General features: G+C 70.2%; 103 protein-coding genes, 1 pseudogene and 2 riboswitches (1 of these 106 only partly in view). Of the genes and pseudogenes, 40 read left to right on the top strand and 64 right to left on the bottom strand.

All coding sequences use genetic code 11. From position 1 onward, the window contains the following. The 5 genes in view from hisH to hisD are tightly spaced (at most 3 nt apart) and all read right to left on the bottom strand, a layout consistent with a single transcriptional unit that may run on beyond the window. Nucleotides 1-377 carry the 5' portion of an imidazole glycerol phosphate synthase subunit HisH gene (gene hisH / locus ACTWQR_RS00520; RefSeq protein WP_443224809.1) on the bottom strand. The gene continues 274 nt to the left of window position 1, outside the view, so the window shows 377 of its 651 coding nt (coding positions 1-377); its start codon is at nt 375-377; its stop codon lies beyond the left edge, outside the window. Then, entirely contained in the window at nt 368-532 is a 165-nt protein-coding gene (locus tag ACTWQR_RS00515; protein WP_443224808.1) for a hypothetical protein, read from the bottom strand. The genes hisH and ACTWQR_RS00515 overlap by 10 nt, the downstream gene beginning before the upstream one ends. Before the next feature lie 3 nt (nt 533-535). Beyond that, a complete protein-coding gene (gene hisB / locus ACTWQR_RS00510) occupies nt 536-1,129 on the bottom strand; it encodes an imidazoleglycerol-phosphate dehydratase HisB (protein ID WP_443224807.1) in 594 nt (197 codons plus the stop codon). Then, nucleotides 1,126-2,274 (bottom strand): histidinol-phosphate transaminase, encoded by a 1,149-nt coding sequence (locus tag ACTWQR_RS00505; protein ID WP_443224806.1) that lies wholly within the window; start codon nt 2,272-2,274, stop codon nt 1,126-1,128. Before ACTWQR_RS00505 ends, hisB begins: the two co-directional genes overlap by 4 nt. Further along, entirely contained in the window at nt 2,271-3,620 is a 1,350-nt protein-coding gene (gene hisD, locus ACTWQR_RS00500) for a histidinol dehydrogenase (protein WP_443224805.1), read from the bottom strand. Before hisD ends, ACTWQR_RS00505 begins: the two co-directional genes overlap by 4 nt. Nucleotides 3,621-3,857: 237 nt before the next feature. On the opposite strand from hisD, the gene ACTWQR_RS00495 reads away from it, so the two are divergent. The 4 genes from ACTWQR_RS00495 (at nt 3,858) to ybaK (ending at nt 7,953) form a co-directional block, all read left to right on the top strand. Further along, nucleotides 3,858-5,438, top strand: a complete 1,581-nt coding sequence (locus ACTWQR_RS00495; RefSeq protein WP_443224804.1) for an oxidoreductase — start codon at nt 3,858-3,860, stop codon at nt 5,436-5,438. Nucleotides 5,439-5,579: 141 nt separating this feature from the next. Continuing rightward, nucleotides 5,580-6,623, top strand: coding sequence for a hypothetical protein (locus ACTWQR_RS00490; RefSeq protein WP_443224803.1), 1,044 nt, complete (start codon nt 5,580-5,582; stop codon nt 6,621-6,623). An 11-nt stretch (nt 6,624-6,634) separates the two neighbouring features. Further along, nucleotides 6,635-7,375, top strand: coding sequence for an LON peptidase substrate-binding domain-containing protein (locus tag ACTWQR_RS00485; protein ID WP_443224802.1), 741 nt, complete (start codon nt 6,635-6,637; stop codon nt 7,373-7,375). 77 nt (nt 7,376-7,452) lie between these two features. Then, nucleotides 7,453-7,953 carry a Cys-tRNA(Pro) deacylase gene (ybaK, locus tag ACTWQR_RS00480; RefSeq protein WP_443224801.1) on the top strand — a complete coding sequence of 167 codons (501 nt, stop codon included), beginning with the start codon at nt 7,453-7,455 and terminating at the stop codon, nt 7,951-7,953. 226 nt (nt 7,954-8,179) lie between these two features. Here the strand turns inward: ybaK and ACTWQR_RS00475 are convergent, their stop codons facing one another. The 4 genes from ACTWQR_RS00475 to ACTWQR_RS00460 form a co-directional block, all read right to left on the bottom strand. After that, nucleotides 8,180-8,830, bottom strand: coding sequence for an AAA family ATPase (locus ACTWQR_RS00475; RefSeq protein ID WP_443224800.1), 651 nt, complete (start codon nt 8,828-8,830; stop codon nt 8,180-8,182). 34 nt (nt 8,831-8,864) lie between these two features. After that, nucleotides 8,865-9,707, bottom strand: a complete 843-nt coding sequence (locus ACTWQR_RS00470; RefSeq protein WP_443224799.1) for an ABC transporter permease — start codon at nt 9,705-9,707, stop codon at nt 8,865-8,867. 115 nt (nt 9,708-9,822) lie between these two features. Continuing rightward, a complete protein-coding gene (locus tag ACTWQR_RS00465) occupies nt 9,823-10,854 on the bottom strand; it encodes an ABC transporter ATP-binding protein (protein ID WP_443224798.1) in 1,032 nt (343 codons plus the stop codon). A gap of 361 nt (nt 10,855-11,215) precedes the next feature. Further along, entirely contained in the window at nt 11,216-12,451 is a 1,236-nt protein-coding gene (locus tag ACTWQR_RS00460) for an NYN domain-containing protein (protein ID WP_443224797.1), read from the bottom strand. 230 nt (nt 12,452-12,681) lie between these two features. On the opposite strand from ACTWQR_RS00460, the gene ACTWQR_RS00455 reads away from it, so the two are divergent. Next, nucleotides 12,682-12,849 carry a hypothetical protein gene (locus tag ACTWQR_RS00455; RefSeq protein ID WP_443224796.1) on the top strand — a complete coding sequence of 56 codons (168 nt, stop codon included), beginning with the start codon at nt 12,682-12,684 and terminating at the stop codon, nt 12,847-12,849. Between the two features lie 98 nt (nt 12,850-12,947). Here the strand turns inward: ACTWQR_RS00455 and dnaE are convergent, their stop codons facing one another. Further along, nucleotides 12,948-16,487: a DNA polymerase III subunit alpha gene (gene dnaE, locus ACTWQR_RS00450; RefSeq protein ID WP_443224795.1), complete on the bottom strand. Its 3,540-nt coding sequence runs from the start codon at nt 16,485-16,487 to the stop codon at nt 12,948-12,950. Nucleotides 16,488-16,734: 247 nt separating this feature from the next. Here dnaE and ACTWQR_RS00445 point away from each other — a divergent pair, with 247 nt between their 5' ends. From ACTWQR_RS00445 to ACTWQR_RS00430, 4 genes are all read left to right on the top strand, one after another. Then, complete coding sequence (locus ACTWQR_RS00445; RefSeq protein ID WP_443224794.1) at nt 16,735-18,078, top strand: DUF2252 domain-containing protein; 1,344 nt, start codon at nt 16,735-16,737, stop codon at nt 18,076-18,078. A 68-nt stretch (nt 18,079-18,146) separates the two neighbouring features. Then, entirely contained in the window at nt 18,147-18,830 is a 684-nt protein-coding gene (locus tag ACTWQR_RS00440; protein WP_443224793.1) for a hypothetical protein, read from the top strand. Between the two features lie 46 nt (nt 18,831-18,876). Beyond that, on the top strand, nt 18,877-19,677 hold the full coding sequence (locus tag ACTWQR_RS00435) for a DsbA family protein (protein ID WP_443224792.1): 801 nt from the start codon (nt 18,877-18,879) through the stop codon (nt 19,675-19,677). A gap of 143 nt (nt 19,678-19,820) precedes the next feature. Further along, nucleotides 19,821-21,482 (top strand): alkaline phosphatase D family protein, encoded by a 1,662-nt coding sequence (locus ACTWQR_RS00430; protein WP_443224791.1) that lies wholly within the window; start codon nt 19,821-19,823, stop codon nt 21,480-21,482. Nucleotides 21,483-21,584: 102 nt separating this feature from the next. Here the strand turns inward: ACTWQR_RS00430 and ACTWQR_RS00425 are convergent, their stop codons facing one another. Next, nucleotides 21,585-22,154, bottom strand: a complete 570-nt coding sequence (locus ACTWQR_RS00425) for a dienelactone hydrolase family protein (RefSeq protein WP_443224790.1) — start codon at nt 22,152-22,154, stop codon at nt 21,585-21,587. A gap of 198 nt (nt 22,155-22,352) precedes the next feature. On the opposite strand from ACTWQR_RS00425, the gene ACTWQR_RS00420 reads away from it, so the two are divergent. Beyond that, nucleotides 22,353-23,477: a mechanosensitive ion channel family protein gene (locus tag ACTWQR_RS00420; protein ID WP_443224789.1), complete on the top strand. Its 1,125-nt coding sequence runs from the start codon at nt 22,353-22,355 to the stop codon at nt 23,475-23,477. Between the two features lie 153 nt (nt 23,478-23,630). Here the strand turns inward: ACTWQR_RS00420 and ACTWQR_RS00415 are convergent, their stop codons facing one another. The 6 genes from ACTWQR_RS00415 to ACTWQR_RS00390 form a co-directional block, all read right to left on the bottom strand. Then, nucleotides 23,631-25,211 carry an IS1182 family transposase gene (locus ACTWQR_RS00415; protein WP_443224999.1) on the bottom strand — a complete coding sequence of 527 codons (1,581 nt, stop codon included), beginning with the start codon at nt 25,209-25,211 and terminating at the stop codon, nt 23,631-23,633. 68 nt (nt 25,212-25,279) lie between these two features. Then, on the bottom strand, nt 25,280-26,020 hold the full coding sequence (locus ACTWQR_RS00410; RefSeq protein ID WP_443224788.1) for an SDR family NAD(P)-dependent oxidoreductase: 741 nt from the start codon (nt 26,018-26,020) through the stop codon (nt 25,280-25,282). A gap of 362 nt (nt 26,021-26,382) precedes the next feature. Continuing rightward, entirely contained in the window at nt 26,383-26,853 is a 471-nt protein-coding gene (locus ACTWQR_RS00405) for a GNAT family N-acetyltransferase (protein ID WP_443224787.1), read from the bottom strand. Further along, nucleotides 26,850-27,794 (bottom strand): RluA family pseudouridine synthase, encoded by a 945-nt coding sequence (locus tag ACTWQR_RS00400; protein ID WP_443224786.1) that lies wholly within the window; start codon nt 27,792-27,794, stop codon nt 26,850-26,852. Before ACTWQR_RS00400 ends, ACTWQR_RS00405 begins: the two co-directional genes overlap by 4 nt. 130 nt (nt 27,795-27,924) lie before the next feature. Further along, nucleotides 27,925-28,620 carry a signal peptidase II gene (gene lspA, locus ACTWQR_RS00395; RefSeq protein ID WP_443224785.1) on the bottom strand — a complete coding sequence of 232 codons (696 nt, stop codon included), beginning with the start codon at nt 28,618-28,620 and terminating at the stop codon, nt 27,925-27,927. A gap of 88 nt (nt 28,621-28,708) precedes the next feature. Continuing rightward, nucleotides 28,709-29,191 carry a TraR/DksA family transcriptional regulator gene (locus ACTWQR_RS00390; protein WP_443224784.1) on the bottom strand — a complete coding sequence of 161 codons (483 nt, stop codon included), beginning with the start codon at nt 29,189-29,191 and terminating at the stop codon, nt 28,709-28,711. Between the two features lie 4 nt (nt 29,192-29,195). Here ACTWQR_RS00390 and ACTWQR_RS00385 point away from each other — a divergent pair, with 4 nt between their 5' ends. Beyond that, nucleotides 29,196-29,546 (top strand): hypothetical protein, encoded by a 351-nt coding sequence (locus tag ACTWQR_RS00385; protein ID WP_443224783.1) that lies wholly within the window; start codon nt 29,196-29,198, stop codon nt 29,544-29,546. 9 nt (nt 29,547-29,555) lie between these two features. Here ACTWQR_RS00385 and ACTWQR_RS00380 read toward each other — a convergent pair whose 3' ends face one another. After that, complete coding sequence (locus ACTWQR_RS00380) at nt 29,556-30,368, bottom strand: hypothetical protein (protein ID WP_443224782.1); 813 nt, start codon at nt 30,366-30,368, stop codon at nt 29,556-29,558. A 629-nt stretch (nt 30,369-30,997) separates the two neighbouring features. Between ACTWQR_RS00380 and ileS the strand changes: the two genes are divergently transcribed. Further along, a complete protein-coding gene (gene ileS / locus ACTWQR_RS00375) occupies nt 30,998-34,144 on the top strand; it encodes an isoleucine--tRNA ligase (RefSeq protein WP_443224781.1) in 3,147 nt (1,048 codons plus the stop codon). A 196-nt stretch (nt 34,145-34,340) separates the two neighbouring features. Here the strand turns inward: ileS and ACTWQR_RS00370 are convergent, their stop codons facing one another. The 16 genes from ACTWQR_RS00370 to rsmH form a co-directional block, all read right to left on the bottom strand. After that, nucleotides 34,341-35,546, bottom strand: coding sequence for a DivIVA domain-containing protein (locus tag ACTWQR_RS00370; protein ID WP_443224780.1), 1,206 nt, complete (start codon nt 35,544-35,546; stop codon nt 34,341-34,343). A gap of 55 nt (nt 35,547-35,601) precedes the next feature. After that, a complete protein-coding gene (locus tag ACTWQR_RS00365) occupies nt 35,602-35,886 on the bottom strand; it encodes a YggT family protein (RefSeq protein WP_443224779.1) in 285 nt (94 codons plus the stop codon). A gap of 50 nt (nt 35,887-35,936) precedes the next feature. Continuing rightward, a complete protein-coding gene (locus tag ACTWQR_RS00360; RefSeq protein WP_443224778.1) occupies nt 35,937-36,581 on the bottom strand; it encodes a cell division protein SepF in 645 nt (214 codons plus the stop codon). A gap of 130 nt (nt 36,582-36,711) precedes the next feature. Then, nucleotides 36,712-37,431, bottom strand: a complete 720-nt coding sequence (locus ACTWQR_RS00355; protein ID WP_443224777.1) for a YggS family pyridoxal phosphate-dependent enzyme — start codon at nt 37,429-37,431, stop codon at nt 36,712-36,714. A gap of 6 nt (nt 37,432-37,437) precedes the next feature. Then, nucleotides 37,438-38,178, bottom strand: coding sequence for a peptidoglycan editing factor PgeF (gene pgeF, locus ACTWQR_RS00350; RefSeq protein WP_443224776.1), 741 nt, complete (start codon nt 38,176-38,178; stop codon nt 37,438-37,440). Next, nucleotides 38,175-39,371 carry a cell division protein FtsZ gene (ftsZ, locus tag ACTWQR_RS00345; RefSeq protein ID WP_443224775.1) on the bottom strand — a complete coding sequence of 399 codons (1,197 nt, stop codon included), beginning with the start codon at nt 39,369-39,371 and terminating at the stop codon, nt 38,175-38,177. The genes pgeF and ftsZ overlap by 4 nt, the downstream gene beginning before the upstream one ends. 276 nt (nt 39,372-39,647) lie before the next feature. Continuing rightward, on the bottom strand, nt 39,648-40,454 hold the full coding sequence (locus ACTWQR_RS00340) for a cell division protein FtsQ/DivIB (protein ID WP_443224774.1): 807 nt from the start codon (nt 40,452-40,454) through the stop codon (nt 39,648-39,650). Nucleotides 40,455-40,477: 23 nt separating this feature from the next. Continuing rightward, nucleotides 40,478-41,566, bottom strand: a complete 1,089-nt coding sequence (gene murG, locus ACTWQR_RS00335; RefSeq protein WP_443224773.1) for an undecaprenyldiphospho-muramoylpentapeptide beta-N-acetylglucosaminyltransferase — start codon at nt 41,564-41,566, stop codon at nt 40,478-40,480. A 6-nt stretch (nt 41,567-41,572) separates the two neighbouring features. Then, the gene (gene ftsW / locus ACTWQR_RS00330) at nt 41,573-42,934 is read right to left on the bottom strand and encodes a putative lipid II flippase FtsW (protein ID WP_443224772.1); all 1,362 of its coding nucleotides are present in this window, start codon (nt 42,932-42,934) and stop codon (nt 41,573-41,575) included. Between the two features lie 182 nt (nt 42,935-43,116). Next, nucleotides 43,117-44,595: a UDP-N-acetylmuramoyl-L-alanine--D-glutamate ligase gene (murD, locus tag ACTWQR_RS00325; protein WP_443224771.1), complete on the bottom strand. Its 1,479-nt coding sequence runs from the start codon at nt 44,593-44,595 to the stop codon at nt 43,117-43,119. Next, nucleotides 44,577-45,647, bottom strand: a complete 1,071-nt coding sequence (gene mraY / locus ACTWQR_RS00320; RefSeq protein WP_443224998.1) for a phospho-N-acetylmuramoyl-pentapeptide-transferase — start codon at nt 45,645-45,647, stop codon at nt 44,577-44,579. The genes murD and mraY overlap by 19 nt, the downstream gene beginning before the upstream one ends. After that, nucleotides 45,647-47,068, bottom strand: a complete 1,422-nt coding sequence (locus tag ACTWQR_RS00315; protein ID WP_443224770.1) for a UDP-N-acetylmuramoyl-tripeptide--D-alanyl-D-alanine ligase — start codon at nt 47,066-47,068, stop codon at nt 45,647-45,649. Before ACTWQR_RS00315 ends, mraY begins: the two co-directional genes overlap by 1 nt. Before the next feature lie 4 nt (nt 47,069-47,072). Continuing rightward, nucleotides 47,073-48,593 carry a UDP-N-acetylmuramoyl-L-alanyl-D-glutamate--2,6-diaminopimelate ligase gene (locus ACTWQR_RS00310; protein WP_443224769.1) on the bottom strand — a complete coding sequence of 507 codons (1,521 nt, stop codon included), beginning with the start codon at nt 48,591-48,593 and terminating at the stop codon, nt 47,073-47,075. A gap of 266 nt (nt 48,594-48,859) precedes the next feature. Next, entirely contained in the window at nt 48,860-50,812 is a 1,953-nt protein-coding gene (locus ACTWQR_RS00305; RefSeq protein WP_443224768.1) for a peptidoglycan D,D-transpeptidase FtsI family protein, read from the bottom strand. A 5-nt stretch (nt 50,813-50,817) separates the two neighbouring features. Next, nucleotides 50,818-51,339 (bottom strand): septum formation initiator family protein, encoded by a 522-nt coding sequence (locus ACTWQR_RS00300; RefSeq protein ID WP_443224767.1) that lies wholly within the window; start codon nt 51,337-51,339, stop codon nt 50,818-50,820. Nucleotides 51,340-51,414: 75 nt separating this feature from the next. Then, complete coding sequence (rsmH, locus tag ACTWQR_RS00295; RefSeq protein ID WP_443224766.1) at nt 51,415-52,416, bottom strand: 16S rRNA (cytosine(1402)-N(4))-methyltransferase RsmH; 1,002 nt, start codon at nt 52,414-52,416, stop codon at nt 51,415-51,417. Between the two features lie 432 nt (nt 52,417-52,848). On the opposite strand from rsmH, the gene ACTWQR_RS00290 reads away from it, so the two are divergent. The 4 genes from ACTWQR_RS00290 to ACTWQR_RS00275 all read left to right on the top strand — a co-directional run bounded on the left by ACTWQR_RS00290 (nt 52,849) and on the right by ACTWQR_RS00275 (nt 58,381). Then, nucleotides 52,849-53,397 (top strand): beta-class carbonic anhydrase, encoded by a 549-nt coding sequence (locus ACTWQR_RS00290; protein ID WP_443224765.1) that lies wholly within the window; start codon nt 52,849-52,851, stop codon nt 53,395-53,397. 198 nt (nt 53,398-53,595) lie between these two features. Continuing rightward, entirely contained in the window at nt 53,596-54,633 is a 1,038-nt protein-coding gene (locus ACTWQR_RS00285; RefSeq protein ID WP_443224764.1) for an AAA family ATPase, read from the top strand. Continuing rightward, nucleotides 54,633-55,985 carry a DUF58 domain-containing protein gene (locus ACTWQR_RS00280; protein WP_443224763.1) on the top strand — a complete coding sequence of 451 codons (1,353 nt, stop codon included), beginning with the start codon at nt 54,633-54,635 and terminating at the stop codon, nt 55,983-55,985. The genes ACTWQR_RS00285 and ACTWQR_RS00280 overlap by 1 nt, the downstream gene beginning before the upstream one ends. Next, entirely contained in the window at nt 55,982-58,381 is a 2,400-nt protein-coding gene (locus ACTWQR_RS00275) for a transglutaminase TgpA family protein (protein ID WP_443224762.1), read from the top strand. Before ACTWQR_RS00280 ends, ACTWQR_RS00275 begins: the two co-directional genes overlap by 4 nt. A 446-nt stretch (nt 58,382-58,827) precedes the next feature. On the opposite strand, the gene ACTWQR_RS00270 is transcribed toward ACTWQR_RS00275, so the two are convergent. From ACTWQR_RS00270 to ACTWQR_RS00260, 3 genes are all read right to left on the bottom strand, one after another. Beyond that, on the bottom strand, nt 58,828-59,238 hold the full coding sequence (locus tag ACTWQR_RS00270; RefSeq protein ID WP_443224761.1) for a DUF3040 domain-containing protein: 411 nt from the start codon (nt 59,236-59,238) through the stop codon (nt 58,828-58,830). Between the two features lie 275 nt (nt 59,239-59,513). Further along, nucleotides 59,514-60,341: a class I SAM-dependent methyltransferase gene (locus tag ACTWQR_RS00265; RefSeq protein WP_443224760.1), complete on the bottom strand. Its 828-nt coding sequence runs from the start codon at nt 60,339-60,341 to the stop codon at nt 59,514-59,516. 481 nt (nt 60,342-60,822) lie between these two features. After that, nucleotides 60,823-61,398 carry an SAV_6107 family HEPN domain-containing protein gene (locus ACTWQR_RS00260; protein ID WP_443224759.1) on the bottom strand — a complete coding sequence of 192 codons (576 nt, stop codon included), beginning with the start codon at nt 61,396-61,398 and terminating at the stop codon, nt 60,823-60,825. 148 nt (nt 61,399-61,546) lie between these two features. On the opposite strand from ACTWQR_RS00260, the gene ACTWQR_RS00255 reads away from it, so the two are divergent. The 4 genes from ACTWQR_RS00255 (at nt 61,547) to ACTWQR_RS00240 (ending at nt 67,126) form a co-directional block, all read left to right on the top strand. After that, nucleotides 61,547-62,347, top strand: coding sequence for an ATP-binding cassette domain-containing protein (locus ACTWQR_RS00255; RefSeq protein WP_443224758.1), 801 nt, complete (start codon nt 61,547-61,549; stop codon nt 62,345-62,347). Next, a complete protein-coding gene (locus tag ACTWQR_RS00250; protein WP_443224757.1) occupies nt 62,319-64,409 on the top strand; it encodes a YhgE/Pip family protein in 2,091 nt (696 codons plus the stop codon). Before ACTWQR_RS00255 ends, ACTWQR_RS00250 begins: the two co-directional genes overlap by 29 nt. An 11-nt stretch (nt 64,410-64,420) precedes the next feature. Further along, nucleotides 64,421-65,050, top strand: a complete 630-nt coding sequence (locus tag ACTWQR_RS00245) for a TetR/AcrR family transcriptional regulator (protein ID WP_443224756.1) — start codon at nt 64,421-64,423, stop codon at nt 65,048-65,050. A 561-nt stretch (nt 65,051-65,611) separates the two neighbouring features. After that, nucleotides 65,612-67,126, top strand: a complete 1,515-nt coding sequence (locus ACTWQR_RS00240; RefSeq protein ID WP_443224755.1) for a phytoene desaturase family protein — start codon at nt 65,612-65,614, stop codon at nt 67,124-67,126. Nucleotides 67,127-67,194: 68 nt separating this feature from the next. On the opposite strand, the gene ACTWQR_RS00235 is transcribed toward ACTWQR_RS00240, so the two are convergent. From ACTWQR_RS00235 to ACTWQR_RS00210, 6 genes are all read right to left on the bottom strand, one after another. Then, a complete protein-coding gene (locus tag ACTWQR_RS00235) occupies nt 67,195-68,133 on the bottom strand; it encodes an SCO2102 family sporulation regulator (protein ID WP_443224754.1) in 939 nt (312 codons plus the stop codon). 57 nt (nt 68,134-68,190) lie between these two features. After that, on the bottom strand, nt 68,191-69,114 hold the full coding sequence (gene metF, locus ACTWQR_RS00230) for a methylenetetrahydrofolate reductase [NAD(P)H] (protein WP_443224753.1): 924 nt from the start codon (nt 69,112-69,114) through the stop codon (nt 68,191-68,193). A 113-nt stretch (nt 69,115-69,227) separates the two neighbouring features. Then, nucleotides 69,228-69,896: a thiamine phosphate synthase gene (gene thiE, locus ACTWQR_RS00225; RefSeq protein ID WP_443224752.1), complete on the bottom strand. Its 669-nt coding sequence runs from the start codon at nt 69,894-69,896 to the stop codon at nt 69,228-69,230. Between the two features lie 77 nt (nt 69,897-69,973). After that, a complete protein-coding gene (locus tag ACTWQR_RS00220; protein ID WP_369196198.1) occupies nt 69,974-70,339 on the bottom strand; it encodes an Rv2175c family DNA-binding protein in 366 nt (121 codons plus the stop codon). Nucleotides 70,340-70,484: 145 nt separating this feature from the next. Next, the gene (locus tag ACTWQR_RS00215; RefSeq protein ID WP_443224751.1) at nt 70,485-71,714 is read right to left on the bottom strand and encodes an NAD(P)/FAD-dependent oxidoreductase; all 1,230 of its coding nucleotides are present in this window, start codon (nt 71,712-71,714) and stop codon (nt 70,485-70,487) included. A 74-nt stretch (nt 71,715-71,788) separates the two neighbouring features. Then, nucleotides 71,789-72,133 carry a hypothetical protein gene (locus ACTWQR_RS00210; protein WP_443224750.1) on the bottom strand — a complete coding sequence of 115 codons (345 nt, stop codon included), beginning with the start codon at nt 72,131-72,133 and terminating at the stop codon, nt 71,789-71,791. Nucleotides 72,134-72,185: 52 nt separating this feature from the next. After that, nucleotides 72,186-72,299, top strand: a riboswitch (TPP riboswitch). On the opposite strand from ACTWQR_RS00210, the gene thiO reads away from it, so the two are divergent. From thiO to ACTWQR_RS00180, 6 genes are all read left to right on the top strand, one after another. Further along, nucleotides 72,297-73,484 carry a glycine oxidase ThiO gene (gene thiO, locus ACTWQR_RS00205; RefSeq protein ID WP_443224749.1) on the top strand — a complete coding sequence of 396 codons (1,188 nt, stop codon included), beginning with the start codon at nt 72,297-72,299 and terminating at the stop codon, nt 73,482-73,484. It overlaps the preceding riboswitch by 3 nt. A gap of 17 nt (nt 73,485-73,501) precedes the next feature. Next, nucleotides 73,502-73,702: a sulfur carrier protein ThiS gene (thiS, locus tag ACTWQR_RS00200; protein ID WP_443224997.1), complete on the top strand. Its 201-nt coding sequence runs from the start codon at nt 73,502-73,504 to the stop codon at nt 73,700-73,702. 3 nt (nt 73,703-73,705) lie between these two features. After that, a complete protein-coding gene (locus tag ACTWQR_RS00195) occupies nt 73,706-74,500 on the top strand; it encodes a thiazole synthase (RefSeq protein WP_443224748.1) in 795 nt (264 codons plus the stop codon). Between the two features lie 101 nt (nt 74,501-74,601). Next, complete coding sequence (pknB, locus tag ACTWQR_RS00190) at nt 74,602-76,554, top strand: Stk1 family PASTA domain-containing Ser/Thr kinase (protein WP_443224747.1); 1,953 nt, start codon at nt 74,602-74,604, stop codon at nt 76,552-76,554. 80 nt (nt 76,555-76,634) lie between these two features. Then, entirely contained in the window at nt 76,635-77,504 is an 870-nt protein-coding gene (locus ACTWQR_RS00185; protein WP_443224746.1) for a deoxyribonuclease IV, read from the top strand. Nucleotides 77,505-77,654: 150 nt separating this feature from the next. After that, nucleotides 77,655-78,203 (top strand): DUF4396 domain-containing protein, encoded by a 549-nt coding sequence (locus tag ACTWQR_RS00180; protein ID WP_443224745.1) that lies wholly within the window; start codon nt 77,655-77,657, stop codon nt 78,201-78,203. A gap of 36 nt (nt 78,204-78,239) precedes the next feature. Here ACTWQR_RS00180 and ACTWQR_RS00175 read toward each other — a convergent pair whose 3' ends face one another. After that, a complete protein-coding gene (locus ACTWQR_RS00175; RefSeq protein WP_443224744.1) occupies nt 78,240-78,872 on the bottom strand; it encodes a sulfite oxidase-like oxidoreductase in 633 nt (210 codons plus the stop codon). 183 nt (nt 78,873-79,055) lie between these two features. Between ACTWQR_RS00175 and bfr the strand changes: the two genes are divergently transcribed. Beyond that, nucleotides 79,056-79,535 (top strand): bacterioferritin, encoded by a 480-nt coding sequence (gene bfr, locus ACTWQR_RS00170; protein ID WP_443224743.1) that lies wholly within the window; start codon nt 79,056-79,058, stop codon nt 79,533-79,535. 17 nt (nt 79,536-79,552) lie between these two features. Here the strand turns inward: bfr and ACTWQR_RS00165 are convergent, their stop codons facing one another. Both ACTWQR_RS00165 and ACTWQR_RS00160 read right to left on the bottom strand, forming a co-directional pair. Continuing rightward, on the bottom strand, nt 79,553-79,792 hold the full coding sequence (locus ACTWQR_RS00165) for a (2Fe-2S)-binding protein (RefSeq protein ID WP_443224742.1): 240 nt from the start codon (nt 79,790-79,792) through the stop codon (nt 79,553-79,555). A 170-nt stretch (nt 79,793-79,962) separates the two neighbouring features. Continuing rightward, nucleotides 79,963-81,318, bottom strand: coding sequence for a class II 3-deoxy-7-phosphoheptulonate synthase (locus tag ACTWQR_RS00160; RefSeq protein WP_443224741.1), 1,356 nt, complete (start codon nt 81,316-81,318; stop codon nt 79,963-79,965). A gap of 144 nt (nt 81,319-81,462) precedes the next feature. Between ACTWQR_RS00160 and ACTWQR_RS00155 the strand changes: the two genes are divergently transcribed. Then, the gene (locus ACTWQR_RS00155; protein WP_082319877.1) at nt 81,463-81,519 is read left to right on the top strand and encodes a trp operon leader peptide; all 57 of its coding nucleotides are present in this window, start codon (nt 81,463-81,465) and stop codon (nt 81,517-81,519) included. 105 nt (nt 81,520-81,624) lie between these two features. Further along, the gene (locus ACTWQR_RS00150) at nt 81,625-83,526 is read left to right on the top strand and encodes an anthranilate synthase family protein (protein WP_443224740.1); all 1,902 of its coding nucleotides are present in this window, start codon (nt 81,625-81,627) and stop codon (nt 83,524-83,526) included. A gap of 161 nt (nt 83,527-83,687) precedes the next feature. On the opposite strand, the gene ACTWQR_RS00145 is transcribed toward ACTWQR_RS00150, so the two are convergent. The 4 genes from ACTWQR_RS00145 to ACTWQR_RS00130 form a co-directional block, all read right to left on the bottom strand. Then, nucleotides 83,688-84,716 carry a 6-phosphofructokinase gene (locus ACTWQR_RS00145; RefSeq protein ID WP_443224739.1) on the bottom strand — a complete coding sequence of 343 codons (1,029 nt, stop codon included), beginning with the start codon at nt 84,714-84,716 and terminating at the stop codon, nt 83,688-83,690. A 143-nt stretch (nt 84,717-84,859) separates the two neighbouring features. Then, the gene (locus ACTWQR_RS00140) at nt 84,860-85,507 is read right to left on the bottom strand and encodes a response regulator (protein WP_443224996.1); all 648 of its coding nucleotides are present in this window, start codon (nt 85,505-85,507) and stop codon (nt 84,860-84,862) included. A gap of 83 nt (nt 85,508-85,590) precedes the next feature. Further along, on the bottom strand, nt 85,591-86,841 hold the full coding sequence (gene macS, locus ACTWQR_RS00135; protein WP_443224738.1) for a MacS family sensor histidine kinase: 1,251 nt from the start codon (nt 86,839-86,841) through the stop codon (nt 85,591-85,593). Between the two features lie 33 nt (nt 86,842-86,874). Next, nucleotides 86,875-87,711 carry a 1-acyl-sn-glycerol-3-phosphate acyltransferase gene (locus tag ACTWQR_RS00130; protein ID WP_443224737.1) on the bottom strand — a complete coding sequence of 279 codons (837 nt, stop codon included), beginning with the start codon at nt 87,709-87,711 and terminating at the stop codon, nt 86,875-86,877. Nucleotides 87,712-87,918: 207 nt separating this feature from the next. On the opposite strand from ACTWQR_RS00130, the gene ACTWQR_RS00125 reads away from it, so the two are divergent. Together ACTWQR_RS00125 and ACTWQR_RS00120 are read left to right on the top strand one after the other, a co-directional pair. Then, nucleotides 87,919-88,728: an alpha/beta hydrolase gene (locus ACTWQR_RS00125; RefSeq protein WP_443224736.1), complete on the top strand. Its 810-nt coding sequence runs from the start codon at nt 87,919-87,921 to the stop codon at nt 88,726-88,728. Continuing rightward, nucleotides 88,721-89,404: a hypothetical protein gene (locus ACTWQR_RS00120; RefSeq protein WP_443224735.1), complete on the top strand. Its 684-nt coding sequence runs from the start codon at nt 88,721-88,723 to the stop codon at nt 89,402-89,404. Before ACTWQR_RS00125 ends, ACTWQR_RS00120 begins: the two co-directional genes overlap by 8 nt. A gap of 147 nt (nt 89,405-89,551) precedes the next feature. Here ACTWQR_RS00120 and ACTWQR_RS00115 read toward each other — a convergent pair whose 3' ends face one another. The 6 genes from ACTWQR_RS00115 to ACTWQR_RS00090 form a co-directional block, all read right to left on the bottom strand. After that, nucleotides 89,552-90,319 (bottom strand): endonuclease/exonuclease/phosphatase family protein, encoded by a 768-nt coding sequence (locus ACTWQR_RS00115; protein ID WP_443224734.1) that lies wholly within the window; start codon nt 90,317-90,319, stop codon nt 89,552-89,554. A gap of 217 nt (nt 90,320-90,536) precedes the next feature. After that, nucleotides 90,537-91,490: an ROK family glucokinase gene (locus ACTWQR_RS00110; RefSeq protein WP_443224733.1), complete on the bottom strand. Its 954-nt coding sequence runs from the start codon at nt 91,488-91,490 to the stop codon at nt 90,537-90,539. 53 nt (nt 91,491-91,543) lie between these two features. Further along, a complete protein-coding gene (locus ACTWQR_RS00105; RefSeq protein ID WP_443224732.1) occupies nt 91,544-92,038 on the bottom strand; it encodes a DUF5304 domain-containing protein in 495 nt (164 codons plus the stop codon). A gap of 103 nt (nt 92,039-92,141) precedes the next feature. Continuing rightward, complete coding sequence (locus tag ACTWQR_RS00100; protein ID WP_443224731.1) at nt 92,142-93,350, bottom strand: ArsA family ATPase; 1,209 nt, start codon at nt 93,348-93,350, stop codon at nt 92,142-92,144. Nucleotides 93,351-93,393: 43 nt separating this feature from the next. Then, complete coding sequence (locus tag ACTWQR_RS00095) at nt 93,394-93,837, bottom strand: SRPBCC family protein (RefSeq protein WP_443224730.1); 444 nt, start codon at nt 93,835-93,837, stop codon at nt 93,394-93,396. A 146-nt stretch (nt 93,838-93,983) separates the two neighbouring features. After that, on the bottom strand, nt 93,984-94,775 hold the full coding sequence (locus ACTWQR_RS00090; RefSeq protein ID WP_443224729.1) for a metallophosphoesterase family protein: 792 nt from the start codon (nt 94,773-94,775) through the stop codon (nt 93,984-93,986). Nucleotides 94,776-95,072: 297 nt separating this feature from the next. On the opposite strand from ACTWQR_RS00090, the gene ACTWQR_RS00085 reads away from it, so the two are divergent. Beyond that, nucleotides 95,073-96,869, top strand: a complete 1,797-nt coding sequence (locus ACTWQR_RS00085; RefSeq protein ID WP_443224728.1) for an AMP-dependent synthetase/ligase — start codon at nt 95,073-95,075, stop codon at nt 96,867-96,869. Between the two features lie 164 nt (nt 96,870-97,033). Here the strand turns inward: ACTWQR_RS00085 and ACTWQR_RS00080 are convergent, their stop codons facing one another. Then, complete coding sequence (locus ACTWQR_RS00080; RefSeq protein WP_443224727.1) at nt 97,034-98,176, bottom strand: glycosyltransferase family 4 protein; 1,143 nt, start codon at nt 98,174-98,176, stop codon at nt 97,034-97,036. Between the two features lie 194 nt (nt 98,177-98,370). On the opposite strand from ACTWQR_RS00080, the gene ACTWQR_RS00075 reads away from it, so the two are divergent. Continuing rightward, nucleotides 98,371-99,603, top strand: coding sequence for a glycosyltransferase 87 family protein (locus ACTWQR_RS00075; RefSeq protein WP_443224726.1), 1,233 nt, complete (start codon nt 98,371-98,373; stop codon nt 99,601-99,603). Nucleotides 99,604-99,805: 202 nt separating this feature from the next. On the opposite strand, the gene ACTWQR_RS00070 is transcribed toward ACTWQR_RS00075, so the two are convergent. The 5 genes from ACTWQR_RS00070 to ACTWQR_RS00050 all read right to left on the bottom strand — a co-directional run bounded on the left by ACTWQR_RS00070 (nt 99,806) and on the right by ACTWQR_RS00050 (nt 105,304). Next, the gene (locus tag ACTWQR_RS00070) at nt 99,806-101,029 is read right to left on the bottom strand and encodes a hypothetical protein (protein ID WP_443224725.1); all 1,224 of its coding nucleotides are present in this window, start codon (nt 101,027-101,029) and stop codon (nt 99,806-99,808) included. 32 nt (nt 101,030-101,061) lie between these two features. Beyond that, on the bottom strand, nt 101,062-102,078 hold the full coding sequence (locus tag ACTWQR_RS00065; protein ID WP_443224724.1) for an NlpC/P60 family protein: 1,017 nt from the start codon (nt 102,076-102,078) through the stop codon (nt 101,062-101,064). A 251-nt stretch (nt 102,079-102,329) separates the two neighbouring features. Continuing rightward, nucleotides 102,330-103,373: an NlpC/P60 family protein gene (locus tag ACTWQR_RS00060; protein WP_443224723.1), complete on the bottom strand. Its 1,044-nt coding sequence runs from the start codon at nt 103,371-103,373 to the stop codon at nt 102,330-102,332. 306 nt (nt 103,374-103,679) lie between these two features. Further along, a complete protein-coding gene (locus ACTWQR_RS00055) occupies nt 103,680-105,029 on the bottom strand; it encodes an NYN domain-containing protein (RefSeq protein ID WP_443224722.1) in 1,350 nt (449 codons plus the stop codon). 35 nt (nt 105,030-105,064) lie between these two features. Next, a complete protein-coding gene (locus tag ACTWQR_RS00050; protein WP_033327390.1) occupies nt 105,065-105,304 on the bottom strand; it encodes a hypothetical protein in 240 nt (79 codons plus the stop codon). Between the two features lie 264 nt (nt 105,305-105,568). Between ACTWQR_RS00050 and ACTWQR_RS00045 the strand changes: the two genes are divergently transcribed. From ACTWQR_RS00045 to ACTWQR_RS00015, 7 genes are all read left to right on the top strand, one after another. After that, nucleotides 105,569-106,300 carry a rhomboid family intramembrane serine protease gene (locus ACTWQR_RS00045; RefSeq protein ID WP_443224721.1) on the top strand — a complete coding sequence of 244 codons (732 nt, stop codon included), beginning with the start codon at nt 105,569-105,571 and terminating at the stop codon, nt 106,298-106,300. Next, nucleotides 106,297-106,578: an Lrp/AsnC family transcriptional regulator gene (locus tag ACTWQR_RS00040; RefSeq protein WP_363112087.1), complete on the top strand. Its 282-nt coding sequence runs from the start codon at nt 106,297-106,299 to the stop codon at nt 106,576-106,578. The genes ACTWQR_RS00045 and ACTWQR_RS00040 overlap by 4 nt, the downstream gene beginning before the upstream one ends. A gap of 166 nt (nt 106,579-106,744) precedes the next feature. After that, nucleotides 106,745-107,023, top strand: coding sequence for a small secreted hydrophilic protein (locus ACTWQR_RS00035; protein ID WP_443224720.1), 279 nt, complete (start codon nt 106,745-106,747; stop codon nt 107,021-107,023). Beyond that, complete coding sequence (locus ACTWQR_RS00030; protein WP_443224719.1) at nt 106,959-108,503, top strand: sensor histidine kinase; 1,545 nt, start codon at nt 106,959-106,961, stop codon at nt 108,501-108,503. Before ACTWQR_RS00035 ends, ACTWQR_RS00030 begins: the two co-directional genes overlap by 65 nt. 28 nt (nt 108,504-108,531) lie before the next feature. Next, nucleotides 108,532-109,194 carry a response regulator transcription factor gene (locus ACTWQR_RS00025; protein WP_443224718.1) on the top strand — a complete coding sequence of 221 codons (663 nt, stop codon included), beginning with the start codon at nt 108,532-108,534 and terminating at the stop codon, nt 109,192-109,194. Between the two features lie 172 nt (nt 109,195-109,366). Next, on the top strand, nt 109,367-110,788 hold the full coding sequence (locus ACTWQR_RS00020) for an SLC13 family permease (protein ID WP_443224995.1): 1,422 nt from the start codon (nt 109,367-109,369) through the stop codon (nt 110,786-110,788). A 57-nt stretch (nt 110,789-110,845) separates the two neighbouring features. After that, a complete protein-coding gene (locus tag ACTWQR_RS00015) occupies nt 110,846-112,015 on the top strand; it encodes a glycerate kinase family protein (RefSeq protein ID WP_443224717.1) in 1,170 nt (389 codons plus the stop codon). A 107-nt stretch (nt 112,016-112,122) separates the two neighbouring features. Here the strand turns inward: ACTWQR_RS00015 and ACTWQR_RS00010 are convergent. Then, nucleotides 112,123-112,527, bottom strand: a pseudogene (locus ACTWQR_RS00010) (protein kinase domain-containing protein); the annotation flags it as partial. 114 nt (nt 112,528-112,641) lie between these two features. Then, nucleotides 112,642-114,003, bottom strand: a complete 1,362-nt coding sequence (locus ACTWQR_RS00005) for an aminotransferase class V-fold PLP-dependent enzyme (protein WP_443224716.1) — start codon at nt 114,001-114,003, stop codon at nt 112,642-112,644. Nucleotides 114,004-114,198: 195 nt separating this feature from the next. Continuing rightward, nucleotides 114,199-114,315: riboswitch (SAM riboswitch) on the bottom strand. Nucleotides 114,316-114,570 lie beyond the last annotated feature (255 nt).

The following is a 114,570-nucleotide window of genomic DNA, read 5'->3' as shown; positions in this document are numbered from 1 at the left end:
CCCATGTGCGGCACGATCTCGGCCTGGAGCGGCTCGACCGAGCCGGGCCACTCGTCGAGGCCCTCGGTCTCGACGCCGTGCTCGATGCCGCGCGCGAAGAGGATCTGCATGCCGACGCAGATGCCCATGACCGGGCGGCCGCCCGCGAGGCGTCGGTCGACGATCCAGTGGCCGCGCGCCTCCTTGAGGCCCTGCATGCAGGCGGCGAAGGCACCCACACCGGGCACCAGCAGCCCGTCCGCGTTCATGGCCGTGTCGAAGTCACGCGTGATCTCGACGTCGGCACCCGCGCGCGCGAGCGCGCGTTCGGCGGACCTGACATTCCCGAAGCCGTAGTCAAAGACGACTACTCGTTTGGAAGGGGTGCTCAATTCCACACCTCCAGCCTCAGGACGCCCGCCACGAGACACATACCGGCGCCGATGGAGAGCAGCACGATGAGGCCCTTCGGCATCTTCTGTTTGACAAAGGAGTAGACGCCGCCGAGCAGGAAGAGCCCGACGACGATCAGAGTGGTGGAGAGGCCGCTCATGGCTTACAGGGCACCCTTCGTGGACGGGAGGATGCCGGCCGCGCGCGGGTCACGCTCGGAGGCGTAACGCAGCGCCCGGGCAAGGGCCTTGAACTGGCACTCCACGATGTGGTGCGCGTTGCGTCCGTACGGCACGTGCACGTGCAGCGCGATCTGGGCCTGCGCGACGAAGGACTCCAGGATGTGCCGGGTCATCGTTGTGTCGTACTCGCCGATCATCGGCGCCATCTTCTCGGGCTCGGTGTGCACGAGATACGGACGGCCGGACAGGTCGACGGTCACCTGGGCGAGCGACTCGTCAAGCGGGACCGTGCAGTTGCCGAAGCGGTAGATCCCCACCTTGTCGCCGAGCGCCTGCTTGAAGGCCGCGCCCAGCGCCAGAGCCGAGTCCTCGATGGTGTGGTGCGAGTCGATGTGCAGGTCGCCCTCGGTCTTCACCGTGAGGTCGAACAGGCCGTGGCGGCCGAGCTGGTCGAGCATGTGGTCGTAGAAGCCGACCCCGGTCGACACGTCGACCTTTCCGCTGCCGTCGAGGTCGATCTCGACGAGAACGGAGGTCTCCTTGGTATTGCGTTCGACACGGCCGACGCGACTCATGCGCTCTGCTCCTGTTCTAGGTCCTTCTTCAGTTCGCGTACCGCATCGAGGAACGCGTCGTTCTCTTCCGGCGTACCGGCGCTGACCCGCAGCCACCCCGGCACTCCGTTGTCCCGGACCAGGACGCCCTGGTCGAGGATCTTCTGCCAGGCCGTGTGCGAGCCGTCGCGGCCGTCGAACCGCCCGAACTGCACGAAGTTCGCGTCCGACTCGGTCACTTCGTAACCGATCGCGCGCAGTTCGGCGACCAGCCGGTCCCGCTCGGCCTTCAGCTGCTCGACGTATCCCAGCAGCGTGTCGGTGTGTTCAAGGGCGGCCAGGGCGGTCGCCTGCGTGATGGCGGACAGGTGGTACGGCAGCCGAACGAGCTGGACCGCGTCGACGACCGCCGGGTGGGCGGCGAGATAGCCGAGGCGGAGTCCGGCCGCGCCGAACGCCTTCGACATCGTGCGCGAGACGACGAGATTCGGCCGACCTTCGAGCAGCGGAAGGAGCGAGTCGCCGTGGCTGAACTCGATGTACGCCTCGTCGACCACGACCATCGACGCCGAACCCTGACTGGCACGCGCCGCCTGCGCGGCCTCGTACAGAGCGAGGACCGTCTCGGCCGGAACCGCGTTGCCCGTGGGGTTGTTGGGGGTGGTGATGAAGACGACGTCCGGCCGGTTCTCGGCGATCGCCTTCTCGGCGGCCGCGAGATCGATCGTGAAGTCCTCGTTACGCGGACCGGAGATCCACCCCGTGCTGGTGCCGCGCGAGATCAGGCCGTGCATCGAGTACGAGGGCTCGAAGCCGATCGCCGTCCGGCCGGGCCCGCCGAAGGTCTGCAGCAGCTGCTGGATGACCTCGTTCGAGCCGTTGGCCGCCCAGACGTTCTCGACGCCGATCGCGTACTTGCCGGTCTTGGTCAGGTACTTGGCCAGCTCGGTGCGCAGCTCCACCACGTCCCGGTCCGGGTAGCGGTTGAGGTTGCGGGCGGCCTCGCGCACGCGCTCGGTGATCCGCTCGACGAGCGAATCGGGCAGCGGGTACGGGTTCTCGTTGGTGTTCAGGCGTACGGGGACGTCGAGTTGGGGCGCGCCGTACGGGGACTTGCCGCGCAGCTCGTCCCGGACGGGAAGGTCGTCGATCCCAAAGGAACTCACTTGCCGGGCACCTTCCATCCGCTCTGCCAGTTTTGTTCGCCTGCGGCAAAACGGGCCTTGATCGCCGCGCCGTGCGCCGGCAGGTCCTCCGCCTCCGCGAGCGTCACCACATGGTGCGCCACCTCCGCGAGGGCGTCGCGCGTGTAGTCGACGATGTGGATCCCGCGCAGGAAGGACTGGACCGACAGGCCCGAGGAGTGGCAGGCGCAACCACCGGTCGGGAGTACGTGGTTGGAACCGGCCGCGTAGTCGCCCAGCGACACGGGCGCCCAGGGGCCGACGAAGATCGCGCCGGCGTTCTTCACGCGGTCCGCGACCGCGGCGGCGTCCGCCGTCTGGATCTCCAGGTGCTCGGCGCCGTACGCGTCGACGACCCGCAGGCCCTCGTCGACGCCGTCGACCAGCACGATCGCGGACTGCCTGCCGTTCAGCGCCGGGACGATCCGGTCCTCGACGTGCTTGCTGGCCGCGACCTGCGGCTCCAGCTCCTTCTCCACCGCGTCGGCCAGCGCGACCGAGTCGGTGACGAGGATGGCTGCCGCGAGCGGGTCGTGTTCTGCCTGGCTGATCAGGTCGGATGCCACGTGCACCGGACTGGCGGTCTCGTCCGCGAGGACCGCGATCTCGGTCGGGCCGGCCTCGGTGTCGATGCCGATCTTGCCGGTGAAGTAGCGCTTGGCGGCGGCGACCCAGATGTTGCCGGGGCCGGTGACCATGTTGGCGGACGCGCAGGACTCGGTGCCGTACGCGAACATCGCGACGGCCGTGGCGCCGCCGACCGCGTACACCTCGTCGACGCCGAGCAGCGCACAGGCGGCCAGGATCGTGGGGTGCGGCAGACCGCCGAAGTCCGACTGGGCCGGAGAGGCGAGCGCGATCGAGCCGACGCCGGCCTCCTGCGCCGGGACCACGTTCATGATCACGGAGGACGGGTAGACGGACCGGCCGCCGGGCGCGTACAGCCCGACCCGCTCGACCGGCACCCACTTCTCGGTGACCGAGCCGCCGGGCACGACCTGAGTGGTGTGCGTGGTGCGGCGCTGCTCGCGGTGGACGATGCGGGCGCGGCGGATGGACTCCTCCAGGGCCGCGCGGACGGCCGGGTCGAGCTCGTCCAGGGCCCGGGTGAGCGCCGCCGCGGGCACGCGCACCTGGTCGAGCCGTACGCCGTCGAACCTCTCCGCGTAGTCGATCAGCGCCGCGTCGCCCCGATGATGCACGGCCTCGCAGATCGGACGCACCTTCTCCAGGGCGGCTGATACGTCGAAGTCGGCTCGGGGCAGCAGGTCGCGCAGGGCGGAGCCCTCGGGGAGGGCGTCGCCGCGCAGATCGATTCGGGAGATCACACAGGCAATTCTCTCAGACCGGGATCGGGCGCCGGACGCCTGTATCAGTCGTTGATACAGGCTGGGCGCCGGGCGCTGGGACAGGACTGGCGTCCGCGTCCGGGCGTGGCCCGATTTCGCGGCTGTTACGTGTTCCGGAAGATCGCCCTCACGGTTGGCGTTCGGGGCGTCACCCAGCGGGAATCACCTGAACGACTGTATGAAACCCGCGAGTAACAGGGGAGAGAGGGAAGAACCGTGACCCAGGGTGCCGGCACCCTCGCCGGAGACCTGCCCGACGACCTGACCGCCGCCGAGGCCGGCATGTGGCAGGCGTTCCGCAACGGCAGCGTGTACGACCTGCGTGCCGGCGACTCGATCATGGACGATCCGCACGGCGGCCATCCGTGGGGCCCCGAGCGCAGCGTGCGGGCCCGGATCATGGCCTGGCTGCTGCTGGACGGACCGCCCGCGCTCGACGGCCGCGTCTCGTCCCTCAAGCTGACCGGCGTCCAGATCATCGACGTGTTCGACCTCGCGGGCGGCACGGTCGTGCCGTACGTCGAGATGAAGGGCTGCCGGTTCGAGAAGGAGATCCTGCTGCCCGAGGCCAGGTTCACGACCGTGCGACTGGTGGACTGCTCGGTGCCGCGTCTGGAGGCGGCCCGGCTGCACACCGAGGGCGACCTGCATCTGCCGCGCTGCCGCTTCCACAACGGCGTACGCCTCACCGACGCGCACATCGGCACGGATCTGCTGCTCAACCAGGCCATCGTCTACCGGGACCGGCGCGGCCGCTCCATCACCGGCGACGGGATGACCGTGGGCCAGGACCTCCAGGCCGAGATGCTGGAGTCGCACGGCGAGCTGAGCCTGCGCGGCGCCACGGTCGGCGTCTCCCTCAGCCTGCGCGGCAGCAGGCTGGCCAATCCGTACTCGCGCATCGCGCTGAACGCCCCGCAACTGACCGTCGGGCGGACGCTGTACATGACCCCGGCGGGCGTCAGCAATCCCCTGCAGACGAGCGGCCGGACACCGGCGCGCGGCACGCGCGTGCAGCGGTTCGAGAGCGAGGGCGGGATCCGGCTCGACGACGGCCGGTTCGGGGACGCCGTGGACTTCGGACAGGCACGCTTCACCCTGCAACACGACCAGGAGATCTCGCTGCGCCGCGTCCAGGCGCCCGAGCTGCGTTTCCAGGGCGAGAGGCCGCAGCGGGGGCGGGTCGTGCTGAACGGGGCGCGGGTGGTCAACCTGGTCGACCAGGCGGACAGCTGGCCGGGCGCGGGCCAGCTGCAGATGGGCGGCTTCCAGTACGAGAACCTGGTGCCGCGCGGCCCGTTCCCGCTGACCAGGCGCCTGGAGTGGGTGGCCGCGGCGACCCCGGAGTACAACCCGGAGCCGTACGAGCGGCTGGCCACCGTGCTGCGCAACGGCGGCGAGGACGAGGACGCGCGCGAGGTGCTGCTCGCCAAGCAGCGGCACAGACGCGAGAACCTGCCGATCGCCGCCAAGCTCTGGGGGTACGCGCAGGACTGGACGGTCGCCTACGGGTACCGGCCGGGTCGGGCCGCCGTCTGGATGGCGGTGCTGTGGGCGGCCACCTCGATCGCCTTCCGGCACGCCGACCATCCGCCGCTCAAGAGCGGCGAGCATCCGCCGTGGAACCCGTCGCTGTTCGCCCTGGACCTGCTCCTGCCGGTCATCGACCTCGGCCAGGCCGGCTACTGGCAGCTGCGCGGCGGCTGGCAGTGGCTGGGCGCGGCGGTGATCCTGCTGGGCTGGGTCCTGGCGACGACGGTGGCGGCGGGCGCGACGAGGCTGCTGCGCAGAGGCTGAACTGCTTCCTGGACGGGTGCAACCATTGGCTCATTTCAGCTGTCTTCAGACCGCAACCATCAATTGATTGAGCGGCCAAGACGGCGAGCACCCGGCCCGCGAGAGCGGCGCCGGTTCAGGCGCAGGGGGGAACAGGGCACCATGGCATTACTGCGCGCCCTCATCCGTACGGTCCGGATGGCACGGAACACCTCACGTCTCGCCACCGGTCTGCCCACGGACGACGAAGTGCTGCTCGACGCCCCCGACGAGCGGCTCGGTCCCGCGCTGGTCGCCGCGGGCCGGGGCGAGTACGGGCCCGCCGCCAAGCTGCTCGCCACCACCCGGGAGGCCGCCGAGTGGGAGAACCGGGACCGCTACGCGACGCGCCTCGCCGCCTTCGCGCGCTCCCGGGCCGAGTGGTTCGACGAGTGGCGGTCGGCAGCCCCGCACGACCCGGACTCGCTGCTGGTCAAGGCCGAACTCGAGGTGTGCCGGGGCTGGGAGTCGCCGGCCCGTGCCGAGCTGCTGCGCCAGGTGTCGCCGCTGATCTCCGCGGCCGCCGAGGGCGACCCGCGCGACCCGGTGCCGTGGCGGATCGCGCTCGACCACGCGCGGGGCACGAACGTGCCGCACACCGAGTTCGAGCAGCTCTGGGGCGAGGCCGTGCGCCGCTCCCCGCACCACTACGGCTGCCATGTGGCCGCCCTGAAGTACCTGTCCGCCGCCTGGTACGGCTCGCACCGCGAGTGCTTCGACTTCGCCGAGCGGGCCGCGCAGGACGCGCTGCCCGGCTCCCTCGTCCAGGCGCTGCCGGTGCGCGCGGCCTTCGCGTACCTGACCGAGGGCGGCAGGACCGTCGTGCCGAGCGATCGGCTGCACGCGGCGGCCGACCTCGCGATCGCCGTGTCCGAGGAGTACGCGGCCGCCGACCCGTGGCCCGCGGAGGTCCGCAACCTGCTCACCTACGTGCTGATCCGCCTCGAACGCTGGGAGGACGCGCTGGAACAGCTGCGCCTGATCGGGCCGTACGCCACCTCGTTCCCCTGGGACCGGGTCTCGGACGATCCGCTCGGCCAGTTCCTCGAACTGCGCGACGGAATAAGGCTCGAAGTGGCCTCGGGACTGCCCCTGAAACTACGCGCCGCGGACCTTCCGTATCCACGGAGTGACCGCGGCGGACGCGCTACCTCCGGCGACCACTAGGCTTTCGCGTCGTGACCACCGTCCGGCTCCCCCTCTTCCCCCTGAACTCGGTGCTGTTCCCCGGGCTCGTGCTGCCCCTGAACGTCTTCGAGGAGCGCTATCGCGCCATGATGCGGGATCTGATGAAGACTCCCGAGGACGAGCCGCGCCGGTTCGCCGTCGTCGCCATCCGCGACGGCCACGAGGTCGCGCCCAGCTCGCCCGGCATGCCGGACCAGACGGCCGTACTGCGGCGCGGGCCCGCGGCCGGCTTCGGCGACGATCCGACGAAGGCCTTCCACGACGTGGGGTGCGTCGCGGACGCCGCGACCATCCGGGAGCGGGCCGACGGCAGCTTCGAGGTACTGGCCACCGGGACGACCCGGGTGCGGCTGCTCTCCGTGGACTCCTCCGGGGCCTACCTGATGGCCGAGCTGGAGGAGCTGGCGGAGGAGCCCGGCGAGGAGGCGGGGGCGCTGGCCGAGGGGGTGCTGCGGGCTTTCCGGCAGTACCAGAAGCGGCTGGCGGGTGCGCGGGAGCGGTCCCTGTCGACCGGGGCCGATCTGCCGGACGAACCGGCCGTCGTCTCGTACCTGGTCGCGGCCGCGGCGATGCTCGACGTGCCGGCGAAGCAGCGGCTTCTCCAGGCCCCGGACACGGCGTCCCGGCTCCGGGAGGAGCTGACACTGCTGCGTGCGGAGACCGCGATCATCCGTAATCTGCCGTCGCTGCCCGCGTCGGAGCTGACGCGGGGGCCGACGAGTCTCAACTGACGTGAGTCTTGACCGAGGTGGGTCTTGAGGCAGGTCCTGACTGAGGTAAGCCTCAACTGACGTAAGGCGTAGGTCTCTTGGCGAAGAAGTCGAAGAAGCAGCAGGCGGGCGGGACGCCCGCGACCGTCGCGCTTGCCGCGGCGGGGGTCGAGTTCACGGTCCACGCCTATGAGCACGACCCGTCGCATCCCTCGTACGGCGAGGAGGCGGCCGAGGCGATGGGCGTCTCTCCGGAGCGGGTCTTCAAGACGCTGGTCGCGGACGTCGACGGTGAGCTCACGGTCGCCGTGGTGCCCGTGGCGGGTTCGCTCGACCTGAAGGCGCTGGCCGCGGCGGTGGGAGGCAAGCGGGCCGCGATGGCCGATCCGGCCGCCGCGGAGCGCTCCGCCGGGTATGTGCGCGGGGGCATTTCTCCGCTCGGCCAGCGGAAGAAGCTCCGTACGGTGTTGGATTCGTCGGCCTCGGCCCACGCCACGATCTGTGTCTCGGCGGGGCGCCGAGGGCTTGAGGTCGAGCTCGCTCCGGAGGACTTGGCCAAACTCACGGACGCGGTGTTGGCGCCTGTTGGCCGTGCGTGAGGTCTCGACGGATGCGAGGTTCTCCGTTAAGCACGGAGGACATGTCCAAGAAGACGCGTAAGCGGAAATGGCGGGTCAAGAAGGGGCGGTCCAACCACGGGCACCGGCCTGCGTAGCGCTCCGCGGGTTCGGCGGTGACGCTCCGCTGGGTTTGATGTTCGGCTGGGGTCGTGGGGCTGGTCGCACCCCGGCGGCGGAGCCGCACAATGTCACCGCCCCGCGCCCCTTATGAAGTCGGCGGAGCCGGAGGGTATTGGTTCTGCTGGTACGGGTCCGGGTCCCGCGGAGCGAACAATGCCATCAGGCCCAGGTGGACCACGAGGGCCCCGAGGGACCAGGCCAGTAGGGCACCCTTGGCGTTGAGTTCCAAGGGTGCGTCGAAGGTGACGCCCTTGCCGACCTCCTTGGCGTGGGCCGCCACGTCCTGCTCGGGGCCCAGCCAGATGCCGAGGCGCCAGGCGAGCAGGGAGCCGAGGATGCCGCCGAGGGTGAGCGCGATGACGAGCGGGATGCCGCCGCGGCGACGTATGAGAAAGACGACCAGTGCGCTGACCAGGCCGAACCCGAGCGCGAGCAGGATGAACGTGCCGTCCACCCCGACGGCCTGCTCCCCCTCCGTGTCCTGGAGGAAGACCGTCTCCGCGTCCGAGACCAGCGGCACATGCGGCGCCAGCCACCACCACAGCACTCCGAGCAGCACCCCACCGAGCGCCATCGCGACCGTGATGACGGCGGCCTCGCGTATTTCGGTCTTCATCCCGGGGCCGTCCTCCTGATAACCGGCGAGGCCGAGCGCACCACCGGTGGGCGGCGCCTGCCACAGGTCGTGCGGAGGCTGGTTGTGCGGGGGCGGAGGCGGAGTCAGCGGTGCGGTCACTCTGCCATCGTGCCAGGCCTGCCTGTCAGCCGCGTCACCGGACGGCCGCCCGGCGATAGGCCCAGGTCGCGACGGCCAGCGAAACGACCCCGACACCCGCGCACACGGCGAGGTCGAGCAGGACCACACCCCAGTCGGGGTTCGCCCCGAAGGTCAGCCCGAAGGCTTCGACGCCGTATGTGGAGGGCAGCAGGTCACGCGCGTACTGGATGACCGCAGGCAGCCGGTCCGGCGGCAGCACCCCGAGCAGCAGCACCGCGGACATCCCCAACTGACCAAGCAGCGTGGCGAGTTCGGGCCGCGGCGCGAGCAGACCCAGCGCCGCCCCGAGCCCGGCGAGCGCCGCGCCCGCGAGCGGGATCACCGCGGCGAGGATCCACAGGTGCGTCAGCGGCAGCCCGAAGAGCACACTGCCGACCACGGCGGTGACGAGGGTCCCGGGCACGGTGAAGGAGGCGTACGCGGCCGCCGCGCCCAGCACGACGGCGGCGGGCGGCACAGGCAGTGTCGCGTAGTGGTCGAGGCCGCCGCTGGCACGCAGCTGCCCGAAGTACTGGGCGAGCAGGTTGAGCGCGACGAACGCGACCACGAGGACCGACGAACCGGCCACCACGGCCTGCGCCTCGCGCCCGCCGTCCACCACCCCGCGCATCAGGACCATGATCCCGATGGACTGGAAGGTGGCCACGAACAGCAGCGGGATCCGCGCCACCCGGGCCCGGGAGAGCTGTGCCCGGTACACGGCGGCCAGTGCCGGCCACAGCCGCGCACGCGGTCCGAGTCCGGCGACGGCGCGGACACCGTCCTCGGTGTCCACGGCCGGGCTCCCGTCCGCGCGGGCTGCGCCGGGCAGGACCTCGGCGGGTACGACACTCACGTCGAGCGGCTCCTGTTCGCTTCGGCTGTCGTCCTGTACCTGTTCCGTCTGCACGTGTCGCGTCCGCACCTGTTCTGTCCGCACGTGTTCCGTACGGCTGCGGAGGCCGCTGCGCTCATGCCTTGACCAACCCCCGTACGTTTCCGGTGCTGCCGCCCAGCGCCAGGTACACGTCCTCCAGGCTCGGCGTGGCGAGCGTGAAGTCGTCCAGGGCCGCGAAGGCGGCGCCGCCGGTGACGGCTGCGACGGCCGCGCGAGCCTCCTCGGGGGCCAGCCTCAGCGACCAGCGGCGCCCCGACTCTACGGCGCGGTCGCGAAGCGCGGCGACCTCGGGGACGTCGAGGGGGGCGCGCTCGCGCCAGAGGAGTTCGAGGCGCACCTCGCCGGCGACCGTCTCCTTCAGCCCGGAGGGGGTGTCGCAGGCGATGACGCGGCCCTTGTCGAGCACGGCGACCCGGTCGAGGACCGTCTCCGCCTCGATGACGTTGTGGGTGACCAGGAGGACCGTCGTCGCGTGCTCGGCCCGGCGCCGGTCGACGGCGCCCCAGACGGCACGGCGCGCGACGGGGTCCATGCCGGTGGTCGGCTCGTCGAGGACGAGGAGCGGCCGCGCGCCGACGAGCGTGGTGGCGAAGCAGGCGAGCCTGCGCTGCCCGCCGGACAGCTTCTTCAGCGGGCGCGCGGCCAGGGCCGTGAGCCCCAGCTCCTCGAGAACCGTGTCCCGCTCGGCCCGCGCGCTGCGCACGTCGAGCCCGCGCAGCCGCCCGGTGGTCTCCGCGGCGAGCGACACCGTCAGCTCGTCGAGCGCGGTGGACTCCTGCCCGAGGTACGCGAGGATCCGTGCCGCCCGCTCGGGGTGGCGCACGATGTCGTGCCCGAGGATCTCGACGCTGCCGCGGTCGGGGCGCATCAGCCCGGTCAGCTGCCGTACGAGGGTGGTCTTGCCGGCGCCGTTCGGACCGAGCAGCCCGAAGATCTCGCCGCGCCTGATGTCGATCCGTACCCCGTCGGTGGCCCGAACCTCGGGCGTACCGGGTGTTCCGCGCCGCCCGCGCACCGCCGGATACGTCTTGGTCAGATCCCGCACCGCGCACACGACATCCCCACCGTGCCCGTTCCGGACTGCCTGTGCGGTACGCGTACTCACGAGGATTGAGAGTACGGGGTCCCGGCCCCGGAGCGATGCCCGGGGCGGGCATACGCCCGATATCGACCCCGCAAGGGGCGCCGGGCTGTGACATTGTGCGGCTCCTCCCTCACTCTCGGCTTCGCTCGAGCGGGGGAACCCCCATCGTGGGCACGCTCAACCCCCACCACCCGCGGTCAACGACGCTGGGTCGTGCCCCTTCAGGGGCGGGGCGCGGGGCTGTGACGTTGTGCGGCTCCTCCCCCACTCTCGGCTTCGCTCGAGCGGGGGGACCCCCATCGTGGGCGCGCCCAGCCCCCACGGACCCGCAGCTCACACACAACGCTCGCCGACCCGCACCGAACCAACCTCAGCCGACCCCCTACTCCCCCGCGGGAGCGTGTTCCGCAGCGGTCCGTACGTCGATCTCCCGCCAGAACCCGGCCCGGATCGCATACCGGTCGTGCTCGTCGATCTGGTCGTCCTTGTGGGCGAGCAGCCCGAACCGGGCCGCGTACCGCAGCAGTTCCCCGTCGATCCGGTGCGGCACCCTCGGATACATCGTGGACAGCTTCTGCAGCTGCGCCGGGTCCGACAGCCGCTCCATCCACCGCCGCGCGAACACCTGCCCGACCTCGTACGGATCGCCGCCCACCGTCGTGATGTCCTCCTCACGATCGGCCCACCGCTGCTCGGCCGTGGTGAGCTGCGCGAGCGTCGGCAGCAGGGCGGCCTCCGCGGACTCGGCGGCGGTCCCGGGCCGGTCGACCCAGCCCTTGTCGGAGGACCAGCGCAGGGTCGCGTCCGCGGGGTGCCGCGTGGCCTGCGGGCCGGGCGCGCGCAGGGCGGCCAGATCCTTCGGTGTGGGCACGCCCTTGGTGGCCGGCGCCCGCTCCTCCGTACCGTTCTCACTCGCGGCCGCCTGCACGTGCGAGTGAGTGTGCGCGTGCTGGTCCTCCCGCGAGGGCCGCTCGCCCGTGGCGGGCAGCGCGGACTCGGGAAGCGGCGCCGAGAGGATCGCGGCGATCTCGGGCCGGGGAACGGGGGGCGGCGCACAGATGCCGCCGAGGTCCTTGGCCCGCACGGCCTTGGTGATCCAGATCCGGTCGAGCACGCGCCGCTCGTCGGCCTCGGCGACGAGATCCTCCGACTGGTTGTAGTCGCCGTCGGCGGCCTGCACGGCCCACAGGTGCACGGCGACCCCGTGTTCCTTGGCGGCCATCATGCCGGGCAGCAGATCCCCGTCGCCGGTGACCAGCACGACGTCGGAGCAGGCACGGTTGCGCGCCAGTTCCGTGAGCTCGGCGTGCATGGCGGCGTCGACGCCCTTCTGCGCCCACCGCCCGTCGCTGCGGGTCAGCGCACCCAGGCGGACCGTCACCCGCGGCATCACCCGGAGCCTGCGGTGTTCCGGCTGCGGTACGCGGTCGGGGGCACCGTCGAACCAGTAGATGCGCAACAGAGGGCGCTCCGTGTCGGACTCGGCGCGCTCGCGCAGCCCTTGGATCAGGGCCGAATGATCGACGGTGATCCGGGATCGCGAAGGCTCCCCGGCGAGGAGACTGGCGGCGGCTCCGAGCAGATACCCGGCGTCCACCAGGACGATGCAGCGGTCCACTCGATCCACCCTCTTTCCGGGAGGTTTGCTTCGGGGTTCGGGTTTCCTTCGAGTCTGCCCGACGGCGCGGAGGTTAACGGCCGGAACTCGATCTTCGGCGTGGCGGATCGGAATATCACTCACCGACAGGGCTTATTACGCACGGTAATTCTCTGAAATGCGCCACTTGTCAGCCTATGTGAATCTGATCCCGTCCCTGGCCCTTGAATCCCCCGTAGGAGGAAATCACCATGGCCAAGAACAAGAACCGCAAGCAGGCCGGCGAACAGGACCGCGGACATGAACAGGCGGCCGAGCGCGGCGCCGAGCGGATGGGGTCCGCGGAGCCGAGCCCGTCGACCGGTCCTGCCCAGTTCGCCGGTGGGGCCAAACGGCAGAAGAAGTTCGGCCACAACTGACCACCGGGACAGGCGAACCGGTAAACGCAAAAAAAAAGGGGCGCGCCCTGCGCGGGCGCGCCCCTTGGTGCTTCAACTCACGTATTCCGCCGGGATTTTCACCCGGCCAGGCAGGACGGTCCGAGCAGCACCTTCAGGTCGCCGAAGAGCGCGGGATCCGGTTTCACCCGGTGCCGGTCGAGCCGCAGCACCGTGGTCTTGCTCGGGCCCTGGAGCTTGATCCGCACCTCGCTCTCGCCCTTGTGATGGCTGAGGATCTCGCCGAGCCGGCTGATCATGGGCGGGGTGACCTTGAGCGCCGGGATGGTGAGGATCACGGGCGCGTTGGTGCCGGCGTTCGACAGATCCGGGACCTGTAGTTCCATGGCGACGAGGCGGGGTACGTCCTCGCGTTTGTCGAGGCGTCCCTTGACGAACACCACGGCGTCCTCGACGAGTTGGGTGGAGACGAGCTGGTAGGTGGCGGGGAAGAACATGCACTCGATGGAGCCGGCGAGGTCCTCGACCGTGGCGATCGCCCAGGCGTTGCCCTGTTTGGTCATCTTGCGCTGGAGGCCGGAGATGATGCCGCCGATGGTGACGATCGAGCCGTCGGAGTAGTCGCCGCCGGTGAGCTGTCCGATGCCCGCGTCGGCCTTGTCGGACAGCACGTGTTCCAGGCCGAAGAGCGGGTGGTCGGAGACGTACAGGCCGAGCATCTCCCGCTCCTGGGCCAGGAGGTAGGTCTTCTCCCACTCGTCGGTGGTGAACTCGACGTCGAGGCCGAAGCCGGGCTCGCTGGTGTCCTGTTCGCCCATGCCGCCGAAGAGGTCGAACTGTCCCTCGGCCTCCTTGCGCTTGACGGCCACGACGTTGTCGATCATCGGCTCGTACTGGGCGGTCAACCCCTTGCGGGTGTGGCCCATGGTGTCGAACGCGCCCGCCTTGATCAGCGATTCGGTGGTGCGCTTGTTGCAGGCGGCGGCCTCGACCTTGTCGAGGTAGTCGGGGAAGGAGGCGTACTTCCCCTTGGCCTTGCGGCTGCGGATGATCGACTCGACCACGTTGGTGCCGACGTTGCGGACCGCGGAGAGGCCGAAGAGGATCACGTCGTCGCCCTGCGCGGCGAAGTTCTGCTCGGACTCGTTCACATTGGGCGGCAGCACCCGGATACCCATGCGCCGGCACTCGTTGAGATAGACCGCCGACTTGTCCTTGTCGTCCTTCACCGAGGTCAGCAGCGCCGCCATGTACTCGGCCGGATAGTTCGCCTTGAGATATGCCGTCCAGTAGGTGACCAGGCCGTACGCCGATGAGTGCGCCTTGTTGAACGCGTATCCGGCGAACGGGACCAGAACGTCCCACAGGGCCTGGATCGCCGCGTCGGAGTAGCCGTTCTTCTTCGCACCGGCCTGGAAAATGGAGAAGTTCTTCGCCAGCTCGTCGGGCTTCTTCTTGCCCATCACGCGGCGCAGGATGTCGGCCTCACCGAGCGAGTAACCGGCGATGATCTGCGCGGCCTTCTGCACCTGCTCCTGGTACACGATCAGGCCGTAGGTCAGGCCCAGCGTCTCCTTCAGGGGCTCTTCGAGCTCCGGGTGGATCGGCGTGATCTCCTGGCGGCCGTTCTTGCGCTCGGCGTAGTTCGTGTGCGAGTTCATGCCCATCGGGCCCGGCCGGTAGAGGGCCGAGACGGCGGAAATGTCCTCGAAGTTGTCGGGCTGCATCTGGCGGAGCAGCGAGCGCATCGGGCCGCCGTCGAACTGGAAGACGCCGAGCGTGTCACCGCGGCAGAGCAGTTCGAAGGTCCTGGGGTCGTCCAGCGGGAGGGAGAGCATCTCCAGGTCGATGCCCTTGTTGGCCTTCACCATCTTGATGGCGTCGTCCATGATGGTCAGGTTGCGCAGGCCCAGGAAGTCCATCTTCAGCAGGCCCAGCGACTCGCACTGGGGATAGTCCCACTGCGTGATGGTCACGCCGTCCGTGTGCCGCACCCAGATCGGGGCGTGGTCGACGATGGGTTCGCTGGACATGATCACGCCGGCCGCGTGCACACCCATCTGCCTGACCAGACCTTCGACGCCCTTGGCGGTGTCGATGACCTTCTTCACGTCCGGCTCGTTCTCGTACATCCCGCGGATCTCGCCGGCCTCGCTGTAGCGCGGGTGCGAGGGGTCGGTGATGCCGTTGAGGTCGATGCCCTTGCCGAGGACGTCGGCTGGCATGGCCTTGGTGAGCCGGTCGCCCATCGCGTACGGGTAACCCAGCACGCGCGCGGAGTCCTTGATGGCGTTCTTCGCCTTGATCTTGCCGTACGTGCCGATCATGGCGACCTTGTCGGCGCCGTACTTCTCCGTCACGTACCTGATCACCTCGACGCGCCGACGCTCGTCGAAGTCGATGTCGACATCGGGCATGGAGACACGCTCGGGGTTGAGGAACCGCTCGAAGATCAGGCCGTGCTCGATGGGGTCGAGGTCGGTGATCCCCATCGCGTACGCGACGATCGAGCCGGCCGCGGAGCCTCGGCCGGGGCCGACCGCGATGCCGTTGTTCTTGGCCCACATGATGAAGTCGGCGACGACGAGGAAGTAGCCCGGGAACCCCATCTGGATGATGACGTCCATCTCGTACTCCGCCTGCTTCTGGCGGTCTTCGGGGACGCCGCCCGGGTAGCGGCGGTTCATGCCGACCCGGACTTCCTCCTGGAACCAGGTGACTTCGGTGAAGCCGTCGGGGATGTCGAACTTGGGCATGAGGTCGCGCTTCTCGAACATGCCGGTGGTGTCGATCTGCTCGGCGACCAGAAGGGTGTTGGCGCAGCCCTCCTGCCAGGCGTCGGAGGAGTCGATGGCGTACATCTCGTCGGTCGACTTGAGGTAGTAGCCGGTGCCGTCGAAGCGGAAACGGTCCGGGTCGGAGAGGTTCTTGCCGGTCTGGATGCACAGCAGCGCATCATGCGCCGTCGACTCATGCGCGTACGTGTAATGCGAGTCATTCGTCACCAGCGGCGGAATGCCGAGCTTCCTGCCGATCTCCAGCAGCCCGTCACGCACCCGCCGCTCGATCTCGATGCCGTGGTCCATCAACTCCAGGAAATACCGATCCTTGCCGAAGATGTCCTGGTACTCGGCAGCCGCTTTCAGAGCCTCTTCCTGCTGACCGAGCCGAAGACGGGTCTGCAACTCACCCGAGGGACACCCCGTGGAGGCGATCAGCCCCTCCGACCACTGGGAGATGGTCTCCTTGTCCATCCGCGGCCACTTCTGCAGCCACCCCTCCGCATACGCGTCCGAGGAGAGCTTGAAGAGGTTGTGCAGCCCCGTCTTGTTCGCCGCCCAGATCGTCTTGTGCGTGTAACCACCCGAACCCGACACATCGTCGCGCTTCTGGTGCGGCTGCCCCCACTGGATCTTGCGCTTGTTGCGCCGCGACTCCGGCGCCACATACGCCTCGATCCCGATGATCGGCGTCACCCCGGCCTTCGTCGCCGAGTGGAAGAAGTCGTACGCCCCGTGCAGGTTGCCGTGGTCGCTCATCGCGATGTGCGTCATGCCCATCTCATTGCAGGCATTGAACATGTCCTTCAGCCGCGCGGCACCGTCCAGCAGCGAGTACTGGGTATGGACGTGCAGGTGCGTGAACGGCGGCTTTGACACGGCTTCGGCCTCCAAGGCAAACAGTCGTCGACGGACTTCCCACAGGCTGCCGACAGTCTGGGGGACAGCGTCGAAGTCTATGCCTCGGCACTGACACTCGGAGGCCTCTCCCCCGTACCTTCATGCGGGGGAAACGGGCACTCCCGAGTACCTTCGTCCGTTGGACGGGGACGGAGACATCCGTTCCCGGCGGACGGCATATTCGTCCCATTCGTCATGCACGACCTGCACCAGGAGGCACCCCGCGATGTCGGATCCGCAGCTCAGCGCCGAGCAACGCGGCGAACAGATTCTCGCCGTCTTCGACACTGCCTTCGGCGAACTGCTGGCCGCAGATCCGGCCGCGTTCCGCGTGAAGTTCCGGAAGATGGCGGCCTCCGCGTTCGCCTTCTACCGGGGCACGGCCGGCCTCTTCTACCACGACCTGACCGCCGACATCGGCTTCGGGTCGAAGCGGGGCGGGCCGTACCTGGACGAGCGCACCTCGCGCGTGTGGATCCACGGTGACCTGCACGCGGAGAACTTCGGCACGTACATGGACGCCCAGGGCCGCCTGATCTTCAACGTGAACGACTTCGACGAGGCGTACGTCGGCCCCTTCACCTGGGACCTCAAACGCCTCGCGGCCTCCGTGGCCCTGATCGGCTACGCGAAGGCGCTGAGCGACGAGCAGATCACGGGTCTCGTACGGACCTACGCGGCCGCCTACCGGGAGCGGATCCACGCCCTCGCGACCGGTGCCAAGAGCGACGAGGTGCCGCCCTTCACGCTGGACACGGCCGAGGGCCCGCTCCTGGACGCGCTGCGTGACGCGCGCTCGCTGACCCGCTTCGGGCTGCTCGAGTCGATGACCGAGATCCGCGACTTCGAGCGCCGCTTCGCGCCGGGCGGCGGCTCCATCGAGCTGGACGCGGCCACCCGCTACAAGGTCCTGGCGGCCTTCGACGGCTACCTGGAGACGCTGCCGGAGTCGTCCCTGGCCCGCCCGGACTCGTACCGGGTGAAGGACGTCGTGGGCCGCCGCGGCATCGGCATCGGCTCGGCGGGCCTGCCCTCGTACAACATCCTTCTGGAGGGCAACAGCGACGCCCTGGAGAACGATGTGGTGATCTACATCAAGCAGGCCCAGACCCCGGCCGTCTCCCGGCACATCACGGACTCCTCGATCCGCGAGTACTTCCAGCACGAGGGCCACCGCACGGTGATCTCGCAGCGCGCCCTCCAGGCACACGCCGACCCGTGGCTCGGCTGGACCGAGCTGGACGGCGCGGGCCAGCTGGTCGCCGAGGTCTCGCCGTACGCGGTGGACCTGGACTGGGGCGACATCGACGACCCGGAGGAGATCGCGGCGGTCATCGCCGACCTGGGCCGGGCCACCGCCACCATGCACTCGGCGGCGGACGACGAGAGCGGCCACTCGGAGCTGGTGCCGTTCTCCACGGAGCGGGCCATCGACGCGGCGATCGCGGCCGACGAGGACAGCTTCGGCGACCTTCTTGTGGACTTCGCGCATGCGTATGGGGCACGCGCACGTGCCGACCACCAGATCTTCGTGGATCTGTTCCGTAACGGGCGGATTCCAGGTCTGTAGCCACCCGACAACTCACAGGTCCCCTTTAGGGGTCCCTTACAGGACTACATGACACACTCTCCAGCGCTATGGACATAACCGGGACCCAGCTCAGAGCCGTGCGCGCGGCGCTGTTCACGGCACTCGTCGTGACGCTCAGCACCACGTCGCACGTGCTGCTGTCCCGGGTCCCGCTGCCGCTGAGCACGGTGGCCGTGACAGCCGCCACCGTGTTCGTCCTCTCCTACGCACTGGCGGGCCGCGAGCGCGGCTTCGGGCGGATCGCCGCCCTGCTGATCCCGCTGGAGCTGGCCGCCGACACGCTGTTCACCACGGGCCAGCACGCCTGCTACGGCAGGGCGGGCGGCCCGGTAACGGGCCCGCTGCGCTCCGTCGGCCTCGACGTCCTGTGCGGCGGGGAGGTCGGCGCTCCGCTGGCCAGGGTGACAGTCGGCGACGGTGACCGTGCCGCCGCCCTGCTCGCGCACGCCGACCCGGCGGCCGCCTGGCTGCTGCTCGGCGCGCACATCGGTGTGGGCCTGCTCGCGGCCGCCTGGCTGCGGCGCGGCGAGCGGGCGCTGGCCCAGGTCCTGGGCGCGGTGGCCGCGGCAACCTTCCGGCCGCTGATGCTCGCGGTCGCCGCGGTGACCGTACGCCTCACTCCCGTGCGCCCCCTGCCCCGCCCCACCCTCCGGGTCGCCGTCATGCGTACGCGGCTCTTCGTGCACTCCCTGGGACGGCGTGGACCGCCCTGCTCGGCCGTTTTCGCCTGAGCACGACAGTCCACAGCCACCTGTCATCACCACGGAGAACACGATCATGAGCAAGAGGAACAGCCAGGCCGCGAAGTCGGCTGCCCGTGAGCGGCTGCGCATCGAGCGCGAGCGCGAGGCCAAGCGTGCCAAGGTCAAGCGGCAGGTCATCGTCGCGGGGTCGATCGTCGCCGTCCTCGCGATAGCCGGCGGAATCAGCTACGCCGTCGTACAGAACAACGAGCCCTCGAAGTGGAACGCGGCCGCCGACGCGAAGGTGGTCGCCCCCGCCAACACCAGCGGCACGAACGGCACGACCGTCGTGATCGGCGAGTCCAAGACGGACAACACGGTCCACCTCTACGAGGACCCGCGCTGCCCGGCCTGCGCCACCTTCGAGCAGACCGTCGGAGAGACCGTCAACAAGGGTATGAAGGACGGCGACTACAAGCTCTCCTTCACCATCGGTACGTTCCTCGACGGCAGCCTGAGCGGCGAGGGCTCGAAGAACGCGCTGAGCGCGCTCGGCGCCGCGCTGAACGTGAGCAGCGACGCGTTCCTGGAGTACAAGACCGCGCTGTACTCGACGAAGTACCACCCGGAGGAGTCGACCGACGAGTTCGCCAAGGACAGCTACCTGATCGAGGTGGCGAACACGGTGGACGCGCTGAAGAACAACAAGAAGTTCCAGGACGCCGTCGAGAAGGGCACGTACGACGCCTGGGCGATGAAGATGAGCAAGTCCTTCGACGACGCCGAGGGCGTCGACTCGACGCCGACCATCAAGATCAACGACAAGAAGATCGAGAACCCGAGCAGCGTGGCCGACTGGCAGACGGCGCTCAAGGACGCGGGCGTCACCAAGTGACGCAGTCACCAAGTAACGAGTCACCAGGTATCGCTGTCGCCAGGTAACGCACGGCGTAAGGGCGGGCTAACTCTTCCAAGTTCGCCCGCCCTTCGCGTCCTTGGCCTTACCGAACGCCTTACTGATCAGTAATCTGATCGGCCGTGACCAGTCGCATCAGATCCCACTTCAGCCCCAACTCCCCCGCGCCGCGCCGCCGTACGGTCGTCAAGGCAGCCGCCGCGACCGCCGTGCTCGCGGCTCCGCTCGCCGCAGCGCTGCCGGCCCGCGCCGCCGAGGCCCCCGCGTTCCTGCACGGCGTCGCCTCCGGTGACCCGCTGCCGGACGGCATCCTGCTGTGGACCCGGGTGACGCCCACGGCCGAGGCGAAACCCGGCTCCGGGCTCGGCCCGGACATCGAGGTCGCCTGGATCGTGGCCTCCGACAAGGCGTTCACGACCATCGTGGCCAAGGGCTCCACCACCGCGTCCGCCGCCTCCGACCACACCGTCAAGGCGGACATCCGCGGCCTGAAGCCCGCCACCGACTACTGGTTCCGCTTCTCCAGCGGCGGCACCGACTCACCGGCCGCCCGCACCCGCACCTCCCCCGCCCACGACGCGGCCGTGGCCGGGATGCGCTTCGGCGTCGTCTCCTGCGCCAACTGGGAGGCCGGCTACTTCTCGGCGTACCGGCATCTCGCCGCGCGCGGCGACCTGGACGCCTGGCTGCATCTGGGCGACTACATCTACGAGTACCCGACCGGCGAGTACGCGGCCCGCGGCACGGTCGTACGCCCGCACGCCCCCGCCCACGAGATCCTCACGCTCGCCGACTACCGCACGCGGCACGGGCGCTACAAGACCGACCCCGACCTCCAGGCGCTCCACCACAAAGCCCCGGTCATCGCGATATGGGACGACCACGAACTCGCCAACGACGCCTGGTCGGGCGGCGCCGAGAACCACACCGAGGGCGCCGAGGGCACCTGGTCCGCCCGCCAGTCGGCCGCCAAGCAGGCCTACTTCGAGTGGATGCCGGTCCGCCCGGCGATCGAGGGCACCACGTACCGCCGGCTGCGCTTCGGCAAGCTGGCCGACCTCGCGCTGCTGGACCTGCGCTCGTTCCGCTCCCAGCAGGCGTCCGTCGGAAACGGCTCGGTGGACGACCCGGCCCGTACGCTCACCGGCCGGGCCCAGCTCGACTGGCTGAAGGCGGGCCTGAAGGCCTCGGACACCACCTGGCGACTGGTCGGCAACTCGGTCATGATCGCGCCGTTCGCCATCGGCTCGCTCTCCGCCGAACTCCTGAAGCCCCTCTCCGAACTGCTCGGCCTGCCCAAGGAGGGCCTGGCCCTCAACACCGACCAGTGGGACGGCTACACCGACGACCGCCGCGAACTGCTCGCGCATCTACGGGACAACGCGATCCGCAACACGGTCTTCCTCACCGGCGACATCCACATGGCCTGGGCCAACGACGTGCCGTACAACGCCGGTACGTACCCGCTGTCCGCCTCCGCCGCCACCGAGTTCGTCGTCACGTCGGTCACCTCCGACAACCTCGACGACATCGTCAACGTCCCCGAGGGCACGGTTTCGGCCCTCGCCTCGCCCGTGATCCGCGCCGCCAACCGGCACGTCCACTGGGTCGACACCGACCGCCACGGCTACGGCGTTCTGGACCTCACCGCCGACCGGGCGCAGATGGACTACTACGTCCTCTCCGACCGGACGTCCGCGAACGCGACGGCGTCCTGGGCCCGTTCGTACCGCACGCGCAGCGGCACGCAGAAGGTGGAGCGGGTGTACGCCCCGGTGGGCTGACACCTCCACGGCTCACCGACTCGGCTACTGGCTTTTGTTGTCGGCCTTTGTTGTCGGCCTTTGTTGTCGGCCTTTGTTGTCGGCCTTTGTTGTCGGCCTTTGTTACAGGCTTTCGAGGAAGCCGAGCGCCACCCGCCAGGTGGCCTCGGCGGCCTCCTCGTCGTAGTCCGGCAGGCCGGGGTCGGTGTAGAGGTGCCCGGCCCCGACGTATCTGTAGACCTCCACGTCGGCGCCCGCCTTGCCCATCTGGAGATACCAGGCGCTCAGCCAGTCGTCGGGCTCGAAGGCGTCCGGCTCTGCGACATGCAGCTGGACCGGCAGCTCGTCCACCGACACGCTCTGAGCGATGTCGGACGTGCCGTGCAGGAGCAGCAGCCCGCGGGCCTTGTCGTCGCCGAGCGCGAGCGTCTGCGCGATCGCGGCACCGAACGAGAACCCCGCGTACACGAGCTCCCGCTCCGAGTACGGCGCCGCGGCCAGAATCGCGCGCTTGAGCAACTCGTCCTTGCCGATCTCGTCCTTGAAGGCCATGCCCTCCTCCACGGTCTCGAAGGTGCGCCCCTCGAAGAGATCGGGCGTCCACACCTCGTGTCCCGCCGCACGCAACCGGTCCGCCGCGTCGCGCACCGCGGGCCGCAGCCCGTAGGTCGAATGGAAGAGCATGATGTTCATGAGCCCATGGTGCCAGCCACGACTGACAACGCCGGACCGAGGCGGGTACGGCCGTGGACGGCGGTACGAGGAACAGGGCATATGGGACAGGGCGTGCGGGGAGATGGTGTACGAGGACAGACATACGGGGGCAGGGCGTATACGACGGGGCTGAGACCACATGTTCATGTCGGCCCCGTGCCGGTTACGGTCGAAGGCATGGAGAACGTACTGCGCCCGCTGATCGTCGTCGGCGGCTCGCTCGTACTGACGCTGCTCATCGGCTGGGGCGTCGACCGGCTGATGCGGCAAGCCGACGAACGACACCCCGAAACCCCGCTGTGGGGCCTGCTGCGCCGCGGCCGCATCCCCTTCCAGCTCGTGCTGTGCACGGCCATGCTGAGAGGTTCGTACAGCGAGGCGAGGCTGTTCCCGTCCTATTCGGTCGGCATCGGCCGGATCCTGACACTGGTGCTCATCGGGTCAGCCGCGTGGCTGGCGATCCGTACCGCGGCGGCGATAGTGGAGACGTCGTACACCCGTTACGCCGCCGCGCACCGCGACCCCGCCCGGGTCCGCCGCGTCCGTACGCAGGTGACGCTGATCCAGCGCGTGGTCTCAGCGGTCGTCGGTGTGGTCGCGGTCGCCGCGATGCTGCTGACGTTCCCCGCGATGCGCACAGCCGGCGCCTCGCTGCTCGCCTCGGCCGGCGTCCTCGGCATCGTCGCCGGTATCGCCGCGCAGTCCACGCTCAGCAACCTCTTCGCCGGGCTGCAGATCGCCTTCGGCGACATGGTGCGGCTCGGTGACACGGTCGTGGTGGACGGCGAGTGGGGCACGGTCGACGAGATCACGCTGACCTTCCTGACCGTGCGCACCTGGGACGAGCGCCGGATCACCATGCCGGTCTCGTACTTCACGTCCAAGCCGTTCGAGAACTGGTCCCGGGGCAGCCCGCAGATGACCGGCACGGTCTTCCTCCACCTGGACCACAGCGCACCCGTGGAGGAGATGCGCGCCCAACTCCGCGACATCCTTCGCGAATGCCCCGCCTGGGACGGCCGCCACTACGGCCTCGACGTCACCGACGCCACCCCCAGCACCATGGAGGTACGCGCCCTCGTCACCGCGAAGGACGCGGACGACCTCTGGACGGTGCGCGTCACGGTCCGCGAACAGCTGCTCCGCTGGCTGGCCAAGTACCACCCCTACGCCCTACCCCGCGTCAACACGGCCGACGCGATCCTCCCACCCGGCACCCAACACCCGAACGGCGCCGACGCCGCACCCCCACGATCGACCCGCGCCCGCGCGGTGGAACCACCACTGACGGGCCGAGGCTGAGCCCTTCGCCCGGCCCCACCATCGATCGAGGGACGGAACAGCTCAATGCCGGGCCGGCGGCAGGCGCCTAGGGTGTTTCGAAACACCCCCTAGAAGACTGATGAAGATCTTGTTGAGGGGCTGTCCGGCCGGAGGCCGGATGGCCCCTTTTTGCTATGTGGTGGCTGGGGTGAGGTGCCAGGCGCCGTCGATGCGGGTGAGTCCGAGGTTGATCAGTCGGCGGAGGTTGAGGGCGGCGGCTCGGGTGTGGAGCCAGGTGTCGTTCTTGATGGTGCCGCGGTAGCGCAGGCGCCGGTTGCCGTGGTGGACGAGCCAGGCGACGGCGCGTTCGACCGGAGGTCGCCAGCGGCGGTAGTCGGCCTGCCAGTCGGGATCGGTGGCGGCCTGGTGGCGGGCGGCCGCTTGGAGGTCGTGGTGGGGTCGGATGGTCAGGATGCGTCCGGCCTTGGCTTTGGTGCACCGCTCGCGCAGGTGGCATCCGGTGCATAAGTTGCCGAAGGAGGCTTTGCGTTGGTGGTGCTGCCCGCCGGGGTCGGACAGGGCCACGGTGTGTCCGGCCGGGCAGGTCACGATGGCGGCTGTGGTGTCGATGGCGAAGTCGTCGAGGGTGAAGCCGCCGGGGACGGCCGGCCGCAGCGGTGCGGGCTTGAGGAACAGCCGGTGCCCGGCCTCGTGGAGGGTCTGGCGGACATCGCCGGTGGAGTAGGCGGTGTCGCCGAAGGCATCGAGTGGGGTGTCCTCGTCGGCGAGCAGTTCCAGGCCGACCGCGGCCTCGTGGTGCTCGGGCCCGGCGCCGGGTCTGAGGGCGACGGCGGTGTATAAGCCGGTCTCGGGCTCGATGGCCAGGTGGGCCTTGAAGCCGTCCTGCTGGTGACTGCGGGTCTTGTGCACGTGCCGGGCTTCCGGATCGACGGTGGAGACCGTCCGGTTCGGGGCGGTGCCCCGGGTGATGCGCCAGCGTCCGTCGCGGCCGTCGGAGTCCTCGGCGGGCTCGACGTCCTGGCCGGCGACCAGGGCCAGGATGCCCACGGCGTTCGCGGCTTTCTCGCCGAGTTGCTGGTCGGGCAGGTGGCCCAGCAGCCCCAGCGCGTCTGTGACCAGCGCGTCGACCAGCTCGGCGCGGGCCTGTTCATCGTTCCAGGCAATCTTCGGTTTGCCCGGGTCGGTGTAGTCATGCGCGGTGCACTGGGCAGCGGCGATTGTTTCGGCGCCGGGGACTTCGCGGATCACCGCCCGGACGGCGGCGATGAGCTGGGTGACCGTGTCCTGGGTGGCGACCGCGTCGTCCAGCACGGTGGAGTCCAGCGCCCGGCGGTGCTTGCCCTTGAGGACCCCGGTGGCCTTCACCACCTCGCGTACGGCCTCGAAGATGCGGTTCGGGCGGGTGGAACGGGCCAGTCGGCGGCGGAAGTAGGCCAGCAGCGACGGGTCGAACGCCATGTCGTGAAGGCCAAGACCGCATGCGGCCTTCCACCGCAGGTCGCACCGCAGTTCCTGGACGGTCTCGAAGTCCGACAGCCCGTGCAGGGCCTGCAAGGTGATCGCGGCGGCCAGGATCTGCGGCGGCATACTCGGCCGCCCGTTCGCCGAGGGATACATGTCCGCGAACATCTCAGCCGGAAACAGCTCACCGCGGTGCTCGGCCAGGAACGCGAACACGCTCCCGGCCGGGATCAGCTCCCGGCACGTCTCCCACACGTCCGGCCCGACCATCTCGCCGACCCATTCGCCCATCGCCACACAACGAGTCTGGCCCTACCGCTCACGCGGCAGGGCCAGAACTCAAGATCTTCATGAGACTTCTAGTGACCCCGCTCCGCCCCGCCATTCACCTGGATCACCTGAGCCGTGACGTGTCCGGCCGCGGGCGAAGCCAACCAGTGGAGGGTTTCGGCGACATCGCCTGGCGTGCCGGCGCGGCCCGTCGAGGTCTCGGCGATCAGGTGTTCGCGGCGTGCATCGTCCATGGTCCCGCCGAAGAACTCGGTGTCCTCGATATAGCCGGGCGCCACCACGTTCACGGTGACACCTCGCGGCCCCAACTGCCGGGCGAGATCGAAGGCGTACGGATGCAGCGCGGCCTTGGACGCCGCGTACGCCCCGCTCCCTGAGCCCCGGTACGCGGCGATGGAGCTGAGGAAGAGCACCCGCCCGCCCGGCGACGCGAGCCGCTCCCGCAGAGCCTCGGTGAGCAGGGCGGCCGTCAGCGTGTTGAGCCGGAAGTTGACGCTCCAGGTGTGCGCGACGATATCGAGCGGATCGTCGCTGTCGGCCTGGGGCTCCAGATACCCGGCACCACCCGCACCGTGAACGAGCACGTCCACCGTCCCGAGTTCGGAGGCCACGAACTCCCCGACTCCCCGCACCCCTTCGACCTCACTGAGATCAGCCGCATACGTGAGCGCCCCGGGCACCCCCGCCTTCTCCAGCACCTCGGCCCGCCGCCCGAGCAGCAGCACCCGATCCCCGTCCGCCGCGAACATCCGAGCCGCAGCAAGCCCAATACCCGTACCACCACCGCTGATCACTACGTTGCGTGCCATGGGCAAGACCCTACAAAGCGATAGCTGTACATGCCATCAAACTCCGCCCAAGGACCGACCATCGCAAGATGCGCACATCCAGATGCCGCAACACCCGGTCCACGATCTCCGGATCGGCCCAACGATCCCGAGCAGCGTCATCAGCACAGGGGAAGGGAGCCCGAAGCGATCCCCCAGCGGGACACTCACCACGGCCCCGAGCAACAGCACGAACAACAGGGCCAACTGATCCACAGTCAGCGCTCCGAGGGGTCTGGACGATCAGGCGAGCAGACTCCCAGCGCGCCATCTCAGGACACCCGGGCCAGTGGACGCCCGCCGCGGCCAGGACCTCGCTGACTCACCAAGGCCTCGCTGACCGGCTAAAGAGGGCGCCGCATCGCCCGATGCGCTATCCCGGCGTCGGGGAACTCCGGCCCGTACACCACATAACCCAGCCGTTCGTAGAACCCCAGCGCATGCGTCTGCGCATGCAGATCGACCGCCGTCAGCCCACGCGCGCGTGCCGCGTCCTCGATGCCCCGGACAAGCGCGACCCCGACGCCGAGCCCCCGCGCGGCCTTCACGACGGCGAGCCGCCCCAGGGAGCCGACACCCGGTTCACCACCGGTCTTGGCGGCCGCCACCTCGCCGTACAACAGCCGCCCCGCGCCGAGCGGCGCCCCGTCCTCCCGCATGGCGAGCACGTGCACCGCATCGGCGTCGTACGTGTCGTACTCGAGGTCCTGAGGGACTCCCTGCTCGACGACGAAGACCTCCTTGCGGACCGCGAAGCACGCCTCACGGTCGGCCGGATCCTCGGCCACCCGCACCACGTACGACGACGAGCTCATGCGTAGCTTTCCTCCCGGACGCGGTCCAGCGCCTGCTGCAGGTCCTCGGGGTAGCCGGTCTCGAACTCGACCCACTGCCCGTCCCCGGGGTGCTCGAAGCCGAGCCGCACCGCGTGCAGCCACTGCCGGGTGAGCCCGAGCCGCTTGCCGAGCGTCGGGTCGGCGCCGTACGTCAGGTCGCCGACGCAGGGGTGCCGGTGGGCCGCCATGTGGACGCGGATCTGGTGCGTACGCCCGGTCTCCAGCTTGATGTCGAGCAGCGAGGCCGCGCGGAACGCCTCGACCAGGTCGTAGTGCGTGATCGAGGGCTTGCCCTCGGCCGTCACCGCCCACTTGTAGTCGTGGTTCGGGTGCCGCCCGATGGGCGCGTCGATGGTGCCGCTGGTCGGATCCGGATGGCCCTGCACGAGCGCGTGGTAGCGCTTGTCGACCGTGCGCTCCTTGAACTGGCGCTTCAGCGACGTGTACGCGTACTCCGACTTGGCCACCACCATCAGGCCCGACGTGCCCACGTCCAGGCGGTGCACGATGCCCTGTCGCTCGGCGGCGCCAGAAGTCGAGATCCGGTATCCGGCCGCGGCGAGACCGCCGATCACCGTCGGGCCCGACCAACCGGGGCTCGGGTGCGCGGCGACGCCGACCGGCTTGACGATCACGACCACGTCATCGTCGTCGTGCACGATCTCCATGCCCTCGACGGGCTCGGCGACGATCTGCACGGGAGCGGGTGCCTGCGGCATCTCCACTTCCAGCCAGGCGCCGCCGTGCACCCGCTCGGACTTCCCGACCACCGAGCCGTCGACCGTGACCTTTCCCGCCGCGGCAAGCTCGGCGGCCTTCGTGCGGGAGAAGCCGAACATGCGTGAAATGGCGGCGTCGACGCGCTCGCCCTCCAGGCCGTCGGGAACGGGCAGGTTGCGGATCTCGGGAATGGTGCTCACCCGTCGAGTATGCCGGACGGGTCCGACAACACCTGACCACAGCCGAACGTCAGTGCCCATGGACACCCTTGGGCGGCCCGGTACGTCGGTGCCTCTGGACCGGTCCCGTGAGTCCCTGTGAGCGGTCCCGTCAGTCCTTGTGGACGGTTCCGTCCGGGTCGAGGCCGCGGAACGACAGCAGCACGATCAGGATGCCGCCGCATACGATCGCGGAGTCGGCGAGGTTGAAGACCGCGAAGTGCTTGGGCGCGATGAAGTCGACGACCGCACCCTTGAAGACGCCGGGCGAGCGGAAGATCCGGTCGGTGAGGTTGCCGAGCGCACCGCCCAGCAGCATGCCGAGCGCGATGGCCCAGGGCAGGCTGTAGAGCTTGCGGGCGAGCCGGGCGATCACCACGATCACGGCCGCGGCGATCACCGTGAAGATGACGGTGAATGCCTCGCCGATGCCGAAGGCCGCGCCCGCGTTGCGGATCGCCTCGAACCTCAGCCAGTCCCCGATGATCTCGATCGGCTCGTTGTGCTCCAGTTTCGCGACCACGATCATCTTGCTGACCAGGTCCAACGCGTACGCCAGGGCGGCGACCGCGAAGAGCACGACGATCCGGCGCTTGCCCTTGGGCCGCTCGGTCTCGTCCAGCGCCTCCTCGGAACCGTCAGAACCCTCGGAACCGGAGTCGGAGCCGGACCGCACGGCCGGGTCCTGCACCGTCCCCTCGGCGTCGGACTGCCCGTCCGCCCCCGCGCCCCTGTCGGTCTGCTCCGGCTCGGCTCCCGCCGCGTCCGGGGTATCCGGCGTACCGATGATGCGCTCCGCCTCTGCCACGTGAGTCCCTCAACCTAGGTGCCTGACTGAGGACGAGAGTACGGCACAGCCTCCCGCGCCCACGTGCTCAGGAGGCACACCGGGCCGGTCAGTAGCGGCGCTCCTGCTTCTGCTTGCACTCGACGCACAAGGTGGCGCGCGGGAAGGCCTGCATGCGCGCCTTGCCGATGGGGTTTCCGCAGTTCTCGCAGAGCCCGTACGTGCCCGTGTCCAGACGGTCCAGGGCGCGCTCGGTCTGCTCCAGCATCTCCCGGGCGTTGGCCGCGAGCGCCATCTCGTGCTCGCGCGTGATGTTCTTGGTGCCGGTGTCCGCCTGGTCGTCACCGGCGCCGTCCCCGGAGTCGCGCATCAGGCCCACCAGGGACTCCTCGGAGTGCGTGATCTCGGCGCGCAGCCTCAGTGCCTCCGACAGCAGCCCCGAGCGTGCCTCCGCGACCTCCTCCGGGGTCCACGGGTCCTCACCGGGGCGTACCGCAAGTTCGCCGGGCTCCGCGGCGGCGATCCGCGCTTTGGGGACCCCGCTTGCCTTGTCCGCCGCCGTGGCCGTGCCAGGAGTCTTCTTCGCAACCACTGTCGTGGCTCCCGTCGTCTTCGCGGCCGCGGCCGCACCCTCGGCCGCGGAAGCGACCGCCTTCTTGGCCGTACGCGTGCTCTTCCTGGCCGTGCTCTTGGAGGGGACCGAGGCAAGGGCCCCCGCCTCGGTCCCCTCCTCACCCCCACCCTTCGCGCCGACAGCCTCGGAACCAGCACTCTTCGCAGTGGTGCTCTTCGCAGCGGTGCTCTTCCTGGCGGCCTTCTTGGCCCTGCCCTTGCCGCCCGCACCGGCGCCCTTCTTCGAGACCGCCTTCCGAGCCGCCGCTTCCTCGGCGATCCCTTCAGCACCAACCGATTCCGTACCGACCGCCGGCGAGGCAGCCCTCTTCTGAGCCGCCCCCTTACGAGCACGTCGATGCGGTCCCCGTGCCGACCTTCTTCGTAGACGTGCTCGTCATGTCAGCCTTCTTCGTAGGGGCGGTTTTCGTGCCGGCCTCCGTAGCCGAAGGGCCCGTAGGGCCGGCCTTCTTGGCATGAGCGGTCCGTGTCCGGGCCTTCTTCGCGGCGACGCTCGCCGTGTCGGCCCCCTCCGTAACAGGCCTCTCCACGATCACCGCCTCCGTCGAGTCGGCCTTCGTGGAGTCCGTCTTCGTGACCACCCCCCTCTTCGGAGCGGCCGCCTCCTTGGAAGCGGCCCGAGCCGGGGTCTTCTTCGTAGCGGCCTTCTCCGCGGGGCCGGCCCTCTTCGTGACGGCCGCCCTCTTCCTGACGGCCGCCCTCTTCGTGGCCGCCCTCTTCGTGGCGGCCGTCTTCGTGGCGGCCGTCTTCGTGGCGGCCGTCTTCGTGGCGGCCGTCTTGGCAGCGCCCCTCTCCGCAGGAGCCGACTGAGTGGCCACTCTCTCCACTCTCTCCGCATCGGCTGTCTCGGTCGGGCCCACGTTCTTCGTAGCTGCCGCCTTTTTGCCGGCCTCCTTCGTAGCTGCCTTCTTCGTAGCCGTCTTCCTGCCCCGAACAGCCTCCGTGCCTCCGCCGGTCCCCCCGCCCCCGGCAGCAGCACCCCGAACCGTCTTCACTGCCTCCGCGGCCCCCTTCGCCGCCCCTCCCTGCGTGCTCTTCTTGCCGCTCACGTCCTTGGCCGCCCCGCCGGCGCCACCAGCCGCCCCCATGGATCTGCCGGACGCCGACTGCTGTACGGCGGTCTTCTTCGCCACCATGGCCGCGGCCCCTTCACATATTGTGATCTTGCTCGCGAATCGTGCTGGGACGATAAATCGACTTCAGTCCGGCGGCAACGGGGCACGCCGCCCGATTTGTCCGCCCCGCAGGTCCCGCGCGACGAGTCTGCAAGCGTTGTGCCCAGCTCCCCGCCAGGTAATCCGCCGAGCCGGCCGTCCCAGGATGCGAACCCGGGCGCCTGGCCATTCGGGTCAGTCCGCACGCCTCCCCCACGCCCAGCCGGCCCGCACCCGCGAGTACCCGGAAAACCGGTCGGCTGCTGACGGTCCGGCGCCGTACACTGGGCGGAGCGAAAAGCGTGGATGGGGACGAGTAGCGGCGTACGCAGCCATGAGCGACCCGGGGACGGTGCGAGCCCGGGGGTGAGCGCGACGTGAAGATCACCCCGGAGCCGCCGGAAGAAAGCCGCAGCGACCCAGCAGCGGCCGGTAGACCCGGCATCGCGACCCCAATGAGGGGGCTCACCGGCGCGTACAGGGCGGCGGAGGGCCAAGGAGGGTGGTACCGCGGGAGCGCGCCGCACACGGCGTACGTGGCAGCTACTACGTAGCAGCACAGGCTCTCGTCCCTCCGGACGGAAGGCAGAAAGTCCGCCGGAGGAAGCTCGTTGAATACGCAGCCGCAGTATCGCCAGGTGCCCGCCCAGGTCGACCTGCCCGCCCTCGAGCACGCCGTGCTCGACTTCTGGCGCGAGCAGAAGATCTTCGCCAAGAGCTTGGAGCAGTCCGAGGGCCGCCCGGAGTGGGTGTTCTACGAGGGCCCGCCCACCGCCAACGGCATGCCCGGCGCCCACCACATCGAAGCGCGCGTCTTCAAGGACGTCTTCCCGCGCTTCCGCACCATGCGCGGCTACCACGTGGCCCGCAAGGCCGGCTGGGACTGCCACGGCCTCCCGGTGGAGCTGGCGGTCGAGAAGGAACTCGGCTTCAACGGCAAGAAGGACATCGAGGCGTACGGCATCGCCGAGTTCAACGCCAAGTGCCGCGAGTCCGTGACCCGCCACACCGACGCCTTCAGCGAACTCACGAACCGCATGGGTTACTGGACAGACCTCGACGGCGCCTACCGCACCATGGACCCGGCGTACATGGAGTCCGTCTGGTGGTCGCTCAAGGAGATCTTCAACAAGGGCCTGCTGGTCCAGGACCACCGCGTCGCTCCCTGGTGCCCGCGCTGCGGCACGGGCCTGTCGGACCACGAGCTGGCGCAGGGCTACGAGACGGTCGTCGACCCCTCGGTGTACGTCCGTTTCCCACTCACCTCCGGTCCCCTCGCGGGCGAGGCCGCGCTTCTGGTGTGGACGACGACCCCGTGGACGCTGGTCTCCAACACGGCGGTCGCCGCGCATCCCGAGGTCACCTACGTGGTCGCGACGAACGGCGAGGAGAAGCTCGTCGTCGCCGAGCCGCTCGTCGAGAAGTCCCTCGGCGAAGGCTGGGAGGTCACGGGCGACACCTTCACCGGCGCCGAGATGGAGCGCTGGACGTATCAACGCCCCCTCGAACTCGTGGAGTTCCCGGCACCCGCCCACTACGTGGTGAACGCCGAGTACGTCACGACCGACGACGGTACGGGTCTGGTCCACCAGTCCCCCGCTTTCGGTGAGGACGACCTCAAGGTCTGCCGCGCGTACGGCCTGCCCGTGGTGAACCCCGTCCGCCCGGACGGCACCTTCGAGGAGGACGTCCCCCTCGTAGGCGGCGTCTTCTTCAAGAAGGCGGACGAAAAGCTCACCGAGGACCTCCAGAACCGCGGTCTGCTCTTCAAGCACATCCCGTACGAGCACAGCTACCCGCACTGCTGGCGCTGCCACACCGCGCTCCTCTACTACGCGCAGCCGTCCTGGTACATCCGCACCACGGCAGTCAAGAACCGCCTCCTCCAGGAGAACGAGAAGACCAACTGGTTCCCGGAGTCGGTCAAGCACGGCCGGTACGGCGACTGGCTGAGCAACAACATCGACTGGGCCCTGTCCCGCAACCGCTACTGGGGCACCCCGCTGCCGATCTGGCGCTGCGAGGACGACCACCTCACCGTCGTCGGCTCCCGCGCGGAGCTCACCGAACTGACGGGCACGGACCAGTCGAACCTGGACCCGCACCGCCCGTTCATCGACGAGGTCACGTTCGCGTGCCCCCAGGACGGCTGCGGCCAGACGGCCACGCGCGTGCCGGAGGTCATCGACGCCTGGTACGACTCGGGTTCGATGCCCTTCGCGCAGTGGGGCTACCCGTACAAGAACAAGGAGCTTTTCGAGAGCCGCTACCCGGCCCAGTTCATCTCCGAGGCCATCGACCAGACACGCGGCTGGTTCTACACGCTGATGGCGGTCGGCACGCTGGTCTTCGACAAGTCGTCCTACGAGAACGTGGTGTGCCTGGGCCACATCCTCGCCGAGGACGGCCGCAAGATGTCCAAGCACCTGGGCAACACCCTGCAGCCGATCCCGCTGATGGACCAGCACGGCGCGGACGCGGTCCGCTGGTTCATGGCGGCCGGCGGCTCCCCCTGGGTGGCCCGCCGCGTCGGCCACAACGCGATCCAGGAGGTCGTCCGCAAGACGCTCCTCACGTACTGGAACACGGTCGCCTTCCAGGCCCTGTACGCGCGTACGTCGGGCTGGGCGCCCAGCGAAGCCGACCCGGCCCCGGCCGACCGCCCGGTCCTCGACCGCTGGTTGCTGTCCGAACTCCACGCGCTCACCGACCAGGTGACGCAGGCTCTGGAGTCGTACGACACCCAGCGCGCCGGAAAGCTCCTGTCGGCGTTCGTCGACGACCTGTCCAACTGGTACGTACGCCGCTCGCGTCGCCGCTTCTGGCAGGGCGACAAGGCCGCGCTGCGCACGCTGCACGAGGTCCTCGACACGGTCACGCGTCTGATGGCCCCGCTGACCCCGTTCATCACCGAGCGGGTCTGGCAGGACCTGGTGGTGCCGGTGTCCCCGGGCGCCCCCGAGTCCGTACACCTGTCGTCCTGGCCGGAGGCGGACCTGTCCGTCATCGACCCGGAGCTGTCGAAGCAGATGGTGCTCGTACGACGACTCGTGGAGCTGGGCCGTGCCACGCGCGCGGAGTCGGGCGTCAAGACCCGTCAGCCGCTGTCCCGCGCGCTGGTCGCCGCGACCGGGTTCGAGTCCCTCGACCGCGAGTTGCACGCGCAGATCACCGAGGAGCTGAACGTCTCGTCGCTGGCGTCCCTGAGTGAGGTCGGCGGTTCGCTGGTCGACACCACGGCGAAGGCGAACTTCCGCGCGCTGGGCAAGCGGTTCGGCAAGGGGGTCCAGGCCGTCGCGAAGGCCGTGGCGGAAGCCGATGCCGCCGTCCTGTCCCTCGCGCTGCGCGAGGGCACGGCGTCGGTGGAGGTCGACGGCGAGACCGTCACGCTCGCCCCGGACGAGGTGATCATCACGGAGACCCCGCGCGAGGGCTGGTCCGTCGCCTCGGACTCCGGTGCGACGGTCGCCCTCGACCTGGAGCTCACGGAGGAGCTGCGCCAGGCGGGCCTTGCCCGTGACGCGATCCGCCTGATCCAGGAGGCCCGCAAGAACAGCGGCCTCGACGTGGCCGACCGGATCGCCCTGCGCTGGACGTCCACGGACCCGAAGGTCGTCGCGGCGCTCACCGAGCACTCCTCTCTGATCGCCGACGAGGTCCTCGCCACGGACTTCGAGCAGGGCGATGCGGACGACGCGTACGGGAATCCGTTCACGGACGAGCCGCTGTCGCTGACGTTCCGCCTCCGCAAGGCGTAGGCCCACAGCCGAAGGCCCGGGCCCACCGAACTTCCTTGGTGGGCCCGGGCCTTCGGCGTTGCGTGCCCGCGTACAGATGCGCCCGGTTCCGAACAGACGCCCGCTCCGGGCGCGTACGGCACAAAAGGGCGGAGCCCCCGGGAATCCGGGGGCTCCGCCCTGAACGCTGCCGACGCCTAAGGCGTACTGGAGGCCGTCAGTTGTCGTCCTCGTCGATGAGGAAACCGCGCATCGGCGAGGGCGCCTGCTGCATGGACGAAGGGCCCTGCGGCCGCACCGGTGCCATTGGCTGGGTCATGGCCGGCGACATCTGCTGCTGACCACCGTAGGACGGAGCCGCGGGAGCCGGGCCGCCCATCTGGTTGCCACCGTAGGACGGCGCGCTCGCCCCGGCCGGAGCCATGGACGGCGTCGGCGACGACGGCAGAGACGCGGCCGCCGGCGTACGCGGCGGGGCCAGCGAGTCGTCGGCCTGGGTCTCCAGCTGACGCAGCTGCGACTCGAGGTAGGACTTCAGACGCGTGCGGTACTCGCGCTCGAAGCCTCGCAGGTCCTCGACCTTGCGCTCCAGCGTGGCGCGGGCGGACTCCAGGGAGCCCATCGCGACGCGGTGCTTCTCCTGCGCGTCCCGCTCGAGAGCGTCGGCCTTGGCACGGGCGTCGCGCTCCAGACCCTCGGCGCGGCTGCGGGCCTCGCCGACGATCTTGTTGGCCTCGGAACGCGCCTCGGCGATCGCCTGGTCCGCGGTCTGCTGGGCAAGTGAGAGCACACGAGCGGCACTGTCGCCGCCGGGGCCCTGACCGGGCTGACCCATCTGCGGGCCGTGACCGCCCATGGGGCCACCCATGGGACCGCCCATCGGGCCGCCCATCTGCTGGGGCATCTGCTGCTGCATCTGCCCCTGCATCTGACCCTGCATCGGGCCGGGACCCTGACCCATGGGGCCCTGCCCCATCGGACCCTGGCCCATCGGGCCCTGGCCCATCTGACCCTGCCCCATCTGACCCTGGCCCTGCTGGCCCTGGGAGCTGGGGCCCGCGGGCAGCTGCGGCGCACCGCTCGGCAGCTGAGGCGGCCCGCCCATGGGGCCACCCATCTGCTGCTGCGGCGGGCCCGATATGCCGGCGGGCACGGGACCGCCACGCATGCCCTGCGGCGGACCCTGCTGTTGCTGCTGGTCCTGCTGTTCGGGCGGCTTGCGCATGCCCTGCTGTTGGTTCTGCGCGGCGGCGCGTGTGGCGGCGGCCAGCTTGGCGCGCAGGTCCTCGTTCTCGCGGAGCAGACGGGTCAGTTCGGCTTCGACCTCGTCGAGGAAGGCATCGACCTCGTCCTCGTCATAGCCTTCTCGGAGGCGGACGGTCGTGAACTGCTTGTTCCGCACGTCCTCGGGGGTCAACGGCATCTCTTCACCTCAACGTAGTCGTCGGCATCGTCGGCGTTCGGCAAGACCGTATCGTTCACAGCCGACTCACAACGGAGATCAGGATGTAGACGATGATCATCAGCACGAAGAAGGACAGGTCGAGCGCCACGCCCCCGAGACGCAGCGGCGGGATGAACCGCCGCAGAAGCTTGAGCGGTGGATCAGTGACAGTGTAGGTGGCCTCCAGAACGACCACCATCGCCTTGCCGGGTTGCCATGAGCGGGCGAACTGGAAGACGTAGTCCATGACCAACCGGAAGATCAGCACGATGAGAAAACACATCAGCACGACGTAGAGAACCTGCGCAACCACGCTCATGATCCGTGCGTCCCTCTCCCCTGTTTTCGTGCCTTGTCCGGTCCTGCGTCTCAGCTCTGGTTGAAGAACCCGCCCTCTGCGATGCGAGCCTTGTCCTCCGCCGTGACATCGACGTTAGCAGGCGACAACAGGAACACCTTCTGCGTCACCCGCTCGATGCTGCCGTGAAGACCAAACACCAAACCGGCCGCAAAGTCGACAAGTCGCTTCGCATCCGTGTCATCCATCTCAGTCAAATTCATGATCACCGGAGTGCCCTCACGGAAGTGTTCCCCGATGGTACGGGCCTCGTTGTAGGTCCGGGGGTGCAGTGTGGTGATCCGGTACGGCTCTCGTTCCGACACGACCTTGGGCATGATCACCGGTGCGTTCTTCTCCAGGCTCTGACGTTCTTGTGTGATGGATGCCACGGGGGCGATACGCGCCGGACGCCCCGATTCCGCGGACAGCGAAGCGGAATGTGACACGGGATCCCGCTGTACCGGAGGCTGCACCACTCGTACCGATTCGTCCCGTTGGGGCTGATGCGGCTGGTGGTGCGACTGATGCGACGGCTCGTGCCGTCGGCGGTCCCGCTCGGGCTCCGGGTCAAGCTCGGGCTCGAAGTCGTCGTCGGGGTCGAATCCCCTGCCGTCGTACCCATCGTCCTCCACGAGGCCGAGGTAGACCGCCATCTTGCGCATCGCGCCGGCCATTGCTCTGAGTCCTCCGCTCTGTGGTGGATCGGCTGACTATTGCCAAGTGCCCGCGATCCACGAGGTCGTTATGCCCGCCTAGTGGCGGTAATGACCATATTTTCTGCTGTGGTCCGACTTCTTGGCGACGTTACCCGAGCCTGGGACGGACGCCGAGTACCGCAGTGCCGACGCGCACATGTGTCGCTCCGGCCGCCACGGCCTGCTCAAGGTCCGCACTCATCCCTGCCGATACCATGTTCGCAGCCGGATGAGCGCGGCGCAGGTCAGTCGACAAATCCATCAGCCGCTCGAACGCCGCCTGTTGGCGTCCCGCGTACGGTCCGGTGAGCGGCGCCACGGTCATCAGTCCGCCGAGCCGCAGCCCCGGTGCCGCCGCGACGAGATCCCCCAACTCCGCGATGCCGCCCGGTCCTACGCCACCCCGCTCTCCCCGTCCGCTCTCGCCGGCGTCGAGCGCGACCTGGATGAGGCAGCTAAGGTCACGCTCCACCCGTACCGCCTCCTTCGAAAGAGCCGAGACAAGCCGGGCGCGGTCGACGGACTGCACGACATTCGCATAACCGACCACGGAGCGCACCTTGTTGGTCTGCAATTGACCGACAAAGTGCCACGAGAGGGGCAGGTCGGAACAGACCGCCGCCTTGGGCGCCGCGTCCTGGTCCCGGTTCTCGGCGACGTGACGCACACCGAGTTCCGACAGGATCCGCACATCGTCGGCCGGGTAGGTCTTGGTGACCACGATCAGGGTCACCTCTTCCCGCTTGCGTCCGGCGGCCACACACGCCGCCGTGATGCGCTCTTCCACTTTGGCCAGATTTCCGGCGAGTTGATCCTTACGGTCAGTCATGTCCCATCAGTCCAGCCAGACATAGCCGGCGAGCCGACCCGTGGTGCGGTCGCGCCGGTACGAGAAATGGTCACCGGATTCGAGCGTGCACACCGGCGACTGCTCCCGGTCGCGCACCCCGAGCCTTTCGAGCTGCGCGTGCACGCCGGCGGTCACGTCGACCGCCGGAGTGCCCCAACTGGTCTCGGCGTACGCCGCGGGCTCGACGGCGGCGACCTCAGCCCGCATCGCGTCCGGCACTTCGTAGCAGCGGCCGCAGACCGCGGGGCCGGTGCGAGCTACGATCCGGGCGGGGTCGGCGCCGAGCGACTCCATAGCGGCGATGGCCTCGGGCACGACACCGGCGATCATGCCGGGCCGCCCGGCGTGCGCCGCGGCGACCACCCCGGCGACCGGGTCGGCCAGCAGGACGGGCACGCAGTCGGCGGTGAGCACGGCCAGGGCGAGGCCCCGGGTTGCGGTCACCAGGCCGTCGACCGCCGGCGTGCGCCGGGTGGGCCACGGTCCGTCGACCTGGGCGACGTCGCTGCCGTGCACCTGGTTCATCCAAACCACCCGGGCCGGGTCGAGGCCCAGCGCCTTGGCCGCCAATTCGCGGTTGGTCCGTACGGCGTCGGGGTCGTCGCCGACCGCTCCGCCGAGATTGAGCTCCTCGTACGGAACGGCGCTCACCCCGCCCCACCGGTCGGTGAAGGCGAAGTGGGCGCCGCTCGCAGAGATCACAGCGTCGCGTCGCTGTCCTATCACTTGAGGAAGTCCGGCACATCCAGCTCTTCGGCCGCGCTGTCCGAGTAGCTCCGGGACGGCGGGACCGGCGGGGAGACCGGGGGCAGTTCGCTGCTCACGGGCTCCGGGGCGGGCTCCGGCGACTCCTTCGGCGTGACGCTGCCGAGGGAGCCGAAGGACGGGCGGCTGTCGTTGGAACGTACCGGCGTGGGCTCCTCGCGCTTGGCGGAGGACGAGCCCAGCACGTTGTCCCGCTTGGACGGAGGCTGTCCGCCGTCGAAGCCGGCCGCGATGACGGTGACCCGGACCTCGTCGCCGAGCGCGTCGTCGATGACCGCGCCGAAGATGATGTTGGCCTCGGGGTGCGCGGCCTCGCTCACCAGCTGGGCGGCCTCGTTGATCTCGAACAGACCGAGGTCGGAGCCGCCGGAGATGGAGAGCAGCACGCCGCGGGCGCCGTCGATGGACGCCTCGAGGAGCGGCGAGGAGATCGCCATCTCGGCGGCGGCCACCGCGCGGTCGTCGCCACGCGCCGAGCCGATGCCCATGAGCGCCGAACCGGCCTCGGACATCACGGACTTGACGTCGGCGAAGTCGAGGTTGATCAGGCCGGGCGTGGTGATGAGGTCGGTGATGCCCTGAACACCGGAGAGCAGGACCTGGTCCGCCGACTTGAAGGCGTCGAGGACGGAGACCTGGCGGTCCGAGATGGACAGCAGTCGGTCGTTGGGGATGACGATGAGGGTGTCGACCTCTTCGCGGAGCTCGGCGATGCCGTCCTCCGCCTGGTTGGCGCGGCGCCGGCCCTCGAAGGTGAAGGGGCGGGTGACCACGCCGATGGTGAGGGCGCCGAGCGAGCGGGCGATGTTGGCCACGACGGGTGCGCCGCCGGTGCCGGTGCCGCCGCCTTCACCGGCCGTCACGAAGACCATGTCGGCCCCCTTGAGGACCTCCTCGATCTCCTCGCGGTGATCTTCGGCGGCCTTGCGGCCGACGGCCGGGTTGGCGCCGGCGCCGAGTCCGCGGGTGAGTTCACGGCCGACGTCGAGCTTGACGTCGGCGTCGCTCATCAACAGCGCCTGGGCGTCAGTGTTGATGGCGATGAACTCGACACCCTTGAGACCGACCTCGATCATCCGGTTGATGGCATTGACACCACCGCCGCCGACACCGATGACTTTGATGACTGCGAGGTAGTTCTGCGGTGCTGCCACGTCGAAGGCCTCTCGCCTCGAGTTACGTGTCGTCGCCTCGCGGTCCTCGCGATCCGACGACTGATGCCGAATGGGACGGTCCGAACGCCGACCCGAACCCTAACGCTGAAGTTTAGGGTTACCAGTGTGTCTGTTCCTTGGACTCTTCCGAACAGGACACTAAGTCGACAAGTGGCGCACGTTCAACGAACACGCCGAACCTCCCGTTTTTCTTTTCACCCTATGTGATCAGCCGTAGCGCTGCCCAACCAGGGTGCTGGCCTGCGCGTATGTGCGTCAACTCCCCGATGACGCAGGGGCGGTGGGCACGCTTACGTCGAAGTACCGCGCCTCGGGAGAGGCTTTCATGAGAGCCGTCAGCGTCCTGGCCTTCGCGCGGCCCTTCTCGCTGCTGCCCCATGCGACAGTGCGGTTGCCGCTCAACTCCAGTGAGATGGAGTCGTACGAACGGACCTTGACGACCTGAGTCCGGCGCGCGACGGCGGCCGGAAGTGAACCCGCGACGCTCACCGCCTCGCGCACCAGCCGGCCGGTGCCGAAGCGTCGCAGGCTGGCGGACGACGAAGAGGACTGCGCCGCGGTCAAATTCAGTGCGGGCACGCCCTTGGGGGCACGCGAAACCGTGGCGAATCGCACTCCCTTGGCGTCCACTTCGACGTACTTGCCCCCTTTTCCGGAGTTTTCGACAATGAGAACCGGGGTGCGTTCGATCACTTTCAGCCCGATTCCATCGGGCCAGGAACGGACGACATCAACCGAGTCAATTCGGGGCAATTTCTGCCGCAGTCTTGCCTCAATCACATCGGTGTCGACGGAAATCAACGGCGCTCCGACCGGAACATCGGCAGCCTCTCGCACCTGCTCGTCCGTCAGGACCCGCGTCCCGGACGTCGATACGCGCTCTACGCGCAGCCACTGCGAACCGTAGAGGACCCAGGCGCCGGTCGCCCCGAGGAGGACTACGCAGACGAGCAGAATGATGAGCGTACGAGGTGAAAGAAGCCTCTTGAAGCGGGTCAGCCGGGGCGGGCCGGAGTCCAGGTGCTGCCGTTCGCCGCGTTCGGCGGTGGTCGGTCCGGCCACGCTCCCCTGCCTTCTGTCACGCGCTAGTGGCGTGACGCGATCGCCTCGTACACCATCCCGACGAGCAGGTCGTCGGCGTCCCTGCGGCCGAACTCGGAGGCGGCGCGGGACATCTCGAACAGCCGGTGCGGATCGGCCAGCACGGGCAGGACGTTGGCCTGCACCCACTGGGGCGTCAGTTCCGCGTCGTCGATGAGCAGTCCGCCGCCGGCCTTGACCACCGGCTGGGCGTTCAGCCGCTGTTCGCCGTTGCCGATGGGCAGCGGGACGTAGACGGCGGGCAGCCCGACGGCGGAGAGTTCGGCGACGGTCATCGCGCCCGCGCGGCAGAGCATCACGTCGGCCGCGGCGTACGCGAGGTCCATCCGGTCCACGTACGGTACCGGGATGTACGGGGGCATCCCCGGCATCTGTTGTACGTACGGCAGTTCGTTCTTGGGACCCACCGCGTGCAGGATCTGGATGCCGGCCTGCTGGAGGTACGGAGCGGCCTGCTGGACCACCTCGTTGAGGCGACGGGCACCCTGCGAGCCGCCGGATACCAGCAGGGTCGGCAGGGCGGGGTCGAGCCCGAAGGCGGCGCGCGCCTCGGGGCGTACGGCGGCCCGGTCGAGCGTGGCGATGGAGCGGCGCAGCGGGATGCCGATGTAGCGGGCGCCGCGGAGCTTGCTGTCCGGGGTGGAGACGGCGACCTGGGTCGCGTACCGCGAACCGATCTTGTTGGCGAGGCCCGGCCGGGCGTTGGCCTCGTGGACGATGATCGGGACGCCCAGACGTTTGGCCGCGAGGTACGCGGGCAGGGCGACGTAGCCGCCGAAGCCGACGACCGCGTCCGCCTTGACGCGCTCGAGGATCTGCTCGGTCGCCTTGATCGTGCCGCGCAGCCGTCCGGGGACGGTGATCAGCTCGGGGGTGGGCTTGCGCGGCAGCGGAACGGCGGGAATCAGCGCGAGTTCATAGCCCCGCGCCGGTACGAGACGTGTCTCGAGTCCGCGCTCCGTGCCCAGGGCCGTGATTCCCACGGTCGGGTCCTGCCTGCGCAGGGCGTCCGCGAGGGCGAGCGCGGGCTCGATGTGGCCGGCGGTCCCCCCACCGGCGAGTACGACATGCACCGAAATTCACCGCTCTCCGGACGAACGCGCCGCGGCGCGCCGTCGCATCGTGTTCCATCTCCGAGGCCCCGCGGCCCCCGCGGAGCCTCTCACCGCAGCCCGCTTTCTGCCAAAGCGGGGTTGCCGCATCGCAAGCGCCGCCCGCGCAGCGGGATCCTCACGCGCGAAGGCGATCAGCAGCCCGATGGCGAACATGGTCGGCAGCAGGGCGGAACCCCCGTAGGAGAACAGCGGGAGCGGGACTCCGGCGATCGGCAGCAGACCGAGCACCGCACCGATGTTGATCACGGCCTGGGCCGTGATCCAGGTGGTCACGCCACCCGCGGCGTACCTCACGAAGGGGTCCTCCGTGCGTCCGGCCACGCGGATACCCGCATAGCCTAGAGCCGCGAAGAGGGCGAGCACCGACAGCGTCCCCGCGAGGCCCAGTTCCTCACCGGTGACGGCGAAGATGAAGTCGGTGTGCGCCTCGGGCAGTTGACCCCATTTTTCCACACTCGCGCCGAGCCCGGAGCCGAAGAGTCCGCCGGAGGCGAGGGCGTAGATGCCGTGCACGGCCTGCCAGCAGCTGTCACCGGGGCCGGGTTCGGTCGCGCCGATGCAGGAGAGACGGGCCATGCGGTTCGGGCTGGTCTTGATCAGGAGCACGCCGATCGTGGCGGCTATGGCGAGCACACCCGCGAAGAGCCGCGTCGGCGCTCCCGCGAGCCACAGCAGCCCGAACAGGATCGCGGTGAGGATGATCGCCGTGCCCATGTCGCCGCCGAGCATGATCAGCCCGAGCAGCATGAAGGCCACCGGGACGAGCGGCACCAGCATGTGCTTCCACTGGGTCAGCAGCCGCTTGTCCTGTTTGCGGGCGAGCAGATCGGCTCCCCACAGCACGAGCGCGAGCTTGCCGAACTCGCTGGGCTGGAGCTGGAACGGGCCGCCGACCGAGATCCAGTTCTGGTTGCCGTTCACCGCCACCCCTATCCCCGGCACCTGCACCAGGACCATCAGGAAGACCGAGCCCAGGAGCATCGGATACGCCAGCGCCCGGTGCAGCTTCACCGGCATACGCATGGCGATCAGGAGCAGCGCACTGCCGATCACGGCCGCGAAGAACTGCTTGCGGAAGAAGTACGACCCCGGCAGCGACAACTGCAACGCGGTGATCTGCGAGGCCGAGTACACCATCACCAGACCGAGCACGGTGATCAGCAGACTGCCGCCGAGGATCAGGTAGTACGCGGTCAGTGGCCGGTCCCAGGCGCGGCGGGCGTTGGCGTAGAGACGGCGTACGGGGTTGTCGCGCGGAGGACGCGGTGTAGCGGGCCTTCTCGCGGCCCGCTGGACCGGGGGGCGCCCGGTGCGGCTACTGGCCATCGGAGGCACCTCCGGCGCCGCAGGAGGGGCTCCCGTAGGCCAATGCGACGCCACGGGAGAGGGCCTCGCAGAGCGATGGGGGTCCGCCACCGGCCGAATGCCGCATGCGGAGCACCGACCACGATGGCGTCACGCGTCCCTCCCAAGGGTCCCGGGCGCCCCGGACCGGCTCAAACCCGCCGTCAGGCGCTCGCGGCGCCGAGTTCGCGGACCGCCTCCGCGAACATGTCACCGCGCTGGTTGTAGTTGACGAACATGTCCATGGAGGCACAGGCCGGAGCCATCAGCACCGTGTCGCCCGAGCGGGCGAGCCGCGCAGCCTCCTGGACCGCCGCGAGCATCGCCCCAGTGTCGGTCCGCTCGAGGTCGACGACGGGTACTTCGGGTGCGTGTCGCGCGAGGGCTTCGCGGATGAGGGCCCGGTCGGCGCCGAGCAGGACGACGCCCCGAAGTCGCTTTGCCGACTTGGTCACCAGCTCGTCGAAGGTCGCGCCCTTGGCGAGCCCGCCGGCGATCCACACGATCGACTCGTACGCGGCCAAAGAGGCTTCCGCCGCATGCGTGTTGGTGGCTTTGGAGTCGTCGATGTACGCCACTCCGGCCACGTCGGCCACGTGCTCGATGCGGTGGGCGTCGGGACGGAAGGCGCGCAGTCCGTCGCGTACGGCCGCGGCGGGCACCCCGAAGGCGCGTGCCAGGGCCGCCGCCGCGAGGGCGTTGGCGATGTTGTGCGGGGCGGGCGGGTTGACGTCCGCGATCTCCGCGAGTTCCTGGGCCTGCTTGTGCCGGTCCTCGACGAAGGCGCGGTCGACCAGGATGCCCTCCACGACGCCGAGTTGGGACGGTCCCGGCGTGCCGAGGGTGAAGCCGACCGCCCGGCAGCCCTCCTCGACGTCCGCCTGGCGCACCAGATCCTCGGTGGCCTTGTCGGCCACGTTGTAGACGCAGGCGACCTGATTGCCCTCGTAGATACGGCCCTTGTCGGCGACGTACGCCTCCATGGAGCCGTGCCAGTCGAGGTGGTCGGGGGCGAGGTTCAGGACGGCGGCGGAGTGGGCGCGCAGCGAGGGGGCCCAGTGGAGCTGGTAGCTGGAGAGCTCGACCGCGAGGACGTCGTACCGCTCCTCGCCCAGGACGGTGTCCAGCAGCGAGACCCCGATGTTGCCGACGGCCGCCGTACGCAGCCCTGCCGCCTCCAGGATCGAGGCGAGCATCCGCACGGTCGTGGTCTTGCCGTTGGTGCCGGTGACCGCGAGCCACGGCGCCGCTTCCGGTCCGCGCAGCCGCCAGGCGAGTTCGACGTCGCCCCAGACCGGGACGCCCGCCTCGGCGGCCGCGGCGAAGAGCGGCTTGTCCGGCTTCCAGCCGGGCGTGGTGACGATGAGCTCGGTGCCCTCGGGCAGGGTCGCCCCGTCGCCGAGGCGCACGGTGATGCCCACCCGTCGCCCGCCACCAGCCCTTTCCGAGGAGCTACGCGCCGCCCCCGCCCAAGCCTCCAGGTCCGCGGCCTGGGCCCGGGCGCGCTCGTCGTCTCCGTCGTTGACGACCGTGACGACGGCGCCGAGACCGTGCAGCACGCGTGCCGCCGGGATGCCGGAGACGCCGAGCCCGGCGACGGTGACGTTCTTCCCCTGCCAGTTGGTCACTTCTTGGCTGCCCATCCCGCGTAGAAGAGTCCGAGACCGACGATCACGCACATGCCCTGGATGATCCAGAAGCGGACCACCACAAGGACTTCGGACCACCCCTTGAGTTCGAAGTGGTGCTGGAGCGGGGCCATTCGGAAGACGCGCTTCCCGGTGAGGCGGAAGGAGCCGACCTGGATGACGACCGACATGGTGATCAGGACGAAGAGACCGCCGAGCAGCGCGAGAAGCAGCTCCGTGCGGGAGCAGATCGCGAGACCGGCGAGCGCGCCGCCGAGGGCCAGCGAACCGGTGTCGCCCATGAAGATCTTGGCGGGCGAGGTGTTCCACCACAGGAAGCCGAAGCAGGCTCCCATGAGCGCGGAGGCGACGACCGCGAGGTCGAGTGGATCTCGTACTTCGTAGCAGGCGGCCGGGTTGGTGAGGGTCTGCGCGTTGGCACAGGACTCCTGGAACTGCCAGACCCCGATGAACGTGTAGGCGCCGAAGACCATCACGGAGGCACCGGTGGCGAGACCGTCCAGACCGTCGGTCAGGTTCACGCCGTTCGACATGGCGAGGATCATGAACAGCGCCCAGACCACGAACAGCACCGGGCCGATGGACCAGCCGAAATCCTGCACGAAGGAGAGCCTGGTGGAGGCCGGGGTGTTGTTGAGGTTGTCGGCGAACTGCAGCGAGAGCACCGCGAAGCTGATGCCGACGATCAGCTGGCCGGCCATCTTCGCCTTGGCCCGCAGGCCCAGCGACCGGCGCTTGACGATCTTGATGTAGTCGTCCAGGAAGCCGACCACGCCCATGCCCGCCATCAGGCCGAGCACCAGCACTCCGGAGAACGTCGGCGGCTTGCCGGTGATCACCTTGCTGAGGAAGTACGCGACGATCGTGGCCAGGATGAAGGCGATACCGCCCATGGTCGGCGTACCGCGCTTGGCGTGGTGCTCGCGCGGGCCGTCGTCCCGGATGTACTGGCCGTAGCCCTTGCGGGCCAGAAGCTTGATCAGCAGCGGAGTGCCGATCAGCGTCAAGAAGAGACCAATGACTCCCGCGAACAGGATCTGGTTCATCATCGGGCGGAAACCTCACCCTCGGCACCGCCGTCGAGCAGCGCCTGCGCCACCCGTTCGAGCCCGACCGACCGGGACGCCTTCACGAGCACGACGTCTCCCGGGCGCAACTCGCTGCGCAGTAGGTCGACAGCCGCCTGTGCGTCGGACACGTGCACCGACTCCTCACCCCACGAACCCTCGTTATATGCGCCCAGTTGGAGCCAGGACGCTTCCCTGCCCCCGACCGCGACGAGCTTGCTGACGTTGAGTCGGACGGCGAGCCGCCCGACCGCGTCGTGCTCGGCGAGCGCCTCGTCCCCGAGCTCGGCCATCGGACCGAGCACCGCCCACGTACGGCCCCCTTGTGCCTGTGCGGCCTTGCCCATCGCCACGAGCGCGCGCAGGGCGGCTCGCATGGACTCGGGGTTCGCGTTGTAGGCGTCGTTGACGACCGTCACGCCGTCCGGGCGCTCGGTGACCTCCATCCGCCAGCGGGAGAGGGCGCCCGCCTCGGAGAGCGCGGTGGCGATCTCGTCTGCGGACATGCCCAGCTCATGGGCGACGGCGGCCGCGGCGAGCGCGTTCGACACGTGGTGCTCACCGTACAGGCGCATGGTCACGTCACCGCACCCGGAGGGTGTGTGAAGGCTGAACGCGGGCTGTCCGCTCTCCGTGAGCCGCACGTTCTCGGCCCGTACGTCCGCTTCGCCGGACTCTCCGAAGAGGATCACGCGTGCCTTCGTACGCGATGCCATGGCCCGTACGAGGGGGTCGTCGGCGTTCAGGATCGCCGCGCCGTCTTCTGGGAGACCTTCCACCAACTCGCCCTTGGCCTGGGCGATTTGCTCACGGCCGCCGAACTCGCCGATGTGGGCGGTGCCGACGTTGAGGACGAGGCCGATCTTCGGGGGGGTCAGATCCGTGAGGTACCGGATGTGGCCGAGGCCGCGGGCGCCCATCTCCAGGACCAGGAACCGGGTTTCCTCGGTGGCGCTGAGCGCGGTGAGCGGCAGCCCGATCTCGTTGTTGAGCGAGCCCGGTGTGTAGACCGTCGGCGCCTTGCGGCCGAGCACCTGGGCGATCAGGTCCTTGGTGCTGGTCTTGCCCGCGGAGCCGGTCAGGGCCACGAGGGTCGCGCCGAGCCGCTCGACGACATGGCGAGCGAGGGCGCCGAGCGCCGTCTGGACGTCGTCCACGACGATCGCGGGTACGCCGACGGGCCGGGACGCCAGGACGGCGACCGCACCCGCCGCGACGACGTCGGCGGCGAAGTCGTGGCCGTCCACGCGATCGCCCACGAAGGCGACGAAGAGGCTGCCTGGCTCCACCTCGCGGGAGTCCCTGACGACCGGTCCGGTGATCTGGACCGACGGATCCGGTATGTCGTGCGTCTGCCCGCCGACGACTGAGGCGATCTCGGCGAGAGAGAGGGCGATCACAAGTTCATCCCTGGGTCTTCTGGATAGCTTCGCGAAGCACTTGGCGGTCGTCGAAGGGACGTACCACTCCGGCGATGTCCTGGCCCTGCTCATGGCCCTTGCCCGCGACCAGCACGGTGTCTCCGGGCTCAGCGCGGGCGACGGCCGCCGCGATCGCGGCGGCCCGGTCCTCGAAGACCTGGACCTCTCCGCGCTCGTGCGCCGGCACCTCGGCGGCGCCGGCGAGCATCGTGGCGAGGATCGCGAGGGGGTCCTCGCCGCGGGGGTTGTCGGAGGTCAGTACGGCTGTGTCGGCGAGCCGGGCCGCGGCGGCGCCCATCGGCATCCGCTTGGTCTTGTCCCGGTCGCCGCCGCAGCCGAGCACGATGTGCACCTTGCCCTCGGTGACCTTGCGCAGGGCGCGCAGCACCGATTCGACGGCGTCCGTCTTGTGGGCGTAGTCGACGACGGCCAGGTAGGGCTGGCCGGCGTCCACGCGCTCCAGCCGGCCCGGCACACCCGGGACGGCGCCGATGCCGTCCGCCGCGGTCTGCGGGTCGATCCCGGCGACGGCGAGGGCGACGACCGCGGCGAGCGTGTTGGCGACGTTGAAGGGGCCCGCGAGCGGCGACTTGGCCGTGATCCGCTCGCCCTTGGGGCCGACCGCGACGAAGACCGAATCCATCGGACCGACCTCGACCTCCTCGGCGCGCCAGTCGGCATCCGGGTGCCCCTCAGCGGAAAACGTCACTACGGGGATGGTGGCTTCCTTGGCGAGCCTCCGTCCGTACTCGTCGTCGAAGTTGACTACGCCGAGCCTGCTGCGTTTCGGCGTGAACAGTTGTGCCTTGGCCCGGAAGTAGTCCTCCATGTCGGAGTGGAACTCCATGTGTTCCGGGCTCAGGTTGGTGAAGACCGCGATGTCGAAGACACAGGCGTCGACCCGGCCGAGGACCAGCGCGTGGCTGGAGACCTCCATGGCGACCGCGTCCACGCCACGCTCGCGCATGACGGCGAAGAGCGCCTGGAGGTCGGTGGCTTCGGGGGTCGTGCGTTCCGACTTGATGCGCTCGTCGCCGATACGCGTCTCGACGGTGCCGATCAGTCCGGTGTTGCGGACCGTCCTGAGACCGCCTTCGACGAGGTACGCCGTCGTGGTCTTGCCGGAGGTGCCGGTGATGCCGATCTGGAGCAGGTCGGGCCCGGGGTGGCCGTAGATCGAGGCCGCGAGCTCGCCCATCTGCCCGCGCGGGTCGTCGACCACGAGGACCGGCAGTCCGGTCGCGGCTGCGCGCTCGGCGCCGGTCGGGTCGGTCAGCACGGCGACGGCACCGAGACCGGCGGCCTGCGTCACGAAGTCGGCGCCGTGGAGCCGGGCACCGGGCAGCGCGGCGTAGAGGTCGCCCCGGCGGACGGCCCGGGAGTCATGGGTGATGCCCGTGACCTGGGCGGCGCTCTCCGGCTTGTCGGTACCCAGCTGATCGGCGAGTTCCGCGAGGGGTGTGGCGGCATTCCGAGCAGGTCGAGGCGGTCCCGGATATGTCACAGGAACGCCCTTCTGGGTGGTTTGGGACTGATCAGCGTGTGGCACGGCGGTGAGCGTACCGGGCGCACCCCCGCGGGAGCCAAAGGGGAGCCCGTGCGAAGCACGGTCCGGCAAGGGCGGTGGTGGGAGACGGGCGGGCGAGGGGCGCGGCTCCGGGTGGTTTCCCGGGTCGGGGGTGATCGTTGTCACGGGCGGTTCCTGATCGGTGGTCCGGGTGTGCCGAGCGGGCCGGTTTCGGGCCGGGGCGGTCTTGGGCGTGTTCGTTCTCAGGGCTCGAAGGTGACGGGGAGCCTGGCGGCCGCGGCCCCGGTGGGCGGGACCTGGAGGGTTTTCAGGGCGAACTCGAGGACTTCCTTGTAGACGGGCCCGCAGATCTGACCACCGAAGTAGCTCCCCTTGGTGGCGTTCTGGATCGCGCAGTAGACGGTCACCCGGGGGTTGTCCGCGGGCGCGAATCCGGCGAACGAGGAGGTGTAGCCGTTGTACCGGCCGGTGGCCGGATCCACACGGTTGGCCGTGCCGGTCTTGCCCGCGACGCGGTAGCCGGGGATCCGGGCCTTGATGCCGGTGCCCTCCTCGTCGTCCACGACCGACTCCAGCATCTGTGCCAGTGTCTTCGCCGTCTTCTCGCTGACGACCCTTGTCTTCTTGGGCTTGGCGGCGGGGGTGAACCGGCCGTCGGCCCCCTTGGTGCCTCGTACGAGAGTCGGTTCGACGCGTACGCCGCCGTTGGCGATCGTCGAGTAGACGGAGGCCGCCTGCATAGCGTTGATGGAAACGCCCTGGCCGAAAGGAATCGTGTACTGCTGCGAGGTCGACCAGCTGTCGGCGGGCGCGAAGATGCCCTTCGTCTCGCCGGGGAAGCCGAGCCCGGTGTAGCCGCCGATGCCGAACTTGCGCAGATACGAGTAGAGGACCTGGTTGGCCTCCTTCTGCGTCTTGCCGAGCTGGCCGGTCGCCAGGATGGTCCCGATGTTGCTGGACTTGGCGAGTACGCCGTTGAGCGTCAGGTACCAGGTCGGGTGGTCGATGTCGTCCCGGAAGAGCCGGTCGCCCCGCTGCAGCCGGTTGGGCACGGTCACATGGGTCGCGGGCGTGGCCGCGTTCTCCTCCAGGACGGCGGCCATCGACATGACCTTGGCGGTGGAGCCCGGCTCGTAGGCGTCCTCGAGTGCCGCGTTGCGCAGGGCCTTCGGGTCGGCCTGGGAGAGGTCGTTCGGGTCGAAGCCGGGCGCGTTGGCCATCGCGAGGATCTCGCCGGTCTTGTTGTCCTGCACGATCACGTACCCGCGGTCCGCCTTGGACTCCTTCACCTGCTCGGTGATGGCGTTCTGCGCGGCCCACTGGATGTCGCGGTCGATGGTCAGCTCGACCTGGGAACCGGCCACCGCGGGCTTCTCGGTGGATCCCGCGGTCGGCACCTGGCGTCCGCCGGACTGGGCGTAGCGGATCTGGCCGTCCTTGCCGGACAGCTCCTTGTTCAGCTGCCGCTCGACACCGCCGCCGCCCTTGCCGTCGGCGTTGACCCAGCCCAGTATCCCGGCGCCCAGGTCGCCGTTCGGATAGACCCGTTTGCTGCTGGGCTCCTGAAGGACGCCTGCCAGGACGTTCACGGCGGTCTTGTCCTCGCTCGCCTTGTCGCCGAGCGTGCTCTTCAGGTCCCTGATCTGCGTCCAGACCTGGGGGGTCTGGCGGCGGGCGAGCAGGACGTATCGAGTGCCCTTGGTCCTGAGCTTCTTGGCGAGCTCGTCGGGATCCTTGTCGAGGATCGGCCCGAGCAGCGCGGCGGCCTGCTCGGGGGCGTCGTCGATCTTGGTTGCCTTCCGGGTGAACAGCGTGGGGTCGGCGGTGATGTCGTTGGCGTCCACGCTGATCGCCAGGTCGACGCCGTTGCGGTCGGTGATCCCGCCGCGCTCGGCCGCCAGGGTGCGGCTGAGAAACCGGTTCTGCTCGGCCTTGGCGGTGTACTCGCTCGCGTCGACCGCCTGCACCTGGAGGAGCCGCACGACGAAGGCGATCAGCATCAGCGTCAGGGCGAGACTGACCAGGCGGAGCCGTGGACGGGGATTGCCGAGCCGGATGGCGCGCGGGCCCTGGGGACGAGGGGCGGCCGGGCGTCGGGCGGGCCTGGCGCCCGGGCCGGGACGCCGCTGACCGCCGGGACGTACGGGCCGGGCGGGCGAGGGCACCCGGCGGCGCGGGGGTTCCCTGTCGGACACTTCCGTCACCTGCCGGGAGTCGTAGAAGGCGGAGTGGGCCGCGGGGAGGACTCCGCGGCCGGAGTCGGCGTTCGCGTGGGCGTCGGAGTCTCGCTGGGCGTCGGAGCCGGCAACGGGGCGAGCGCCTCGGGCGGCACCACGGGGCCGGACACCGACGACTGCTCGGCTGCGGCACTCGGGACGCCGCGGACGCTGCCGTCGGGGTTGAGGAAGGCCGGGTCGCCGCCGGGCACCATGCCCAGCTCGCGGGCGCGGCGCTGGAGGGCGTCCGGGGCCGAGTAGTCGTCCACGTCCCGCTGGAGCGCCTGCTCCTCGTCGGTGAGGCTCTTCGTGTCGCTCTGGAGGTCGTCGAGCTTGAACGCCCCTTCGCTGAGGGCGGAGTTCAGGACCAGGAGTCCGATCAGGCCGCCGCCGAGCAGCAGCACGACCAGGAGAACGAAGGGCGTACGGGCGGCCTGTCCGGAGCTCGTCGGGAAGAGCCGCGCGAGCCGGGCCGCCCTCCCTTTCAGTTCGGGTTTCCTACTCACTCACCCTCCCGGTGAGTCGGTGTTTTCGGCCCAGGCACCCAGCGAGTTCGGGGGCCCGACTCACGCGTCGTCCCGTCACTCGGCGTCCTCCCGGATGCGCTGTGCCCCGCGCAGCCGCGCCGGGGCGGCCCGCCGGTTCTCCGCGACCTCTTCCTCGGTGGGGAGTTCGGCCCCGCGCGTCAGCAGCTGGAGCCTGGGCTGATAGCGCTCGGGGACGACGGGCAGGCCCGGCGGCGCGGTGTTGGCGGCGCCCGCCGCCAACACGTGCTTGACCAGCCGGTCCTCCAGGGAGTGATACGACAGCACGGCGATCCGGCCCCCGACGGCGAGCGCCTTCACGGCAGCGGGAATCGCCCTCTCCAGGACGGTGAGTTCACCGTTGACCTCGATGCGCAGCGCCTGGAAGGTGCGCTTGGCGGGGTTGCCTCCGGTGCGCTTGGCGGCCTGCGGCAGGGAGTCGCGGATCAGCTCGACCAGCCGCGCGCTGTTGCTGAACGGCTCCTTCTCGCGCTCGCGCACGATCGCGGACACGATCCGCTTGGCCTGCTTCTCCTCGCCGTACGCCCGGAGGATCCGTACGAGCTCGCCCGGCGGGTAGGTGTTGAGCACCTCGGCCGCGCTGATGCCGGTCGTCTGGTCCATGCGCATGTCGAGAGGGGCGTCCTGGGCGTAGGCGAATCCGCGGTCGGCCTCGTCGAGCTGCATGGAGGAGACACCGAGGTCGAAGAGGACTCCCTGGACGCGCGGGGTGTCCAGGCGGTCGAGCACCTCGGGGAGTTCGTCGTAGACCGCGTGCACCAGGGTGGCCCGGTCACCGAAGGGGGCGAGCCGCTCTCCGGAGAGGCGCAGCGCTTCCTTGTCGCGGTCCAGGGCGATCAGGCGGGCCTCCGGGAACCGGGTGAGCAGGGCATCGCTGTGGCCGCCGAGGCCGAGGGTGCAGTCGACCACCACGGCTCCCGGCCGCTCCAGCGCGGGGGCCAGCATGTCCAGGCACCGCTGGAGCATCACCGGGACATGTCGACCCTGTCCCTCCCGTCGCCCACCACCGCCCTTATTCGAATGCGCTTCGCGCCCCATTTGATCTGGGCCCTCTCAGGTCCGGCGCCGAGGTACGCACCGCCGGGTCCCCGCCCGCTCCGGGATGAAGGGGAAGGCCTGCCGGCGCCGGAAGCGTCAGCCGACCGGGAGCGGGAGGAGGCCGAGCCGTACGTACGCGCCGCGCACGCGGGGAGATTCCGGCACGTCGCCGGTCCTCCGGGGGATAACAGTCCAGCAGGGAGAACGTGTCGTCTCCAGCTTCGCGTCACTTTAGTCCACGGTGTCTCGCGGTCAATGAACCGCCCTGCGCGTCGCGGGCTCCTCCCGAGATGAAGCGGCAAATCGGAAAGATCCACCCGTACGGGTGCACGCAATCCACCCTTGTGGGTTACCTCACAACAACGCTCATTGATGTTCTTTGTCCCCTCTCACAGCAGGCCCGCCCTGCCTGTGACCATTACCGTCATCGGTATGACGACTTCTGCATCCGTTCCCGCAGAGCCCGAAGGCGCCATATCCATCGACGGCACGGTCACCGACCGGCTCGTCGAGGCCAACCAGCGGTACGCCGCCGCGTTCGCCGATCCCGGAATGGATGCCCGTCCCGTACTGCATGTCGCGGTCGTGGCCTGCATGGACGCCCGGCTCGACCTGCACGACGCACTCGGCCTGCAGCTGGGCGACTGCCACACCATCCGCAACGCGGGCGGCGTGGTCACCGACGACGTGATCCGTTCCCTGACCATCAGCCAGCGGGCACTCGGCACACGGAGCGTCATACTGATCCACCACACCGGCTGCGGTCTGGAAAACCTCACCGAGGACTTCCGGCACGAACTGGAGGACGAGGTGGGACAGCGTCCCGCGTGGGCGGTGGAGGCCTTCAGGGACGTCGAACAGGACGTGCGCCAGTCCATGCAGCGAGTACGCACCTCGCCGTTCCTCCTGCACACTGACGATGTACGTGGTTTCGTGTTCAACGTAAAAACGGGCCTGCTGCGCGAGATCGATCCCGCCTGACGTCCCCACCCAAAGGGCGCAAGGCCTGACATATCACAGCCAGTTATCCACAGGCGAGTGACACGAACCGGTAACGGCAACAACAATGCGGGTGTGGCGTCACGCGGAACTTTTCGCGCGTGGTGTCCGTGTTTCGGGGTGGGCCGGTCCGCATCGCAGAGCGTCGGCCCGGAGAAAGAACGGGCCGAGGAGGGCCGGGTGACGACCTATGACGATCGAGCGAGCCTTACAGATCTGACCACCACTGTGGAGAGAATCCGCAGTTCGGTGGAGGGAGTGATCGAAGGCAAGCCTGAGGTCGTGCGGCTTTCGCTGACCGTACTGCTCGCCGAAGGGCATCTTCTGATCGAGGATGTTCCGGGCGTTGGCAAGACCATGCTGGCCAAGGCGCTGGCCAAGTCCATCGACTGTTCGGTGCGACGTATCCAGTTCACTCCCGACCTGCTGCCCTCGGACATCACAGGTGTGTCCATCTGGGACCAGCAGCGCCGGGAATTCGAGTTCAAACCAGGCGCGATCTTCGCGCAGATCGTGATCGGCGACGAGATCAACCGGGCCTCGCCGAAGACGCAGTCCGCGCTCCTGGAGTCCATGGAGGAGCGCCAGGTCACCATCGACGGACATACCTACGAACTGCCCGGCCCCTTCATGGTGGTGGCCACCCAGAACCCGGTCGAAATGGAGGGCACGTATCCGCTGCCCGAGGCGCAGCGGGACCGCTTCATGGCCCGCGTCTCCATCGGCTATCCCAGCGCGGAAGCCGAGTTGCAGATGCTGGACATCCACGGCGGGGTGAACCCGCTGGACGACCTCCAGCCGGTGGCTCACGCGCACGAGATCGTGAAGCTCATCGACGCGGTCCGTACCGTCCACGTCGCCGACCCGGTGCGGCGGTACGCGGTGGACCTGGTCGCCGCCACGCGTAACCACCCCGACCTGAGACTCGGCGCCTCACCGCGCGCGACGCTGCACCTGCTGCGCGCGGCGAAGGCATCCGCCGCGCTCAGCGGCCGGGAGTACGCGCTGCCGGACGACGTCCAGGCACTCGCAGTGGCCGTCCTGGCCCACCGCCTGCTGCCCACCGCCCAGGCGCAGTTGAACCGCCGTACGGCCGAGCAGGTCGTCCTGGAGATCCTCCAGCGCACGCCCGTACCCGCGGCACCCCAGTCGCCGAGCGGTCTGGCGGTGGGGCGGAGCAGTTCCGCCTTCGGCCAGCAGCCGCCCCGGAGGCTGTGATGACCACCGGAGGGATGCCGGCAGCGCAGGCCGAGGAGGACAAGGGCGGGCTGCGCACGGCACTCGCCGGCCTCACCACGCGCGGCCGGTCCTTCCTGGCCGCTGGAGTGGCGGCCGCCATCTGCGCGTACGTCCTGGGGCAGAGCGATCTGCTCCGGGTCGGGCTGCTGCTCGCCGTGCTGCCGCTGGTCTGCGCGACCGTGCTCTACCGCACGCGCTATCGGGTCGCCGGCAGCCGTCGGCTCTCCCCCGGGCGCGTACCGGCGGGCTCCGAGTCCCGCGTCCATCTGCGGATGGACAACGTGTCGCGGCTGCCCACCGGGCTGCTCATGCTCCAGGACCGAGTGCCCTACGTGCTGGGGCCGCGGCCCCGCTTCGTGCTGGACCGGGTCGAGGCGGGCGGCCGGCGAGAGGTGTCGTACCGCGTGCGCTCGGACCTGCGCGGCCGCTATCCCCTGGGTCCCCTGCAGCTGCGGCTCAGCGATCCCTTCGGGATGTGCGAGCTGACCCGCTCCTTCTCGACGTACGACACCCTGACGGTCATCCCGCGCGTGGAGGCGCTGCCGCCGGTGCGGCTGACCGGCGAGGCGAAGGGGTACGGCGACGGACGGCAGCGTTCGCTGGCCCTGGCCGGCGAGGACGACGTGATCCCGCGCGGATACCGCTACGGCGACGATCTGCGCCGCGTCCACTGGCGCCTGACCGCGCGCTACGGCGAGCTGATGGTGCGCCGCGAGGAGCAGCCGCAGCGGTCTCGCTGCACGGTCCTCCTCGACACACGGGGCATCGCCTTCGACGGCACGGGCCCGGACTCGGCCTTCGAGTGGGCGGTGTCGGGCGCGGCGTCCGTGCTGGTGCACATGCTCGAACGGGGCTTTTCGGTACGGCTGTTGACCGATACCGGCAACTCGGTGCCCGGAGAGGGTGCCGACGGGTTCGCGGGGGCCAACCAGGAGTCGGCGGACGCCGCGGGACTGATGATGGACACCCTCGCGGTGATCGACCACTCCGACGGTACGGGCCTGTCGCGGGCGTACGACGTACTGCGTGGCGGGAACGAGGGGCTGCTGGTGGCCTTCCTCGGCGACCTGGACGAGGAGCAGGCGACCGTGCTCGGCAAGATGCGTCAGCGCAGCGGCGGTGCGGTCGCCTTCCTGGTGGACAGTGAGGCGTGGGTGCACGGAGCCGTCGACGAAGAGAGCGAGGAGCGGCTTCGGATGCTGCGCGAGGCGGGCTGGACCGCCCTGGCCGTCCCACCGGGCGCGAGCCTGGCCGACTTGTGGCGGGAGGCGGACCGACAGCGCAACGGGGTCGCGTCCACGGGGAGTACGGCGGGAGGCGGTGGCTCATGAGCGGGCGGGCACGACTGGCACTGTGCGCCGCGGCGGCGACGCTGATGGCGGCCTGTGCGCTGCTTCCGCTGGTCGATCCGGCGACCTGGTTCTTTCAGGCGGCGTTCCTGCTCGCGGTGCAGACCGGTGTGGGCGCGGCGGCCCGGCGGGTGCCGCTGGCGCGGCCGCTGACGATCTTGGTGCAGGCGCTGGTGACCCTGCTGCTGGCGACGCTGCTGTTCGCCCGTGAGCAGGCCATCGCCGGGCTCTTGCCCGGTCCCGACGTGTTCCGGTACTTCGGGGTGCTGTTGGAGGCGGGCTCGGAGGACGTCAGCCAGTACTCGATTCCGGCGCCGCTGTCCGACGGCATCCGGCTGATGCTGGTCGGCGGCGTGCTGGTGATCGGGCTCGCGGTGGACGCTCTCGCGGTGACGTTCCGCAGCGCGGCCCCGGCCGGACTGCCCCTGCTCGCGCTGTACTCGGTCGCCGCGGGTCTTTCGGACGGTGGCGCGGGATGGGTGTGGTTCCTGCTGGCGGCCGCCGGCTATCTGGTGCTGCTGCTTGCCGAGGGCCGGGACCGGCTCTCGCAGTGGGGCCGGGTCTTCGGCGGCGGGCCTCGCGCCCCCGCCGCGGAATCCTCGGGTGGCGCGGTCGCCCCGATCCGTACGGGGCGGCGCATCGGTGCCGTCGCGCTCGGCATCGCCCTGGTGGTGCCGCTCGCCCTGCCCGCGCTCGACGGCGGGCTGCTGGACGGCACGGGGACCGGTGTCGGCTCGGGAACCGGAGGCGGCGGCACGATCTCCGCGGTGAACCCGGTGGTCTCGCTCCGCAACAGCCTGAACGTGGACGAGGACCGCGAGGTCATGTCGTACCGCACCAACTCCGAGGAGACGCAGGACCTTTACCTGCGGATCGTCGCGCTGGACGAGTTCGACGGCACGGCGTGGAAGCCGGCCAAGCGCCGTATCGAGGACGTGCCGGGGTCGTTCCCGACGCCGCCGGGCCTCGGTGGCGACGTCCAGCGCACGGAGATCCAGACGAGGATCTCGGCGGCGAAGTCGTACGGGCAGGACTGGCTGCCCATGCCCTACCCGGCCACCCAGGTGGACATCAGCGGCAGATGGCGGTACGAGCCCGTGGGGCGCACGCTCGTCGGCGACCACGGCCAGACCACACGCGACCTGGACTACACGGTCAAGAGCCTGATCGTGCAGCCGACCGCGGAGCAGCTCTCCAACGCGCCACAGGCACCGGCAGCGCTGCGGCGTGAGTTCACCGAGGTGCCGGATTCACTGCCTCCGGTAGTGGCCAACACCGCGCGGGAGATCACGGCGGGCTCGGCCAACAACTACGAGCGTGCGGTGAAGCTCCAGGACTGGTTCGCCGCGGAGGGCGGTTTCACCTACGACACGGAGGTGCAGGTCGGCACTGGTTCCCAGGCGATAGCGCGCTTCCTGAGGGAGAAGGAGGGCTTCTGCGTCCACTTCTCCTTCGCGATGGCCTCGATGGCCCGCACACTGGGCATACCGGCCCGCGTCGCGGTCGGCTTCACGCCGGGTTCGCCCAAGGCGGACGGCACGATGTCCGTGGGGCTGCGGGACGCGCACGCCTGGCCCGAGCTGTACTTCGAGGGCGTGGGCTGGACCCGCTTCGAGCCGACGCCGAACCGGGGCTCGGTTCCCGAGTACACCCGGCCGGACACTCCGGGCACCACCCTCCCCGACCCGGCCGCCCCGTCGAGCTCCGCATCCGCGGCGCCCTCCGCCGAGCCGTCGGCCAGCGAGAGCTGCACGGCGGAGCAGCAGAGGCTGGAGCAGTCCTGCACCAGCGAGTCGCCGCAGGCGGCGTTCGGAGCGACCGACAACGGGCGGCCCTGGTTCCTGATCCTGGCGCTCACCCTGGGCGGGCTGGCCGTGGTCGCGGTTCCGCTGCTGCCGATGTTGTGGCGGATGCGGACACGGCTCGTGCGGCTCGGCGCGCACGGGCGCACCGAGGCGGACGCGGCGGCTGCCACGCTGGCGGCCTGGCAGGAGGTGACGGATACGGCGTGGGACTTCGGGATCGCGCCGGACGAGTCCCAGACCCCCCGGAAAGCGGCGGCCCGGATCGTCCGCATCGGGCACCTCGATCCGGAGGCCGCGGCCTCCGTCCACCGGGTCGCGGACGCGGTGGAGCAGGTCTTGTACGCGCCACGGCCCCGGCCGACCGCGGGCCTGGCCGATGACGTCCGCCGCATGACCGAGGGCCTTCGCACCACGGTCAACCGCGGCACCCGCCTCCGCGCACTCTTCGCACCGCGCTCGGCTGTACGGGTGGCTTGGGCGATGTCCGAGGGCTGGATCTCGCTGAAGGCCCGGGCGGCTGCTCGCTGGACAGCGGTTGTGCGTCGGCCGTCGGGGCAGAGCAGCGGCGGCTGAGAAGAGTCGGCCCTGTGGGGGCGCCTGCCCGGACGGGTGGGCGCCCCCACACGCTTGCGCGGGGCGGAGGACGAGTTGGCGAGTCGCACGACGGGTGCCGGGCTGCGGGCTGCGGGCTGCGGGCTGCGGGCTGCGGGCTGCGGGCTGCGGGCTGCGGAGGTTGAGGTGCCGGACTCGATGAAGTTCCGGACGCGACGGCGGCCGCGGCGGCCGCTGCTGCCGGCGTGGCGTTCTGTCGGGCCGCAGGGGCCCCGAGAACGTCCCTGCGTGCCGGGCCGAGCAGGCAGGACCGTGAGCCCAGCCTCAGACGCAGGAGGACTCAAAACGACGAACAGCGAACCACTCCGGCAATCGCCGCGACGGCACGCTGAAATCGGGGCACGCTGAAGGGGCGGCCACCCAGGTGGTCACCCCTTACGTGCGTCTGTCGGCCGGTGCCCTAAGGGCTAATGGCCGCCTTGCTCGTCACGGCGGCGCTGCCAGCGCTGTTCGATGCGGTCCATCATGGAGCGTCGCTGCCGACCCTGACGACGGGCATGCGGGGCATCCGCGCCCGGCGTACCCGCGGCGGGCTGCTCGCCCGGCTTGGGCGCCTTGCGCCAACCGGTGACGGCAAGCACCGCACAGCCCAGCATGACCAGGAAGCCCACCACGCTGAGCCACACCTGCTTGGCAACCATTCCGGCCATGAGGAGCGCGATACCCACCAGGAAGCCAGCGACCGCCTGGTAGACCCGTCGTCGGGTGTACGTACGCAGCCCGCTTCCCTCAAGCGCTGTCGCGAACTTGGGATCTTCGGCGTACAGCGCTCGCTCCATCTGCTCGAGCATTCGCTGCTCGTGCTCCGAGAGCGGCACGGCGTCCTCCTCATCGTGCAGTCGCCGGGGCGACCGGGGGTCCCCTTCAGGATAGGCAGGGAATCGCCCCCGTGAAACCCGCCCCTCTGCGCCAATTCGCCAACCGGAACCCGCCATGGCTTTCCGATCCACTGAGGCGTAGATTCCCCAGTGATCGGCCCGTCATGCCGGACGGTCTCCCCCGATCATACGGCGCCGAGCGCCCGATCGGGGGGCCTGTGGCGTACTCCATCTGCCGTCGAGCCCCTGATCAGCGGCGCACCACGGGAGGCGGCTCAGTCCTCGGCGGGCTCCGGCGTCTCACCGAGCACATGGAGCTGCGTCGCGACGGAGTGGAAAGCGGCGAGCTCGGCGGCCGCGGCCTCCAGCTTCAGCAGGGCCTCCAGGGCTCCCGGCTCGGTGTCCACGAGCACACCGGGGACCAGGTCCGCGAAGACCCGTACGCCGTGTACGGCACCGACGCGCAGGCCCGCGCCCGCGACCAGACCGGTGAGCTGTTCGGCCGTGAAGCGCCGAGGCACGGGATCACCCTCGCCCCAGCGGCCGTCCGGGTCACTGAGGGCCTGGCGGGCCTCTGTGAAGTGCCCGGCGAGGGCGCGCGCGAGCACCGCGCCGCCCAGTCCGGCGGCGAGCAGGCTGAGCACTCCCTCGGGGCGCAGCGCCCCGACCGCGTTGCGAATGCCCTCGGCGGGGTCGTCCACGTACTCGAGGACGCCGTGGCAGAGCACCGCGTCGTAGCCGCCGCGCTCTACGACGTCGAAGAGACCGTGCGCGTCGCCCTGGACGCCCTGGACGCGGTCCGCGACGCCGGCCTCGGCGGCCCGGCGCTCCAGCGCGAACAGCGCGTTCGGGCTGGGGTCCACGACGGTGACACGGTGGCCGAGGCGGGCGACGGGCACCGCGAAGTTGCCGCTGCCGCCTCCCGTGTCGAGCACGTCGAGCGACTCCCGGCCCGTGGCCTTGACCCGGCGGTCGAGGGCGTCCTTCAGAACGTCCCAGACCACGGCGGTACGGAGCGAAGCGCGGGGCCGAGAGGGGTCGGAGCGCAGCGACGCCGATTGAGGGCGAGGGTGGGAGACGGGCGGGCGCATCGGGTCCGACACGGCAGTTGACTCCTCGGCGCGGCACCGCCTCGTTTGCGGCGGAGCGATGGGGATACCTCCCCCCGCCCTGCTCGGAGGGCAGATGGAGATTGCAGGCATCCCCAACCCTATTGCCTCCCGCCCCGTCCCCGACCCTCCGTCTCGCGTGACTCGCACCGGGCCGCGACCGGCCCCCGGCCGGCCGGGCGAACGCCGGGCTCACGCGGCCGAAGTGATCCGGCGGACGCCGGCCTTGCGCGGCCCGAGCCAATCGGCGGAAAGCCGCCAGCACCACCCGGACCACCCAAAGGGCAGTCGCCGACTTTTGCCTCAACCGCCCGTCGGACAGCCGACCGCCCGGTACGAACCGAACCGCCCAGCGAACATCGGCCTTGTGCGGCCCGATCGTCCGTGTGCGGCCCGATCGTCCGTGTGCGGCCCGGCGGACACCGGCCTCCTCCATGGCCACGGTCGGCGCGACGGACCAAGACCCTGGTGCCAGTCATCCCGCGTCCGGCACGTCGGGGACGTCCCGCTGGTCGGGGACGTCGGGGGCTTCCTGTTCACCCTCCTGGCGCGGCTGCGGCAGGACAGGCTGCAGGACCAGCATGCGTTCGACGAGGCGGAGGAACATCGCCACGTCACGCAGCAGATCGTCGGCGTCGCGGGTGCTGGCCGCGCCCTGTATGCCCGCCTCCGCGCGCGCCCGGCGACGGGCTCCGGAGGCGAACAGCACGCTCCACTCGGCGAGTTCGGGCGCTATCTCGGGGAGCACTTCCCAGGCGCTCCGGATCTTCGCCCGGCGCCTCGCGGTGGGCTCCGGGCGGCCCCGGGCGGCGAGCACGGCGGCGGCGGTGCGCAGGGCTGCGAGGTGGGCCGTCGCGTACCGCTCGTTCGGCGTTTCCAGCAGGGCCGCCTCGTCGAGTCCGGCGCGGGCCTGGGCGAGCAGGTCGAGGGCGGCGGGCGGGGCCGTGGCCCGGCGGAGCACGGGATGCACGTCGCTCGCCGGGCCGCTCAGTGAGGGGGCAGGGCCGGTGACGCGGCGCCGACGGGCGGCGGCTGCGGAAGAGGTGGCCATGACGAACCTCCTGTCGTCTGTGTGACGGCACTGTGGCCGTATGTGCCCATCGTGAGGTATGCCACTGACAATCCGTTCTGACCTGGACTTTTGCTTCGATCGAAGGTTCGAGATAGCTTTTGCACTGACCAGTCAGTTCAAAAGTGAGATGGGGGAAGCTGTGGACGGTGCACACGGGTTCGGCGTCACCGCCGAGAACTTCGGACTCAAGGGCCCCCGCGGCTGGGCGTTCCGCGGAATCGACGTCGCCGCGGCCCCCGGCTCGCTGATCGCGGTCCAGGGACCGTCGGGCTCGGGCCGTACGTGCCTGCTGCTCGCGCTCACCGGGCGGATGAAGCCCACCGAGGGGCACGCGAAGGTCGGTCCGTCCGAGCTGCCGAGGCAGATGGCGGCCGTCCGCCGGTTCAGCGCACTCGCCCATGTGCCCGGCGTCACCGATCTGGACCCCGCTCTGTCCGTCGCCGAGCACCTGCGTGAACGGGCACTGCTGCAACGGAGATTCGGCGGCTCCGTACGCGGGCTGCTCCGGCCGCGGAACGAGCGGGTGACAGAGGCCCGGCTGCGGATCGACACAGCGCTGGCAGCCGCCGGGCTCGATCGCGAGGCGCTGGCCAAGGGCTCCCGGACCGCCGTACGCGACCTGGAACGGACCGAGGCGCTGCGCCTGTCCATCGCCCTCGCCCTGATCGGCCGCCCGCGGCTGCTCGGCGTCGACGACACCGACCTGAAGCTCTCGGAGGCCGAACGGACCGAGGTCTGGGCGCTGTTGCGCTCCCTCACCGAAGCCGGGACCACGGTAGTGGCCGTGTGCAGCGAGGCACCCGAGGGCGCGGTCGTGGTGACCACCAAGCCCACCCCCGAGCCCACCGACCCCTCCCCCGAGTCCACCGAGTCCCCCGAGGAAGACAAGGAGTCGACGGATGCGCTCGCCGAAGCTGGCCGCGCTTGAGCTCAGGCGCTTCGGCAGGGGGAAGCTCCCGCGCGCGGCCCTGGCCTCGCTCCTGCTGCTGCCCCTGCTGTACGGCGCCCTCTACCTGTGGTCGTTCTGGGACCCGTACGGCCGTCTCGACCGCATCCCCGTGGCCCTCGTGAACGACGACAAGGGGGCGACGGCAGCCGACAAGAAGGTCGTGATGGGCGACGAGATCACCAAGGGCCTGCGCGAGAGCAAGACGTTCGAGTGGCACGAGGTGAGCGCCGCCGAGGCCCGCGAGGGAGTCGAGAACGGCACGTACTACCTGTCGCTGACCATGCCGTCCGACTTCAGTAAGAGGATCGCCTCCAGCTCGGGCGACGCCCCGGAGACGGGCGCTCTCCAGGTGCGTACGAACGACGCGAACAACTACGTCGTCGGGCAGATCTCCCGGACCGTCTTCGGTGAGGTGCGTACGGCCGCGTCGACGAAGGCATCGCGGTCGTTCCTCGACAGGATCTTCATCTCGTTCTCCGACCTCCACGGGGAGACCGAAAAGGCCGCCGAGGGGGCCGACAAGCTCAAGGGCGGCATCGGGAAGGCCAAGAAGGGCTCGAAGGATCTCGCCGACGGCCTGAAGGACGCCGAGGAGGGCAGCGGTGAGCTCTCCTCGGGTCTGAAGAAGCTCGACACGGGCGCGGGCGACCTGGAGGACGGTTCCCGGCAGGTCTCGGAGGGCACGCAGGCGCTCGCGGACAAGGTCAACGGCGTCGCGGACAAGGTGGGGCCCTTCCTGAAGGGCAACGAGAAGGAGATCGGCGACACGGCGCAGCTCGTCGCGGACTCCGCCTCGGCCATCCGCCACAACCTCGACACGCTGGTGAAGGCGGCCCCGGCCGCCGCCAAGGGAGCCCATACGGCTTCCGACACGCTGAACGGCGTCTACAAGGCGCGCTGCGAGACCGGGACCGTACCGCTGCCCGACGCCGCCTGCCCGGAGCTCGAGAAGGCCAAGGAGGCGGCCGCGGACGTGGCCAAGGTCGCCGACGACGTGAACGCCCTGGTGGACGCTCAGAACGGCGATCTGGACGCTCTGGACCAGCACCTGACCACGCTCGAGAAGCAGGCCCAGGCGCTCGCCGACCGCTCACCGCACCTCTCCGAGGACCTGACCACCGCAGTCTCCGAGATCAACGAGCTCAACAAGGGTGCCGGGAAGGTCGCCAAGGGGGCGAAGACGCTGCACACGGGACTCGGCACGGCCAAGACCGGTGCGGCCGACCTCGACACCGGGGTCGGCGACCTCAAGACGGGCGCGACCGATCTGGAGGGGGGTATGTACAAGCTCGTCGACGGCTCGGGGAAGCTCGCCGGCGGACTGCGCGACGGCGCCGACCAGATCCCCGACTACGGCAAGAAGGACCGCGACCGGCGCACCGAGGTCATGGCCGACCCCGTGCGGCTCGCCTCCAAGGACCTGCACAGGGCGCCCAACTACGGCACTGGTTTCGCCCCGTACTTCATCCCGCTATCCCTGTGGGTGGGCGCGATGGTGGCGTACATGCTGATCCAGCCGCTCAACCGGCGTGCGCTCGCGGCGGGCGCCTCCGCCTGGCGTATCGCGCTCGCGGGCTGGCTGCCGGTGGCCGCCCTGGGAGTGCTTCAGACGGTCGCGCTGATGTCCGTACTCCACTGGGGGATCGGTCTGGAGATGGTACGGGCGGCCGGGACGGTGGGCTTCCTGTTCCTGGTGACGGCGTGCTTCGCGGCGATCGTGCAGTGGCTGAACGCGCGCTTCGGAGCGGCCGGTCGGATCCTCGTCCTCGCCTTCCTGATGCTGCAACTGACGTCGGCGGGCGGTACGTACCCCGTGCAGACCAGTCCCGGCTTCTTCAACGCGATCCACCCCTTCATGCCGATGAGTTACGTCGTCGAGGCCCTCAGGAGGCTCATCACGGGAGGCGGCCTGGGCCCGGTCTGGCAGGCCTGCGTCGTCCTCGCGGCCTTCACGGCGGGCGCCCTCGCGCTCACCGCGGTGTCCGCGCGGCGCAAGCAGGTGTGGACCCTCGACCGGCTGCACCCGGAGCTGAGCCTGTGACAATCGGGGCCATGGAAAGCAGCAAGACGGTGGAACGCGGCGGCAGCCGGAGACAGGCGACCCGGCAGAAGCTCTACGAGGCGGCGGTGACACTCATCGCCGAGCAGGGCTTCTCGGCCACCACCGTGGACGAGATCGCCGAGCGTGCCGGAGTGGCGAAAGGCACGGTCTACTACAACTTCGCGAGCAAATCCGTCCTCTTCGAAGAGCTGCTCCGGCACGGGGTGGGACTCCTCACCGCCTCCCTTCGGGAGGCGGCCGAGAGGACCGCCCAGGACGGTGGCAGCAAGGTCGACGCGCTGGACGCGATGATCCGGGCGGGGCTCGTCTTCATCGACCGCTATCCGGCCTTCACGCAGCTGTACGTGGCGGAGCTGTGGCGCACCAACCGGACCTGGCAGTCCACCCTGATGGTGGTCCGACAGGAGGCCGTCGCGGTCGTCGAGGGCGTACTGCGCGACGGGATCGCGAACGGCGAGCTGAGCGAGGAGATCGACGTCCGGCTGACGGCTTCGGCCCTGGTCGGCATGGTGCTGGTCGCGGCCCTGGACTGGCAGGCCTTCCAGCCGGAGCGCTCCCTGGACGACGTCCATGCGGCGCTGTCGCTGTTGCTTCAGGGGCGGGTCGGCGGAGGCCGCTGACCCGCCCCTGACCCGCTGACACAAGGAAGCGCCGGTCTGATGTGGCCGCGTCCCCCGCGGGCCACGCCTGACCGGCGCCACCTTTTCGTGCTCCCCCGTACTTCCCCCGTGCTCCCCCGTTGGTTCCCCCCGTTTTGGTCTCCCCCGGGTCCCCCCGTGCCTCGCTCCCGCCGAGTTCTCGGCGGAAGGAGCGGCCAAGGGCGCTGCACCGTTCCGCCGCCCCGTGTCGGCGGTACCGGAGCCGCGCCCCTTTCCGTGTCCCCACTCTCTCGTCCACGCAGGTCGGAACCTATCCGCGCGCGTACTCAACTCACCCCCTAGGTACGGGTACTCAGCCCTACGCACTCATGCGCAGGACGCACCGTTGCCGACTGGTTACTAACGCCTCCGGGTTCGTACTCCCTCCGACGCCCTCCGAGACGTCTCCCGCACCGCAGGACCCAGCGCCGGGGGGAGAAACAGTTCGCGGTGCGGGTGCGGCGGTCGTGCGGCTGGCCTCGGCGGAGTGCACGTCTGACCTCGGCGGACCGATTGTCAGTGGCGGCCGATACAGTCCCTGGCATGGCACGAATTGCGGTGATCGGCGCCGGGATGGGCGCGCTGGCGGCCGCCGCCCGGCTGGCCGTCGCGGGCCACCGGGTGGTGGTGTACGAGCGCGCGGCGACGTACGGCGGAGCGGTGGGCCGCTTCGAACGCGACGGCTTCGCCTTCGACACCGGCCCCGGGCTGCTCCACCTGCCCGCGGTCTACCGCGACTTGTTCGTCAAGACCGGCAAGGAGCCCCTGGAGGCGTGCGTCGACCTGGTCCAGGTCGACCCGGCGTCGCGTCACGTCTTCGCCGACGGCACGGAGGTCCTGCTGCCCAACGCCTCGCGCGCGGGGGTCGTTTCGGCCCTGGACGAGGCGCTCGGGGCGGGCGCGGGCGAGCGCTGGGGCGACTTCCTGGTCCGGGCGCGCGAGGCCTGGGACCGGACACGGCGGCCGCTCCTGGAGGAGCCCCTGTGGCCCAACTGGCGGGAACTCGGCGAACGCGAGCCGTACCCCGCGGTGCCCCACAAGCGGCTGTTGCGCACCCGGAGGGCGAGCACTCTCGACGAGATCGCCGCCTGGGAGCTGCGCGACCCCCGGCTCACCGCCCTCCTGGACAGCCACGCGCTCGCGTACGGCCTGGATCCCCGGAACACCCCGGCGAGCGCTGCCGTGCTGCCGTACATGGAGCACGCCTTCGGGACCTGGTACGTCCGGGGCGGGATACGGGAGTTGGCGCGGGCGGTGTACGAGCGGTGCCTGGCACGCCGGGTGGAGTTCGTCTTCGGGGCCGAGGTCACCGGGATCGTCGAGAAGGACGGGCGGGCGGCCGGACTGGAGCTCGCCGACGGGACGGTGGCCGAGGCGGACCACGTGGTGGCGGGTGTGCATCCCGTACGTCTCAACGGCATGACGGAGCATGTGCTCCAGGACGACGGCGACATGCGGCCCGACCTGGAGTCGCCGAGGCCCGGCCGGTTCACCGTGCTGCTGGCCCTGCGCGGCCGGGGCGACACCGGTGCGACGCACCGCACGGTCGTGCACGCGCCCGACCGCACCGCCGAGTTGGACTTCGTGAGTTACCTGAGCGACACGGACGAACCGGTGCGCCCCACGGTGACCGTGCTGCGCCCGGACGACCCGGCCCTGCGCCCGGACGACGAGCACGAGTCCGTGGTCCTGTCGGCGGCGGCACCGGCCGATGTCGACTGGGCGGAGGGTGACACGGCCGAGCGGTTCGCCGGCCTTCTCGTCACCGCCGCCGAGACCGCCGTCCCTGGGCTGACGGAGCGCCTCATATGGCGCGAGGTGCGTTCACCCGGCCTCAGCGCGCGGGAATTCGCCGCCGAGGACGGTGCCGTCCCCCCGCCCGCGCTCGCCGCGGCCCACAGCCGATTCCTGCACCCGGCCAACACCACCCGCTTCCCCGGGCTGGACCTGGTCGGCGGCTGGGCGCACCCCGGCGGCGGACTGCCGCACGCGGGCATGTCCGGCGCACTGGTCGCCGGACTGATCGTGGAGGGGCCGGACTTCCGGGGCTCACAGTGAGGCCCGAACCGGGGCCGGGGTGACGCCCGTTGAGGCCCGGCGGACTCACTATCGGTTACTCGGCGGGCTCAGTACCGGTACTGCTGCTCGTCGTACCCGCCGCCGTGCCCGTTGTCCTGTCCGTTGCCGTCGTACGGATACGGCTGCTCGGGCGGGAGTTCGCCGCCGTACGGGTCGTCGGTGGTGCGCTGCTGCGGCATCCAGACGCCGCCCGGCGGGGTCTCGCCGCTCCCGTAGGTGCCGCTGCCGGTGGCGTACGGGTCCTGGGTGTAGCCCTGCTGCGTGTACTGCTGCTGCGAGGTGTCGTAGGACTGACCGTATGAGGCGGCGTCATAGGTCTGCGTGCCGATGTACGGGTCGGAGTAGGCGGCGTACTGCTGCTGCCCCGTGTCATAGCCGTACTGCTGCTGGTCGTAGCCGGAGTAGCCGTCGTACGCGTAGTTCTGACCAAGCGGATCCTGGGTCTGGGCGGCGGCCGCGTAGGCCGGGTCGGTGGCGGCGGCGTACGCGGCGTCGTTGTAGACGCCGTACTGGCCGGTGTCGTCCGGCAGCGGCTGCGGCTCGTAGACCGAGGTGGCCTCGGCGGCGGTCTCGGCGTGCTGCCCGAAGACCGAGTCGTCACGCCCGTATACGTCGTCCTGGCCGACGTTCTGCCGAGGATACGTTCCGCTGTCCGTCGCCTGCAGGTCGGAGACCTGCAGCGTCGGGTCCTGGTGCTCCGGCTCGCCACGGCGGCGCTTGCTGGCGCCCGGGCGGCCGGTGACGGCCCAGCCGGACGCGAAGCCGCTGCGGAACGACAACGTGACGTACGTCTGCCCGACCGCGAAGGCTGCCGCGCCCAGGCCGATGACCACCACCGACGGGATCAGCACACCGAGGACCACTCCGAGGAAGCCGGCGAAGGCCAGCAGCCGCCAGCGCAACCGCGCCTTGTACTGCAGCAGTACCTCGCCGAGCAGCCACAACGCGACAATGCCAAACGCGATGTAGAGGACCGTCCAGCCCATGTACGCCCCTCTCCCAGGTGACCGCTACGCAGTGTGTCGTACGACGAGGCGGCAGGTCTAGGCCTGCTGTGAGTGGTGCAGTCCCAGATTCTCGTAGATTTCCAGCGTCGCGGTGGAATTGTTCAACGTGATGAAGTGCAGTCCGGGAACTCCCTCGGCCAGCAGCCTCGCACAGAACTCTGTGGCGAACTCAATGCCAATGGAGCGTACAGCCGCCGGATCGTCTTTGGCTGTGAGGATCCGCTCTTTCAGAGCGTCCGGGAACGCGGCGTTGCTGAGCTGCGGTAGTCGTTCCAGCATCTTCACACTGGTGACCGGCATGACCTCGGGGATGACAGGGGTCGCGCAGCCGGCGGCCTCGACGCGGTCACGCAGGCGCAGGTACGACTCGGGGTGGAAGAACATCTGCGTGATCGCGTAGTCGGCGCCGGCCCGGCACTTGTCGACGAAGTGCGCCACGTCCATGTCCCAGCTCTCGGACCTCGGGTGCATCTCCGGGAAGGCCGCGACGCCCACACAGAAATCGCCGGACTCCTTGATGAGCCGGACGAGTTCGGAGGCGTAGGTCAGGCCCCTGGGGTGCGGGATCCAGTCGCCCATGGGGTCACCGGGCGGGTCGCCGCGCACGGCGAGCATGTTCCGGATCCCGGCGTCCGCGTACTGGCCGATGATGTTGCGCAGCTCCGCGATGGAGTGGTTGACCGCGGTGAGGTGGGCGACCGGGGTGAGCGTCGTGTCCGCGACGATCTGCTCCGTCTCCTTGACCGTGCTCGCGCGCGTGGAGCCGCCCGCGCCGTACGTCACCGACACGAAGTCGGGAGCGACGGCCTCGACCCGGCGGAGCGCGTTCCACAGGCTCCGCTCCCCCTTGGGGGTCTTCGGCGCGTAGAACTCGAACGAGTACGTCGTCTTGCCGGTCGCGAGCATGTCACGCACGGTGCGTGCGCGGTCAGTCCTGGTGGAAGCAGATCCGAGGGCCATACCCGCAGGTTAGCCAGGGGGCGACGGTCCCCCAACCAGATGCGGAGAATTAGCCGGATTTGTCTACTTGTTGTCCATCCCTCGGACAACCACGGTTTGAGCCAACCTCAAGATCATGCCTCGCGCAACCGCTTCACGAACTCCGCCGCCGCCGCACCCGGGTCGTCGGCCTCGGTGATCGCCCGAACGACGACGACGCGGCGGGCACCCGCTTCGAGCACCTCGTCGAGGTTGCCGAGGTCGATGCCGCCGATGGCGAACCAGGGGCGGTCCGTCCCGAGCGCGGCCGTGTACCTGACCAGGTCGAGGCCTGGTGCGTGGCGCCCCGGCTTGGTGGGGGTCGGCCAGCAGGGGCCGGTGCAGAAGTAGTCCACGCCCTCCTGGACGGCGGCGGCCGCGACCTCCGGCCCGGCGTGCGTGGAGCGGCCGATCAGAATGTCGTCGCCGAGGATCGCGCGGGCGGCGGGGACGGGGAGGTCACCCTGGCCGAGGTGCAGCACGTCGGCGCCGGTCGGGTGCGCGGCGCGGGTCGCGTGCGCCACATCCGCCCGGTCGTTCACCGAGAGCAGCTTGCCGTGCACGCGGCACTTGTCGGCGAACAGTTCGAGGTATTCGAGTTCCTCGGCCGCCTCCATGCCCTTGTCCCGCAGCTGCACGATGTCGACACCGTTCGCGAGGACCTCGTCCAGGAAGTCGGCGAGGTCGCCCTGCCGCCTGCGGGCGTCCGTGCAGAGGTAGACCCGGGCGCCGGCGAGCTGCGCGCGTGCGGTGGATTCGGGCATGCGTGAATTCCCCGTGTCGTATCGGTGGCGTACGGGCCGTAAAGGGCGCGGCCCGTACGCCGGGCGGCGTGATCAGGTCAGACGGCGAGCGCCTGGGCGCGGCGCTTCACCTCCGTGCCGCGATTCTCGCTGAGAGCCTGCGCGGGGGTGCCGGGCAGGCTCGGGTCGGGGGTGAAGAGCCACTCGAGCATCTCTTCGTCGGTGAAGCCGTCGTCCCGCAGGAGCGTCAAGGTGCCGGTCAGGCCCTTGACGACCTTGTCCCCGTCGATGAAGGCGGCGGGAACGTGCAGCGCGCGGTTCTCACCACGGCGTACGGCGATCAGCTGGCCTTCCTTGACCAGCTGCCGGACGCGGGTCACCTCGACGCCGAACTGTTCGGCGATGTCGGGGAGGGTGAGCCAGGCGGGGACGAGAGCATCGATCTTTGCGTCAATCTCGGTCACGAGGACAAGCCTGCCATCTCGGACTGACAGTCGGTACCCAGGGCGGTGCGAGCGGGTCACCTGAGCGCAAACGTGACCCTCTGCGACAGCCGGCCGAATCCGGACACAGCCCCCTCTCGCGGAGCCCCCTCTCGCGGCCCCGGCGCTAGGCCGTAGCCCCCTTCAGGGGCCTGGACGGATCCGAGAGCAGCTCCGGGTTCATCCGGGTGCCCGACTCGATCAGCCTGCGCCCCTGCGCCAGGTCCCGGGGCCGTCCGACCGTCAGGACCGCGACCAGGCGGTCCTCGCGGAGCCAGCACACCGACCAGGAGGGCCCGGCCGGGTCGCCGCGCCAGACCGTGGTGTCGGCGGACGCGTGGTGGCCCGCGTACTGGACGAAGCGGCCGAACTGTTCGGACCAGAAGTACGGCACGGGATCGTAGGCGGCGGGCGTCTCGCCGACGATGTTCGCGGCGACCGTGCGGGGGCCCTGGAGGGCGTTGTCCCAGTGGTGGACCAGCAGGCGCTCGCCGTACCGGGCCGACGGGAACGAGGCGCAGTCGCCGACCGCGTACACGTCCGGGACGGAGGTGCGCAGATGGTCGTCCGCGACGACCTCGCGATGGGCGCCGAGCTCGATCCCTGATCCGGTCAGCCAGGCCGTGGCGGGCCGCGCCCCGATGCCGACGACGACGGCGCCCGCCGCCACCCGCGAACCGTCGTCCAGCACGACAGCGCCGGGCTCGACACGCTCCACGCGCGCGTGGGTACGCAACGAGGCGCCGCTGTCCGCGTACCAGGCGGCCATGGGGGCGGCCACCTCGGCGGGCAGCGCGCCCACGAGCGGCCGGTCGGCGGCCTCGACGACGGTCACCGCGCACCCCGCCTCGCGCGCCGCAGTGGCGAACTCGGCGCCGATCCAGCCCGCGCCCACCACCACGATGTCGTGCTGCCGGGCGAGTACGGGGCGCAGCCGCTCGGCGTCGTCCAGCGTGCGCAGCAGATGGACTCCGGGAATGCCCTGCGCGCCCGGCAGCTGGATCGGTTCCGCGCCGGTGGCGAGGACCAGGACGTCGTACGGAACGGGCCCGGCGGCCGTGTCGAGCTCATGTCGCGAAGGGCGTAGGCCGGTGACCTCGAGCCCCAGGCGCAGCTCGACGGCCAGCGCCTCGAAGTCGACGTCGAAGGCTGAGCCCTCGGCCTTGCCGAGCAGCACGGCCTTGGACAGCGGCGGCCGGTCGTACGGCTGATGGGGCTCCGCACCGATCAGGGTCACGGTGCCTGTGAAGCCCTGGTCCCGCAGGGCGACCGCGGTCTGCACCCCGGCCATGCCCGCGCCGACGATCACGACGTTCCGTCCCGCCGCCGGACTCCGTCCCTGCGTCTGCTCGCTCACCCGATCACCATAGACACTGACGAATTGCCAGTCAGGGGGCACGATCAGTGACCTGTTCCACAGGTTCAGCGGCTTCAGCTCTCAGTGACCTGTTCGACCACACTTGTTCCGCTGCCCGTCTGCGACTCCCACTCCCACGTCTCCTCCAGGCGCACCCGCCCGTCGGCCAGTTCGACGACCTGGGACACGCAGTGCCCCGAGGAGGTGGTGCCGTCCCGCTTGAGCTGCACGTACCGGAAGTCGAGACGGTCGCCCTCACGCGTGCCCACGAGGTGACCGCGTACGACGTCACCGCCCGCGTACTCGGCCCAGATCTCGCCGTCCTTCTCGTGGTACGCGAACCGGGTACGCGTACCGACCTGACCTGGGGCTTGGTCGGCGACCGGGGCGAGGACCAGACCGTCGAGTGACCGCCGCATGCCGTGAGGCTCCCTTACTGAGGCGTGAGACGAAGGGCTAGGGTGGCCAACGTAGAGCACTCGCGGGAGCCCGGACGTACCGGGCTGAGAGGGAGGCTGGGACGGCCTCCGACCGTACGAACCTGATCCGGGTCATGCCGGCGAAGGGAGGGGCTGGACGCCCATGTCGCGTACACCGAAGACACCGGAGACCGCGCGCACCTCAGACGTCCTCGTCATCGGGGGCGGAGTCATCGGCCTGGTCACGGCCTGGCGAGCGGCGCAGCGCGGCTTCACGACCGCGCTCGTGGACCCCGAACCCGGCGGCGGCGCCGCGCAGGTCGCGGCCGGCATGCTGGCGGCCGTCACGGAGCTCCACTACGGCGAGCAGACCCTGCTCGGCCTCAATCTGGCCTCCGCCCGCCGCTATCCGGACTTCGCCGCAGAGCTGACCGAGACCACGGGCCAGGACCTCGGCTACCGCCGGTGCGGCACGCTCGCCGTCGCGCTCGACGCCGACGACCGCGCCCATCTGCGCGAACTGCACACCCTGCAACGCCAGTCGGGCCTGGACTCGGAGTGGCTGACCGGCCGTGAGTGCCGGCGCCTGGAACCGATGCTCGCGCCGGGGGTGCGCGGCGGGCTGCGGGTCGACGGCGACCACCAGGTCGATCCGCGACGGCTCGCCGGTGCCCTCGTCACGGCCTGCGAGCGGGCCGGCGTGACCTTCCACCGGACGTGGGCGGAGCGGCTGACCGTCGTACGGGACCGCGCCGCCGGAGTCGTCACGGCCGACGGCACCGAGCTGTCCGCGGGCCGGCTCGTCCTCGCCGCGGGCAGCCTCAGCGGGCGCCTCGCGGGCGTCCCCGACGACGTACTGCCGCCCGTGCGTCCCGTGAAGGGCCAGGTACTGCGGCTGACCATGCCGAAGCGGTACGCGCCCTTCCTGAGCCGGACCGTGCGCGCCGTCGTCCGCGGCAGCCAGGTCTACCTGGTGCCGCGCGAGAGCGGCGAGCTGGTCGTCGGAGCGACCAGCGAGGAGCTGGGCTGGGACACGACGGTGACCGCGGGCGGCGTGTACGAGCTCCTGCGGGACGCGCACGAACTGGTCCCCGGCATCACCGAACTGCCGCTCACCGAGACGCGAGCCGGGCTGCGACCGGCCTCCCCCGACAACGCCCCGCTGCTCGGCCCGACCGAACTCCCCGGGCTGCTCCTGGCCACCGGCCACTACCGCAACGGTGTCCTGCTCACGCCGGTCACCGGCGACGCCATGGCGCACGTCCTGACCACCGGTGAACTCCCGGACGTAGCCCGCCCGTTCACACCCAAACGTTTCAGCACCGCCGTACTCACGGAGCAGTCCGCATGACCCAGGCCACAGCCCTCATCAACGTCTTCGTCAACGGAGCGCGGCAGCAACTCGCCGCGGGCACCGCCCTCGACACACTCGTCACCGCCCTCACCGCGGCGCCCTCCGGTGTCGCCGCCGCACTGAACGAAACCGTCGTCCCGCGCGCGCAGTGGTCGAAAACCCTCCTCTCCGAGGGAGACCGCGTCGAAGTCCTCACCGCCGTCCAAGGAGGCTGACCCATGGCCGACGACCCCTTCGTCCTCGGCGGCACGTCCTTCACGTCCCGCCTCATCATGGGCACCGGAGGCGCGCCCAGCCTCGACGTCCTGGAGCGCTCGCTCGTTGCGTCCGGCACGGAGCTGACCACGGTCGCGATGCGCCGCGTCAACACGTCCGTGCACGGCTCGGTCCTCTCCGTTCTCGACAAGCTCGGCATCCGCGTGCTGCCCAACACGGCCGGCTGCTTCACCGCGGGGGAGGCCGTTCTCACGGCCCGTCTCGCGCGTGAAGCGCTCGGCACGGACGTCGTCAAGCTGGAAGTCATCGCCGACGAGCGCACCCTGCTGCCCGATCCGATCGAGCTGCTCGACGCCGCCGAAACCCTGGTCGACGACGGCTTCACGGTCCTCCCGTACACGAACGACGACCCGGTACTCGCGCGCAAGCTCGAGGACGTGGGCTGCGCCGCGATCATGCCCCTCGGGTCGCCCATCGGGTCCGGGCTCGGGATCCGCAACCCGCACAACTTCCAGCTGATCGTGGAGCACGCGCGCGTGCCGGTGATTCTGGACGCGGGGGCCGGTACGGCGTCCGATGCGGCGCTCGCCATGGAGCTCGGGTGCGCGGGTGTGATGCTCGCCTCAGCCGTGACGCGGGCCCAGGAGCCGGTGCTCATGGCCGAGGGCATGCGGCACGCGGTCGAGGCGGGCCGGCTCGCGTACCGCGCGGGGCGTATCCCGCGCCGCCACTTCGCCGAGGCGTCGTCCCCGGCGGAGGGCATGGCACGGTTGGACCCAGAGCGGCCCGCCTTCTGATCGAACTCCGGGCGTGACAGGTGTCACAGCTCGGCTGCAGTACAGACCCGGAATCGGCAGCACGGGCAGCTCTGACAGTGGCGGCTCGTACACTCACCTGCGTGGATACGACCCTTCAGGACCCGCTAGTCGGGCGCGTGCTCGACGGTCGCTACCGCGTCGAAGCGCGGATCGCGGTCGGCGGGATGGCCACGGTCTACCGGGCCGTGGACACCCGCCTGGACCGGGTGCTCGCGCTCAAGGTGATGCACCCCGGCCTGGCGGCCGACGCCACGTTCGTCGACCGCTTCATCCGCGAGGCCAAGTCGGTGGCCAGACTCGCGCACCCGAACGTGGTGCAGGTCTTCGACCAGGGCACGGACGGTAGTTACGTCTATCTCGCGATGGAGTACGTGGCCGGGTGCACCCTGCGGGACGTGCTGCGCGAGCGTGGGGCGCTGCAACCGCGGGCCGCGCTCGACATCCTGGAGCCGGTGCTGGCCGCGCTCGGCGCCGCGCACCGCGCCGGGTTCGTGCACCGCGACATGAAGCCGGAGAACGTCCTGATAGGGGACGACGGCCGGGTCAAGGTGGCGGACTTCGGTCTCGTACGGTCCGTGGACACGGTCACCAGCACGACAGGGGCCGTGCTCGGCACGGTGTCGTATCTCGCCCCGGAGCAGATTGAACACGGCACGGCCGATCCCAGGGTCGACGTGTACGCGTGCGGCATCCTCCTCTTCGAGATGCTGACCGGCGACCGGCCGCATTCGGGGGACAATCCCGCGATAGTGCTCTACAAGCACCTCCACGAGGACGTGCCCCCGCCGTCGGCGGCCGTGCCCGGTCTGGCCTACACGCTCGACGAACTGGTCACGACGGCCACCGCGCGCAACCCGGAGGTACGCCCCTATGACGCGGTGGCGCTGCTCGCGCAGGTGCGCGACGCGCGGAACTCGCTGAGCACCGACCAGCTGGACCTGGTGCCGCCGCAGGCGGTCGTCGAGGACCGCGAGCACCACGACATCTCAGCCGACCGTACGAGCGTGATCCCGCGCTCGCTGACCGTGCCGCGGCTCTTGCCGGTCAACGAGGACGAGGACGGTCTCGCGCTGAACCGGACGAGCTTCCTGCCGTCCCCGCCGCCCGAGCCCCCACGGCGCGGCCGTGGCCGCGGTCGCGCCGTGGCCCCCCGCCGCGGTCTGCTCGCGATCATCGCCGCGGTTCTGCTGGCCCTCGGACTCGGCGCGGGTGTCTGGTACATCAACTCCGGCCAGTTCACCCAGGTCCCCGGGGTGCTCGCGAAGACCGAGACGCAGGCCAAGAAGCAGCTCACGGGCGCCGGACTCGACGTGAATCCCGTCAAGCGCGAGTACAGCGACACCGTCAAGCTCGGCAGGGTCATCAGCAGCGACCCGGGGCCGGGCGAGCGGATCCGCGACAACGACTCCGTGACGCTGGTCGTGTCGCGCGGTCCGGAGACCGTGCGCGTGCCGGACCTGGAGGGCTTCGCGCTGAGCAAGGCCAAGGAGCGGCTGAAGAGCGAGGGTCTGGCGGCCGGCATGGTCACCAGGGCCTTCAGCGACGAGGTCCCCAAGGGCTTCGTGATCAACACGGAGCCCGGGGCGGGCATCGAGCGCCGCGGCGGTTCGGCGATCGCGCTCACCGTCAGCAAGGGCAGCCCGGTGGACGTGCCCGACCTTCTCGGCGACGACCTCACCGACGCGAAGCAGGAGCTGGAGGACGCCGGCCTGAAGGTCGAGGTCGCCTCCGAGCGGATCAACTCCGAGTACGAGGCCGGTCGGGTCGCCCAGCAGTCGCCGGGCCCCGGCATCGAGGCGGCCGACGGTGACACCGTCAAGCTGACGGTGTCCAAGGGCCCGGAGATGATCGAGGTCCCGGACGTCGTCGGCGACAAGGTCGACGACGCGAAGCAGGAGCTGGAGGACGCCGGCTTCGAGGTCGACGAGGACCGCGGTCTGCTCGGCATCTTCGGCGACACCGTCGAGGGTCAGTCGGTGGACGGCGGCGACACTGCGCCCAAGGGGTCGACGATCACCATCGAGATCCGCTGAGCCCGGCCTGAGGACACCGGAGCCGGACCAGGGGAACATCCGCCGACGGGACGCCCGGGACCGCGTGACACCCTGATCGGGTGAGCACACAGCAGTCCCGCAACCCCGTCGGCGGCCACGTCCCCGTGGCCGGAGGTCTCGCCTCCGTAGGCCTCTCGTACGCACGCGACCTGGCCGCGGAGACCGTCCAGGTCTTCGTCGCCAACCCGCGCGGCTGGGCGACACCGCCCGGAAACCCGCTCCAGGACGAGGAGTTCCGCGCCGCCTGCGCCGCCGGGTCGATTCCCGCATACGTCCACGCGCCCTATCTGATCAACTTCGGCTCGCACACGGAGGCGACCGCGGAGAAGTCGGTGGAGTCGCTGCGGCACTCGCTGCGCCGGGGGCGCGAGATCGGGGCGCTGGGCGTGGTCGTGCACACGGGTTCGGCGACCGGCGGACGGGAGCGCTCGGTCGCGCTCAAGCAGGTACGGGAGTATCTGCTGCCGTTGCTCGACGAGCTGACCCACGAGAACGACCCGTACCTCCTCCTCGAGTCGACCGCCGGCCAGGGCGCCTCCCTCTGCTCGCGGACCTGGGACTTCGGGCCGTACTTCGAGGCGCTCGACGCCCACCCGAAGCTGGGCGTCTGCCTGGACACGTGCCACATCTTCGCGGCGGGCCACGACCTCACCGGGCCGAGCGGAATGCATCAGACCCTTGATCTGCTGGTGGACACGGTCGGCGAGGGCCGGCTGAAGCTGATCCACGCCAACGACTCCAAGGACGTGGTCGGCGCACACAAGGACCGCCACGAGAACATCGGCTCCGGGCACATCGGCGAGGACCCGTTCCGTGCGCTGATGACACACCCCGCCACCGAGGGCGTACCGCTGATCATCGAGACGCCCGGCGGCAAGGAGGGGCACGCGACGGACGTGGAGCGGCTGAAGAAGCTCCGGGACGGCTGAGGAGGAGCTCCCGGACAGCTGAGCAAGAGCTCCCGGACAGCTGAGAAGACACGCACCACCCACACCGGATTCCACTCTTGAGGGAATACCCCCCAGGGGTATACGGTTCCTGTCACTGGCAGGGACCGCTACCGGACATTGGGGGCTTTCATGGAGCACGACACGCACGCCGGACACGCGCAGCACACCCACGAGGGCCACGAGCACGCAGGGAACGCACACGAGGGGCACGCACACGAGGGCCACGGGCCCGGCACAGGCAAGGTCAGCTGGTCCATGGCCGCCCAGGCGACCCTCCACTGCCTCACCGGGTGCGCCATCGGCGAGGTCCTCGGCATGGTGATCGGTACGGCGCTGGGCTGGGGCAACGTGCCGACGATGATCCTGGCGATCACCCTGGCGTTCCTCTTCGGCTACTCGTTCACGTTGCGCGGCGTACTCAAGGCCGGCGTCGATCTCAGAACCGCGATCCGGGTCGCGCTCGCCGCGGACACACTCTCCATCGCCGTGATGGAGCTGATCGACAACGGCGTGATCGCGTTCTGGCCGGGCATGATGGAGGCTCACCTCACGGACGCGATGTTCTGGTGGGTCCTGGCCATCGCACTGGCCGCCGCCTTCGTGATCACCGTGCCCGTGAACAAGTGGATGATCGGCCGCGGCAAGGGCCATGCGGTGGTGCACCAGTACCACCACTGACCACGACGGCGGGTACCAGGACGACGGGTACCGGGATCAGAGCTCGGGGCCGTCTCCGGGCTCTTCCTGGTACGAGTAGCGCTGCTCGCGCCAGGGGTCGCCGACGTTGTGATAGCCGCGCTCCTCCCAGAAGCCACGCCGGTCGGCGGTCATGTACTCGACGCCGCGGACCCACTTGGGGCCCTTCCAGGCGTACAGCTGCGGCACGACGAGGCGGAGCGGAAAACCGTGCTCCGCGGTGAGCAGCTCGCCGTCCTTGTGGGTGGCGAAGATCGAGCGCTCGGACGCGAAGTCGTCGAGGCGCAGATTCGAACTGAAGCCGTACTCCGCCCAGACCATCACATGCGTCGCGGTGGGTGCGGGCGGGGCGATCTCCAGGATCGTACGGGCCGGGATGCCGCCCCATTCCGCGCCGACCATGCTGAACTTCGTGACGCAGTGCAGATCGGACACCACGGTGGCGTACGGCAGGGCCGTGAACTCCTCGTGCGTCCAGCAGTGCTTCTCGCTGTCGGCGGTGGCGCCGAAGACCCTGAACTCCCAGCGCTCGGGGCGGAACTTGGGTACGGGCCCGTAGTGCGTGACCGGCCAGCCGCGCTGCAGTCGCTGTCCCGGCGGCAGGTCCGGCCGCACCGCTTCTCCAGATTGACGACCCACCGGCTGACCCATGACTCCATCCTGACAGACCTGGGACGGTGGACATGACCAGGTCCACCCCAATTCGGATAACTCGAATATCTCGGACTAAGCCTGCACTTACTTACTAAGCATGCACTTACTGGACGATCTTTAAAGCCGGTGGAATCATGCGGCGCAACCTGCCAGTCCCCCCGCTTGGAAGGAGCCTCTGCAATGCAGGGCGACCCCGAGGTCCTTGAATTTCTGAACGAGCAGCTGACCGGCGAGCTGACCGCGATCAACCAGTACTTCCTGCACGCGAAGATGCAGGAGAACTTCGGCTGGGCGAAGCTCGCGAAGTACACGCGGCACGAGTCGTTCGACGAGATGAAGCACGCGGAGGTGCTCACCGACCGGATCCTCTTCCTGGACGGCCTGCCGAACTACCAGCGGCTCTTCCACGTCCGGGTCGGGCAGACGGTCACCGAGATGTTCCAGGCGGACCGCCAGGTCGAGGTCGAGGCGATCGACCGCCTCAAGCGCGGTATCGAGGTGATGCGGAACAAGGGCGACATCACGTCCGCGAACATCTTCGAGTCGATCCTCGAGGACGAGGAGCACCACATCGACTATCTGGACACGCAGCTGGCGCTGGTGGAGAAGCTCGGCGAGGCGCTCTACATCGCCCAGCTCATCGAGCAGCCGGAGGGCTAGGCCGCACAGCCGGAGGGCTAGGCCGCTTCGTCCAGCTCGGCGAGGACCGGCTCACCCTGGCCCACGAGCGCGCGGTCCACGAGCTCGTCGCGGGAGCACGCACCCCTGCCCAGCAGAGCCTGGATGCGTCGCACACAGGAGCCGCAGTCAGTGCCCGCCTTGCAGGCCGACGCTATCTGGCGGGGGGTACAGGCACCGCCCGCCGCATGCTTCTTCACCTGCTCCTCGGTGACCCCGAAGCAGTTGCAGACATACACGCGGTCCACCTCCCGCCGGGATCCCGAAGTCGTGCCGTCCCGAGTTTTCGGTGAGGCTAACCTAACCTTACCCGCCAGGTGGAAGTCGCAAAAGTGCCGTGGGGCGCGGATCGTATGTGATCCGCGCCCCACTTCATGCAGGTGTAACAACCGAAACGGCTACCCGCCCGCTACTGGTCCCGGTACATCTCGGCGACGAGGAAGGCCAGGTCGAGGGACTGGCTGCGGTTCAGGCGGGGGTCGCAGGCCGTCTCGTAGCGCTGGTGCAGGTCGTCGACGAAGATCTCGTCGCCGCCGCCCACGCACTCGGTGACGTCGTCACCGGTGAGCTCGACGTGGATGCCGCCCGGGTGCGTGCCGAGCCCCTTGTGGACCTCGAAGAAGCCCTTGACCTCGTCGAGCACGTCGTCGAAGCGGCGGGTCTTGTGGCCGGAGGCCGCCTCGTAGGTGTTGCCGTGCATCGGGTCGGTGATCCAGGCCACGGTCGCGCCCGAGGCGGTGACCTTCTCGACCAGCTCGGGCAGCTTGTCGCGGACCTTGTCGGCGCCCATGCGGACGATGAAGGTCAGCCGGCCCGGCTCGCGCTCCGGGTCGAGGCGCTCGATGTACTGCAGCGCCTCCTCGACCGTCGTCGTCGGGCCCAGCTTGATGCCGATCGGGTTGCGGATCTTCGAGGCGAACTCGATGTGCGCGCCGTCCAGCTGACGGGTGCGCTCACCGATCCACACCATGTGGCCCGAGACGTCGTACAGGTGGCCCGTACGCGAATCGACCCTGGTCAGCGCCGACTCGTAGTCGAGGAGCAGCGCCTCGTGGGAGGCGTAGAACTCGACGGTCTTGAACTCCTCCGGGTCGGCCCCGCAGGCGTGCATGAAGTTCAGCGCCTGGTCGATCTCGCGCGCCAACTGCTCGTAGCGCTGCCCGGACGGGGAGGTCCGTACGAAGTCCTGGTTCCAGGCGTGCACCTGGCGCAGGTCGGCGTAACCGCCGGTGGTGAAGGCGCGGACCAGGTTGAGCGTGGAGGCGGAGGCGTTGTACATCCGCTTCAGCCGCTCGGGGTCCGGGATCCGGGCCTTTTCGTTGAAGTCGAAGCCGTTGACGGAGTCGCCCCGGTACGTCGGCAGCGTCACGCCGTCACGGGTCTCGGTTCCCTTGGAGCGCGGCTTGGAGTACTGGCCGGCGATCCGGCCGACCTTCACGACCGGCACCGAGCCGGCGTACGTGAGGACGGCGCCCATCTGGAGCAGCGTCTTGAGCTTGGCCCGGATCTGTTCGGCACCGACAGCGTCGAACGACTCCGCACAGTCGCCGCCCTGAAGCAGGAATGCCTCACCCTTGGCGACGGCCCCGATCCGCGCGCGCAGCTGGTCGCACTCGCCCGCGAAGACGAGCGGCGGATACGACTCGAGGTCCGCGATCACATCGCGCAGAGCCTCGGCATCGGGGTACTCGGGCTGCTGCGCCGCGGGCAGGTCTCGCCAGGTCGCGTTGATGGCGACGGCTTCGGAATCAGCGTTCACGGTCACCTCACAAACATTACGGGGTCGTGTCGAGTTGCTTTCCCCGTGCCCGACTGATGAGACGGCTGAGGCCGCGGCTCGGCAGCAGCGTCTTGAGAGGCCACGGAGTCACAGGCCCGTCCGGCAGCCGAATCGGGTAGGGTGCCGCGCATGTTCGCGCATTCGATCCAGACCTGGTGGTGGACCGCTCATCCGGCGGCCCACTGACTGCGCGTACGCAAGACTTCGCGAAGGCCGCCCGAGGGGCGGCCTTCGGTGTTTTCGCGACCAGGGCCGTTCCTCTCCCCAGACTCCGAGAGGGAACACGGACCCATGAACCTGCTCGACCTGCTGGACGATCCCCGCCCGTTCGCCCTGCTGCGCCGCCGCACGCCGGGCCACGACGACACTACGGTCGAGCTGCTGCTCGGCCCGGTCTCCGAGTACGAGCGGCTGGCCGACATCCCCGAGGGCCTCGCCCTCATTCCGTACCGCCAGATCCGGGAGCGCGGCTTCGACGTCCGCGACGACGGCACGCCGCTGGCGGTGCTGGTCCCCGAGGAGACGTACGAAGTCCCCCTGGAACACGCCCTGTTGGAGCTGCCCTCGCACGACGTGAGCGTCGAGGGCGGTGGCTTCGACGTCGGGGACGACGAGTACGCCGGGATCGTCGGGCGGGTTCTGCGCGAGGAGATCGGGCGGGGCGAGGGGGCGAACTTCGTCATCCGGCGTACGTACGAGGGCGAGATCCCGGGGTTCGGGCGGGCCGACGCGCTGGCCCTCTTCCGGCGGCTGCTGGTCGGTGAGCGGGGCGCGTACTGGACGTTCGTCGTGCACACGGGAGACCGCACCCTCGTCGGGGCCAGTCCCGAGGTGCACGTCCGGATGTCCGGAGGGACCGTCGTCATGAACCCGATCAGCGGGACGTACCGCTACCCGGCCGGCGGTCCGACCCCCGAGGACCTGCTGGACTTCCTCGCCGACGGCAAGGAGATCGAGGAGCTCTCGATGGTCGTCGACGAGGAGCTCAAGATGATGTGCACGGTCGGCGACATGGGAGGTGTCGTGATCGGGCCGCGGTTGAAGGAGATGGCCCATCTCGCGCACACCGAGTACGAGTTGCGGGGCAAGTCGTCGCTGGATGTGCGCGAGGTGCTGAAGGAGACCATGTTCGCCGCCACGGTCACCGGGTCGCCCGTGCAGAACGCCTGCCGGGTCATCGAGCGGTACGAGCCCCTTGGGCGGGATGGTGTCGGACGCGGGTACTACGCGGGTGCGCTGGCGCTGATCGGGCGGGATTCCGGAGACGCCCAGACCCTCGACTCCCCCATCCTCATCCGGACCGCCGACATCGATGCGCGAGGGCGGCTGCGGGTGCCGGTGGGTGCGACGCTCGTACGGGGGTCGGATCCGGCGAGTGAGGTCGCCGAGACGCATGCGAAGGCGGCGGGGGTGCTGGCGGCTCTGGGGGTACGGCCCGGTCGGCCCGGCGAGGAGGGCGTACGGCCGAGGCTCGCGGACGACCCGCGGGTGCGGGCCGCGCTCGATGGGCGCCGGGCCTCGTTGGCACCGTTCTGGCTGCGGATGCAGGAGCGGTCGGCCGAGCTGGAGGGCCATGCCCTGGTCGTGGACGGCGAGGACACCTTCACGGCGATGCTCGCGCATCTGCTGCGCTCGTCGGGGCTCGAGGTGACCGTCCGGCGGTACGACGAGCCGGGGTTGCGGGAGGCCGTCCGGGAGCACGAGGGGCCGCTGGTCCTCGGCCCCGGTCCGGGCGATCCCTCGGACATGACGGACTCCAAGATGGCGTTCCTGCGCGGCCTCACCGCCGAGGTGATCCGCGAACACCGGCACGGGGTGCTGGGCGTCTGCCTCGGGCATGAGCTGATCGCGGCGGAGCTGGGCCTGGAGATCGTACGGAAGGAAGTCCCGTACCAGGGCGCCCAGACGGACATCGACCTCTTCGGGCGGACGGAGACCGTCGGCTTCTACAACAGCTTCGTGGCGCGGTGCGACGACGAGGCCGCGGTCGAGCTGGCGGCCCATGGAGTCGAGGTCAGCCGCAGCGGGGCGGGAGAGGTGCACGCGCTGCGCGGGCCGGGCTTCGCGGGGGTTCAGTTCCACCCGGAGTCGGTGCTGACGCTGCGCGGCACGGACGTTGTGCGGGAACTGGTGGGTCAGCTGGCCGAGGGAGCGGGTACCAGCACGTTCTCGGAGCGGCGGCCGGCTGTGTAGTCGAGGAGGGTTCTCGCCCCTTCGCGCCTACCCGTCCCGTCCCCGGGGCTGCCGCCCCCAGACCCCCGCTTCGGCCTGAACGGCCTCGCTCCTCAAACGCCGGACAGGCTGGAAATCAGCCTCTCCGGCGTTCGAGGAGCGGGGCGAAGACACCGATGGCCTCAGCCGAAGAACACGCCCACCTCCTCGTACAGCCTCGGATCCACCGTCTTCAGGCGGGCCGTCGCCTCCGCGATGGGGACGCGGACGATGTCGGTGCCGCGGAGGGCGACCATCTTGCCGAAGTCGCCGTCGCGGACGGCGTCGATGGCGTGCAGGCCGAAGCGGGTGGCGAGCCAGCGGTCGAAGGCGCTGGGCGTGCCGCCGCGCTGGACGTGGCCGAGGACCGTCGTACGGGCCTCCTTGCCGGTGCGCCTCTCGATCTCCTTGGCCAGCCACTCGCCCACGCCGGAGAGGCGAACATGCCCGAAGGAGTCGAGCGAGCCGTCCTTGAGCACCATGTCGCCGTCCTTGGGCATCGCGCCCTCGGCGACGACGACGATCGGGGCGTACGACGCCTTGAAGCGGGAGGTGACCCAGGCGCAGACCTGGTCGATGTCGAAGCGCTGCTCGGGGATGAGGATGACGTTGGCGCCGCCCGCGAGGCCGGAGTGCAACGCGATCCACCCCGCGTGCCGGCCCATGACCTCGCAGACGAGGACGCGCATGTGCGACTCGGCGGTGGTGTGCAGGCGGTCGATCGCCTCGGTCGCGATCCCGACGGCGGTGTCGAAGCCGAAGGTGTAGTCGGTGGCCGACAGGTCGTTGTCGATGGTCTTCGGTACGCCGACGACGGGCACCCCGTACTCGTCGGTGAGGCGCCCGGCGACGCCCAGCGTGTCCTCGCCGCCGATCGCGATCAGCGCGTCGACCTCCTGCTTGGCGAGGTTCTCCTTGATCCGGGCGATGCCGTTCTCGACCTTGAGCGGATTGGTGCGCGAGGAGCCGAGGATGGTGCCGCCGCGGGGCAGGATGCCGCGCACGGCGGGGATGTCGAGCCGGACGGCGTCGCCTTCCAGCGGACCCCGCCAGCCGTCCCGGAAGCCGGTGAAGTCGTAGCCGTACTCCTGCACGCCCTTGCGGACGATGGCCCGGATGACGGCGTTGAGTCCGGGGCAGTCGCCGCCCCCGGTCAGTACTCCGACCCGCATGGAAAATCCCTTCGCCGCGGTTGGCTGATGGGACTCACGCTAATAGTGATCCAGGTCACTTCGGCATGGGCTGGAAGGTCAATTTCGGTGAATTGTGCGGGCGTTGATCACTCACTTTCACTCGATGGTGTGCATCGGCCGGTTTACGCGTCGTCGAGGCCACGCTCGATGGCATAGCGCACCAGCTCCACGCGGTTGTGCAGCTGGAGCTTGCCCAGGGTGTTCTGCACGTGGTTCTGGACGGTGCGGTGGGAGATCACGAGGCGCTCGGCGATCTGCTTGTAGCTCAGACCCTTGGCGACCAGCCGGAGGACCTCGGTCTCACGGTCGGTGAGTTGCGGGGCCTTGGGCTCGTCGGCGCCCGGGCCCGGCGCGGGCTCGGAGGCGAGTCTGCGGTACTCGCCGAGGACCAGGCCCGCGAGCCCGGGCGTGAAGACAGGGTCGCCGACTGCCGTGCGGCGCACCGCGTCGATCAGCTCCTCCGTGGAGGCCGACTTGAGCAGATAGCCGGTCGCCCCCGACTTGACCGCCTCCAGGACGTCGGCGTGCTCGCCGCTCGCGGAGAGGACCAGGACGCGCAGGGCGGGGTTGGCCCCGACCAGCTCTTTGCAGACCTGGACGCCGGGCTTCGCGGGCAGGTTCAGATCGAGGACGAGGACGTCGGGCCCGGCGGCCTGCGCTCGGCGCACGGCCTGCTCGCCGTCGCTCGCCGTGGCGACGACGTCGAATCCGGACTCCCCCAGGTCGCGGGCGACCGCGTCGCGCCACATGGGGTGGTCGTCGACCACCATGACCCTGATCACGCCCTGCCCCTGCCCCTGATCCTGCCCCCGGCCCTGATCCTGATCCTGGCCCTGCTGGTCCGCGGCCCTCGTCATCGCCGCTCCGCCTTCCCCCGTGAACCCTTCGGGTCCTTCGAGTCCTTCGGTACCTTCAGTTCCACTTCCGTGCCCTGGCCCGGGACCGAGATCACTTCGGCCGTGCCCCCGATCTCGCGCAGACGTCCACGGATCGACAGGGCCACACCGAGGCGTCCCTCCCCCTCGGCCTGGGCGAGCCTCCCCTCGGGGATGCCCGGTCCGTCGTCGCGGACCGTCACGATCACGGCGTCCGGCTCGTCCTCGACCAGGATCCACGTCCGGGCGTCCGCCCCCGCGTGCCTGTGGACATTGTCCAGGGCAGCACCGACAGCGGCGGCCAGTTCCTTCGCGCGGGCCGGCGCGAGCGTCACCGGGGCACCCGGCTCGGAGAAGGTCACCCTCGCGGTGGCGTACGGGGCCAGCAGCGAGCGCAGGTCGCAGGGGCCGGCGTCGTCGTCCGTGCCCGGCTCGTCCGGCACCTCCACCGCGCGCACCACGGCGCCTTCGGTCACGTCCTCCGACACACGCGAGACCGGCACCAGGCCGCCCGACACCAGCGTGCGCAGCGCCACCTCCTGCTCGCCCGCCATCCGTCCCAGTTCCGCGGCGTCGCCGCCGAGCGCGGAGCCGCGCCGCTGCACCATGGCGAGGACCTGAAGGACGCTGTCGTGAATGTCGCGGGCGAGGCGCTCGCGCTCGCGGGTCGTGGCCTCGATCTCCAGGGCGCGGGCGAGGGTGCGCTCGGAGGCTCGGGCGACCTCGACGACGTATCCGATGGCGATGGAGGCGACCCAGACCAGCAGCACGTTGTGGATCGTGTCCTGGCTGGCCGCGCCGCGCTGGACGATGTTCGCGACCCCGACGAGCGCCGAGGCGAAGGCCGCCCAGCGCCAGCCGCCCTTGATCGCGAAGGCCAGCACGGAGCCCGCGGTCCATATCGACGGGAGGGTCGGGCCGCCGGCCTCGATCCGCTCCTGCGCGTCCGCGACCGGTGTGAGCAGGATGCCGGTGAGCGCGATGGTCAGGTCGGCGGTGAGGAACCGCTTGGTGCAGTTCGCCGCGTTGGCGACCCTGGGCAGGGTCGCGAAAGTCCAGGTGAAGAGCACCACGAAGTAGCCGATGGCCACCTCGGGGCGGACGAACTCGTCGTACTTCGTGACGAAGAGACCGATCGCGTAGAACATCGTCAGGACGCGATACGCGGTGAGCGCGCGCCACAGCGGCTGCTCGACCGACATTCTCATGACTCTCTCGCGCTTGGCCATGTCCCCCACTACCCCATCCCCCGACGGTCCCGTCTAGGAGCCGGACCGTTCCTTCTCGGCCTGCTGCCGGGCCTGTTCGGCTTCCTTCTCCGCTTCCTTCTGGGCTTCCTTGTCGGCCTGCTCGGCTTCCTTCTCCGCTTCCCTCTGGGCTTCCTTGTCGGCCTGCTCGGCTTCCTTCTGGGCCTGCTTCTGCGCCTTCGCCGCCTCCGCGATCTGCCGCTTGGCGGCCGTCGCGTAGATGTCGACGTACTCCTGTCCGGAGAGCTTCATGATCTCGTACATGACCTCGTCGGTCAGCGCGCGCAGGACGAACCGGTCGTGCTCCATGCCGCTGTAGCGGCTGAAGTCCAGGGGCTTGCCGATGCGGATGCCCGGGCGCATCAGCTTGGGCATCACCTTGCCCGGCGGCTGGATCTTCTCGGTGTCGATCATGGCGACCGGGATGACGGGCGCGCCGGAGGCGAGCGCCACGCGCGCGAGGCCGCCGGGCTTGCCGCGGTAGAGGCGGCCGTCGGGCGAGCGCGTGCCCTCGGGGTAGAGGCCGAACAGCTCACCGCGTTCGAGGACCTCGATGCCGCTCTTGATGGCCGCCTCGCCCGCGCCGCGCGCTCCGGAGCGGTCCACCGGCAGCTGGCCGACGCCCTTGAAGAAGGCGGCGGTCATCCGGCCCTTGATGCCGGGCGTCGTGAAGTACTCGGCCTTCGCGATGAAAGTGACCTTGCGGTCGAGGACCGCGGGCAGGAAGAACGAGTCCGAGAACGACAGGTGGTTGCTCGCCAGGATGGCGGGGCCGTCGGCGGGGATGTTCTCGAGGCCTTCCACCCAGGGCCTGAAGACGAGCTTCAGCGGCCCTCCGACGGAAAACTTCATGGCGCCATAGATCACCCGAGTGCCTCCTGTGTCGTCGATCAGACCTTAACCCGGGGCGCTGTCAAAGGACCCGACGGCCCTGGTCGGTGTCAGTGCGGTCGCGTACGGTGAAGTAGGCCTCGAAGCTTCGGGGTGATCGTCGCGTCACCCCGTACGGGCACGCCGCTCCACCAAGAACACGCCCCTCTGACGAACAGGAGACCGAAGGTGCCGGTCCTTCCTGGAGCCGAGCCGTTCCGCCACGAGGGCGGAGAGGTCGGGGTCCTCCTCTGCCACGGCTTCACCGGTTCCCCGCAGTCGCTGCGCCCCTGGGCGGAGTATCTCGCCGAGCGCGGTCTGACCGTCGCGCTGCCGCTGCTGCCCGGGCACGGCACGCGCTGGGAGGACATGCAGATCACCGGCTGGCAGGACTGGTACGCGGAGGTGGACCGCGAGCTGCGCGGGCTGCGCGAGCGCTGCTCCCGGGTCTTCGTCTTCGGCCTCTCCATGGGCGCCGCGCTCACCCTGCGGCTCGCCGCGAAGCACGGGGACGCGGTCAGCGGCGTCGTGGTCGTCAACCCCGCGAACAAGGTGCACGGCCTGTCGGCGTACGCCCTGCCGGTGCTCCGGCATCTCGTCAGGACGGTGCACGGCATCACGAGCGACATCGCCAAGGAGGGCGGCATCGAGATCGGCTACGACAGGGTGCCCCTGCACGCGGCGCACTCGATGCGGAACTTCTACCGGCTGGTCGACGGCGAGCTCCCCCAGGTGACCCAGCCGTTGCTGCTCCTGCACAGCCCGCAGGACCATGTCGTGCCGCCCGCCGACTCGGCTCGCATCCTCAGTCGGGTGTCATCCACGGATGTCACGGAGATACTCCTGGAACAGAGTTACCACGTCGCGACGTTGGACCACGACGCGGACCGGATCTTCGAGGAGAGCTTCGCCTTCGTCTCCCGGCTCGCACCCGGCGCCGGCAAGGAGGCCGACGCGGGTCAGGCGGGGCAGCAGGAAGGGACGGCCATCAGTGGCTGAGCACGACGCGGACCGCGAGCCCGACGAGAAGGACGCGGCGCCCGGCGAGGAGCAGGGCCCGTCGTTCGACGAGGCCGCGGCGTGGGAGGCGATCGTCGCGGGGTACGGCGACGAGCCGCCGGACCCGCCCGGCGCCAAGCCCTTCAAGTCGGTCGAGGACCTGGCGCTCCTGGAGCCCGAGACGAACGACAGCGGCACGAAGAGCTCCACGGGTTCCGAAGGAACCAAGGACGTGAAGAGCGCCGAGGACACAAAGGACACCGCCAAGGGCGGCGAGGCCGCCAAGGACGGCGATGATTCCGCGGCGGAGGACGAGCCCGCTTCCGGGAAGCCGCTCGGCAGCTCCGTCTCCTTCGCGCCCGCCCTCTCCGGTCCGCGGGACTACTCGGCGCCCGAGCCGGCCGAGGAGGACTTCGACGAGGACGACGAGGGCCACTTCGTGCCGCCCGAGCCGCCGCCGCTGCCCGCCGCGGACACGACGGCCAAGTTCGCCTGGCTGGCCGTGATCGGCGGCCCGCTCCTGCTCCTCCTCGCCGTTCTGCTCGGCTGGGACATGACCTGGTGGCTGGCCACCCTCGGCATCGGCGGATTCCTCGGCGGCTTCGCCACGCTGGTCGCGCGGATGCGCGGCGACGACGAGGACGAGGACGACCCGGGGCGCGGTGCCGTGGTCTGACGCCTGTTCGCACACGTACGTGAGGGCCCGCCCGGAGACGCTCCGGGCGGGCCCTCACGTACGTCCCTCGGCTGAGTGGAACCCGGCAGGGTTCCCGGGGGCCCAGACGTACGAGTTCCTCCACGGCGAAGCGACGGCTTCAAGGCCTCACGACGACGGGGGAACCCTGAGGGCGGCCAGGACCGGCAGATGGTCCGTGGCCGCCCTCAAGTCGGCCTCCGTCACTCCCGGCTGTCCCAGCGGCACCCCGCAGCCCAGCACCTCCACGCCCTCCGTGGCGAAGAGCGCGTCGATCCGCTGGTGGGGGTCGGCCGGGGTGGACGTGTACTCCGCGCCCCAGGGTGCGACGGCCCAGCAGTCCTGGAGTTCGGTGGCGAGACGCTTGAAAGTGCGGCCGTTCGGGCGTTCGTTGAGGTCGCCGCCCGCGATGACGTGCGGGGTGCCCAGTGCGGCGAGGCGGTCCAGGAACATGCCGCCCTGCTCGTACCGCTCGGCCTTCTGAAGGGAGAGGTGGCAGCTCAGTACGCCGATCCGCGCACCCCCGAAACGTACGACCGCCGTGGCGAAGCCGCGCCGGTGCAGGCCCGGGGTGAGGGGCAGGAGCACGTCGTCGGTCCGTTCGACCGTCGCCCGCAGCGAGCAGAGGAGGGCGGGCCCGGACGCCGTGGCTCCGCCCGAGAGAAGCACCTGCCCCGACACCCTCGCGAGACGGGCCAGCTTCTTGCGCCAGCGGAAGAACCGCGGGGCCTCCTGGACCAGAACGAGGTCTGGTGCGCAGGCGCTGATCACGCGGGCGAGCGCGTCGGTGTCGTCGCGCATGGAGCGGATGTTGTAGCTGAGCACGCGGATGACGGCGGAGCCGTCGGGCTCAGTACGGGATTCGGGTAGCGGACTGGCTGAAGGGCTGGTCGGCATAGTGATCAAGATATATGCCGAGGAGTCTCAGGCCGGCGGTTTCCCGCGGGCCGGTGGGGGCTGCTCGCTCCCCCACTCTCGGCTTCTCCCCCACTCTCGGCTTCGCTCGAGCGGGGGGACCACCGTGAGCGGGGGCACGACCCCCATCGCGGCGGAGCCGCACAATGACGCAGCCCCGCGCCCCTTACGGGGCACGGGGCACGTCGTCCGGAGGGCATCACATGATCGGGTCCGGCTCCCGGGCCAGGTCCGCCGCGCCCACCAGGCCCGCCTTGTTGCCGAGCTGGGCGGCGATCACGTCGGCCACCGGGCGCCAGTTGCCGCCGACGAGCCAGCGCTTGTAGGACTTGCGGATCGGGTCGAGGACGAGCTCGCCCTCGTCCGACAGGCCGCCGCCGACGATGAACGCGGAGGGGTCGAAGAGCGAGGCCAGGTCGGCCAGGCCCGCGCCCGCCCAGCGGGCGAGCTCGCGGTACGAGTCCACGGCCACCGGGTCGCCCTGGCGGGCCGCCATCGAGATGTGCTTGCCCTCGATCCCCGCGGGGCTGCCGTCGCCCAGCGAGAGCAGGATCTCCGCGTTCTCGGGCGTCGCGTTGGCCCGCTGCTTCGCGTACCGCACGAGGGCCCGGCCGGACGCGTACTGCTCCCAGCAGCCCTGCGAACCGCAGCCGCAGAGGATGCCGTCCGGGACCATCCGGATGTGACCGAACTCGGCGGCGACGCCGAAGTGCCCGCGGCGCAGCTTGTTGCCGATGATGATGCCGCCGCCGAGGCCCGTGCCGAGGGTGATGCAGATGACGTTGCGGTGGCCCTTGCCCGCGCCGAACTTGTACTCGCCCCAGGCGGCCGCGTTCGCGTCGTTCTCGACGACGACCGGCAGGCCCACGCGGGCCTCCACCTCCGCCTTGAGCGGCTCCTGCCGCCAGTCGATGTTCGGCGCGAAGTAGACCGTGGAGCGCTGACGGTTGACGTAGCCGGCCGCACCGATGCCCACGCCGACGATCTCGTGCCCGGCCCGGGCACCCTCGACGGCCGCGGCGATGGCGTCCACGATCGCCTGCGGCGTGCTGGGGGTCGGCACCTTGTGGGTCGAGAGGATGTTGCCTTCCTCGTCGACCACACCGGCCGCGATCTTCGTGCCGCCGATGTCGACGCCGATGGTGAGTCCCATGAATCCCTCAGTTTCGGTCGAGCCCCGCTATGGCCAACCGTACCCGAGCGTGTTCAGTCGAGGTCGATGTGTTCCCCGGCACCGGTGCCCTCGCCCTTGGGACGCGGGGCGGTGTCCTGGGTCCAGCGCCGTTCCTGTGCCTCGACGGCGGAGCGGTACGCGGCGAGCAGTTCGGAGCCGGCCGCGGCCAGGTGGTCGAACACGTCGGGGTTGCGCTCTATGACGGGCTCGACGGCGGCCTTGGCCTGCTGCACCACCTGGTTCACCATCTGCTGGGCGGCGCCGCCGGCCACCGCGCCGAAGAGCGGCGACTGCAGTCCGGACAGCTTGTCGGCGACGGTGTCGACGAGTTTGCGCAGTTCCTCGGCGGCCGAGCCGGGCGGCTGACCGTACTGGGTGCGGCGGCGGGCCTTCTCCGCGGCGAGGTCCTCGGCGCACGCCTTCGCCCAGGCATCGGCGTCGGTCGCGCGCACCTCGTCCGGTACGTCGTCTCGCACCTTGTCGAGCGCGTCCTCCGCGGCATCGGACGTGGGGCGCTCATCGCTCATGGCGGACTCCAAGCATTGGCTCTGTGTCTCTCGACGTTACCCGAACGGGGGTATGCCGTTCACGGTCTCCGCCACTGTGTCCGCGCCCATGGGCGGGACTCGGTCACCTTCCCCGTGGCCACAGCTCCGGGTCCGGCGTGAAGCGAACGCGCAGTTTGCCGTCGCGCAGGGAGGCGCCGTCCACCGTGCAGCGGCGCAGGGCGGAGGGGAGCGTCACGATCCGGCGGAACTGCCCTGCGGTGACGACGAGTTCGTCGCCGCGCCGGACGAGGTCGAGTTCCTCGCGTATGGCGCCGGGGAGAGGGAGGTGCCACACGAAGACCCTGTCGCCCCCGTCCTCGCCGAGGCCGTCGGTGACGGGCCACTCGACAGGGCCGGGGGCGTCACCCGCCGGGGGGACGCGGAGCGCGGCGAGGTCCTCGGCACCGCGCGGGTCACGGCCGAGGTGCGGAATCTCACGCACGTCGTACGTCTCCTCCCGCTGCTCGGTCTTCCCCCACTCGTCGCGCCACTCGTCCAGGGCCTTGCGCTGCTGGATCGCGAGGGCCGCCAGCCAGGTGTCGGGGGACGCGTCGGGCAGCACGCGGTTGGCGGCCAGGACGTCGGTGCGCAGGCCGCGCAGGGCGAGGCCGGTGGTGGCGGTGCGTACGGCGTCGGTGCCGGCCGGGCCCGGTTCGGCGACCAGTCGTACCGTCGTGGCCGGGTCCTCGACGGCCGCCTGGACCGCGGCGAGTTCGACGTCCCAGCGGGCGGCCGTCTCGTACAGCCAGTCCGCCGGCATCGGGACCCCGGCGAGACGGCCGAGGACAGGGCGCAGGGCGCGGGCCGCCTGACGCTCCGCGGGGAGCAGGCGGCGGAGGTAGCGGCGCGTCTCCTCGGGCAGGGCCAGCAGAGCGAGTGCCTGCGGGGTGGGGGGCAGGTCCACGACCAGGAGGTCGTACGTCTCCGCCGTGGACGCGTCGCGCAGGGCGCGGAGCAGGGCGAGCTCCTCGGCACCGGGGAGGGGGGTGAGTTCCTCACCGTCCAGGCGGGCGGCGCCCAGCAGGTCCAGGACGGTGGCGGATCGGTCCTGGAAGGCGAGGAGGTCCGCCCGGAAGCCTTCGGTCGCGTCCGGCCGCCACGCCGTCAGGCCCGGCGCGGCCTCGGCGGGAGTCCCGCCGGTGGGGGTGCCGAGGACGCCGCCGAGGGTGTCGGTGCGGTCGGCCGAGAGCACCAGAGTGCGGGTGCCCTGGCGGGCGGCCGCCAGCGCGGTGGCCGCCGCGACTGTCGTACGCCCGGAGCCGCCGGGGCCGGTGATCAGGATGGTGCGCATGGGGATGAACGGTACGCGGTGCCGCGCCGGTACCGGCGTGGCACTACTCGCCGCCCGTCTCGACCCTCTTCTTCAGCCCCGCCAGCGCCCGGTCGATGATGACCTTCTCCGCCTTGCGCTTGATCATGCCCAGCATGGGGATCTTGACGTCGACGGTGAGCTGGTAGGTGACCTCGGTCGCGCCCGAACCCGCGGGCTTGAGGATGTACGAACCGTCCAGCGACCGGAGCATCTGGGACTTGACCAGCGTCCAGGAGACCTCGTGCTCGCCGGTCCAGGTGTACGCCAGGGTCTGGTCGTCCTTGATGGCGCCCGCGTCCATGACGAGACGCACCTGCTCGGCGCGGCCCTGGCCGTCGGCGGCGAGCACCTCCGCTTCCTTCACCTCGCCCGTCCAGTCCGGGTAACGGGCGAAGTCGGCGATCACTCCCATGACGTCGGCCGGTGCCGCCTCGATCGTGATGCTCGAGCTGGTGTGTTCCGCCATCGCCGTGGCTCCTCCAGATGCGGTCCGGACAGGGGTGTTTATCGCGGTACGAAAGGTTCTTACCTGTGCATGCAGCGTGAAGGCTACCGCGCGGTGGGCAGGTCACCACCCTCGGGCCCGCCGAGCCGTCTCGGGGCCCGGCGCCCTCACCACTCGAGCACCCACGGCTTCCCGGATCCGGCGAAGTGCCCCACGTTGACGCACTCCGTGGCCCCCAGCCGCATCCGCCGCGCGAGGGGTTGATGGACGTGCCCGAAGAGCGCGTACCTCGGCCGGGTCCGCCGAATCGCGTCGAGCAGTGCCCGGCTCCCCCGTTCGAAGCGCCGTGCCACCGTGTCGTAGACGAGCTCGGGCACCTCCGGCGGAATGTGCGTGCACAGCACGTCGACCTCGCCGACGGCCTCGACCTTCGCCGCGTACTCCTCGTCGCTGATCTCGTACGGCGTACTCATCGGAGTCCGCAGCCCACCACCGACGAACCCGAAGACCCGGCCGCCGATCTCGACGCGCTCCCCGTCGAGCACGGTGGTACCGGGTCCGGCGTACTCCGACCACAGGGTTGGCATGTCGACATTGCCGTAGGTCGCGTACGTCGGCGTCGGGAACGCGGCGAACAACTCGGCGTACTGCTTGCGCACGGCCTTCTCGATGGCGGGACCACGATCGACGCCCGCCCACAGCCGTCGGCCGAACTCGCGCGCCTCCTCGTAGTCGCGGGCGGTGCGGAGCGCGACGATGCGGTCCGTGTTCTCGGTGCCGAACAGGTCGGGGAAGATGCCGCGCGAGTGGTCGGCGTAGTCGATGAAGAGCACCAGATCGCCCAGGCAGATCAGGGCGTCCGCGCCGTCCCCGGCTCTGGCCAGGTCACGCGCGTTCCCGTGTACGTCGCTGACGACGTGGATGCGCGTTCTGGGGGTACCCGCGTATGTGCCTGCCATGGCGATCAAGGGTAAGCCTGTGGAGCAAACGTGAGTAGACATGGTGGGACCTGCGGTTACTTTCCGGTCAGTAACGAGTTGGACTACTGTGCGCGAAGGAACGCCAACACGTGTGACGCGGGGAACATCTCGCCCGACCCCCCTGTCGTAGAGGCAGTACCGGCGGGTAACGTCCGGGCAGTCCAGTCGTGCTCAGGGTTTCAACCATCTGGGTCCCCGAGCACCTGCCCGACCCTTGGACCGCTCCGTCGCAACACACGAAGTCGTGGCGTCGGCGCCCTATGAGGAGCAGCAGTCTTGCGCGAGTTCAGCCTTCCGGCTTTGTACGAGGTCCCCGCGGACGGCAATCTGACCGACATCGTCCGCAGAAACGCCGCGCAGCATCCCGATGTGGCGGTCATCGCCCGCAAGGTGGGCGGCACTTGGACGGACGTCACGGCCACCGCCTTCCTCGCCGAGGTGCAGGCCGCCGCCAAGGGCCTGATCGCCTCGGGCCTGCAGCCGGGCGACCGGGTCGGCCTGATGTCCCGTACGCGCTACGAGTGGACGCTCCTGGACTTCGCGATCTGGAGCGCGGGCGGGGTCACCGTGCCGGTGTACGAGACCAGCTCTCCCGAGCAGGTGCAGTGGATCCTCAGCGACTCGGGCGCGACCGCCTGCATCGTCGAGCTGGACACGCACGCGGCATCCGTCGAGTCCGTACGCGACCGCCTGCCCGCCCTCGAGCACGTCTGGCAGATCGAGGCCGGCGGTGTCGAGGAGCTGGGCCGGGCCGGCAAGGACGTCACCGACGCCGCGGTCGAGGAGCGCAGCTCGCTCGCCAAGGCCGACGACCCGGCGACCATCGTCTACACGAGCGGCACGACCGGACGCCCCAAGGGCTGCGTCCTCACCCACCGCAGCTTCTTCGCGGAGTGCGGGAACATCGTGGAGCGGCTGCGCCCCCTGTTCCGTACGGGCGAGTGTTCCGTCCTCCTCTTCCTTCCCCTCGCGCACGTCTTCGGACGTCTGGTCCAGGTCGCGCCGATGATGGCGCCGATCAAGCTGGGCACCGTTCCGGACATCAAGAACCTCACCGACGAACTGGCCTCGTTCCGGCCGACGTTGATCCTCGGTGTGCCGCGCGTCTTCGAGAAGGTCTACAACTCGGCGCGGGCCAAGGCCCAGGCGGACGGCAAGGGCAAGATCTTCGACAAGGCGGCGGACACGGCGATCGCGTACAGCCGCGCCCTGGACACCCCGTCGGGTCCGTCCATCGGCCTGAGGATCAAGCACAAGACGTTCGACAAACTCGTCTACAGCAAGCTGCGCGCGGTGCTCGGCGGCAAGGGCGAGTACGCGATCTCGGGCGGCGCTCCGCTGGGCGAGCGCCTGGGCCACTTCTTCCGCGGCATCGGTTTCACCGTCCTGGAGGGCTACGGCCTCACCGAGTCCTGCGCCGCCACCTCCTTCAACCCGTGGGACCGGCAGAAGATCGGCACGGTCGGCCAGCCGCTGCCGGGCTCGGTGATCCGGATCGCGGACGACGGCGAGGTGCTGCTGCACGGCGAGCACCTGTTCAAGGGGTACTGGAACAACGAGGGCGCGACCGAGGAGGCGCTGGCCGACGGCTGGTTCCACACCGGTGACATCGGCACCCTCGACGAGGACGGCTACCTCCGCATCACCGGCCGCAAGAAGGAGATCATCGTCACCGCGGGCGGCAAGAACGTCGCCCCGGCCGTGATCGAGGACCGCATCCGCGCACACGCGCTGGTCGCGGAGTGCATGGTGGTGGGCGACGGGCGGCCGTTCGTGGGCGCGCTGGTCACCATCGACGAGGAGTTCCTGGGCCGTTGGGCCGACGAGCACGGGAAGCCCGCCGGCTCGACCGCGGCGTCGCTGCGGCAGGACGCGGATCTTGTCGCCACGATCCAGAGTGCGGTCGACGACGGGAACGCGGCGGTGTCGAAGGCGGAGTCGGTGCGGAAGTTCCGGATTCTGTCCGCCCAGTTCACCGAGGACTCGGGACACCTCACGCCGTCTCTGAAGCTCAAGCGCAATGTGGTGGCGAAGGACTACGCCGACGAGATCGAGGCCATTTATCGGGGCTGAGGGCGCCTTCTCGCCGTAGGGGCGGGGGTGTTCTTGCGACTCACCGGTTGTGGGTGGTTGCTCGCTCAGTTCCCCGCGCCCCTTTCAGGGGGGCGGGGAACTGAGCGACAAGCCCCCTCCGGCCCGCGGTCGCCAAGAATCCGAAAGCGGCATCCCCGTAGGCGCTACAGCAACGCCTTGAGCCGCTCACCCAACAGATCCCAGCGCCACTTCTCCTCGACCCACTCCCGCCCCCGCTCCCCCATACGGCGCCGCAGCTCCTCGTCGCCCAGGAGCGCGACGATGCGGTCGGCCGCGTCCTCCGGGGAGCCGCCCCGGACAACCCAGCCCGTCTCACCGTCGAGGACAGCGTCCGGCGCCCCGCCGGAGTCACCGGCCACCACGGGCAACCCCGTCGCGGACGCCTCCAGATAGACGATGCCGAGGCCCTCGACGTCGAGACCGCCCCGCCGGGTGCGGCAGGGCATGGCGAAGACGTCGCCCGCGCCGTAGTGGGCGGGGAGCTCGGACCAGGGGACGGCGCCGGTGAAGCGAACCGAATCGGCGACCCCGGTCTCGTACGCGAGCTTCCGCAGATCCCTCCCGTACGGCCCACCACCCACGATCAGCAGCACCGCCTCCGGCTCGCGAGCCAGGATGCGTGGCATGGCGAGGATGAGGGTGTCCTGGCCCTTCCGCGGGACCAGCCGGGACACGCAGACCACCACCGGGCGGTCGGTCAGGCCGAGGCGGGCGCGGACGGCGTCGCCGCCCGACCCGGGGTGGAAGGTCTTCTCGTCGACACCGGGCGGGAGCTGGACCATCCGCGCGGCCGCGCCCGGCGTCAGCGCCGTGGCGATCCGCGACCGCGTGTACTCGCCGAGATACGTGATCGTGTCCGTGGACTCCCCGATCCTGCGCAGGAGTTGGCGGGAGGCGGGCAGCTGGGCCCACCCCGCCTCGTGGCCGTGGGTCGTGGCCACGAGCCGCTCCGCGCCCGCCTTCCGCAGCGCGGGCGCCAGCAGCCCGAGCGGCGCCGCCGCCCCGAACCACACCGACGTGCAGCCGTGCTCCCGCAGCAGCCCCACGGCCCGCTGGGAGACCCTCGGAGTCGGCAATAGCATGGTCGTTCGGTCGCGTACGATGGCGAAGGGCTGTTCGGCATCGAAGGCGGCCGTCGCCTCGACACCTTCCCGGCTCCGCTTCCACGTGGAGGCGTAGACGACGAGTCGCTCGGGTTCCAGGCGCAACGCCATGTTGTGCAGGAAGGCCTGGATGCCGCCCGGCCTGGGCGGAAAGTCGTTGGTCACGATCAGGGTCTTGTGCATCGCCGTCGACAGTACCGAAAGTCGTCGTCAGTACCGAAGGTCGTCGTCGGTACCGAAAGCCGTCGACGGCGCCGAACGTACCGAACCCGCACCTCGCAGCTCCGCACGGCCGCGCTTCATGGCTCTCGCACAGCCGCAGAGGGAATCATGGCCGCACACAGGATCCGTACGGAAGAGCAAAAGGGACAGGTGGCATGACGGGAGCAAGGGGGGCCAGGTTCCCGTACGTACTGCTTGGGATCTGGGGCCTGACCAGGCTGGTGCTGCTGCTCTTCGTCTTCAAGGTGTACGTCTTCCCCGGCCCGGACGTGACGAGCGACGTCTCGGTGATCTACCAGGGCTGGTACGAGGTCCTGCGCACCGGCACATTCCCGCAGGATGACGTGACCTGGCAGTACCCGCCCGCCGCCGCGCTCGCGATCCTCTCCCCCGGTCTGCTGCCGTTCCTCGAGTACACGTCGGCGTTCTTCGTGTGCGCCTTCGTCGCCGACCTGATCGCCTTCGCCCTGCTCCTGTACGCGGGCCGGCGCCCCGGCAAGTCGTTGCGCGGCGCCTGGGTGTGGGTGGTGGGCGTGCCGCTGCTCGGGCCGACGGTGTACTCCCGCTACGACGTGATGGTGACGGCCGTCGCGGTGGCCGCGCTCCTCGCGGGCGTCCGGCATCCGCGGGTCATGGGGGCGCTCGCCGCCCTCGGCGCGCTGCTGAAGGTGTGGCCCGCGCTGCTGCTCCTGGGCACGGTCGGGCGGAGGGCCTGGGGTGCGGCGGCGGTGACGGCCGGGGCGATCGCGCTGCTGTTCGCCGTGTCGATGCCCGGCTCGTTCGCCTTTCTGACCTTCCAGCGGGATCGCGGAACCGAGGTCGAGTCCCTCGGCTCCCTCGTCTTCCACATCGCCCGGCACCACGGCTGGGAGGGCCAGGTGCTGCTGAACTACGGCTCCGTGGAGTTCCTCGGCCCGTACGTCGACATCGTCAGCACGGCCGCCCTGCTGCTGACCATGGTGGCCTTCGGCTGGCTGCTGGTGTGGCGGCTGTGCGCGACGCGGTTCCTGGCGCACACGGTCGCGGACGCCGCGTTCGTGGCCGTGCTCATGTTCACGGCCACCAGCCGGGTGATCAGTCCGCAGTACATGGTGTGGCTGATCGGTCTGGCCGCCGTGTGCCTCGTCTTCCGCGGCAGCCGGATGGCGCTGCCGGCGTGGCTGGTCCTGGCCGCGAGCTTCTTCACCGTCCTGGAGTTCCCCATCTGGTTCGCGCACGTGGTGGCCAGCGACGGGCTGGGCATCACGCTGCTCGTCGTCCGCAACGGCCTGCTGGTCGCCGCGACCCTCACCGCGGCCGTACGGCTCTGGCGCGACACGGTGTCGTACGCGCCCCCGGCCAAGCTGCCCAGTCAGACGGCCCGCGCCCAGGAGACGCTGACCCCCTGACGGCGCAGGCACGGCAGAACCACGGCGCACTGCACGGCCATGGCGAGCGCCATCGCGAGACGGACCCCGGGCCCAGCGCGCCCCTTAAGCCAAAGGGGCGCGGGGCTGGGACATTGTGCGGCTGCGCCGCGATGGGGGGTCCCCGCTCGTGGGGGAGAAGCCGAGAGTTGGGGAGCGACCAGCCACAACCGGCCCGCAGATTTCATCCCAGCCGGTCCCCCAAGTACGCCCGCCACTCCTCCGTGAACTTCTCCAGCGTCGTACCCAGAACATCCCCCAACGCGCTCTCCACCGCCCCCGCCCGCTCCTCGTGCGCCCCCACGGCCCGATAGAACTCGCCCAGCCGCACCTCGCCCCACCGCTCGGCGATCAGCCGACACGCCAGCCAGCCGCCCTCGTAAGCCCGCGCCAGCGACCCCGCGTCCCCGTCGAAGCCGAAGTCCCCGTCGTCCGGCAGAGCGGCGGGGACGTGCCCCTCGGAGACCACCCGTGCCAGCTCGGGCGCGGCCTGCGCCGCCGAACGACCGGTGCCTCGGTAGCCGACCCAGTCCGCGTAGCCCTCGGAGAGCCACAGCGGGGTCGCCGCCGAGGTCGCGGAGCGGGTCGCGACGTGGGTCGTCTCGTGGGTGAGCACGACCTGCCGGCCGAAGGCGCCGAGGACGCCGTACGCGTCGGGGTTGACGATGATCCGGTCCGCGGGCGCCTTCGCGGAACCCCCCGCCTCACCCGTGGTGACCGCCGCTATCCCCCGGTACCCGGACGCGGGCGCCCCGAGCAGCCCCGCCATGCCCTCGAGCGACTTCGGTACGAGGACGACGACCCGCCCCGACCACTCGCCGCCCCATGCCTCCCGCACCGTGGGCACCGCGCGGTCGGCCAGCTCCGTGTAACCGCGCAGACTGTCGCGGGACTGCCCGACGCCCAGGACGAGGCTGCGCTCGCCACGGACGGCCAGGACGGTCCCCTGCTCCCACAACTGCTCGCCGGCGTCCTTGGCGGGCCGGTCGGCAGCCACGTACCAATGCCCGTCGGCCCGGGTGAGGCTCAGCGTGCGGGCGGCGACGATGGGCGACCTGTCGTAGCCCTCGACCCGGTAGCGGAGTTCCGCGTCGGCCGTGCCGCGGTCGCCGGAGCGGTGGAAGCCGGTGACGCGGTACGACCAGGCGGCCAGCGGGACCGTCCGCAGGTTCTTGAACTCGGTGCGCGCGGCGGCGCGTTCACCGGCGGCGACCGAGCTCGGCACCTCCGTCGCCACGAACGCCCGCTCACTGCCGTCGCGCACCGCCGCCGCCCGCCGGTCGAGGACACGCTGCACGTCCGCGGTCGCGCTGTCGGGCTCCGCGGCACCCCCGCAGCCGACCAGGCCCACCAGGCCGAGGAGCAGCAGCCCCACGACCCACCTCGGCGCCCGCCCACGACCAGCCACGATCCTGATCGTACGGCGCCGGGGCCGATGGGTCAGGGGCGCGTCACGGCCGAGACCGGCATCATGCCGACGGGGTCGTACCGCACCGGGGCGCCCGGGTAAGGCGCGTGGACCACCTGGCCGTTGCCCATGTACATCCCGACATGGCTGGCGTCACCGCGGTAGGTGACCAGGTCGCCGGGCCGCGCCTGCGCGAGCGGCACCTGCTGTCCGGCCTGCGCCTGGGCCTGTGAGGTGCGCGGCAGACCGACACCGGCCTGCGCGTACGACCACTGCATGAGGCCCGAACAGTCGAAGCCGGTGGGCCCGTTGGCGCCCCAGACGTACGGGCGGCCGACCGCCGCCCGGGCGGCCGCGACGGCGGCGGCCGCCCGCGCGGAGGACGGGGTGACGCCGCTCAGGTCGGGGATCTCGTCCCGCCCGGAGCGGGAGGCCCGGTCGTAGGCGGCGCGATCGGCCTCCGGCATCGAGTTGAGCAGCCGACGCGCCTTGGACAGCTTCTGCTCGACGATCCGCTTGTGCCGGGCGACGGCCTTGCGGCTCTTCTCCAGCTCGGCGAGTGTGCGGGTGGCCTCCTCACGCTGCTGGGAGAGGTCGCGCACGGCGCTTTGGAGGCCCTTGAGTTCCCCTGCCTGACGGGAGCCGATCCGGTCCAGCGCGGTCGCCTTGTCGAGGTACTCCTCGGGGTCGTCGGAGAACATCAGCGCCAGGGAGGGGTCGAGGCCGCCGGAGCGGTACTGGGCTCCGGCGAGCGAACCGAGCGCGTCCCGCATGGTGTTGACGCGGTCCTGCTGTCTGGCGATCCGGTCCTGCGCCTCACCCACCTGGTCGCGCAGTGTGTCGGTGCGCTCGTCGGCCTTGTTGAACGCCTCGGTGGCCTGCTCGGCCTCTTCGTACAGACGGTCCACCTCGGCGCGGGTGTCGTCCCGCGGCGCGGCGCCGGCCGGCAGGACGCCGAGGGCCGCGGCCGCGGCGGTCAGTACACAGAGTGTGGCGCCTCGGGCGCCCCGGTCGAAGCCGGACGGTGCAAGGCGGCGATGGGACCCCACAGGAAGCCGCTCTCCCTTCCGCTGACGGACCCCCGGAGTTGGGGGAAACGCGGCAGACAGTAGCCGTGCGACTACGCGGCAGCCAAAGGCCCCCACGTGCACACAACGTGACGCCCCGCCTCAGACGCAGGTCATCAGCGGGGCGTGGGGTCAGCGGGGTGTACGGAAATTCGCCCGTTCGGGCGGCGTGGCGAGGGGCCTCTCAGCGAATCCGGAGCAGGCCCGGGCGACGGGTCCGGAGCAGATCCGGATCAGACGCGGACGCCCCACATGAACGGGCCGCCGATCGTGTTCATCGACTCGTAGCGGACGACCGTCCCGGTGCGCGGAGCGTGGATGATCTGGCCCTTGCCGGCGTAGAGACCGACGTGGTGCAGGTCGCTGAAGAAGAAGACCAGGTCGCCGACTTGGAGGTCGCTCACCGAGTTGATACGCGTGCCGTACTGCGCCTGCGCCTCCGAGGTGCGCGGAATGGAGACACCGGCCTGGGCGTACGCCCAGGAGGTCAGACCCGAGCAGTCGAAGGAGCTGGGGCCGGAGGCGCCGTAGACGTAGGGCGAGCCGAGCCTGCCCTGGGCGGCGGAGAACGCGGAGCCGGCGCGGCCGGAACCGGGCTTGATGGGCCCGCCGCCGATGGCATCGCGCTCGGCGGCGCGGCTGGCGCGCTCGTCCTCGGCGGCGAGGGCCGCCTTCTCCGCGGCCGTCAGGGTGTTGAGCAGCTTCTGGGCCTTGGCCAGCTTGGCCTTGACCTCGTCCTTCTTCTGCTTGAGGGTCTCGCGGGTGTCGGCGAGGTCCTGGAGCTTGCCGGTGGCTTCCTCGCGCTGCTGGGCGAGCGCGCGCTGCTTCTCCTGGACCTTCTTCAGGGTCTCGACCTGCTGACTGCTCAGCTGGTCCATCGCGGACGCCTTGTCGAGGTAGGTGTCCGGGTCGGAGGAGAGGAAGAGCTGGACGGACGGGTCTATCGCGCCGGTGCGGTACTGGGAGTTGGCCATCAGACCGAGGCCGTCGCGCAGCTCGTTGAGCTCCTCCTGGCCGCGGGCGACGTTGTCCTGCAGGGTGTCGATCTGCTTCTCGAGCTTCTCGGACTTCTCCCTGGCCCCGACGAACTTCTCGGTCGCCGCCTCTGCCTCTTCGTAGAGCTTGTCGACCTTGGACTGGACCTCGTCCTTGCTGGGCTTCTCACTCGGCGCGGCGTTGGCCGCCTGCGAGCTCATGGCCACAGCGGCAGCAGCAGCGGTGGTGAGCACGGTCACACGGGTGCGGCTCGGCTGCTTCGCTCGACGGTGGGACGCCACGGAGGCGAGCTCCTTCATACGTCAGCCGCCCCCGAGAACGCCGGTTGGCGGTGCCCCTTCACCGTCACTCCCAATGAGTGATCACCCGAGTGAAGGTTCGACGCCCGACCTTAGTGACCTTCTTGTGATCAGTTCAAATCCTCCTCATAAAAATCTCGGTCACCGGGCGTTTTCTTTACACTCAACTCACCTCGAGTAGTGCAGGCTTGACGCTACGTTGCGTGAAGGTCTCGCCAATTAGGGCAAGAAGAACATGTGTTGCGCTTGGGATGTCTGTTACTTATGCGACGTAAGCCGCAGAAGTTCTCAGCCCCGCGAGAGACGCTTGAGCAGCACCACGGAGGCCACCGGTCGCGCTCCCGCCTTGGCCACGCCGTCGGCCACCTCACGGTCGGTGGAGACGACGATGACGGGCCGCCCGGGCGGCTCGGCGCGCACCAGCTGGCGGATCAACTCGTCGGCGGTGATACCCGGTTTGGAGAACAGCACCCGCACCCCGCGCGGCGGCGCGAGCAGCACCGGGGCGGCCAGTTCGGCCCCGTCGAAGACACAGGTGACCTCGGCGCCGGTCTGGGCGGCGAGCTGCGAGAGCTGGCCGAGGAGTCTGAGCCGCTGTTTCTCCAGCGGCATCTGCGGATAGCCGGTCTTGGTGACGTTGTAGCCGTCGACGACCAGATGCGCCTGCGGCAGCGCGAGCAACTGGTCGACGATCGCGGGATCGTTTTCGGAAAGCGCCCGAGTCGCGATGTCTTTCGGGGTCATTCGTCCCGGTTCGACGGCATCCACGGTCTCCGCGGGCCGTACCGACACGGGCGGCAGGGCGAGTTCACGCCGCAGCCCCTGGGTCGCGTCGAGCACGGTGTCGAGCAGCAGCCGTACGCGCATGTCCTCGACGCTGCGTCCCTCGCGGGCCGCGCGGCGGGTGGCCTCCAGCGTGGCCTCGACCTCGCCGAGCCGCGACTTCAGCCGCCGGGTCTCGCTCTCGGCGGCGGACACCTGGGCCTGCCCCTCGCCGCGTACGGCCTCCATCTCGCCCCGCAGCTTGCGCACGGCGGCCTCGCCGCGCTTGACGTCACTGAGAGCCGAGCGCAGCTTACGGCGAAGCGATTCAGCTTCCTTCTTCGCCGAGTCCAGTTCGGCACGCAGCCGTTCCGTGTCGGCGCGGGTCTGGCCGCGGGCCTCGGCGAGCTCCTCGCGCAGCCGCTCCAGCTCGGCACGGGTCTCCTCGTCGACGCGCTCGGCGTCCGCCCGCAGGGCCTCCTCGCCCGCGGCGGTCACCAGCTTCACCCAGCCCGTGGGCCGCAGCACATAGGCCGCGGCCGCCACGTCCAGCGGGTCCGCGGCCGGGGGCGGCGAGCCCGCGTCGAGGGCGCCGGCGAGCTCCGCCTGGGCTTCCCTGAGCTTCTCGGCGATGCGCTGCCTGAACAGCGGGTCCGTCTCCAGCGCCGCCGCCATCGCGTTGCCCGCGAACTTGGCACGGCGATTGGGGGCGAAACGGGCGTACTGCCGCAATTGCCCGGGCAGTTCGGCCACGGTCAGTCCGCCGAAGCCGTCCGAGACGATCTGTACGACTCTGCGGCGCACGCCGTCGGGCAGCGGACGGTCGAGCACCTCAGCGGCGCCGTCGTCCGGCTCCCCGCCTTTGGTCTCCACCATCCGTCACCCCATCGTCCGTGCGGGGCCCGCTCCTGTCAGGAGCCGGCGCCCGGCCTGTCCACCAGTTCCACCTGATCCACCGCGTTGCACCAGCGGCAGCGCACCGACTCGATGGTCTCACTGACCACCTCGCGCTCCTCGACCTTCGGCTCACCGGCCAGGTCCAGGTGCACGTACTCGACGACCTTCGACGAACGGGTCACGTCGAACCGCGTGAGGTTGCCGCAGAGCGTGCAGCGCCACCGGGTCTCGGCAGTCGGCAGGGGAACCGTCATCGTGGCAGTCGCTCTCTTTCCTGGTCTCCGTGCCGCACCAGCTTCCCTGGAGCGTGTGGCACGTAACCCTACGGCCTGGCGGGTACGGTGCGCTCCGCGGGAAGCGCCGTTCGGAAGCCGTGGGGTTTGTAAGGTGCGGGCCGTCCTTGGCTGGTCGCGCCCACGCGGCGGAGCCACACAATGTCACAGCCCCACGCCCTCGAAGGAGCGCGAAGCGGCGAGGCAGCCTGTGCGGGTCGGTCCTCTTACGTCATGCTCTGTCCCATGATCGGCAGCTGGTGTACGTCCGCCGTCAAGGCGGTCCTGAGGCAGTCCGCACCCGTGACCCACGGACTGATCATCCTGTGCTGTCTGATCTTTCTGATCGGTCCGGCCTCGGGTCTCAGTACCGCGTACGGCACCGGTGACGAGCTCCTTTCCGCGCAGCGGGCCTATTTCGAGCGCTGGGGTGTGGTGCCGGTCGAACTGTTCGCCGGGGCACCGCGGGCCGCCGCCACCCCGGCCACCGCGCTCTTCGTGCACGGCAGCTGGCTGCATCTCCTCGGCAACATGCTCTTCCTCTACGTCTTCGGGGCGATGGCCGAGGAGAGGATGGGCCACATTGAGTTCGCCCTCTTCTATGTGGGCTGCGGCTATCTCGCCCTGCTCGGCTACGCGGCCGCCCATGCCGGCTCCGCGCAGACGCTGGTCGGGGCTTCCGGAGCGATCTCCGCGGTCCTCGGCGCGTTCCTTTACCTGTTCCCCAAAGCGCGGGTGACCAGTCTCTTCCCGTTCCTCTTCTTCCTGCCGCTGCGGTTTCCCGCCTGGCTGGTGCTGCCGTTCTGGGTCTCGCTCCAGTGGCTGGCCGCCAGCCGCGACTCCCAGGGACCCGGGGTCGCGTATCTGGCACATCTGCTGGGGTTCTCGCTGGGCTTCCTCTACGCGTGGGTGAGGTTTCGCCATCCGGCTAGAGTGAAATCCCCAGCGACGGCCACCGAGGGAGAAAACCAGTCGTGATCACCGCGATCGTGCTCATCAAGACCAGCGTGGACCGGATCCCCGAGATCGCCGAGTCGATCGCGGCGTTGGACTCCGTCAGCGAGGTGTTCTCCGTGACCGGGACGTATGACTTGATCGCCATGGTCCGGGTGAAGGCCCATGACGATCTTGCGGACATCATTCCTGGGCAGATCAGCAAGATTCCGGGGGTGGAGGGTACGGACACGCACGTCGCGTTCCGTACGTACTCGCAGCATGATCTCGAGGCCGCGTTTGCCATTGGGCTGGACAACTGATCGCTTCGCGGGAGCGGGTTGTGCGTCGTGTGCCGGTCGTTTTGGCTGGTCGCGCAGTTCCCCGCGCCCATTCGGGGGCGCGCTGATCGCCAGGTGACTCGACAGATGAAGGGTTCTTCATCCGGGGCTCATCCGGCCGGACGGGTACCCGCCGCAGGATCCCCTCATGGCCTTCTCCCATCGGATGGCGGCTCTCGCCGCTGTTGTGGCGATTCCTCTGGGGATCGCCGCCACCAGTTACGCCCTGACCGACAGCCCGGAGTCCCCCAAGGTGCCGCCCAAGGTGGAGCTGGACAGCGGGTCGCCGTCGGCGACGCCTACGACCATCAAGCCGACGCCGAGTGACGAGGTCGTGTCCCGGCCTCCGGTGAGTGACGACGATGACGACGACAGCGGCGGCGCGAGTGACGGAGCGGGCGACGACGGACCCGGTGACGACGGCTGAGCCCGTATCCGCTCCCGGTCCCGCCCGCCGGCGGATCTCCGCCCGGGTCCGCATCCTGCTCTGGCTGCTGCTCGTGATGGCGGTCGCCTTCGCCGCCGTGGCCACGACCACCCGCTCGATCCTCCTGCGGGACGTCGACTCCCGCGTCAGCGGTTTACTCGCCCAGGAGGCGGGTGAGTTCGCGAACTTCGAGGAGCGGGGTGTGGACCCCGAGACCGGGCGGCCGTTCACCGATCCGGGCCGGCTGCTGTGGGTCTTCCTGCAGCGGCAGTACGCCGACCCGGACGAGGAGCTGATGGGGCTTGTGGAGCGCCCGGGCACGGATCCCGCGAAGATCGTCCAGGATCGGGAGATCCCGGTGCGGCTGCCCCTGCACCGGGACTCGGCGGCCCGTAGCGAGATCTTCGCGTCGGCCGACTCAACCGGCACGCTCCACCGCTCCGCCGGTGACATCCGCTGGGCCAAGGTCGCCATCGCCCGCCCGGGCGGCGAACCGGAGGCCGCCTTCGTCGTCGCCTTCCACCCGGGGCGCGAGCAGGACCGCGCGGACCAGGTCTTCCGCATCCTGCTCGCCATCTGCGGAGTCGCGCTGCTGATGACGACGGGTATCGGCTGGGTGGTGGCCGGGCGGATCCTCAAGCCCGTACGCCTGGTCCGTACCGCCGCCGCGCAGCTCACCGAACAGGACCTCACCCGCCGCATCCCGGTCCGCGGTCACGACGACATCGCGTCGCTCGCCGAGACGTTCAACGCGATGCTCGACCGCCTGGAGCGCGCCTTCGCGGCCCAGCGCGAGTTCGTCGACGACGCGGGGCACGAGCTGCGTACTCCGATCACCATCGTGCGCGGCCATCTGGAGCTGATGGGCGACGACCCGGCCGAGCGCGAGGAGACGGTCCGGCTGGTCACCGACGAGCTGGACCGGATGAGCCGCATCGTCGAGGACCTGCTGCTGCTCGCCAAGGCCGAGCGGCCCGACTTCGTCACGCCCGAGCCCGTGCAGCTCGCCGAACTCACCGCCGACGTCTTCGTCAAGGCCCGCACGCTCGGCGACCGTCACTGGGAGCTGGCCGAAGTCGCGGACGGCGAGGCCCAGTTGGACCCGCAGCGGATCACGCAGGCCATGGTGCAGCTCGCGCAGAACGCCGTGCAGCACACCGTCCCCGGCCAGTCCGTCCGCATAGGCTCGCGCGTCGCCGGCGATCGCGTCGAGCTGTACGTCGCCGACTCCGGCCCGGGTGTGCAGCCGCAGGACGCCGAGGTGATCTTCGAAAGGTTCCGCCGGGGCACCGCCCGGCGCGGCACCCGGGGCAGCGGAGCCGGGCTCGGGCTCGCGATCGTGCGGGCGATCGCGGAGGGACACCGGGGCGGCCAGGTGCGGCTGCGGGAGACGGCGGGGGGCGGCGCCACTCTCGTGCTCACGCTGGACCTCGTGTCGGACCGCGTACCGGACCTCGTCCCGGAGCCGGATCGCACATGAATACCCGTACGGGAAAGGCCGGTTGGACATGAAACGCATCCTGATCGTCGAGGACGAGGAGCGCATCGCGTCCTTCGTCGAGAAGGGCCTGCGCGCGGGCGGCTTCACCACGACCGTCGTCGCGGACGGCGACTCGGCCTACGAGTACGCGCTGACCGGCGGCTTCGACCTGATGATCCTCGACATCGGGCTGCCCGGCCGGGACGGCTTCACGGTGCTGCGCGAACTGCGCGAGGCCCGTGTGACGGTCCCGGTGATCGTGCTGACCGCACGGGACTCCGTACGCGACACCGTGGCGGGCCTGGAAGGCGGCGCCGACGACTGGATGACCAAGCCGTTCCGCTTCGAGGAACTCCTCGCCCGGGTGCGACTGCGGCTGCGTACGGCGGCCGGGGCGCCCGAGGTCACCGTGCTGCGCGGTGGTGACCTGACCCTGGATCTGCGTACGCGGCGGGCTCGGGCCGGCGAGCAGACGGTTGACCTCACGGCCCGTGAGTTCGTGTTGCTGGAGCTGTTTCTGCGGCATCCCGGGCAGGTGTTGTCGCGCGAGCAGATCCTGTCGCATGTGTGGGGGTACGACTTCGATCCCGGGTCCAACATCGTTGATGTGTATGTGCGTTCGCTGCGGAAGAAGTTGGGTGCGGAGAGGGTGGAGACGGTTCGGGGTATGGGGTATCGGCTGCCGGTGTGAGTGTTCCGTCGACCGGTTGACTGACGACTTCGGACCGTCCCTGGCTGGTCGCGCCCACGCGGCGGAGCCGCACAATGTCACAGCCCCGCGCCCCTATCGGGGCCCGTGAAGCTTCCTTCATGTGCGGCTCATCGACGGCTCACCGCCCAGCTGAACGCTGAGTGTCGTGAGCCTGACCTCCCAGCAAATCCGACAAGCCGTCACCCTGTGCGTGGCCCTGAGCCTCTGCGCCCTGCTGGTCGTGCCCGGCAACTTCCCCGGGCTCGACGGCGACGCCCGCCTGACGCTCGGCGTCTTCGCCCTGGCGACCTGCGCGTGGATCGGTACGCCCATCGACGACACGTACATCGCCCTGGGCGCGGGACTCGCGCTCACGGTGACCGGGGTGATCAGCAGCGAGACGCTCTTCGGCACCCTTGGCGACTCGACGGTCTGGCTGCTGATCTGCGCCTTCGTGCTCGCGGCGGCGGTGACCCGGACGGGGCTCGCGGGGCGGACGGCGGCGTTTTTGGTGGGCGGGGCACGTACCGTCCGGCAGCTGGTGCATCTGACCACGGCCGCGCTGGTCGTGACGGCCTTCGCCGTCCCCGCGACCTCCGGTCGGGCGGCGCTCGCGCTGCCGGTGTTCCTCGCGCTCGCCAAGGCGCTGGCCGACCGGAAGCGACTGGTCGTGATGCTGGCGTTGCTGTTCCCGACCGTGATCCTGTTGTCCGCGGTGGCGACTCTGATCGGTGCGGGTGCCCATCTGATCACGGTGTCAGTGCTCTGGGAGACGACCGGGGACCGGATCGGCTTCACGCAGTGGCTGCTGCTCGGCTTGCCGCTGGCGGTGGCGTCCTCCCATCTGGCCGCCGAGGCGGTGCTGTTGACCAGCACGCGGCGCTCGGACCGCCGAAGTCCCGTACGGATCACGGCCGATGACATCCAGCGGCACAGCGAGCAGCCGGTCACCGGTCCCTGGTCGCCGACCGAGTCGCGTTGCGCGCTGCTCCTCGCGACCGTGGTCGCGCTGTGGTGCAGCGAACCGCTCCACCAGGTGTCGCCCGCGGTCGTCGCCCTGATCGGCGCGGTCGTCGCGGCCTCACCCGCGCTCGGGACCGTACGGCTGAAGGACGCCCTGAAGACCGTTCCCTGGGCGCTGCTTCTCTTCATGGCCGCGACGATGGCGATGGGCGTCGCGCTCGCGGACTCGGGGGCGGCGGAGTGGCTGGTCTCCGGGTTGCCGGTGGGTGTGGAGCCATGGCTCCTCCTCGCTCTCGTCGTCGCGGTGAGCACGGCGGCCCACCTCGTCCTCCAGTCCCGTTCCGCCCGTTCGTCGGTGCTCGTCCCGCTGGTCGTCGCGGCGGCCGTGGGGGCGGGGGTCAACCCGGTCGCGGCCGCGCTGGCGTCCACCGCCGCGGCGGGCTTCTGCCACACGCTTCCGGCCTCGGCGAAACCGGTGACCCTGTTCGCCGAGATACCGGGCACGCCGACCTACACCCCGCGCGACCTGCTGCGCCTGTCCGCCGTACTGGCCCCGCTGACCGCCGCGCTCGTCCTGCTCTTCGCCCTCGCCGTGTGGCCGCTGCTCGGCGTGCCCGTCCTGAAGCCCTGAGTTCCCAAGCCCAGAGTCCTGAAGCCCCGAGTCCTGAAGCCCTGAAGGAGCCCCACCATGCTGACCCGTTTCGCCGTCGCCCCCAGCGGCTTCAAGGAGTCCCTGTCCGCCCAGGCCGCCGCCGACGCCATCGCGGCGGGCGTACGCCGCGTCGTACCGAACGCCGAGGTCGACCTGATCCCCCTGGTCGACGGCGGCGAGGGCACGGCCCGGGCCCTCGCCTCGGCCACCGGCGGCCGCCTGGTCGCCCTGCCCGCCACCGGCCCGCTCGGCGAGCCCGTGGGCACCCACTTCGCGCTGCTCGGCTCCGGCTCCGGGGACACGGCCGTCGTGGAGATGGCGGCGGTCGCGGGGCTCTCCCTCGTCCCGCACGGCCTGCGCGACCCGGGCGCGACGACCACGTACGGCGTCGGCGAACTGATCCGCGCCGCCCTCGACTCGGGCGTACGCCGCGTCCTCGTCGGCTGTGGCGACTCCGGTACGTCGGACGGTGGCGCCGGCGCGCTCCAGGCACTCGGAGCCCGACTGCTCGACGCGGACGGCTTCGAACTCCCGCACGGCGGACGGGAATTGATCCGCCTGCACCGCGTCGACCCCGTCGGCCTCGACCCCCGCCTCAAGGACGTCGACCTGCTGGTCGCCTGCAACCCGTACAACGTGCTGTGCGGCGAGCGCGGCGTCGCCCGGGTCTTCGGTCCGCAGAAGGGCGCGACCCCCGCACAGGTCGAGGCGCTGTCCGCGGCCCTGGAGAACTGGGCGTACGTCCTCACCCGCGACCTCGGCAACAACGGCACCGATCTCCGTCACGGCCGCGGAACCGGCGCCTCCGGCGGCCTGGGCGCGGGCCTCGCCGCTCTCGGCGCCCGCCTCCTCCCCCGCTTCGAGGTGCTGCTCGACCATCTCGACCTGGACGCCCGCCTCGCCCGCGCCGACCTGGTCGTCACCGCCGAGGGAGCCCTGGACCACCAGACGCCGCGCGGCAAGGTCCCGGCCGAGGTGGCCCGCCGAGCCAAGCTGCACGGGCGCCCGGTCCTCGCCCTGGCGGGCACGCTCGGCGAGGGCGCGCACACGGTGCCGGGCGTGGACGCCTTCACCGGGATCCTGCCCGCCCCGATGGCCCGCGCCGAGGCCTTCCTGCGCGCCGCCGAACTCCTCACGGACGCGACCGAGCGGGCGCTGCGGATGATCCTGCTGGGGGCCGGCCTGCCGAGAGGGGCGAGCGTGTGACGACAGCCCGGTCGGTCGTACAGGCCCAGGCGGTCATACGGACCCAGGCGGTCGTACGGACCCAGGCGGTCGTGTCGAGCGCGGCGATGCCGTCGGCGGTGCCAACGGCCCTTCGCGTGGATCGCGGTCAGCGCCTCGCCGAGGGCCGCCGCGAGGACGCGCACCGCGTCCTCGGGCAACGCGCCGTGGTCCAGGACGGCATCGCGCAGGTTCGGCCCGTCCACGAACTCCGTGGCCATCCAGGGCCGTTCACCCTCGGTGTCCGCGTCCACCACCCGCGCGGTGTACGTCCCGGCCCCGCCCACGGTCTGCGCGGCCCGCACCTCCTGCCGGAACCGGGCCCGGAAGGTACGGTCCTGCGCGTGCTCGGCGCGCACCACCTTCACCGCCAGCCGCGGACCGGCGGACGACTCGGCGAGATAGACCTCGCCCACGCCGCCCGCGCCGAGTCTGCCCAGAACCGCGTACGGCCCGATCCGCCGAGGATCCGTCTCGCGCAACGTCTGCAGCACCCCGTACTCCCCCTGTCCGGTCGTGCGATCCGAACGGCCGTCCAAAAGGAGCGTATACGCCGGATACGCGTCAGGGCAGTGGCCGGACGAACGCGCGGGACACCCTCCGCGGGGTCACACCGCCGGGACGCAACGCCCGTCCACCGTGCGGTAGTTCCAGCGCGCGCCCTCGCTCACGAGCTCCCGCACGGCCCGGACGAACCGCTCCACGTGCTCATCGGGCGTCCCCGCCCCGAAGCTGACCCGAATGGCATTGAGCGACTTCTCGCCGGCCGCCACCTCGGGGGCGCCGCACTCGCCCTGTGTCTCCGGGTCGCTGCCGAGGAGGGTACGGACGAGGGGGTGGGCGCAGAACAGCCCGTCCCGCACCCCGATGCCGTACTCCGCGGAGAGCGCGGCCGCGAAGTGCGAGCTGTTCCAGCCGTCGACGACGAAGGAGATGACGCCGACGCGCGGGGCGTCGTCGCCGAAGAGCGAAAGCACACGCACCTCGGGCACCTCGGCGAGACCGGCCCGGACGGTGTCGATGAGCTGCTGCTCGCGGGCGACGAGCGTGTCGAAGCCGGCCTCGCTCAACGCCTTGCAGGCGGAGGCGATGGAGTAGACGCCGATGACGTTGGGCGACCCGGCCTCATGACGGGCGGCGCTCTCGTGCCACTCCACGTCCACCCCGCCGTCCGCCCGCCGCGACACCTTCCGGCTCGCGCCGCCGCCCGCGAGGTACGGCTCGGCCTCGCGCAGCCAGTCCGAGCGCCCGGCGAGCACACCGGAGCCGAACGGCGCGTACAGCTTGTGCCCGGAGAAGGCGACCCAGTCGACGTCCAACTCCCGTACGGAGACGGGGTGATGGGGCGCGAGCTGGGCCGCGTCGAGCACGATCCGTGCGCCGTGCGCGTGCGCGGCGGCGGCCAGTTCCCGTACGGGCCACAGCTCGCCGGTGACGTTCGACGCGCCCGTGACGCACACGAGCGCCGCGCCGTCGGCGTCCCGGTCGGTGAGCGCCCGCTCCAGCGTCGCGACGGCCTCGCCCGGTGTACGGGGCGCGTTGAGGTACGTCACCCGGGCCTCGCGCCACGGCAGCAGCGACGCGTGGTGCTCGGTCTCGAAGACGAAGACCTGGCAGTCGGCGGGGAGGGCGGCGGCGAGCAGGTTCAGCGAGTCGGTGGTGGACCGGGTGAAGACGACCTGGTCACCGTCCCGGCAGTCCAGGAACTCGGCGACGGTCGTGCGGGCGTTCTCGAAGAGGTCGGTGGACAGCTGCGACAGGTATCCGGCGCCCCGGTGCACGCTCCCGTAGTACGGGGCGTACGCGGCCACGTCGTCCCACACCCGCTGGAGGGCCGGGGCGCTGGCGGCGTAGTCGAGCGCGGCGTACGTGACTTCGCCGCCGGTGACGAGCGGGACGGTGACATCCCGGCCCAGAACGGGCAGCGGGGCACAAAGCGACTGGCTGACGGCGATGGTGGAGACAGACATGGCGAACTCCTGTGAGGCGCAGGCGGAATCACCGTGCCGGACAGCGCCCGGAGGGGGCGGCTTCGTCAACGGCACAGGAAAAGGTGAACGGGGTATGCGGAGGCGGGGCTCTACGCCCTATCGCATTCGCTTGCTCACAGAAGGCTCCCTCGAACGACCAGGACCCCTGGGCTGTCCACTCAGAAGAGTGCGAGGGGTCCGCGCTTGCCGTAGACCTCACTGCCTACGGCCTGGTCTTCACCCGGGGCACCCCGCCACGGACGGAGGGTTGCCGGACAGCCGGCCGGGGCCTGATGGCTGTCGCTCATGACCTGCCAAGCATCTTGCCACACGATCTTCCGGACGCAACCCCGGTGTCCGGATAGCGGGATTCGCCCCGCCGGAGGGGCTGGGAATCAGCCCCTCCGGTGTTTGAGGAGCGGGGGTCCACGGGGCCGGCCCCCTGGCGGGGTCTGGGGCGGAGCCCAAGAAGGATGGGACGGGTAGGGGCGGCGGGGGCGAAAAACCCTTGGGGCGACCAACACGTACCCCCCTAACATCCCCACACGCCCAGCCCCCAAGGCTTCG

This window comes from Streptomyces sp. 2A115 (genome assembly GCF_052245575.1).
Taxonomy (GTDB): domain Bacteria; phylum Actinomycetota; class Actinomycetes; order Streptomycetales; family Streptomycetaceae; genus Streptomyces.
Note: the sequence above shows the minus strand (reverse complement) of the source record. Positions and strands in the feature narration are given on the sequence as shown.

Coding starts and splice junctions, on each gene's coding strand:
- ACTWQR_RS00515 (WP_443224808.1), bottom strand. CDS start 532: ATGAGCGGCCTCTCCACCACTCTGATCGTCGTCGGGCTCTTCCTGCTC.
- hisB (WP_443224807.1), bottom strand. CDS start 1,129: ATGAGTCGCGTCGGCCGTGTCGAACGCAATACCAAGGAGACCTCCGTT.
- ACTWQR_RS00490 (WP_443224803.1), top strand. CDS start 5,580: ATGGCATTACTGCGCGCCCTCATCCGTACGGTCCGGATGGCACGGAAC.
- ACTWQR_RS00455 (WP_443224796.1), top strand. CDS start 12,682: ATGGCCAAGAACAAGAACCGCAAGCAGGCCGGCGAACAGGACCGCGGA.
- ACTWQR_RS00445 (WP_443224794.1), top strand. CDS start 16,735: ATGTCGGATCCGCAGCTCAGCGCCGAGCAACGCGGCGAACAGATTCTC.
- ACTWQR_RS00440 (WP_443224793.1), top strand. CDS start 18,147: ATGGACATAACCGGGACCCAGCTCAGAGCCGTGCGCGCGGCGCTGTTC.
- ACTWQR_RS00435 (WP_443224792.1), top strand. CDS start 18,877: ATGAGCAAGAGGAACAGCCAGGCCGCGAAGTCGGCTGCCCGTGAGCGG.
- ACTWQR_RS00425 (WP_443224790.1), bottom strand. CDS start 22,154: ATGAACATCATGCTCTTCCATTCGACCTACGGGCTGCGGCCCGCGGTG.
- ACTWQR_RS00420 (WP_443224789.1), top strand. CDS start 22,353: ATGGAGAACGTACTGCGCCCGCTGATCGTCGTCGGCGGCTCGCTCGTA.
- ACTWQR_RS00415 (WP_443224999.1), bottom strand. CDS start 25,211: ATGGGCGAATGGGTCGGCGAGATGGTCGGGCCGGACGTGTGGGAGACG.
- ACTWQR_RS00410 (WP_443224788.1), bottom strand. CDS start 26,020: ATGGCACGCAACGTAGTGATCAGCGGTGGTGGTACGGGTATTGGGCTT.
- ACTWQR_RS00405 (WP_443224787.1), bottom strand. CDS start 26,853: ATGAGCTCGTCGTCGTACGTGGTGCGGGTGGCCGAGGATCCGGCCGAC.
- ACTWQR_RS00380 (WP_443224782.1), bottom strand. CDS start 30,368: ATGGTGGCGAAGAAGACCGCCGTACAGCAGTCGGCGTCCGGCAGATCC.
- ACTWQR_RS00370 (WP_443224780.1), bottom strand. CDS start 35,546: ATGCCGTTGACCCCCGAGGACGTGCGGAACAAGCAGTTCACGACCGTC.
- ACTWQR_RS00365 (WP_443224779.1), bottom strand. CDS start 35,886: ATGAGCGTGGTTGCGCAGGTTCTCTACGTCGTGCTGATGTGTTTTCTC.
- ACTWQR_RS00360 (WP_443224778.1), bottom strand. CDS start 36,581: ATGGCCGGCGCGATGCGCAAGATGGCGGTCTACCTCGGCCTCGTGGAG.
- ACTWQR_RS00355 (WP_443224777.1), bottom strand. CDS start 37,431: ATGACTGACCGTAAGGATCAACTCGCCGGAAATCTGGCCAAAGTGGAA.
- ftsW (WP_443224772.1), bottom strand. CDS start 42,934: ATGGCCAGTAGCCGCACCGGGCGCCCCCCGGTCCAGCGGGCCGCGAGA.
- murD (WP_443224771.1), bottom strand. CDS start 44,595: ATGGGCAGCCAAGAAGTGACCAACTGGCAGGGGAAGAACGTCACCGTC.
- mraY (WP_443224998.1), bottom strand. CDS start 45,647: ATGAACCAGATCCTGTTCGCGGGAGTCATTGGTCTCTTCTTGACGCTG.
- rsmH (WP_443224766.1), bottom strand. CDS start 52,416: ATGGGGCGCGAAGCGCATTCGAATAAGGGCGGTGGTGGGCGACGGGAG.
- ACTWQR_RS00290 (WP_443224765.1), top strand. CDS start 52,849: ATGACGACTTCTGCATCCGTTCCCGCAGAGCCCGAAGGCGCCATATCC.
- ACTWQR_RS00280 (WP_443224763.1), top strand. CDS start 54,633: ATGACCACCGGAGGGATGCCGGCAGCGCAGGCCGAGGAGGACAAGGGC.
- ACTWQR_RS00275 (WP_443224762.1), top strand. CDS start 55,982: ATGAGCGGGCGGGCACGACTGGCACTGTGCGCCGCGGCGGCGACGCTG.
- ACTWQR_RS00260 (WP_443224759.1), bottom strand. CDS start 61,398: ATGGCCACCTCTTCCGCAGCCGCCGCCCGTCGGCGCCGCGTCACCGGC.
- ACTWQR_RS00255 (WP_443224758.1), top strand. CDS start 61,547: ATGGGGGAAGCTGTGGACGGTGCACACGGGTTCGGCGTCACCGCCGAG.
- ACTWQR_RS00250 (WP_443224757.1), top strand. CDS start 62,319: ATGCGCTCGCCGAAGCTGGCCGCGCTTGAGCTCAGGCGCTTCGGCAGG.
- ACTWQR_RS00245 (WP_443224756.1), top strand. CDS start 64,421: ATGGAAAGCAGCAAGACGGTGGAACGCGGCGGCAGCCGGAGACAGGCG.
- ACTWQR_RS00240 (WP_443224755.1), top strand. CDS start 65,612: ATGGCACGAATTGCGGTGATCGGCGCCGGGATGGGCGCGCTGGCGGCC.
- ACTWQR_RS00235 (WP_443224754.1), bottom strand. CDS start 68,133: ATGGGCTGGACGGTCCTCTACATCGCGTTTGGCATTGTCGCGTTGTGG.
- metF (WP_443224753.1), bottom strand. CDS start 69,114: ATGGCCCTCGGATCTGCTTCCACCAGGACTGACCGCGCACGCACCGTG.
- thiE (WP_443224752.1), bottom strand. CDS start 69,896: ATGCCCGAATCCACCGCACGCGCGCAGCTCGCCGGCGCCCGGGTCTAC.
- ACTWQR_RS00210 (WP_443224750.1), bottom strand. CDS start 72,133: ATGCGGCGGTCACTCGACGGTCTGGTCCTCGCCCCGGTCGCCGACCAA.
- thiO (WP_443224749.1), top strand. CDS start 72,297: ATGTCGCGTACACCGAAGACACCGGAGACCGCGCGCACCTCAGACGTC.
- ACTWQR_RS00195 (WP_443224748.1), top strand. CDS start 73,706: ATGGCCGACGACCCCTTCGTCCTCGGCGGCACGTCCTTCACGTCCCGC.
- ACTWQR_RS00180 (WP_443224745.1), top strand. CDS start 77,655: ATGGAGCACGACACGCACGCCGGACACGCGCAGCACACCCACGAGGGC.
- ACTWQR_RS00175 (WP_443224744.1), bottom strand. CDS start 78,872: ATGGGTCAGCCGGTGGGTCGTCAATCTGGAGAAGCGGTGCGGCCGGAC.
- bfr (WP_443224743.1), top strand. CDS start 79,056: ATGCAGGGCGACCCCGAGGTCCTTGAATTTCTGAACGAGCAGCTGACC.
- ACTWQR_RS00150 (WP_443224740.1), top strand. CDS start 81,625: ATGAACCTGCTCGACCTGCTGGACGATCCCCGCCCGTTCGCCCTGCTG.
- ACTWQR_RS00145 (WP_443224739.1), bottom strand. CDS start 84,716: ATGCGGGTCGGAGTACTGACCGGGGGCGGCGACTGCCCCGGACTCAAC.
- ACTWQR_RS00140 (WP_443224996.1), bottom strand. CDS start 85,507: ATGGTGGTCGACGACCACCCCATGTGGCGCGACGCGGTCGCCCGCGAC.
- macS (WP_443224738.1), bottom strand. CDS start 86,841: ATGGCCAAGCGCGAGAGAGTCATGAGAATGTCGGTCGAGCAGCCGCTG.
- ACTWQR_RS00130 (WP_443224737.1), bottom strand. CDS start 87,711: ATGAAGTTTTCCGTCGGAGGGCCGCTGAAGCTCGTCTTCAGGCCCTGG.
- ACTWQR_RS00115 (WP_443224734.1), bottom strand. CDS start 90,319: ATGCCGACCAGCCCTTCAGCCAGTCCGCTACCCGAATCCCGTACTGAG.
- ACTWQR_RS00110 (WP_443224733.1), bottom strand. CDS start 91,490: ATGGGACTCACCATCGGCGTCGACATCGGCGGCACGAAGATCGCGGCC.
- ACTWQR_RS00105 (WP_443224732.1), bottom strand. CDS start 92,038: ATGAGCGATGAGCGCCCCACGTCCGATGCCGCGGAGGACGCGCTCGAC.
- ACTWQR_RS00100 (WP_443224731.1), bottom strand. CDS start 93,350: ATGCGCACCATCCTGATCACCGGCCCCGGCGGCTCCGGGCGTACGACA.
- ACTWQR_RS00095 (WP_443224730.1), bottom strand. CDS start 93,837: ATGGCGGAACACACCAGCTCGAGCATCACGATCGAGGCGGCACCGGCC.
- ACTWQR_RS00090 (WP_443224729.1), bottom strand. CDS start 94,775: ATGGCAGGCACATACGCGGGTACCCCCAGAACGCGCATCCACGTCGTC.
- ACTWQR_RS00080 (WP_443224727.1), bottom strand. CDS start 98,176: ATGCACAAGACCCTGATCGTGACCAACGACTTTCCGCCCAGGCCGGGC.
- ACTWQR_RS00075 (WP_443224726.1), top strand. CDS start 98,371: ATGACGGGAGCAAGGGGGGCCAGGTTCCCGTACGTACTGCTTGGGATC.
- ACTWQR_RS00055 (WP_443224722.1), bottom strand. CDS start 105,029: ATGGTGGAGACCAAAGGCGGGGAGCCGGACGACGGCGCCGCTGAGGTG.
- ACTWQR_RS00050 (WP_033327390.1), bottom strand. CDS start 105,304: ATGACGGTTCCCCTGCCGACTGCCGAGACCCGGTGGCGCTGCACGCTC.
- ACTWQR_RS00045 (WP_443224721.1), top strand. CDS start 105,569: ATGATCGGCAGCTGGTGTACGTCCGCCGTCAAGGCGGTCCTGAGGCAG.
- ACTWQR_RS00035 (WP_443224720.1), top strand. CDS start 106,745: ATGGCCTTCTCCCATCGGATGGCGGCTCTCGCCGCTGTTGTGGCGATT.
- ACTWQR_RS00030 (WP_443224719.1), top strand. CDS start 106,959: ATGACGACGACAGCGGCGGCGCGAGTGACGGAGCGGGCGACGACGGAC.
- ACTWQR_RS00025 (WP_443224718.1), top strand. CDS start 108,532: ATGAAACGCATCCTGATCGTCGAGGACGAGGAGCGCATCGCGTCCTTC.
- ACTWQR_RS00015 (WP_443224717.1), top strand. CDS start 110,846: ATGCTGACCCGTTTCGCCGTCGCCCCCAGCGGCTTCAAGGAGTCCCTG.
- ACTWQR_RS00005 (WP_443224716.1), bottom strand. CDS start 114,003: ATGTCTGTCTCCACCATCGCCGTCAGCCAGTCGCTTTGTGCCCCGCTG.